Source organism: Pseudomonas sp. Irchel 3E13 (assembly GCF_900187455.1).
GTDB lineage: Bacteria > Pseudomonadota > Gammaproteobacteria > Pseudomonadales > Pseudomonadaceae > Aquipseudomonas.
In genome coordinates this window covers 57,672-173,014 of record NZ_FYDX01000008.1, presented here as the reverse complement: position 1 = coordinate 173,014, position 115,343 = coordinate 57,672, and the positions used below count along the sequence as shown (strand labels likewise).

Below are 115,343 nucleotides of genomic sequence, written 5' to 3'. Positions count from 1 at the left end.
AGAGGAACAGGGGCGAAGGCTTCGTTGACTTCATAGAGGTCGATATCGGCGATGCTCAGGCCGGCTTTCTTCAGGGACTTGCGCGTGGCGAAGATCGGCTCTTCGAGCATGATCACCGGGTCGCCCGCGGTGACGGTCATGTCGACGATCCGCGCAATGGGCGTCAGGCCATGGGCTTTCAAGGCGCGTTCGCTGACCACCAGCACCGCGGACGCGCCATCGCACACCTGGCTGGCGTTGGCGGCCGTGACCACGCCGCCTTCCTGCAACGGCTTCACCGAACCGATGCCCTCCAGCGACGCATCGAAGCGAATGCCTTCGTCAACCAGATGCAAGCCGTCGGCGGTCGCCAGGCCAATGATTTCGTCACGGAAGGCGCCGCTGTCGGTCGCCCGCGCCGCCCGCTGGTGGCTGGCCAGCGCGAAGCGGTCGAGGGTCAGGCGGTCGAGACCGTACTTCTCCGCCAGCATCTGTGCACCGGCAAACTGGCTGAAGCTGCTGACCTGGAAGCGCTCCTGAATCCGCGCGCTGAACGGGCCGATACCGATGCCTTCCTTCTCGTGGAAGGACAGGTTGGAGAACATCGGCACCCGGCTCATGCTTTCCACGCCGCCGGCGATGACCACGTCCTGGAACCCGGACATCACCGCCTGCGCCGCAAACTGCACCGCCTGCTGCGAGCTGCCGCATTGGCGGTCAATGGTGACCGCCGGCACGCTCTGTGGCAGCCGCGACGCCAGCACCACGTTGCGGGCAAAGGCGAACGCCTGCTCGCCCGCCTGGGTCACGCAGCCGAGGATCACGTCATCGATGGCCGCCGGGTCGATCCCCGAGCGCTCGACCAGCGCGTCGAGCACTTCGGCGCCCATGTCCGCCGGATGCCAGCCGGCCAGTTTGCCGTTACGACGCCCGCCCGCGGTGCGAACGGCTGCAACAATGTAGGCATCAGCCATGACTCAACTCCTTCTTGTTTTTAGGGAGCCGCTGCGCAACGAAGGCAGCGACTTTGTCACGGACACAAGGTTGTGTCGCAAGGGCCGCAATGCTGCGGGCCTCGTTTTCCAGTTGCGTTTCCAACGGGGTGCCATGGCTTTCCAGCAACAGCTTCCTGACACTGCCGAGCGCCGCTGGGTTCATCGCGACCAGGGTTGCCACGACGCGTGCCCCTTCGGCCTGCAACTGGCCGACCTCGACCACCCGCGAGACCAGGCCGAGCCCGTGCGCCTGCGCCGCGCTCAGGCGCTGGTTGAGCAGGATCAGTTCCTGCGCCCGGCGCAAGCCGGTCAAGCGCGGCAGTATCCAGCTCAGCCCGCCATCCGGGCTCAGGCCAATGGCACCGTAAGCCGGCGTGAAGGAGGCGGCGGGCTCAGCGAGAACGATGTCGCCGATCAGCGCCAGGCTCAGGCCAGCGCCTGCCGCCGCACCGTTCACCAGCGTCAGCAACGGTTTGTTCATACGCATCAGGCGCGAGATCGCCAGGTGCAGGGTGCCCGCCAACTCGCTGAGAAAACCGGAAATCCCGTCGCCCGCCTCGGTGAAGGCTTGCAGGTCACCGCCGGCGCAAAACAGTTTGCCGCTGCCGGTCAGCACGACGCACTTCAGGTCCGGCGTCTGGTCGCAGACGATGGCCGCGCGAAGCAGTGCCTGGGCCATCGGCAGGTCAATGGCGTTGCCCTGTTCAGGACGGTTCAGGGTGAGGGTGGCGACACCTTCGTGGATATCGAGCAGCACTGAATCGTTCATCGGCATTCCTCCAGCGCACGACGTGCCAGCCCGGCCAGCACGGGAAAGCTCCTGGCCCGCTCACGGGCGTGGGCCGAGGCGGCGGTGCCGCGAATCACCCGTCCCTTGATGCCATGGAAAATCGCCGCCATGCGGAACAGGTTGAAGGCGATATAGAACTCCCAGGCCGGAATGGACGCGCGACCGGTGCGTTCGCAATAGCGCTCGACGTACTCGGATTGCGCGGGAATGTTCAGCCGCCGCAGATCGGCACCGGCCAGGCCGGCAACGATGTCGGGGGGCATCTGGTACATCATGGCGTGGTTGGCGAAGTCGGCCAGCGGATGACCGAGGGTCGACAGTTCCCAGTCCAGCACCGCCAGGACTTTCGGCTCGCGCGGGTGAAAGATCATGTTGTCGCAGCGGAAGTCGCCATGCACGATCCGGGTCTCGTCGCCGGGCGGGATCATCCCCGGCAGCCATTCCACCAGCAGGTCCATGTCCGGATCGCGGCCCGCGGCTTCGTCCGCGAGGTATTGGGAAGTCCAGCGGCTGATCTGCCGCGAGAAATAATTGCCCGATTTGCCGAAATCCCCCAGCCCGACCGCGTCAGGCTCGATGCTGTGCAAGGCCGCCAGGGTCTGGTTCATCGCGTCGAAATACTGCGGGCGCTGCTCCGGGCTGACCTCGGGAAAGGTGGCGTCCCAGAAAATCCGCCCTTCGACGCGCTCCATCACATAGAAGGGCGTGCCCACCACCGTCTCGTCGGTGCACACCGCGAAAATCTTCGGCACGCAGAACCCCACGCCGCCCAGCGCCTGCTGGACCCGCGCCTCGCGCTCGACCGAGTGGGCGCCTTTGAGCAGGACCCCGGCGGGCTTGCGCCGCAGCACGTAGCTGCTGGTGGGCGTAGTGATCTGGTAGGTGGGAATCGACTGCCCGCCCCTGAACTGCAGCACGGTCATCGGACCGGCGAAACCGTCCACATTGGACCGTAGCCACTGGGCCAGAACACGCTCATCGAACGCCATGTCGGGGCGCACCTCACCCGCGCCGGCATTGGCCTTTTGCTCCACTGCACTCATTGCCGTGCCCTCGCCCATTCACGCTTGATGGTTTTCGCCAGCGACCACTTGTGCACTTCCGTGGGGCCGTCGTAGATGCGAAACGCGCGGATCTCGCGGAATACCTGTTCGACGATCGAGTCCTCGGTGAGGCCGCTGCCGCCCATGACCTGCACACAGCGATCGGCGACGCGCATCAGGGTTTCGCTGACGGCGACCTTGGCCATCGAGCTTTCGGTGCCGCCCGCCGCACCCGTGTCCAGCACGCTGGCGCACCAGTTGATGAGCAGTTCCACCTGTTTCAGGTCGATCAGGTTCTCGGCCAGGCTGAAACCGGTGCCTTCGTGATCGATCAGCAACTTGCCGAACGCCATGCGCTTGTTGGCGTAGTCGGTAGCGATTTCGTTGGCCCGCAGGCAGGCACCGTACCAGCGCATGCAATGCGATAGCCGCGCCGGCGCCAGGCGGATCTGCGCATAACGAAAGCCCTCGCCGGCTTCGCCGAGCATTTGCTCGGCGGGCACCCGCAGGTTGTCCAGCGCGACGATGGCGTGGCCACCGGGCATGGAACTGTCGATGGTGCGCGGAATGCGTTCGATGCGGATACCCGGGTCCGGCAGCGCGACGAGAAACATGCACGCGCCTTCTTCGGCCTTGGCCATGACGATGCCGATCTGCGCGCCCTCGGCGCCGGTGATGAACGCCTTGCGGCCGTTGATCAGCCAGTGGTCACCGTCGCGCCGGCAGGTGGTCTGCATCATCGACGGATCGGAGCCGGCACCGCCGTCCTCGGCCGGTTCGGTCATGAAAAAGGCGGAACGCGCGGTGCCCTGAACCAGGGGTTCGAGAAAACGCGCCTTGATAAACGGGCTGCCGACCTTGCCTAGCAGGTACATGTTGCCTTCGTCCGGCGCGCAGGTATTACAGGCCAGCGGCCCGAGGGGCGACAGGCCGGTCTTCGCCAGCACCAGCGCCGTGCCTTGCTGGCTCAGGTGGCTGCCATCGGCAAGGATGTGCGGGGTCAGCACTCCGGCCTCGCGGGCCCGTTCCCGCAGTTCCAGCACCAGTGCGTCCGTGGGGCAGTCGTGGTGATCGCGGCGGTTGTCGCGCTCGTAAGGGATCACCACGTCGCGGACGAAGCGCTCGACCCTGTCGGCGATCTCTACGGCCTGTTGCTGATCGTGGAAGCTCATCGGGCGGCCATCCTGATCGCGCCGTCCAGGCGAATGACTTCGCCGTTGAGCATGGGGTTTTCGACAATCGACTGGACCAGCAAGGCGAACTCGTCCGGCTGACCGAGACGGCTCGGGAACGGCACCTGCTGACCGAGGGAGTCCTGCACGTCCTGGGGCAGCGACGCCAGCAACGGGGTGAGGAAAATCCCCGGCGCGATGGTCATCACGCGGATGCCGTAGCGGGCGAACTCCCGCGCCAGCGGCAGGGTCATGCCGACAATCCCGGCCTTGGACGCGGCGTAGGCCGGCTGGCCGATTTGCCCATCGAAGGCGGCGACGCTCGCGGTGTTGATGATGACGCCACGCTCTTCACCCTCGGCCTCGGCGAGGTGCAGACGCTCGGCGAACTTCGACAGCACGTTGAAACTGCCGTTGAGGTTGATGTTCACGATCCGCGCGAAGTCGGCCAGCGGCAGCGCCGTGCCGTCGCGGGAAAGCGCCTTGCCGGGCGGGCCGATGCCTGCGCAGTTGACCAGGATGCGGGCCTTGCCGTGCACCCCTTCCGCGGTTTCGAGGGCATGCGCGATGCCGGCTTCATCCGTCACATCGGCCTTGATGAACAGGCCGCCGAGCGCCGCGGCGTGGGCTTCGCCCAGTGCCTGGTTGAGGTCGAGAATCGCCACCCTGGCGCCGGCCGCCGCCAGCCGCGAGGCCACCGCGCCACCCAGTCCGGACGCGCCGCCGGTTACTACTGCAGCCACACCTTGAATCTTCATCGAGCACATCCTCTTGCTTGTTCTTGTTGGGACAGCGAGCTCTGCTGCGAGCAGGAAAACCCGTCGATTTAACGCAGCGGTAGAATATCTACTCGCCAGTAGGCTAGAATTCCGATCACTGGCCTGTCAAGGTCGAAAATCCCTGAAAGTGGAAAGCGGGCCTCCACCAGACGCCCCACCCCACACCCGACAAATGGAATGAACGACGTGACCGAAACCTCCCCTTTCGCCAGCGCGACGCAGAAGCAACAAGAGCGCGAAGCCAAGCGCCAGGCCGTGCTCCGCGCGGCGGTGCGGATCTTCAATGAGCGCGGGTTCCACGCCACGCTGCTCGACGATGTGGCCGTTAGCCTGGGCATCTCCAAACCGACGATCTATCACTACCTGGGCAACAAGGAGCAGGTGCTGCTGCAGTGCGTCATCCACGGCCTGGAACAACTGATCGACGCCGCCGACACCGCACGCCAGGAGCCCGGCACAGGGATCGACCGGTTGCGCAGCTACCTGCGCCGCTACGCAGAAATCAACATGGACGACTTCGGCCGCTGCGTGATCCGCACCGGCGACGAAGCCTTGTCCGAGGAAGGCCGGACCCGCTTCCGCGCGCTGAAAAGTGACATCGACCGGGCCATGCGCGGGCTGATCGAGGAAGCCATCGCCGACGGCTCCGTCGCGCCCTGCGACGCGCGGCTGCTGGCCTTTACCCTGGCGGGCGCGCTCAACTGGCCCGCGCGCTGGTTTTCCCCGGATGGCAAGCAAACGAAAGAAGAGGTGGCCGCGCAAATGGTCGATCTGCTGACCAGCGGATTCGCGCCGCGCTGAGCCAATCTACGCATCGCAACTGTCGGTAGTGGCGAAGGAAGGAGGGTGTCGCATCATGCTCAACGTGCCTGGATCCCCTGACGCGAGGTTCATCGGACCTGTGCCACTGTCGCAGCAGATCGAACGGGTTCGACTGCTGCCGGTGATCGCCCGCGCGGGCGGCACGCTCACCCTGCTGAGCGCACCGGCCGGCTTCGGCAAATCGACGCTGATGGCCCAGGCCTGCGCGCACTTGAACCAGGCCGGCATCGCCACGGCCTGGCTCAACTCTCACGCGGCAGACAACGACCTGCCCCGCTTGCTCGCCAGCCTTGACCGGGTCACCCGCCATCTCGGCATCGCCCGGCCCGGCTGCGACGCCATCACCTGCATGACGATGCCCACGGCCTCGTACGCGCTGTTCATCGATGAACTGGAAACCATCCAGGAACCCTCGGTCCTCGCCCTGCTCCAGGAGCTGGCCCTGCACCTGCCCCATCGCGCCTACCTGATCGCCACCACCCGGCTGACCCCGGCGCTGGGGCTGGCGCGGCTGAGGGCCAGCGGCCGGCTGACGGAAATCGGCGCCAGCGAGCTGCGCTTCGACAGGGAAGAGAGCCAGGCCCTGCTCGCCGGCCAGCTCGGCTCCGCGTCCCTCTCCCGCGCCGATGTCGAGCACCTGCACGGCAAGACCGAGGGCTGGGCCGCGGCGTTGTGGCTGGCGTCCATTGCGCTCAAGCGCAGCGAGTCGCGGCTGGAATTCATCGCCCGCTTCTCCGGCTCCACCAGCACCGTGGCCCAATACCTGAGCGAAGTGGTGCTGGCGGAACAATCGCCAAGCGTGCGCCAGGTGCTGCTGCGCATGAGCGTGCTGAGGTACTTCAATCCCGCACTGTGCGAAGCCCTGAACCCGGGCGTCGACGGACAGCCAATGATCGAGCACCTGCAAGCCCAGGGCTTGGCCGTACCGGTTGAAACGAAACACGGGCTCTGGCGTTTTCATGGCCTGTTCGCTGAATTTCTCCGTGATCGACTCGACCGCGAAAGCCCCGGCGAGAACGCGTGCCTGCACCTTGCGGCCTCGCGCTGGTTCGACAGCCAAGGCCAGGCGGTGCAGGCCATTGATCACGCCGTGCTCGGCCAGCAATACGACCAGGCCCTGCTGCTGCTCGAACACCACATCGAGTCGTTGCTGGAACAAGGCCGGATGCGCTTGCTGCGCCGCTGGTTCACCGCCATTCCCGAAGACCTGGTGGCCGCCCGACCGCGGTTGCAGGTGATGTCGTTGTGGGCCCTGGCCCTGACAGAGGGCGCGCACCTGGCCTGGCAGGAACTGGAGCGGCTCGACTGGCGCAACAGCCCGGACCCGCACGTGCGCAATCACGGCGCCGCGCTCTACCCGACCCTGCTGGGCATGCGTGACCACTGCGAAGAAGCGGTGACGGTCGGCATGCGCGCACTGAACAACCTCGACGCCAGGCATACCTTCGCCAGCGCCACCCTGCTCAATGCCATCGCCCACCAGACCCTGATCATCGGCGACACCCGCGATGCCCAGCGCATGGTCGACGCCGCGCGCCGCCTGCACGGCGGCGAAAGCCACTTCAACCGGATGTACTCGGAAACCACCGAGGGCCTGATCGACCTCTTGCATGGTCGCCTGCGTCACGCCTCCGCGCGTTTCCGCCTGGCCATCGATGTCACTCAGGCCAGCAATCATCGACACGTCCACGGCAACGCCTGGGCCGGCGTGCTGCACACGGCGACGGTGTACGAAGCCAACGACCTCGTCCAGACGCGCCACCTGATCAACGTCTACCTGCCGCTGGCCCGTGAAGTCGGCATTCCCGATCACCTGATCCTGATCTACCTGCTCAAATGCCGCCTGGCGTTCACCGAAAACGACCTGGAAACCGCGCTGCACGCGCTGACCGAACTCGAATACCTAGGCCACCGCCGCAGCCTGCCCCGTGCAGTGGCCGCCGCCCAACTGGAGCGGGCGAAGATCCTGCTGATCCAGGGCGAGGGCGAGGCGGCACGGGATGAGTTGAGCCGCGCCGATGACCCGGTGATCTGGGCGCGGGAATGCCGGCAGCGGCTGCTCGCCCACGACAGCCATTACCTGCGTCTGGCGCGGCTGCGCTGGGACATTCATTTTGGCGATCCGGTCGCGGCGCTCCGGCAACTGGCTGTCGATCTGGAAGACGCCCATGCCTCGGGCCGCCGCCATCGTGCGCTGGTGCTGCAGTTGTTGCAGGTGCTGGCGCTGCAGCGCTGCGACAACCTGCTCGCCGCGCACAAAACGCTGGACGAGGCGCTGACATTCGCCGCGCGCGAAGGTTATGTGCGCACCGTGCTCGATGAAGGGGCGGCGCTCGGCCAGGTGGTGCTGGAGTTCAAGCAGTCATACGAAACGCGCACGTCGCGCACGCCGCTGCTGCTGGATTATCTGCGTTCGCTGTTGATCGGTTTCGGCCCGGCGCTGCCCGCCGAGCCGGCCAAACCCGCCGCCGCCGCGCCGTTGCCCGAGCCGCTGACACGCAAGGAAATCGAAGTCCTGGTGCTGCTCACCGACGGCTGCTCCAACCTCGACCTGGCCGGGCGCATGCACGTGTCGCTGAGCACCGTGCGCACCCACCTGCGCAACATCAACGCCAAGCTCTCGACCGGCAGCCGCAACCAGGCGCTGGCGGTGGCGAGGAAGATGGGACTGGTGTCGTAGCTTTGGGGAAAAATCGTCTTTTGTGACGATTTTTCCCCTCCCCCCGCCCCATAGACTGATCCCGAAACCCGCTATCCCGCGCCACGTGCAGCAGGCTTGCGATTGCAGTCCGGTCGTCAGGGCCGCCGTCGGTCATCTGACAGATCCAACAACAATAATTAACGGGATTGAGCAATGAACGAGCAAAGCACCACCCTCCCCTACACCGAAAGTAAGATCCACCCCGGACGCTGGACCGCCGTGGGCTGCCTGATCATCTTCTACGCGATTTCGATGGTCGACCGCTTCATCCTTTCCGCCGTCGCCCAGCCGGTCACCCAGAGCCTGGAACTGTCCAACACGCAGATGGGCCTGCTGCTGGGCGCGGGCTTCGCCGTGCTGTATTCCATCGCCGGGATTCCGGTGGCCTACCTGATCGACAAGGGCAACCGCACGCGGGTGATCCTCGCCGGCGTGCTGCTGTGGTCGTTGATGACCGCGGCGTCTGCCTTTACCGTCGACTTCACCACCCTGATCATCTGCCGCGCCGGCGTTGCGATCGGCGAAGCCGTGCTGACCCCGGCGGCGATGTCGCTGATCGGCGACATGTTCCAGCGCAAGGAGCGCGCGCTGCCCACCAGCTTCTACATGGCCACCGGCAACATCATGGCGACCGGCGCGTTTATCATTGGCGGCGCCGTGTACCAGTTCGCCGGCGGGCAACAGTTGATTCCCGGCATGGAACCCTGGCGCTTCACCCTGCTCGCCGTGAGCCTGCCCGGGCTGCTGATGATGGTGGTGTTCGCCCTGACCGTCCGCGAGCCGGCGCGGGTCGAAACACCCTCGACCACCGCCGGCGCAAGCATCGACGCACTGCTGCCGTTCCTGGTCGGCAACAAGGCCATGTTCATCCCCTTCTTCATCGCCACCGGGCTGATTTCATCGCTGACCCTGGGGGTGATTTCCTGGGCGCCAACCCTGCTGATCCGTCTGCACGACCTCAGCGCCGCCCAGGCCAGCTTCGTGTTCGGCTCGGTGGGCCTGCCGACCTCGGTGCTGGGCACGCTGTGCCTGCCCTGGCTGGCGAGCCGGCTGCAGAAGGCCGGGCGTGCGGACGGCATCGCGCTGATTCTGATGGTGGCCGTGGCCATTCCGGTGCCGGCGATCATTGGCGGGTTGCTGATGGGCGAATACTGGCTGCTGGTCAGCGCGCTCGCGGTGTGCATGATGTTTCTGCCGAGCATCTCAGTCATGACGTGCCTGGGCATGCAGATGATCAGTCCTTCCCGCCTGCGGGCACGCACCGTGGCGGTCAACCTGCTGGTCATCAACCTCTTCGGCTACACCGTCGGCCCGTTCCTCAGCGGCGTGCTGGCCGACCGGGTGTTCAGCGGCCCGACGGCCATCGCTTCGGCACTCGCCACCATGGCGGCGATCATCGGCCCCGGCGCCCTGGTCGGCTTCCTTTTCGCCCGCCGCCCCTTCGGCCAGATGATGAGCGCGCAGAAGGACTGAGCACCACCCGCGGCCGCGAGGCCGCCACCACTCCCTACAAGAACAAGAACCGGAGCCGCCATGAATCTGCGCACCGCAACCCTGCTCGCCTGCTCTTTGCCGATGTCTTTCGCGGCACAGGCGCAGACCAGCTTCATCACCGACAGCAGCGCCTCCGTGCTACTGCACAACTATTACTTCGACCGCGACTACAAAGACCCCGCGAACCCCGCGCTGAAACGTGAACTGCGGGAATGGGCGCAGGGCGTGACGCTGGACTTCAAGTCCGGCTACACCGAAGGGCCGGTCGGATTCGGCCTGGACCTGACCAGCATGACCGGCCTCAAACTGGACTCCTCCCGCAGCCGCGCCGGCACCCAGTTGCTGCCACTCGACTCCCAGGGCCGCGCCGAGGACAGCTTCAGCAGCTTCGGCGGTGTCGCCAAAGTGCGCTTCGCCCAGTCCAGATTGAACAGCGGAAGAATGGTGCTGACCCTGCCCATCGCCTTTTCCAGCCCCGGCCGCCTGCTGCCGCAGACCTTCCAGGGCACGACGTTCCAGTCGGACGATTTCGACCGCCTGACGCTCATGGGCGGTTACCTCGACCGCATCAAGTTCCGCGATTCGAGCAACTACGAAAACATCCGCGTGACCGCGCAGAACGGCCGCTTCCTGGATGTCGACTCCAGCGGGTTCAGCTATGTCGGGGCCAAATACAAGGTCGCGCCCAACCTCACCGCGAGCTACTACCACGCCACGCTGAACGACATTTATCGCCAGGACTACCTGTGGCTGGTGCACGACCTGCCGCTGGGGCCGGGCAGCCTGAAAACCGATTTCCGCTGGGTGAGGTCCGGCGAAGACGGCTCCGCCAACGCGGGCAACGTCGACAATGACAACCTGGGCGTAGTCTTCCGCTACGCCCTCGGTGGGCACACGTTCAGCACCGGCTACATGGCGCTGTTCGGCGACACCGCCCAGCCGTACATGGGCCGCAGCGAGCCGTCGCCGACCGTCGAAGGGGCGATCGCCACCGATTTCCTCAATGCCAAGGAGCGCACCTGGCAGGTGCGCTGGGACTACAACTTCGCGGTCCAGGGCATCCCGGGGCTGACGGCTATGCTCTGGCACATGCGTGGCGACAACATCGAACTGCCGGAGCGCATGGGCGGCCGCGGCCTTTACGAACGCGAAAGCCAGGCCCAGGTGGCGTACGTCATCCAGTCCGGGCCGTTGCAGGGCCTGGGCGTCAAGGTCCGCCACGCCTGGTACCGCAACGACTTCACCCAGGCGGCGACCTTCCGCGACAACAACGACCTGCGGGTCAACATCGTCTATTCCTGGAAACTCTGGTGAACAGCGCGGGGCGCCTCTCGCGCCCCGCTCAGGAGGTTTAATGCAACGTCCCGGCTTCAGCACAGAACATGAGATTTTCCGCGAAAGCTATCGGGCTTTCCTGCAAAAAGAAGTGCAGCCACACAAACAGGCCTGGCGCGAAGCGGGCATCGTCCCGCGGGAAAGGTTCAGGAAGATGGGCGACCTCGGCTACCTGCTGGTGTGGGCCGACGAAGAGCACGGCGGCCTTGGCCTGTGGGACTTCCGCTATCAGCAGATCATGATCGAGGAAGACAACCGCTTCGGCGAGGTGGGCTTCTATCACACCCTGCACAGCCGCCTGGTCGCGCCCTATCTCCAGCACTTCGGCAGCCCGGCGCAGCGGGCCCGCTACCTGCCCGCCTGCGCAACGGGCGACAGCATCCTGGCGATCGCCATGACCGAGCCCGATGCCGGCAGCGACCTCGCCGGCATCAAGACCCGCGCCCAGGAGCAGGGCGATCACTGGGTGCTCAATGGCGCCAAAACCTACATCTCCAACGGCATCAACGCCGACGTCGTGCTGGTCGCGGCCAGGACCGACCCGGACAATCCGCGCCGGATCGGCCTGTTCCTGGTGGAGCGCGGCATGCCGGGATTCGAGCGCGGCCGCAAGCTGGCCAAGATGGGCCTGCATGCCCAGGACACCGCCGAGCTGTTCTTCAACGACGTGCGCGTGCCCAAGGCCAATGTGCTGGGCGATGCCGGTCAGGGGCTGAGCTACCTGAAGACCTCGCTGGTGGAAGAACGCCTGATCTGCGCCGTCGGCTCGCTGGCCAATGCCCAGTGCGGTTTCGACCTGACCCGTGATTACGTGTTGGAGCGCAAGGCGTTCGGCAAGACCATCGCCGACTTCCAGAACACCCGCTTCGTACTGGCGGAACTGGCGGCGGAGCTGGAAATGGCCCAGGTGTATATCGACCATTGCGTTGCTCTGCACAATGACAACGCCCTCAGCGTGCCGTCGGCGGCCAAGGCCAAACTGATCAGCAGCGAACTGGAATCCCGGATCATGGATGCCGGCGTGCAACTGCACGGGGGCGCCGGCTACATGCAGGAATACGAGATCTGCCAACGCTTCCAGGACGCCCGGGTGTCGCGGATCTTCGCCGGCAGCTCGGAAATCATGAAAGAAATCATCGCTCGCGCCGTGCTTGGCTGAGCATCGCCCCTTTCAAGGAACTGACATGGGACCACTGCAAGGCGTCAAAGTCGTCGAATTGTCCGGTATCGGACCCGCTCCCTTCTGCGCCATGGTACTGGCCGATCTCGGCGCGGAGGTGGTGCGCATCGTGCGCCCCGGCACGGGCGTGGACCCGGCCGATGTGCTCAGCCGCAACCGGCCGACCGTGGAAATCGACATCCGCGGCGAGCCAGGGCAAGCCGCCGTCCTGGCCCTGGTGGCGAAGGCCGACATCCTGATCGAGGGCTTCCGGCCCGGGGTCATGGAGAAGAACGGCCTCGGCCCGACCGACTGCCACGCCATCAATCCACGGCTGATCTACGGGCGCATGACCGGCTGGGGCCAGTACGGCCCGCTGGCGCAGACGGCCGGCCACGACCTCAATTACATCGCCCTCACCGGCGCCTTGCACGGGATCGGTCGTCCGGGCGAAACGCCGCCGCCCCCGGTGAACTTCATCGGCGATTTTGGCGGCGGCGGGATGTTGTTGCTGGTGGGTGTGCTGGCGGCGCTGCATGAGGCCGCGCAGTCCGGCGCGGGCCAGGTCATCGATGCCGCCATGACCGACGGCACCGCACTTTTGTCGAGTTTCATCCACGGGCTCAGGGCGACCGGACACTGGCGCACCGAGCGCGGCGCCAACCTGCTCGATGGCGCCGCGCCTTTCTACGATACCTATCGCTGCGCCGATGGCCGCTTCGTCGCCCTCGGGGCCATCGAACCGCAGTTCTATCAGCTCTTGCGCGAGCGCTGCGGGCTGGACGGCAGTTTGTTCGACGAGCAGATGAACCAGGCGCTCTGGCCCTCGCAGAAGCAGGCGCTGGCGGGAATCATCGCGACCCGCACGCGGGATGAATGGTGCGTGCTGCTCGAAGGCAGCGATGCCTGCTTCGCGCCGGTGCTGGACTGGGATGAAGCGCCGGAGCACGCGCACAACCGTGCCAGGGAAACCTTCATCAACCTTGACGGCGTTACTCAACCCGCCCCGGCGCCGCGTTTTTCACGGACTGCGCCGGGCATCCCGCGACCGGCTTATGGTGCATCGCTGGAGGAGCTGCTGCGGCGCTGGGAGGGCTGAGTCGCGCTACGTAAAACAAGGGCGTTCGCGATGAACGCCTTTGCCTGTCGGAAAACCCGAGCGATCAGCCCTCGGACACTCGAATCACCGTCTTGCCCAGCCCTTGCCCCGACAGCGCGTACTCCAGCGCCTGGGCAAACGCGTCGAACGCGAACACCTTACCGATCGGCGGCGCCAGTCGTCCTTGTGCGACCCAGCCCAGCAACTCGAGCAAATGCGCCGCGCCCTTCCCGGCCTCATAAATCTGGAACTGGCGCACATCCACCCCCACCAGTGACGCGCCCTTGAGCAGCGGCAGATTCGCCCGCAGCGCCGGAATCGGCCCACCCGCGAAGCCCACCACCAGATGCCGGCCACCCCAGGTCATCGAGCGAAACGCCGGCTCGAACAGCGGCCCGCACACCGGATCGAAGACCACATCAGGCCCCTTCTGACCGCACAACTCCTTGACCACTTCACGGAAGCTCTCCGCACTGGCATCGATCACATGGTCTGCGCCCAGCGCCTGCACGAACGCGCGTTTTTCCGCCGTCGACGCTACGCCGATCACCGTGGCGCCCAGGCATTTGCCGATCTGCACCGCAGCGCTGCCGACACCGCCGGCGGCGCCAGTGACCAGCAGGGTTTCGCCAGGTTGCAGCGCTGCCCGGTCGTGCAGCCCGTGGTAGGCCGTCAGGTAGTTGATCTTGAAGCCAGCCGCCTGAATGAAGTCCATCCCGTCCGGGATCTTTACCAGCGTCTCCGCTGCGGCCACAGCCAACTCGGCGAAGCCGCCGTGGGTCTGGGTGATCACCCGGTCGCCCACGGCCAGCCCTTCTACGCCCGCCCCCACAGCTTCAATCCAGCCACTGATTTCCTGGCCGGGCACGTGGGGCAATGGTGGCCTGACCTGGTAACGGCCAAGGGATTCCAGCGCATCGACATAGCCCACGCCGCACGCCGCAACGCGAATCAGCACTTCCCCCACAGCCGCGACCGGATCAGCGGCGTGCAACAGCCGGTAGTGGTCGATCGAATCCAGATTGTTGGTTTCTACCCGTCTCATCAGCCTCTCCGATTAATAGAACGTACAAGGTTCAAGCGCCGAATCCGCGGAACTCGGCGATTGCGGCGAGCGGCTCGCGGTCGGTGCGCAAGCTGTTGACCGGATGCTCGGGGTCGGCGTAGCCCAATGACAGGCCGCAGAACAGCATCAGCTCATCGGGCAGTTCGAGCTGCCGCTCCACGGTCTGGTGAACCAGCGTCCAGCAGGCTTGCGCGCAGGTCGCCAGGCCTCGCTCATGGGCCAGCAACATCAGGCTCTGCAAGAACATCCCCAGGTCCGCCCACTGCCCTTGGCCCATGCTGCGATCGACGGCGAGAAACAGCCCCACCGGCGCATCGAAGAAACGGAAGTTGCGCGCGAACTGCTGCTGCCGGCCCTGCCGATCCTCGCGGGCGACATTCAAGGTGGCATAGAGGTCTTCGCCACATTTGGCCCGGCGCGCCTGGTAAGGAGGTTTGAGGTTCTGGGGATAGATCGGGTAACCCATGCCCTCGCCGCGCGGATGCTGCGACAGGGTCTGTGCCACTTCGTCCTTCAGGCGGCGCAGATGCGCGCCCGTCAGCACATACAACTTCCACGGCTGAAGGTTGCCGCTGGATGGCGAATGGCGGGCGCCTTCGACGATCTCCCGCAGCAGCGCCTCAGCCACCGGGCGATCGAGAAAGGCCCGGGTGGAGCGCCGATTCATTACCGCGTGCATCACAGATGACATGGAGAGCGCCTTTTTCGTTACAGGTCGGCTCATCCTATCCTTGCGTTTTTCGCATTAGAATAGAAAACATCCGATTTCACTTATGCGGAAAACCGATGAAAATAACCTCCCTTGCCGAAGTGGAAGCCTTCCTCGCCGTGGTCGACAGCAAGAGCTTCAGCGCCGCGGCGCGGGAGCTGGGTATCGCTCAGTCAACGGTAAGCCGGCGCCTCACCAACCTGGAGTCGCGTCTCGGCCACCAGCTCATGCTGCGAACCACCCGCAAGGTTGCCCTGACCGACATCGGCATCAGCTACGCCAGCGAACTGCGGCAAATACTGGCCGGCCTGGAAAACGCCGATGCGCGCCTGCAAAAAGGCCTGCGGGTGGCAGAAGGCGTGTTGCGGGTCACCCTGCCCACCTCGTTCGGCCGTGCCTTCGTCCTGCCACGCATCGCCCGATTGTCGGCCGAGTACCCGCGCTTGCGTTTCGAGGTCGATTTGTCGGACCGCTATGTCGATTTGCTCGACGGCGAATATGACGTGGCGATTCGCATGAGCACGCCCGAGCAGTCCGGCGTTCGCTACCAAAAGATTCACACCTTCACCCTGACGCTGTGCGCATCCCCCGCGTACCTGCGCGAACACGGTCAACCGCTGGACGTGAACGACCTTGCTGCTCATAGCTGCCTGGCGCAGCGGGTGTATGCGCCACGGATCAGCTTCCCGATAACGTGGCAGGGCCAGTCCTCCACCCTGCTAATCAACCCGCGAATCAGCGTCAGCGACTCCACATCGTTACGCGCGCTGGCGTTGGCCGGGGCGGGACTGGCGGTGCTGCCGAACTACCTGATCGAAGCCGACCTGAAGGCGGGAGAACTGGTCGAGGCCCTGCCCGGACTGGCGTTCGCCGACTATGAGATGTTCGCAGCGTCTTTGCGCCACCGGGACGAGTCGGAGAAGGTCAACGTTTTTTTGAATGCGCTGTGTAGCTGAGATGGTTGTTAGCCGGTGGAGCGTTGGGAGGGTTCAGCGGCTCACTGGCCTCATCGCCGGCAAGCCGGCTCCCACAGGGATATCATCGGCCGCCGGGCCGGCGCAAGGGCTTGGCGGCGATGGGCGCACGCCACATCAGTCAACTTGCTGGTTGCGATAGTGACGCGGTGACATGGCCATGCGCTCACGGAAGGCCTGGCGAAACACGCGGTCCGATTGGTAACCCACGGCGGCGGCTATCTGCGCCACTGACGCGTTGCCGTCGCGCAACATCTGCGCGGCCAGGGTGATGCGCCAGGCACTGAGGTAGTCGATGGGCGATTGACCGATCACCCGGCAGAATCGCGCGGCGAAGGTCGAGCGTGACAAGTTGGCGACACCCGCCAGCAGCGGCACGCTCCATTGGCGCTGTGGCGCCTCATGGATGGCCAGCATGGCTTTGCAGATATACGGGTCTTGCAGGCCCTTCAGCCAACCGGGGGAAAAGCCTTTGTCGGAGAGAATGTAGCTGCGCAGCAGTCCGACCACGATCAGCTCGGCCATGTGCTTGGCTACCGCGTAATAGCCATTCTTGTTGTCCGCCAGCAGCGCCTCGATGGCCGGACGCATCAGGCTCAGCATGCTGCTGTCGGCGTCGCGCAGCACGATGAAGTCCGGCAGAGCCGCCAGCACGAAGCCTCCCTGCCCGCTGTGAATGCTGAACGCCAGACCGAGCAGACGGCACAGCGCGCCGCCACCGCCATGAACCACTGAAATCGCCGAGCCCGGCTGCGTGCTGCGGTCCAGCCTGGGCGAACGCGGCTCGCTCCAGTTCAGTTCATGCAGGTCAGTGGTGGCGACACCCGGCCGCGAAAGCAGGCGGCACTCGCCGCCGCGCGGCACCAGCAGGGTGTCGCCCTGGGCGAGGTGCAGGGTCTGGCCGGCGGCGGTCTGCACCACAAATGACCCCTCGTTGACGATAAAGCAGAAGCCGGGCTGATAGTCCTGAACAGCCACGCCCCAAGGCTCCGACAAGTGCCAACTTGAAATGCTGGTCGACTCGACGGTCAACATCGACAGAAAGTGGCTGAGAAGGTCCATGGCGGTACGCAATTGAGAGTAATCATCCGAATACTCGGCGAGTTACGCATATATTGTCCAGGCAAAGCCTTCCAGAATGCCCGCACAACAATAAGCGAGGTATCAGCGAATGCGTTTTGACCCGAGTCTCCCATGGCGTGCTGGAAAACGAGTGGCGGTGATAGGCGCGGGCCCGGGTGGGGTCTCCGCCGCGCTGGCCCTGCACCGGCAAGGCTTCGATGTACGCGTCTTCGAAAAGCAGCCGGAACCGAGGCCTCTGGGAGGCGCCGTCTTGCTGAGCGTGCCGGTACTGGCCGTGCTGCGCCATTATGGAGTCGACCTGAGCAACTTCGGCTCCCTCACTGTCACCGAATTCCGTAATCACAAAAACAACCTCCGCTCGCGCCTGCCCTTCAATCAGACGGTGGAAGCGTCCTTCGGGATCAAGGGTTGGCACTACGGCATGCTTCGCGCCAATGCGTTCGCGAGGATGATGGAGCTGATGCCCGAAGGCATGCTGGTGCCCAATGCGGACTTCGACCACTACACGCAGACCGCGGACAGCGTCACCGTGGTCTTCAAGGACGGCGAGACCATCGAGGCCGACATTCTCGTTGGCGCCGATGGCATCCGCTCCGGCGTCTCGCGCCAGGCCTTCGGCGAGCCCGAACTTTTTCATGTCGGGCTGCGGGTCTGGCTGGCCTGGTGCGACCCCATCGCCGGCATTCCCGCGCAGACCGGACGCATCATCCATTCACACAAGTACCAGGCCAGCTTCTTTCCCATGCTGCACGACGGCAAGCCTGGCTACGAATGGTGGATCGTCGAACCCTGCGAGGAAAACGCCCCCGCGCCGGCCGACGTGGCCAGTCATATCGGCAAGATCCTGCGCAACTTCCCTGACCCACTACCGCGGTTTCTGCAAGCCACCAACCTGGAAACCCAGATATTCAGGTGGGACATCTACAACCGGCCTTCGCTTGAGCAATGGAGCAGTGGCCGCGTGGTCTGCCTGGGGGATGCCGTGCACCCGGTCTCGCCCTACGCCGCCTACGGCATGGGCATGGCCATCGAGGACGGTTACTTTCTGGCCAAGGCGCTGACCGGCGCCGACCTCAGCGACGCACGGCAGGTCGCGAAGGGCTTCAATGGTTTTGAGGCGCAGCGGGTGAACTACGTCAATCATCATGTTGAGTTCGCCAGGAAGCTCGGCAATGCCTTCCACAAGTTGCCCTACCCCCTGGCCAAGGTGCGCGACTTCCTCTTCGATCACACCGGCATTCTCGATCGGATGATCCGTCGCGACTATCTCGCCGACGCGGAGAAGATGTCACTGGCGATACAGGAGCTTCACCTCAACTGATGCAGTCTCCTGGCAAATGATGAGGTTGTGGCGCCCCGGTTTCTAACGGTCGCCACCGACCGCTTCGGGTCGCAAAAAAGTGCCGCAGACGGGACAGACCACAGCTAACAACGTGGTCATCCCCTTTTGACCCATGGGTTCATCATGCTGCTCGGTATGGCGTCCGGCGCATACATCGGCGCGAGGGCGAACATGATCAGATGTAACCCTTCGTCGTGATGCCGGCCCGCGGCTCGAGACCCCATCCCCCGTCGATCAGAGCACCGTCAACCCCAACCCGGCCAGCAACATCCCGGCCTGGCTTCGCGAAATGATCGCGCCCTTGAACAATTTGGCGTCGACCAAGCGCAGCCCTTGCAAACTTGCCTCGCGCAGATCGGCGTCATCGAAGCGTGCGTTATTGACCCGCGCCATCGACAGACTGCCGCCCTCGACAAACACCGCCTTGCGGAAGTCGCAGTAGGTCAGGTCGGCTTCGCTGAAATCGATGTTGTGCAACTCGGACTTGTAAAAGGAGATCCCCGAGAGCATCGCGCTGTTCAACCGGCAATCAGAGAAGCTCAGGCCCAGTGAAGAGGCCAGATCGCCAAAGTTGCCGCCGGTGAGCTTGCAGCCTTCAAAGCGCACGTGGGCCAGCTTGCTGCGTTGCCACTTGCTGTTGTTCAGGTCGCACCGTTCAAAGCTGGCATCGGTGAGCACCGCAGAGCGAAAATTGACTTCCGCCGCCCGGCAACTGACCCACTGGGTCCCCATCACGTTGGCGGCGGTGAAATCGGCGCCGGTTAAAATACACCGTTCAAACAGCGCGCCTTCCAGGTTGGCTCTGGCCAGATCCTCACCACTCAAGTCGAGCCCGACACACTGCAGCGGCAGGGGCTGGATGCCAGTCAAGTCAGTCAGCGTCTTGCCCTCGAGCACCTCGGGGTCAACACGAAAATAATCACTTTTGGCCTGCATGCGAGCTCCGGCTGCACCGTTGGAAGGGAGGCATCTTCTGGTTCGTGCGCGGTGAGGTCAAGACAAAAGCGCCGCGAATCAGGGTCGTTATTTCTCAGTGACCACACTAGACTCGGCACCTGCCCGGAACCGCTGGTACCGCCCCGAAATGCCCGATTTGATCCTCCTTGAAGACGAGCCCGTAATGGCCGGAGAACTCCACGAGTTCCTCGGTGACTGCGGCTACGACGTGACCCTTGTCCACGACCTGGCCGGTTTCGCCCTGGCTTTCGAGCCGGGTCGCCACCGCCTGGCGGTGCTCGATCTGAATTTGCCGGATGGCGACGGCCTGGAGCTGATCCAGGCCCTGCGCGAGCAAGGCAATCCGCTCGGCATCGTCGCCTTCACCGCCCGCAGTACCACCGTGCAGAAGGTCGAAGGGTTTCGCCTGGGGGCCGACCATTACCTCGCCAAGGGCTGCGACCTGGAAGAACTCGCCGCCGTGCTGCAGGCCCTGGCCCGCCGCCTGGACCTGCCACCCCTGCCTGCCGCCTGGCACCTGGACAGCCGCGCGCGGGAACTGCGGGCGCCCAACCGAGCGGTCACGCGCCTGTCGCATCAGGACAGCCTGGTGCTGCAGCGCTTGATGGCGAGCGCCGGCGCCGATGTCTGCCGGCGCCAGATTGTCGAGGCACTGGGCGAGGATTGGTTCAGCTATGATCAGCGGCGCCTGGACACCCAGATTCGTCGCCTGCGCCGCAATGTGCAGGAGGCGACTGGCCTGGAACTGCCGCTGAAAACCTTGCGCAACAACGGCTACTGCTTCTACGCGGCGGCCCGGATCAACGATTGAGCCCGGCGCTGCAAGCAAGCGCCCGCCCCCTTCCCTGCTGATGACTGTCCCATGTGTCGATCGCTGCTTTGGCTGTTCTGCCTGCTTCTTGTCGCCTTGCATGCCCCGGCAGCCACGCTGTTGCCCGCCGACGCACGCCTGGTGGTCGAACGCCTGGATGACCCTGCGGCGCAGATGGATGCCAACGCCGCACTGACCTCGAACGCCTGGCAACCACTGCCCGGCTCCCTGAGCGCGGGCTTCGTGCCCGGCGCGGTCTGGTTGCGCCTGCAGGTGCAGACCGGCCCGTCAGCGCCGCGCCAGTGGCTGCTGATGCTGAGCAATGCCCTGCTCGACCAGGCCACCCTGTTCGATGTTCGCAACACGTCCCAGCCGATTCGCAGCGGCGAAGCCATGGGCCGCCAGCACTGGGCCGTGGATTATCGCTCGCCGGTGTTCGCCCTGAACCTTGACCCTGGACAACCGCAGGTCCTGCTGCTGCGCCTGGAAAGCAAGAACGCCCTGTCGGTCAGCCTGCGCCTTGTCTCCGGCGAGCGGTTCGCCCGGGACCTATCCATGGAATACCTGGGCTACGGCCTGTACTTCGGCATCTGCCTGGTGCTGATCCTGTTCCATAGCGTGTTCTGGCGCATGACCCAGGCGCCGGAGAGCGGCTGGTACCTGGCCTATGTCAGCATTGCCGTGCTGATCGAGCTGCTGACCCTCGGCCTGCCCCAGCAGTTGCTCGCCCTGCCGATGGCGTTCAGCGACACCCTGCTGGGTTGCGCCCTCGGCCTGAGCCTGCCGATAGGGGTGATTTTCACCCTGCGCCAATTGCAGGCGCCCGGTTATCCGCGACTGCAACGCGGTCTGATCGCCGCCAGCCTGATTATCGGCACGGCCTCGGCGCTCGCGGTACTCGCCGGGCATTACCAAATCGGCGCGCCCCTGCATCAGGTCACCGTGCTGGCCAGCATCGTGCTGTTCATCGGCCTGGCGCTCTGGCTGATGTACAAGGGCCATCGTCCAGCCCGCTACTTCCTGCTGCTGTTCGGCATCTACTACCTGGGGATCGGCATCAGCTTCCTGCGCAACCTCGGCCTGCTGCCGGCGAGCTTTTTCACGGACAACGCCGTGGCCATCGGCGCGCTCCTGCACATGCTGCTGATGAGCCTGCGGATCATCCGCCATTACCGCTGGCTGAAGGCGCAGACCCGCCACGCCGAAGAGGCGGTGAATGCCCTGATCCGCAGCCAGAACGCCAGGCTGGAAAAGGAAATCGACAGCCGCACCCGCGAGCTGCGTCAGGCGCTGCAGCAGGAACAGCGGATGCGCGAAGAACAGCGCGACTTCGTGGCCATGGTGTCTCATGAATTCCGCACGCCGCTGGCGATCATCGGCACCTCGGCCCAGCAGATGCTGCGCAACCTGGCGACGGCACCCGAGCGCAACGAGCAGCGCTGCCGCAATATCCATCAGGCGTCCAGGCGCCTGCTGTCACTGGTGGATGACTATCTTCAGCATGACCGCGTTGCGGAACGGGCGAGCGAACCGCGCTGCGCCGGACATGACCTGAACGCGCTGCTCGAAGGCTGCCTCGATGACTTCCCGTCCGGCCGTGTCGCGCTTGACCTGCGCAGCGCGCGCACGCTGCTGGAGTGCGACTTCGGCCTGCTGCGCGTGGCCTTGCGCAACCTGCTGGCCAACGCCGACCGCCATGCCCCGAGCGACGCCAGCATCCTGCTCGAGGTCGAGGACAGCTCGAGCGGCGTGCGTATCCGGGTCACCAACGAAGGCGAGGAAATTCCCGCCGAGCAGGCCCCCCTGCTCTTCCACAAATACGTTCGCGGCACCCAGGCCCAGCATCTGTCGGGGACCGGGCTGGGCCTGTACCTGGTCAAGCGTATCGCCGAACTGCATGGCGGTAGCCTGGTGCTGGAAAGCAGGGGGCAACAGCATCCGATCTGTTTCTGCCTGGAACTGCCGCAACCGGCCCTCAGTGCGCGGTAAAAAACTCCTCGGCGTCGAGGCTGTCGGGGGTCAGTGCGCGCCGCGGATAGCCCGCCGGACCAAGGCTGTCCGGCGACATCGCGGCGGCCAGATTGGCGGTCGCCTTGAACGCCACGCCGGCGGGATAGGCGGGCCAGTCACGCATCAGCAAGGGCGCCATGCCGAACACCTGCACGCCCTGTTCGCGGCGGGCAAGGCGAAACGAGGCATAGCCGAACGCGCCGACAATGCCCGCGTCCGCCGCCGGGCGCAGTCGCGGGTCTTCGACCTGGTCGATGTTGGCGCTGGCGGAAAGCCCATAGCCGGCCATCTCGAACCCGGTGATCAACGAGGCATCGGGGTGCACGCCGTCCAGGCCGAAGGACGCCCACCCCGGCAAGGTGAAGAGATGCCCCAGCGCCCCCGACGCATCAAACACCTCCAGTTGCCCGCGAACCCGCCGCACCGAGTAAACCCGGGGATGGCTCAGGTCGGGGTCACGGTCATTGTCGAGCCGCCACTGGCGGTCCATGTCGAGGATGGGGGCGTCCCCCAGTGGGTAACCCGCTCGGGCGAACAAGGGCGCCAACCCGGCAATGCCTTCGGGCGTGAGGTATTCCCACGCCACTGACGGCAAGCGGAACAACGGCACCCCCTGCGCCAGCGCAACACCGGCGCCGAGCAACAGCGCACCGTCAAGGACGCTATCGCTGAAATCAACGCCCTGGATCTGCGCGCCCGCCAGGGAAAGCGCGCGCGCAGAGCCATCGGCGCGAACGCTACAACCGGCGATCCGTGCATCCACCAGCACGCTGTCGCTCAGATCGGCACCGCTCAGAAACGCCTGGGACAGATCCAGTGACACCAGCAGGCTGCCGGCCAGCACTGCCCCTTCCAGATCGGCGTGATCGAGGGTTGCCCCGGCGCCACACCATTGCACGCCACGCAGGTCGGCACCGGCGAGGTGCGCGCCAGACGCGCGGGTGTCGATGCAGGTGGCCCGGTGCAAGACTGCCGGACGCAAGGGCGGCTCAGTGCCACCGGGCGCAGGGCCCGCCTGATGAAACTTGGCATCCAGCCGCGCCTGGCTCAGGTCGGCAGCGGAAAAGTCCGCCTCGGTGAAGTTGGCATTGCTGCCCAGGATGTTCTTCAGCGAGCACTTGCGCAGGCTCGCCCGCAACGCGAAGACATTGCGCAGGTCGGCGCCGTCCAGCACCGCGCCCTCCAGCCAACAGCTCTCCAGGCGAGCATCGGTCAGCAGCGCCCCGGTGAGTTGCAGGCCGCTCAGGTCGGCGTGGCTGAAATCGCCGGCGCTGAAGTTGGCGTGGGTGCAGTCGAGGCGGGCCGACGGGCTGCCGAGGATCGCACCCCGGGCTTGGCAAAAACTCAGGTCGATCCCCCGGGCACTGCGTGGCGCACCCCAGCCAGGTGCGCCAAGGGTCGCGCCGGACAGGTTCGCGTGATCCAGCAATGCGCCGTCGAAAAACACCCCGTTGAGCCGGGTGTCGCGCAGATCGGCCTCGCTCAGCAGGCAATTGGACAGGTCCGCGCCCTGCAGGCTGGCACCGGTAAAGCGCGCGCCGGTGAAGTCCACGCCCACCACACTTGCGCCATCCAGCACCACGTCGGTGAGATCCACGCCACGGCCCTGTCCGCTGGCCACCAACGCGGCCAGCGATGGCGTGACGATAACCGGCTCGAAGCCCGACACGGCGCTCTTGCCACGGTTGGTGGTGAGGATCGCCTGTGCCGTTTGCGGGTAGAACACTACGGGTTTCCAGGCCTCCCCGACCTGCACTTCCCAGCCCTGCCCCAACGGCTCGCCGACCAGGCGCAGGGTTGCGGCGTCCGCCACCTCACTGTTCAAGGTCAGGCAACCCGCCACGGGCGCGAAACCTATCCAGCGATCGTCGAGACGCAAGCGAAAGCTGCCGTCGGCCGAGCGATAAACACTGGCAAGCCCGGGCTGCGCAATGTCGCCGCGCGCGACCATTGCCGGGAACCAGCGATACTCCTGCTCGCCATCCTGAAGCCCAAGGGTTGCCAGGCAGGTCGCCCCCGCGTGGAAGGTGAACTTGCCCATAAACTCGCCCAACGTCCCCGCCCTCACAAATGCACCTTGGCCTTGATCGAGACGAAGTCCTGCTGAATGCTGACCTCTGCCTCCTCGAAGACGAAATGGAACATCTGCATCATCGGCAACGGCACGCCTTCCGCTCCCATCCTGCGCAGGCAGTCATCGTATTGGCTCTCCACCACCGTCCAGAGGATGCTGCCGAACTGGCTGCCGACTTCGTCGGCAAAGTCCGGGACGGTGCTGCTGAGGAACGTCGTTGTCGAGCTGTTCTTCTGGTAATCGAACTTCAGGATCTGCGCCGTCGAAGCCGGGGCGAGGCCCAGGCGCAGGTTGGTGAGAAAATCGGTGCGGCTGACCGAGAACTCGATCTTGGGCAGTGTCGCCGCACCGGTATCGAGGAACACCGTGAAGTGCAGTTTCTGGCGCATGACCATGCCGCTTTGACGGGCACAGTTGACCACCTCGGCGATCAACGCCGGGCTCACTTGCCTTGCGGCCAGCGCTTTTTCCAGCTCCGCCTGTTCAAGGTAGGAGTGGCCGCGCAACTTCGACACGGCGGGCATGACCGCGGTGATGCCCGGGATGGTCGCGACGCGCACCAGCACCGCATCGGTCATTTCCCAGACGCTCTGGAACGCTGTCGTGGGTGCCTCTGCCGAGACGATTTCGGCGTACATGTCGGTGTCGTCGTACTCGCTCAGCGCCTCGACGGCCGAGGCATAGGTGGCGCAGCGCAAGGCATCGGGATTGGGGATATTGCCCGTGGTCGCAGTGGTGTGCAGAAGCCCAGCCTTGAAACAGGCCCATTGCAAGCCATTGATGCTGTAGCTCGACACGTAGGTCTGCAGATAATTCGGGTCACTCGCCTCCGGAATCGGCGGCAGGCCCAACGGCGCGGGTGCGGGCACCGGATAAGCCTCGCCCTTGTAGCGCACCCGTCCGGTGACGCCGATCTTGAAACCGTTGCGCCCCGCCGTCGTGTCGAAGCCCAGGCCGGATTCGCCGAGGCCGAATTCGAACAGAATGTCGTGGCCCAGATTGCCGCTGGACGGAATGCTGCGCAGCGACGCCGGCATGATCTGGTTGATCAGGGCCGAGAAATCGAGTTGGGACACCGCTTCGCGGGTGCTGGCGCTCACTTCGGTGGTGCTGCAGCCCTGAATCTCGTTGCGCACCACGCTGCTCGACGGAATATTCGCGCTGACCTCTCCCGGCGTCGCCACGGAGCGGCGCTCGACCACGTTATAGGTCTGGCTCGTGGCGTCGAACTGGAAGGCTGCGATCACCTGGACCTGCAATCCGGAAAAGCCCGGCGCGTAGTCATAGGTGCGGTCGATGTTGCGGGACTGGCACGACACCGTCCCCGACATGTTCTGAATGCACTCCTTGGACTTTCCGGTTTCGTGCCACTGGTACTGCGCGGTGAATGCGGAAGCGGCGAACTCGAGGTTGAATTCGCTGCCCGTCGGGTTGCCGGAAGCCAGCTGGGTGACCGAGCGATACACCGGGCTGAAGCCCTGCAGGTGGCCCGCGCTCAGCGCCACTTTGACATTGGAGTAGTCGGTACCCATTCCCGAACCGGAACCGTGAAAACTGCCGACGTCGATCAGCCGGTCCGGGACCGGCATCGAACGGATCAGGTCCTGCAATCGGGGGGACAGGAATTGCCGGCAAAAGAAATCGATACCGGCCTGGCCGATGGCGATGGTCAGTGTCTGCATGATGAATCCTCTGTGAACTCAGGCCTGGACCGCATAGACAAGAATGCTGTCGGCAACGCGATAGATGTGGTGTGTCGCCGTGACGTCCTTGACACTCCAGGCGCCGTTCGGGTCGATGACGTCGATAAAGGCATTGGGCGTCAGGCCGATCCCGTGTTTGTCGAACTGGACCTTCACTTCGCCGATGTTGTGCTCGTTGAGTCGCGGTTGCAGGCTGACCGGCATGGAGAACAGCGGCGGCGTTGGCATCCAGTGGCCGATGCCGGGCTGGGTGGTGCCGGACGGTGATTTCAAGGTCTCGAACATCAGCCCGTAGACATTGCGCCAGAGATCCACGGCCAGCTTCCCGGCAACCACGTTATGCGGCGTACGGGACAGCGACGGGTCGGGCGAGCGGGACAGGAAGCTGCCGTCCGGGGCATGGATATCCAGCAGGTAATCACTGGCCTTGCTGCCATCACCGGTGTACGACAACACGTAGATGTAGCCGCGCGCCTCGACCGCCATGTCCAGGTAAGTCACCTTCAGGCCGCGAGCGCCTCGCAGCGGGAAGCAGGAAAGCGACCAGTACACCAAAGACTGCCGGGGTTGCGCCGTCGACGGCCGGAGTCTCCAGGCCTGACCGGTGCTGCCATCGAGAATGTGCCATTCGCTGCCCGACGCGATGACCTCGACCCGCGCCCGGCACGGACGCTGGTACACCGCCAGCACCCCATGGCGCAGCCGCACTTGCCAGCTCGATCCGCGCGGGTCGTCGAGGGTCCATTCATGGCCCGGCTCGACCACGCGGATCTGCGCGCTGGACACCGGATCGCCCATCTCTTGCGGGTCGTAGGCAAGAACCACACCCTGCAGGCTCAAGGCCTTGAGCAACGGATCGTCCTCGGCCGCGAACGACGCCCCGTCCAGTTGCTTGACGAAACTGGTCGAAAGGGCAAACAGATAGCCTTGCTCCTGATCGATCAGGGCCTGGATGAAGGCCTCCGGCACGACACCGTCGTTGAGCGCTGCGGCAATGGCTTCGCTGTCGATCGACAGCAATGGCTGGAACGGGGTGAAACCCGGTACCGCATTGCCCTTGGTGTCGAACGCCTGGACCCGCTGGTTCTCGCTCTCCAGCACCAGAATCCTCCCGTCCGGCATCACCGAAATGGCTTTTGGTCCGCGCAGCAGCCCCTGACGGATTCCCTCCCCGGCCACCATCATTGCCATCGGTGCCTCACTGTCGGGCGAACCTTGCGCGGGCAACGGCAGGAACATCAGCTTGCTGTCCTTCCACGACGCGGCCAGGACGATACCGTCAGGGTGGATGGCCAGGGCGTCGAGGGTGTTCAGCGGAAACTGTCCCCAGCTTTGCAGGCCCGGCGCCCCCAAGCCGAAGGTCGGTGCGTCGCTGCCCAGGGTGACCTTGCGCAAGTGCATGGCGCTGCCGCGCGGGTCGAGGATGAAATTGTCCTGCTCGATCCACTCATGCTGGTTGTTCGCCTGCGACCAGGCGAGACCGGGCCGGTTGCTCAGGCCGATATCAGAAACGATCAGGCGTGACTGCGGGTCAGCCAGTACCGACAGGTTCTGCAACACGTACTGCTGCCCATCGGACTTGGGTGCAGTGGCCGAATCCGTCGGCAAATGCTGGCCCGAGGCTCGCCAGGCGTAGCCGATCTGGTAGGCGCTGGTGTTCAGGCTGATGTCCACCAGCTCGCACAGCGTGCCGCCATTACCACAGGCCAGTGATGCATGGGTGGCTTGTGGTGGCGCACCCGCTTGCCAGACATAGCGCCCCTGTTCGACAGCGATACGCTCCTTGAACACGTACTGGGTATCCGGACTCAGCGGGACCAGTTGCTCGACGATGGTGTGCGCGCCCAGTTCCAGGGTGGTGCCGTGGTTGGCCTGCGCGGTCATCCAGTCGCTCTGCCAGGAGCCGGCCAGCCAGCCATTGTCGCTGTACAGGCCGAACAGCACGCGGAACTGGCCGCCCGCCGGCACATCGTCGAAGCGCAGCGTCACGGGAGTGCCGCTGGTGATCTTCGGCATGCTGCCGGTCAGCCGGTGATTGGTGCCGCCCTGGTATTCGAGATAGGCGACGTAATTGCTGGCCACTGCCGGCCACACTGCGGTGCGCGGATTGCCGGCCTCGCCATGGGCCGGGTCCGGATTCAGGCTCAGCGTCACGTCGATCGCCCGCGACACCGTGACCTTGACGCAGGACGGCGATGACAGCACTTCGCCCGTGGTCACGGCCATTTGCTCGATGCTCATCAGCGTCGCGGCGGTACGGAACACCCAGCCCACCGGCCCCAGGAACGAGCCCAGGGTGCCGGTCGCGCAGCGTGTGGCCAGCCACTTGCCGAGGGCTTCCATACCTTTTTTCAGGATCAGGCCGACGATGATATTGGCGCACTTGTCCATGACCGTGCGGGTACTGAATACAGCGGAGGCCGTAGCAACGCCGCCGCCGAGCATGGGCAGGCCGATGGCAATGGCGGCCGCGGTGAGCTGTCGGTCGTTGACGATCCGGTTGAATTCCTTATGGCCGGTAATGTAACTGCCGCAGGCCAGCAGCACGGTCGGCACGCCGTATTGCCAGAGCCCGGTCAGCAAGGCACCACTGGTGCTGAAGTCGTCGTCCCAGTCACTGACCCCGAGGCTGGCGAAATACAGGCGCACGGCGGAGGCGCTGCCCATGGGAATGTCCAGCGTGCTCGGCTGCGTCGCGTAGGGAATGCCCAGGATCGAGTTGGTTGCCGATACCGAATGCAGGCGCACCTTGCCGCCCAAGGGCTGGCCGCTGGCGTCGAGCAACTGATAGCCGGCGATCAGGGTGCGCAGGTAGCTGTTGCTGACATCGATCGACAACAGGCTGTCGTGGTCGATATCGATCGACCCCGCGTCGACCAGGATGCCGTGATGCACCGTGCGCTCGTTGACCGTCCATTTGTAGCGGGCCTCTCCGGCCCCGCTCGCTTCAGCGTCATCGGCCGTGCGCTCTCTGTCGGCGAAGGTCGTGCCGCTGCTCGCTGTCCAGGTCTTGCTCATCAGCCGCAGGTCGTCAGCCGCCGAGCGGTTGGCCCCTGCCACGCTGGCCCCCAGATGGCCTTCGAGGTCGTCGTGCACGCCATAGGTATACAGCGCTTGACCGGCCTCGATCTGACCGGGGAGATCGTACTCGGCCACCAGCGCATTGCCGTCGGCATCCCGGCACGCCTCGATCGGCGACCAGTCCTGGCCGAGGCGGCCAATCTGCGCCGCCAGCAATTGCATGCGGTTGTACTGCTCCGGATCGACCTCCGGGCTGGGCAGAATATGGTCGTTGAGCACGATCACGCTGGTGCTGGGCTGAATACTGGCCAGGCCTGGGTGATACGACACCAGGGCGGCCGCAGTATCCAGCGGCGTGACCAGGGTCTGGGCCTGGACCAGGGCGTCCAGGCGCGCCGATTGCCCGTCTGGCAGCGAACGCAGCCCCAGGTGGGCCAGGCGCGCGCAATGAACCTTGGGCTTGCGCACAACGGTATGCCGATGAAACGCCCGCACCTGCTCCAGGGGGTGCTGATAGCGCTCCAGACGCTCTTGCCAGAACACCCGCAGATGATCCTCGGGGATGATCACGCACATCGCCACCACTTGGGGTAAATGCACGCCCTCGCGCTCGGGAATGACCACCTGCAGGTAACGCGAATCGGCGTCGCTGAAATGGGCCTTGTCGACTACCGCGAAGTGGCTGAAGCGCTGCTGGTGCTTGCTCGGCAACAGCGACAGCGCCCCGTGGGTCACCCCGGCGGATTCGAGACTCTGCTCGCTATGGAGACTGAGTGGATAGCGCGCGCTGCCAACACGAACCTCCAGCGTTTCCGTGCGCTCGACATGCCGCAGATCGAAATGCAGGTGCTTCATTGCCATCTCCTTGATAAAGGGGGGCAGTGCCCCGTGCGGCGCCAAAATAGGCAGCGCGATGGCTTTTTGTCAGCATTGGGTTTCTGAGCGAATCTGAGCGCCTTTCGGCAATGGCGATTGCGGGGCGATGCTGGGGAGGTTATGGGCGCGCCGACACTGGCCGTGTCGGCACATCTGACAGGTTGCCTCAACGAGCAGCGCACTGCATTGCCGAGTCGACCGCCTCGATGAGTATGTCCGCATGCTCCGTCGTAAACGTCAAAAGCGGTCGAACCTTGAGGACGTTTTCAAGCGGCCCGGCTGCGCTGATCAGCACGCCGTTTTCGCGCATGTGGTTCACAACCCGCCGAGCCTGCTCGGCTGCCGGTCTTTTGTTGCTGCGGTCGGTGACAAGCTCTATACCGATAAAGAGTCCGGCTCCTCTGACATCGCCGATAATCTCGTGCCGCGCCGAAAGCCTGGTCAGCCTCTCCAGCAAGTACTTGCCGATGTCATGCGAGCGCTGCTGCAACTGATCCTGCTGGATGACATCCAATACCGCCTTGCCGGCGGCACACGACACCGGGTTACCTCCGAATGTATTGAAATACCGCATGTTCTTGCCGAAGTGATCGACCACTTCGGATCGCCCGACGATACCGGCAATGGGCTGACCATTACCCATTGGTTTGCCAAGCGTGACGATATCAGGCCGCACATCATGTCGAGTGAAGCCCCACATATTCAGGCCGGTACGAGCAAATCCAGGCTGTACTTCGTCGGCGATGTACAGCATGCCTTCGGCTTGGGCCAATGCAATGCCCTCGGCAAGAAAGCCCTCGGGCCCTGTCAGAACGCCGTCGCTGGAGAAGATGCCATCAAGCATGATTGCGGCCGGTCGGATGCCGTGTTTTTTCATGTCATCGATCGCAGCTCGCACATCTGCGGCGAATATCGAGGCAACATTTTCTGCACCCAGACGGTATGCATCTGGCGCACGTACTGTGCGCACATGCTCGGGCAACACGATGCAAGGTCCAAGCGATGGCGAGAGTTCCGCGATATCCCCCGTCACACCGTGATAGGCAAACTGGGTGATGATGACGCCGGTACCACCGGTGAACTGTCTGGCGATGCGAAGTGCGAGGTCATTCGCTTCGCTGCCCGTGCAGGTGAACATGACCCGATCCAGATCATCGGAGAAGGTCCCCAGCAGTTGCTCGGCATAATCGAGAATGCCTTCCTGCAGGTAACGGGTATGGGTGTTGAGTTGCAGGGACTGGCGGTACATGGCCTCCACTACCTGCGGGTGGCAGTGACCGATGGAGGCAACGTTGTTGTAGGCATCGAGGTATCGACGCCCTTGTTCATCGAAGAGCCAGACACCTTCGCCGCGAACGGTGTGCAGCGGCCGCTCGTAGAACAGACGATAGGCCGGACCTAGCAAGCGCTCTCTGCGCTCAATGAGGCGCCGTTCGGTTTCTGACAGTCGGGTTGCATCTTCTGAAGTAAATCCATTGATCATGCTCATACTTTAATCGTCCGGACACATGCCAAAGAAATTCGATCTTCAATTTCTGATCGAGAGAGCGCCGACATCGCTTTTATATTCGCCCATGCACGCTGAGAGTTGCGGTGAATATACGCACGGTTATCAGGGTGCAATTGAGCACGCCACGAATTGATGCAGAGCGCCAACGCCAGACGCGTGCTCAGCAGCTCGGGAAGTAGCGTCAACTCTTCATCGGTCAGTGGATTAAGCTGATGATACGAGGCGATCACATCAAGGGCGGGATCAAGAACATCACCTCGTTGGCCCAGGTGATAAGAAGCAGCGACGGCGATTTCATTAACGAGCGGCGCGTAAACCATGTCGCCGAAATCCAGGATATTTCGCAGGATATCGGGGTTCTCGGCATCGACAATAATGTTGTGCGGGTTCATGTCATTGTGAATAACCTGCTTGCGAAGGCGAGATAGCCTTGGCAACACGAGCGTCTCAAATTGATCGAGACTTCGTTCAACGATGCTTCGCCCTTCCTGGTCCTCGATGTGAACCAGCAGCGGTCGAAGATGCTCGGCATGTTGCATATCCCACAGCAAAGCATGCCCGGCCGCGGGGTGATTGAAGCCCCCCAGCGCCAGATCGAGCCGGGCAAGGGACTGCCCAATCACCTTTCTGAACGCCGTGGTCGTGCTCTCTACCTTGTGAAGCGGGATGCCATCCACGAAGGACAGGAGACGGGCCAGCATGCGCTGGCCATCCACCTCAACGGCGTTGGCGTACTCGCCGGTTAACGACCGCTGCACCCGCTGAACCGGCAGCTCGGGATCGCGCAGCTCAATCCGTCTCATTGCCTGATTATGGAAGTCGACGACGTCGGGACTCTCAAGCGGGTGAGAAAGCTTGAACAGGCGGGAAGAGCCATCGTCGAGCATTACGCGGAAATTCAGGTCGCGCTCGCCGCCCAACTTTTCGAGTCTGCCGCTTAAACCATAATGTCGCTCGAGTAGTTCGCACGCCTGCGCATCGCTAACGTGAGCAGGAGCGATTTCCAGCAAGCTGTCATCAATAGATAAATTCTCAAGCGGCATAACTCACACCCTCATCCGACTCACAATTGGCGCCCCCAAACAAGCAGGCGCCATCAATCACTTATTAACCCAAGCGTTGAAACGCTCTTCCAGGTCTTCACCGTGATCAATCCAGAACTCCGCGTCGGTCGCACGGGCATTCTTCAGATTGTCGGGAGCCGTTGGAAGCTTTTCACCAATCTTCTTGTCCACCAGGTCCATCGCATTTTTGTTGCTGGGACCATAGGGAATCGCTTCGACGAAGTTTTTCTGCTGAACCGGCTGGCTGGCAAAGGCGATGAAGTGCTCTGCCAGTTCCTTTTTCTTGGTGCCTTTGACAATCGCCCAGTGGTCGAGGTCGTAGAGGCTTCCGTTCCATTGCATTGCGAACGACTGGCCTTCGTCCTGTGCAGAGGTAACGCGACCGTTATAGGCCGACGTCATGACCACATCGCCAGCCGCCAGCCACTGCAAGGGCTGGGCTCCGGAATCCCACCATTGAATGTTGGATTTGATCTCATCCAGCTTCTTGAACGCGCGCTTGATACCCTCTTCAGTGCCAAGCACTTTGTACAGATCCTGGTTGGCAACTCCATCGGCAAGCAGGGCGAACTCCATGGTGAATTTAGCGCCGCGCCGCAGGCCACGCTTCCCTGGAATTTTCTTCACATCCCAAAAATCAGCCCAACTCTGCGGGACAGAGGCAACTTTCTTGGGATCGTACGTCAGTACGGTCGACCAGATGAAAATGCCCACGCCACAGTCACTGACTGCCGCCGGTATGAAGTCTTCTTTCTTTCCAATTCGATCCCAGTCCAAAGGCTCGAACAGTCCCTCACTACAGCCGCGAATAAGCTCCGGTGATTCAACCTCAATGACATCCCAAGTGGTTGTGCCGGTGTCGGCCATCACTTTGATTTTTGCCATCTCACCGTTGTAGTCATCCGCCGTGATGCTCACGCCGTTTTTCGCGGTGAAGGGTTGATAGAAGGTTTTTTCCTGGGCTTGGCGGTTGTTGCCACCAAACGAAACCACGGTGAGTTTTTCAGCGGCGTTCAACGGTCCTGCGAGTGCTCCAAGCACCAGTACAGCTGCGATTTTTATGTTCATGCGTCTCTCCAGGTGAGCTACGGGGTCGTGGGCAGCATCAAGGGATGGCAGTTTTTTTGTAGTGGCAGCAACAGGTCGAGCAAGACGCTTCCTTATTGATGGAAATACGTCTCCCCCGGCTATAGGGGCGAGCCATTAAACCACAATAAAAATATGATGCATCATATTTTTAAGCTACGCTTGGCCCTACCAGCCAAAGGGATCGCACCATGACCGACCAACGTACCTTGCTTCTCACCGGCGCAAGCCGCGGTATTGGCCACGCCACCGTGAAGCATTTCAATGCTGCGGGATGGCGGGTGTTCACAGCCTCCAGACAGGACCTGGGCGAAGGTTGTCCCTGGGCGGAGGGTCTGGCAAATCACATTCATCTCGATTTGGGGAGTGTTGAAGACGTCCAGAGAATGCTTCCCGAGATTCGCGAGAAGCTCGGCGGCAGACTGGATGCGCTAGTCAACAATGCGGGGATCTCTCCAAAAGGCGCGAATGGCGAACGCCTTGGCGTTCTGGAGTCCGACTACGCCACCTGGCTGAATGTGTTCAACGTCAACCTGTTCTCGACGGCCCTGCTGGCTCAGGGCCTTTTCGCAGAGTTGAAAGCGGCGAAAGGCTCGGTGATCAATGTCACCTCCATCGCCGGTTCCCGCGTCCACCCTTTCGCAGGCGTCGCGTACGCCTGCTCAAAGGCTGCGCTGTCAGCGCTGACGCGGGAAATGGCCCATGACTTCGGCGCTCACGGCGTCCGGGTGAACGCTATCGCGCCAGGGGAGATTGACACCTCGATCCTGTCTGCCGGCACAGAGCTTATCGTCGAGCGATCCATCCCGATGAAACGGATGGGCAAACCGGAAGAAGTCGCGGCCCTGATTCACTTCCTGTGCACCCATGGCGCCTCTTATGTGAATGGCGCCGAGATACACGTGAATGGTGGGCAACATGTTTGAGTTATCCGATACTCTGTCCGGGAAGGTCTCCCACCCCATTCGGGCACGTGTCGCACACGAGTAAGCAATGAATTACCCCATCGAGAATCTGAAGCACTCCTATCTGGGCAGCGGTATCTATGGCCTGCTGCGAGAGGCTCTGATCACTGGTCGCTTCAAACCCAATGACAGATTGCGCATTCGCGATCTGGCCGAGCAACTGGGCACCAGTGTCACGCCTGTCCGCGACGCGATCCTGCAGCTCGCCAAAGAACAGGCTTTGATTCTCAAGACCCCGAGAGACATACGGGTCCCAATGCTGACCTCCAGGCAATATCTGGAGATTCGAAGCATCCGCCTGTCGCTGGAAGGACTGGCGGCAGAGACTGCGGCGGCACGTGTGACGCCGCAGCAGCTGGAGCAGTTGGAAACCTGTATTCAAAGTAATCTCGCGGCAATCCAGGACAACAATCTGGCCTCAGCGCTCACCCACAATCATGAGTTTCACTACGCCCTGACGCAGATCGCGGACATGCCAGTGCTGTCCGGCATCCTGGATGGCCTGTGGATGCGAACGGGACCCTTGATTGCCAGTGCCTACGGGAGCTTCAACGAGCGTATGGCAATCGATCATCACTGGGATGTGCTTTCGGCGCTGAAGAAAAAGGATGGCGCTGCCGCGCGGGAAGCAATCTGCAGCGACATTCTGGATGGAAGTCAGAAAATGCTGGAGTACGTCCAGCTTGAGCATGACTGACGGATCGGCCCTGCGGGGTCAGCGGGGGACCGGCAGGACTACGAAGCTAGCCTTGAATAGTTAACCTTAGAGTAATAATCAGCATTGCAGCTTGATTGATACACCCGGCCTTGCCACCTAATTTGACTCCACGTAAGCGGACCCGTGGAGCAACACAATGACAATAAGCCCCTCCCCCCCACCGCAATGGTCGCGTCGGCGTGCCGAAAAGCAGCGCAGGCTCGATCAGGTACGCCATCTGGCAGACGGCGCGGTGATACCCAGCGAACGAATCGTGGAAGCCCTCGAACTGCTGATTGCCTCTGGCGATCGTGTGGTGCTCGAAGGCAATAACCAGAAGCAGGCGGATTTCCTCTCCCGCTCACTTGCCAAGGCGGACCCCGGCAAGCTGCATGACCTGCACATGATCATGCCCAGCGTCAGCCGCGCCGAGCACCTGGATCTGTTCGAACAGGGCATTGCACGCAAGCTCGACTTCTCTTTCGCAGGGCCACAAAGCCTGCGCATCAGTCAGTTGCTCGAAGACGGACGCCTGGAAGTCGGCGCCATCCACACCTATATCGAGCTCTACTCGCGCCTGCTGGTCGACCTGATTCCCAACGTCGCGTTGGTGGCCGGGTTCATGGCCGACCGTGAGGGCAACATCTATACCGGCCCGAGCACCGAGGACACCCCGGCCCTGGTCGAGCCGACCGCGTTCAGCAATGGCATTGTCATCGTTCAGGTCAATCAACTGGTGGACGATGTCCGTGACTTGCCGCGCGTCGATATCCCGGCATCCTGGGTCGATTTTGTGGTGGTCGCCGACAAGCCCTTCTATATCGAGCCTCTGTTCACCCGCGATCCGCGCCACATCAAACCGGTGCATGTGCTGATGGCGATGATGGCAATTCGCGGGATCTACGAGAAGCACAACGTTCAGTCCCTCAATCACGGTATCGGCTTCAACACTGCCGCCATCGAACTGATCCTGCCGACCTACGGCGAATCCCTCGGCCTGAAGGGCAAGATCTGCCGCAACTGGACGCTCAATCCACACCCGACGCTGATCCCCGCGATCGAGTCCGGCTGGGTCGAAAGCGTGCACTGCTTCGGTACCGAACTGGGCATGGAGGACTACATAGCGCAGCGCCCTGATGTGTTCTTTACCGGTCACGACGGGTCGATGCGCTCCAACCGGATGATGTGCCAACTGGCCGGCCAGTACGCGGTGGATCTGTTCATCGGCGCCACCTTGCAGGTGGACGGCGACGGGCATTCGTCGACGGTTACCCGGGGTCGCCTGGCAGGCTTCGGCGGTGCGCCGAACATGGGCCACGACCCGCGTGGTCGCCGGCATGTCACTCCGGCCTGGCTGGATATGACCGAGCCGGTGACGCTTCTGGAGCGGGGCCGCAAGCTGGTGGTGCAGATGGTCGAGACCTTCCAGGAAGGCGGCAAACCCACCTTCGTCGAGACCCTGGATGCCGTGGACGTGGCCAGAAAAGCCGGCATGCCCCTGGCACCGGTGATGATCTACGGCGACGACGTCACCCACCTGCTCACCGAGGAAGGCATCGCCTACCTGTACAAGGCGCGCTCCCTCGAAGAACGCCAGGCAATGATCGCTGCGGTGGCAGGCATTACCGCTATCGGGCTGCGCCATGATCCAGAGCAGACCCTGCGCATGCGCCGTGAAGGCCTGATCGCCCTGCCGGAAGACCTGGGCATTCAGCGCAACCAGGCCAGCCGCTCGCTGCTGGCGGCGAAGAGCATCGCCGAACTGGTCGACTGGTCCGGGGATCTGTACAAGCCGCCCGCACGCTTCAGGAGCTGGTAAATGAACGCATCGACACTGATTCAAGTCCCGTTGCCACTGGCCCAGTTGCTCGCCGACCTGGCGGTGGACGCCCTGATCGACGAGGCCGACCTGTCGCCCAAACCAGCGCTGGTGGACCGCCGCGGCACGGGCGCGCACAACGACCTGCACCTGGGCCTGATGCACGCCTCGGCCCTGTCATTGTGGCCCTGCTTCAAGGAAATGGCCGAGGCTGCACTGGCCATCGGCGAGGTCGGCCAGCCGCTGCGCGAGGCGCTCGGCCATATTGGCCGCGAGGGTGAGCGCGCGATGCTGGCGACCACCGCTGGGGTCAACACCCACCGTGGCGCGATCTGGGCCCTGGGCCTGCTGGTGGCGTCCTGCGCCTTGAGCGCGTCGGGCGAAGAGGCCGCAGCGGTCGCCGCACGCGCCGGGCGTATCGCCCTGATCGACGACCGTTTTGCACCCAGGCAACAGGACAGCCACGGCCTTCAGGTAAAACACCGCTACGGCGCACGCGGCGCCCGGGAAGAAGCGCAATCGGGCTTCCCTGCCGTGCTCGGCCACGGCCTGCCGCAACTCAGGAACAGCCGCAGCCGCAACGCGGGAGAACAGAACGCGCGCCTCGACGCCTTGCTGGCAATCATGGCCACTCTGGACGATACCTGCGTGCTCTGGCGCGCCGGTCCGCAAGGGCTGCACATCATGCAACAAGGCGCTCGAGCGGTACTGGACGCCGGTGGCAGCGCCAGCCTGGCCGGACGCCGTCGCCTGCGCGAGCTGGATACCCGCCTGCTCGCCCTCAACGCCTCTCCGGGCGGCGCCGCCGACCTGCTGGCGGCCTGCCTGTTCCTTGATAACGTCGGGAGCCTCTGACCATGGAAACCCTGTCTTTTACCTTCCCCGCCGGGCAGCCTGGCGCGGGACGTGCCCTGGTGGGCTGCGTCGGCTCCGGCGATCTTGAAGTGCTGCTGGAACCGGGCGTGCACGGCGTGCTGACGATCAATGTGGTGACGTCGGTCAACGGCAGCGCGCCGCGCTGGGAGCAGTTGTTCCAGCGCCTGTTCACCGGGCAGGTGCTGCCGGCAATGAACATCGATATCCACGACTTCGGCGCGACACCGGGCGTCGTTCGGCTGCGCCTGGAACAAGGCTTCGAGGAGATTTCCCATGACTGACCTGGCCCGCCTGTTGAACCGTCGCAGCTTTGTCGAGCTTGATGCACGCCAGCGTGCACGGGCGTTGCTCGATGCCGGCAGCTTCCGCGAATTGCTCGGTCCGTTCGATCGCCTGATGTCGCCCTGGCTGCCAGGCCAGGGCATCGTGCCCCAGGCCGATGACGGTGTGGTCATTGCCAAGGGCACCCTGGACGGTCAGCCACTGCTGGTGGCGGCCATCGAGGGCGCGTTCCAGGGCGGCAGCATGGGCGAAGTCGGCGGAGCCAAGATCGCCGGCGCCCTGGAGCTGGCCGTCGAAGACAACCGCAACGGCATTCCCACCGCCGCCGTGCTCCTGCTGGAAACCGGCGGGGTGCGCCTGCAGGAAGCCAACCTCGGTCTGGCCGCCATTGCCGAGATCCAGGCAGCGATCGTCGAACTGCGTCAATTCCGGCCGGTCATCGGTCTGATTGCCGGGTCGGTCGGCTGCTTTGGCGGCATGTCCATCGCCGCCGGGTTGTGCAGTCATCTGATTGTCACCCGTGAGGCGCGCCTGGGCCTCAATGGCCCGCAGGTGATCGAGCAGGAAGCCGGCATCGACGAATACGACTCCCGCGACCGGCCCTTTATCTGGAGCCTGACCGGCGGTGAACAGCGGCATGCCTGCGGGCTGGCCGACAGCTATGTCGCAGACGATGTCGAGCAACTGCGCCAGGCCCTCCTCGCCGCCGTCGCGGCGGGCGAACCGGCCCTGCCCCGCAGCCGACGCTACGCCGATTTTTTCGCGCTTCTGAACAAGCTCGGCACCGACTGTGAACAACTGGATGCCGGCCGTGTGCGGACCATTTACCAGGGAGAACTGCAATGAGCCGAGGAACCGAGTGGCTGAACGCATTGGCCTGCGGCCATGAACTGCCGGGCTTTCCCGCCTCGGTGAAAGTCATCGACGGCGAACTGGGCAACCGGCCAGCGCGCTACCTGGCGGTGGTCCCGGCCCCGCACAACCCGTTTCCCCGGGCCCGCCAGGGTGAGGTCGGGCTGCTGGAAGGCTGGGGGCTGGCCAAGGCCATCGATGAGGCCATCGAGGCGGATGCGGGGGGAAGCCCTCGAATACTGGTCGCCATTGTCGATGTGCCGAGCCAGGCCTACGGTCGTCGCGAGGAAGCGCTGGGTATCCACCAGGCACTGGCCGGAGCGGTCGACGCCTATGCCCGTGCCCGGCTCGCGGGCCATCCGCTCATTGCCCTGCTGGTGGGCAAGGCAATGTCAGGGGCATTCCTGGCCCACGGTTATCAGGCCCAGCGACTGATCGCGCTGGACGACGACGGTGTGATGGTCCACGCCATGGGCAAGGCCGCCGCCGCGCGCATCACCCTGCGCAGCATCGAGGAGCTGGAAAGCCTGGCCGCCACGGTGCCGCCCATGGCCTATGACATCGCCAGCTATGCCTCGCTCGGGCTGCTGTGGGACCGGGTCAAGGTCCAGAGCGTCGAGCAGCCCGGTGCGGCGGACATCGCCAAGGTCAACGAATCGCTGGCCCGGGCGGTGCTGGATATCGGCACCAGCACAGATCTTCGCAGCCGCCTTGGCGCACCGAACCGGGCGATGTCGTCGCGGGTACGCGAGCAATTGCGGGCCCAATGGTAGTTCGGCGATAGCAGTTTTTTCCGGTGTAGGGAGCGACGGATGAACACGATCTTTGGCGCGCACGATCTGCTCTGGGGCATGCCCCCGGAGCAACTGCCCGACGATGCTCCGGAGTGGGCACGGCAAGTGCTGGCCGCTGGCTTTCCGGTGGTGGTACGGCGGGCCAGCGGTGATGAAGGGTGGATGCCTGTCGGTCTTCGCGGCGATGAGCGCGCCCGGCGTCTGGCGGCATGGATGCCGCGTGAGGCGGTGCGTTGCCGGCGACGCCCCGAGGACCTGCGCCTGAACGGTCCGGCGAATCTCCCAGCGCTGGCTGCCCTGAAGCAGGTGACACCGATCCTCGACGGCACCGGTCTGGACTGGGGCCCCACGGGTGGCGTTGCCTACCAGTTGGCAACCGGTCATACGGTGCTGCATGCCGACAGCGATCTCGACCTGCTGCTGCGCACGCCGACGCCCTTCGACCGCGCAACAGCCAGGTCGCTGAGCCACGCACTCAAGCACCTGGCCTGCCGGATCGACCTGCAACTGGAAACCCCCAACGGTGCCGTGGCGCTGGCCGAGTGGGTGACAGATAGCGCACGTGTCCTGCTCAAGCATCGCGACGGCGCACGCCTGGTCGCTGATCCCTGGCACCTCGCGGAGCAACCGGCATGAGCAGCCTGTTCGCCTTTCCCGGCCAGGGCGCGCAACGACCCGGCATGCTTCAGCACCTGGTCGACGATGCCGCGGGACGGGTCTGCCTGGAAGAAGCCAGCGATGTTCTCGGCGAGCCGCTGCTGCGCCTCGACAGCCGTGAAGCACTGGTCTCCACCCGCGCGGTCCAGTTGTGTCTGCTGGTGGCCGGGGTCGCTGCCGCTCGCCAACTGCTGCAACGCAACCCGCCACCCGGCTACGTGTGCGGACTGTCCATCGGCGCTTATCCGGCGGCAGTGATCGCCGGCGCCCTGGACTATGCCGACGCCGTGCGCCTGGTGGCCTTGCGCGGCGAACTGATGCAGCACGCCTACCCCAGCGGCTACGGCATGACCGCCCTGATCGGGCTGGATCAGGGCCGTGTCGAACAACTCATCGGCAACGCCAGCGAGCCGGTGTTCCTGGCCAATATCAATACCGAGCAGCAGTTCGTGATTGCTGGCAGCGATGCGGCCATGGCGCGGGTCGCCGACCAGGCACTTGCCCTCGGGGCGCGCTGCGCCAAACGCCTGGCCATGAGCGTGCCGTCGCACTGCCGGCTGCTGGATGCCCCGGCTGCGGAACTGGCGCAGGCCTTTGCCTCGGTGCCCCTGCGCCAGCCCGGCATCATCTTTCTCAGCAGCACCTGCGCCAGGCCGCTGCATACCCCGCAGGCCCTGCGCGACGACCTGGCGTTCAACATGTGCCGCCGCGTCGACTGGGCCGGTGCCGTTCGCACGGCCTGGGAGCGCGGTGTGCGCCTGCTGGTGGAAATGCCACCCGGCGGCGTGCTCGCCGGCCTGGCCAGGCCTGTCTTCAACTCCGGGACGGTGGTCACCTGCCAGGACACCCGCGCCCATACCCTGGATGCGCTGCTGCGCAGGGAGGTGAGCTCAACCCGATAACTGCCGTGCCGTTCGAAGAACAACAACAAGCAACTTCGACTCAACGCGAGGACAACAACAATGATCATTTACGGAGTGGCCCTGCTGGCCATATGCACACTTGCCGGTGTCATCATCGGTGACTTTCTCGGAACCCTGCTGGGCGTCAAATCGAATGTCGGTGGTGTCGGGATCGCCATGATCCTACTGATCTGTGCCCGTTTGTACATGCATCGCAACGGTGGCATGAGCAAGGAATGCGAACTGGGCGTCGGCTTCTGGGGCGCGATATACATTCCCATCGTGGTCGCCATGGCCGCCCAGCAGAACGTCGTCACCGCCCTGCATGGCGGCCCGGTGGCACTGCTGGCCGCCGTCGGCGCAGTGCTGCTGTGTGGCGCGACCATCGCCCTGATCAGTCGCACCCACCGCGGGGAACCGCTGGAAAAGGAGTGCGTCGAAACTGACGCCACCGTCGTCCCGGCAGGAGGCCGCTGACATGCCCGATCTCATCGTCAATGCACTGGAACACAACAGCCTGATCACCGCGTTCGCCATTGTCGGCGGGGTGATGTGGATCTCGGTTCTGCTGTCACGCTACCTGACCCTAGGCCGGGTCCACGGCTCGGCCATCGCCATCGTCATCGGCCTGGTGCTGGCCTGGGTCGGCGGCAACCTCACCGGCGGCCAGAAAGGCCTGGCCGACCTGGCCCTGTTTTCCGGGATCGGCTTGATGGGTGGCGCCATGCTGCGTGACTTCGCCATCGTTGCCACAGCCTTCGAGGTGCAGGCTACCGAAGCACGCAAGGCCGGGATGATCGGTGTGGTCGCCCTGCTCCTCGGCACCGTCCTGCCCTTTATCGTCGGCGCCGCAGTTGCCTGGAGCTTCGGCTACCGCGATGCGGTGAGCATGACCACCATCGGAGCCGGTGCAGTGACCTACATCGTCGGGCCGGTGACCGGTGCAGCGTTGGGTGCCAGTTCGGATGTGATGGCGCTGTCCATCGCCACCGGCCTGATCAAGGCGATCCTGGTGATGGTCTTCACCCCGGTCTCGGCGCGCCTGCTGGCCCTCGACAACCCACGCTCGGCGATGGTCTTCGGTGGCCTGGCCGGCACCGTCAGCGGGGTAACCGCGGGGCTGGCGGCGACGGACCGGCGCCTGGTGCCCTACGGCGCCCTGACCGCCACCTTCCATACCGGCCTGGGTTGCCTGATGGGTCCGTCAATCCTGTATTTCTGCGTGCGCGCCCTGGTCGGCTGACACACGCCTTCGCAGTTCCCGACGCCCCGGCCACGCACCGGGGCGTCGTCGCGTCAGCCTTCGCTGCGGCGGCTGTACATGCGGCATTCGGCGACCAGCGCCAGCAGGTTCGGGTCGCGCTCCCGGCTCTTCAGAAACACCGCGCCGATATGCTGCTGCAGGCGATAGCGCGGCTGCAGCGGAATCAGCTTGACGCGGTTCTCATAGACCGCCGAAATCCGCCCCGGCAGCAAGGCGTAGCCAACCCCTGAACTGACCATGCTGAGCAAGGTGAAGATATCGTTCACCTGCATGGCCACGTTGGGCTTGAACCCGGCCTGCTCGAACACCCGCACACCGTCGCGGTGGGTGGCAAAACCCTGGGTCAGCGTGATGAAGGTCGAGCCGGCGAGATCGGCCAGGTCCACTTCCTCTTTCAGGGCAAAGGGCGAATCGGTGGGCACGGCCAGGAAGATGTCATCGGAGAACAGCGGCAACTGCTCGCACGCCGGGTCGCTGGTGCTTTCATCCAGCGAAACCAGAATGGCGTCCAGTTCAAAGTTCTTCAGGCGGTACAACAGATCGACGTTGGAGCCCAGGGTCAGATCAATGTTCAGCTCGCTGCGCCTGAGCTTCAGGCCCATGACCAGTTGCGGCACGGTCTTCACCGTCAGCGAATACAACGCGCCGAGCTTGAAGCGCTCGGACGAGAACCCCGCGGCCTCGCGGGTCAGGCGCACCATCTCGCTGGCGTCCTGGATCAGCTTGCGGGCCTTTTCCTCCAGCACATAGGCACTTTCCAGCGGCGTCAGCTTGCGCCCTTCATGCTTGAACAGCGGGCAACGCAGGGCGTTCTCCAGCGAATGGATAGCCCGATGCACGCTGACACTGCTGGTCTCCAGCTCGCTGGCGGCGCGGGCGAGATTGCCGCTGTGCATGAACGCGAGGAAGATTTCCAGCTTCTTCAGGGTCAGTTCTTCATCGATTTGCATGCTCGGGTCCAGGCGCGAAGGGGCTCGCAGGGAGAATATAGGAATGCCCGGGAAGGGCACCATCGACCACTGCCAGAATCGGGACAGATGCAGTCGCCACACACCCTTCCTCAAGTTATGGCTACAGCTCATAACCTGCTGAAAAACAGTAATAGCGGAAATGCCAGATCTTGCTGCCGCCTGAAGAGACGTAGAGGGACAGCCCATCGGCGTCAGTGAGGGAGTAAGTGGTGCCGGTGACCCGGGCATGCCGGACGGCCATATCAGAAAGTGGCATAACAAGCTCCTGAGCGGGGTCAGGAACCAGATGCTTGTCACATTGCCCAAGCAGCTCCAGCGTCAATCCGCTTCAGCATCCCACCGGATCAGGCACTGAATTCGTGTACTTAATCGTGTACTTAAAATGCGCGGATACTGGTGGTTTTCAGCGGTTTCGGCAGAAACGAAAAAAGGCCCCGAAGGTCCTTTTTTCTTGGCTACAGCACTCTATTGAATCCTGTAGCGCCATGTTTGGAGCGGGAAACGAGACTCACATCCGGCTTCCTACCCGTTGAAAATATGGGTTTTTTCCAACCCTCTCAGCGAGGGATGGCCTTAATTGTGTACTTGTTCATGTGCGGCATCAACGTTCAGTGGTGGTTTGGCGTTTTACAAACTGTTGCCAGCCCGAGCTCGTTGACACTGTGCAAGCTGTCCACTCCGCCCTGACTCATTCGTCTCCCTATTGAAAGAAGAGTTACCGTCAACCCGGGTTCACCACTCTTCCCTTGGCGAGTCGGAGCGAGTGCTGATAGTGATGCTGCTTCCGAACCTCATCATATTTTTTCCGCCCCCCCTATCGACCGCGATTTTTCCTCCGCGTGGCTACGCATAGGACTTCAACCCTCTAATCCAAGCGATCCCATTCGGCATCATGCGTATTTATGTACCCGCGAACGGTGGGCAGACGACTCGGCTCACGAGGTGGGGGAAGCGTCTGGCGCAAGTATCAGTGGGCTACACGACGTCGCTCACATTGCCTCCTGCCCCACTTAAATAGTGAACACAATCCGTTCCGCGGCACTACGCTGCCAAGTCGATTCAACTTCGCTCAACGGCACGGCCTCGGCGTCTACTTGCAAGTGCGCTGGCTTTATCGCCCGGAGTAATTGCCCAACGATCTTTAAAAGGTCTTCATTCGAGACACTTCCCAAACCACTGCCCAGCATTTCCAACCCGGAGCTGCGCAACACGCCCGGGCTCATTGGCAAGGTTGCCCCAGCCAGCGCACCGATGTTGACGAAGCGCAGGCGCGGCGCGGCCCCACCGCCACCGTGGCCGAGCAGCGCATCGAGGATGCAGGCTGCCGGTTGCCCCCAGAGGTAGTCGAGTACCACCTCAATTCCCCTGCCCTGGATTTCCTCGCGAAACGCGGCGGTCAACTGGTCAACTGGTTGATCCAGGCGAATGAAGTCGTCGGCGCCGAGTTCGCGCAGTTCCGCTTCCACCGCCGGGTTACGCGCGGTCGCCACGATCCGCGATGCGCCGAGGTGCCGCGCCACTTGAATCGCCAGCCGCCCGGACGTACCAGCAGCGCCGTTGATCAATACCCGCTCGCCCGGCTTGAAGTGCGCCCGCGCCTGCAGGGCCGCCCAGGACGACATGCCAGGGTTGGCGATCGCAGCGGCGGTGATGTCGTCGATGTCATCCGGCACGGCCACACAATAACGGGCATCTACGGCCACGGTCTCGGCCATCGCACCGATAGGCGCACGGGGAAAGGCGAAGTACACGCGGCTGCCGTCGTCAAGCAGGCCAACACCGTCGGCGCCGGGCACGACTGGCAGCGTCTTGCCGCTGCTGTAGTGCTTGCCGCTGGCCTGGGCACGCACCAGTTGACTGAGCGCGGCGGCACGAACATGTACCAGGACTTCACCTGGTGCGGCTTGCGGGGCTTCGATCTCGCCGTAGCGCGGCGGTTGGTCGAAGGCGTGAACGATGGCGGCTTTCATAAGTTGGCTCCAGTTGATAACGCGGCAGCGTCAAGCATGCCAGATGGCTCAAAATCGTTCTCTCATCAGCCACGAAGACAGCATCTTTTCCAGAAGCCTTTCGAGCTGAGCGAGCTCTTCTTGGGTAATCCCGGCCGTGAATTCGTTCATGGCCGCACACGCCAGCATCGGAAGCTGAGTGCTCACTGACTGCCCTTTTTCTGTCAGCGATAAACGAACCTGACGCTGGTCATGGTTGTCCCGAGAGCGGACGATGAGCGCCTTGCGTTCGAGACGATCGAGCATGCGGCTCATGGCGGCGCTATGGATGGACAGATGTCGGCACAGCGCTCCCGCCGTGTTATCGCCGCCAGAAATGATCCTCAGCACTTTGAACTGAGCGGCGGTGATGCTGAGCGGCATCAGATGCCGGTCCAACAGCCGGTCCTTCAATGCGGCGGACTGGCCAAGCAAGATGCCGACGCACACAGATTCCAAACTGACGGCAGAAAAATTGCCCATCTTGAAGCTCCCGTTGTCGGCTACCCAGGCTGTTGTCTAGGGCGCCAGGATCTGTTGAATGGCTGGCGCAATCACGCTGACCAACGCTTCCGGTTCTGCTGTCGTCAGCAAGGGCACTCCGATCACCCGCCGGCCGACAACCATGCCAATGAGCAAGGACGCTACCAGGCCAGCCCGCAGCCTCGCCTCGGGGTCGAGGCGTTCGCGAGTGCCTGTCAGCAATCGGGACTGGATAAAACCACGGAGCTGGTCACGTGCGTGGTCATTCACGAAGGCGCCTCGCAGCGTCGCCATCAAGGGCCTGGACTCTTCGGGTATGCCTTCCCACGCCGCGAGGAAGGCGCGCACTACCCGTTCACCCAAGCGATCGTCTGGCCCTTCGTACAAGGCGCCGAAACGCTCCAGGGCCGACGGGGGGATCGCCATGACGGCCGCGAAGAGTTCGTCCTTCGTGCGAAAAAACTGCATCACCTGAGCAACGTTGACTCCCGCGTCTGCGGCGACCAGGCGGATGGTCGTCCGTGCATATCCGGCACTGGCGAAGCGTACTCGCGCAGCGTCCAGCACCGCTTGCCGACTGCTGGTGGGGCCAGGCCGTCGTCCACGTCGTGCTGCGCTAGTGGTTTCTTCTTCCATGGTGGTGCTCAGTTTTTTTGCCATATTCACATATATCAACGCATGTTGATTAATTTATTTTGCCGCCGTACCTTAGGCCAGTCGGTCCTAACCAAAAACAAGAAAGGAGCAAGCATGAGTGACTGCCAGAAGCTGTTCGTGCCGTCCCACCCGCTACCGGCGGCCAGAACCGGTTTGTTCACCGCATTCGAACCTGGTACCCGAACGCTGAAGGCGGGTTTCCAGGTCGCGCCGCCATTTCGGCCCTTGCCTGTCGATATCGTTTTCGAGAAAGACGTGGCCGTCACCTTGCGCGACGGCGTGACTATCTATGTTGATGTGTTCCGCCCTGCCGGCACCGAGCAGGTGCCGGTGATCGTGGCGTGGAGTCCCTATGGCAAAGGCCAGGGCACGTCCGCCAGCGTCATGGGGGTATTTGGTCTGGTCGGGCTGAGCAATTCGGTTGTCTCGGGGCTGGCCAAGTTCGAAGCGCCGGACCCGGCCTACTGGTGCGCCCAGGGATATGCCATCTGCAACCCTGACGTGCGTGGTGGCGTGGATTCCGAAGGTGACAGCGTGCTGTGGGACCGCCAGGAAGGCCGTGACTGCCACGACCTGATCGAGTGGCTCGCCGAACAATCCTGGTGCACCGGCAAAGTCGGCATGAGCGGCACCTCGTATCTGGCGGTGTCGCAGTGGTTTACCGCCGCCGAGCAGCCCAAACACCTGGCAGCGATAAACCCTTGGGAAGGTGTCAGCGATGTTTACCGCGATCTGGTGATGCGCGGCGGCATGCCTGACGTCGGCTTCGCTGGCCTCCTTCAGAACGGCAGCTTCTTCGGCAAGAACCAGAAAGAAGACATTCTGTCCGAGGCGCAGCGCTACCCGCTGATAAACCCGTTGTGGGCCGACAAGATTCCCGAATTCGACCGCATCACCGTGCCCGCCTTCGTCGTGGCCAGTTACTCCAACACGCTGCACACCGCCGGCACGTTCCGCGGCTGGCGGCGCATCGCATCAGCAGACAAATGGCTGCGCATTCACAACAGCCAGGAATGGCCTGACTACTACGACGAAGCGAACGTCGAAGACCTGCGGCGCTTCTTCGACCGCTACCTCAAGGACGTGGATAACGGCTGGGAACAGACGCCACGGGTGCGCTACGCGGTTCATGACTTCCAGGGCGGTGACCGGCTCAATGTGCCGGCAGAGGCATTCCCGCCCAAGGAAGTGGTTTCGACCAAGCTGTACCTCGATGGCGGCGCACGCACCCTGAGCCCGACTGCACCCGGTGCCGAGGTGCCGGCAACGTATGACGTCGGCGCCAATCCGGATGTGGTGTCCTTCATCGCCCGCTTCGACCAGGAAACCGTGATGGTGGGCTATCCCAAGGCGCACCTGTGGGTCGAAGCCCGCGGTGCCGACGACATGGATCTTTTTGTGCTGATCCAGAAACTCGACAAATTCGGCACCCCGCTCCAGCAATTCACCGCGCCCAACCAGAGCGCCAGGATTCACGATCTCACCGACCACGGCGCCACGGTGCTGCGCTACAAGGGCTCTGATGGCCGCCTGCGCGTATCGACTCGCCACCTCGATGAAGTGCTGACAACCGATGACGTGCCCGCGCATACCTTCGACCGCGTCGAGACGCTTTCGCCGGGTGAAATCGTGGCCATCGAGATCGACCTGCTTCCGCTCGGCTGGGCGTTCCACCCAGGTGAACAACTGCGCTTCATCATCAGCTCGCGGAACCTCTCCGGTACGCTGATGCCGGGCATTGCTGAATACACCGGCGCCAACAACGGGCAGCACGTTATCCACACCGGCGGGCGCTATACCTCGTATCTGCAACTGCCGATCCTGGCGGGTTGACGACTCCGGCACTGCAACCCTCTCCTCTCACGCGCATGTTTCACGGACTACCCATGACCAAGTCTTCTGCACCCATTTCGGGTCCTGTTTTGACCGGTGTGTTCGCCGGCCCGATCGTCGGTCTCAAATACCGCACGCCCACCTTGTCTGGCGTGACCTCGGACAAGGGCGAATTTCAATACCGCGCCGACGAGGCCATCAGCTTCATGGTTGGCGGCATCGTTCTGGGCGCCGTAGAGGCGGCGCCACGCTTGAACCTGGCCCAACTGGCCAACCGCGTAGACGGCAAGATCGACAAGCTGCTGGATCCTTCGGTGACCAATATGGCCCGCTTCGTCCATACCCTGGACCAGCAAGGCAATATCGAGTCGGGAGTCACCATCGCACCCCAGGTGCATGAGCTGATCGGCGCCACCCCGATCAACTTCAGCCCGCCCGTCATGCCCATGGGCCAAGGCGGCCCCGCCGGATTTGCCAACGACCCGACCCTGCAGCACATCCTCGAAACGCTGAACGCCACCCCGGGCGTATTCACCGCCAGAACGCCGCGCACCCTGTGCGACGCCGCCACCAGCCGCAACGAGCTGCGCCGCAACATTCGCGGCATCGTGAAGATGACCGATGTGCGCATTCCGCTGCGCGATGGGTCCTATGTCTGTGCCGACGTTTTCCGCCCGGCAGCCGAGGGCCAGTACCCGATCGTCATGAGCAAAGGCTTCTACGGCAAAAGCTTCTATCACGACTGTATTTGCAACGAAGCCGACGTCATCCGCAAAGAAGAGATGGAGGACCGCTATTTCTCCGGCAACCCGGATGGCGCCCAGTATGAAAACCACGAGACCGTCGACACCTCGGTCTGGGTCCCGGAAGGCTACGTGTGTATCCGCGTCGATGCCCGCGGCGTGTGCAAGAGCCCGGGCCTGCAAGCGCCGTTCAGCGTGCAGGAGGCCGAAGACTATTACGACGCCATCGAATGGGCCGGCACCCAGCCGTGGTCCAACGGCAATGTCGGTTTGTGGGGCATGTCGTACCTGGCCATGGCCCAGCACAACGTTGCCAGCCTGCAGCCGTCCCACCTGAAAGCGATGATCGCCCAAGGCACCGACGCCGATATCTACAACGAGGCGCTGTACGGCGGTGGCATCTTCGGTTCCGGGTTCTGGAACTGGTGGTGGAAGATCTGGTCCGGCAACAACCACTGCGGCGAGCGCCCCGAGACCGACTGGATGGCCCGTGTGCTGGCCACGCCATTCAACGACATCAACGCCTACGGCCCGCACGGCAGCATCTTCATGCGCCCGGACATGAGCAAGGCCACTGCGCCGGTCTGGATCGTCGGGCCTCAGGTAGGCGCCATCATTCACCAGTTGGGCAGCAGCGAAACCTTCATTCGTTCCACCGCAGCCAAGGCGCGCAAGTTCGACTTCACCGACGCGTGGTTCCCCGGCTCGTACAGCAACAAGTCGCTCGCCGAACACATGCGTTACTTCGATTACTGGCTCAAGGGTATCGACAACGGCGTAATGGACGAAGCACCGGTGCGGGTGCAAGTCCGTACCGGCAACGGTGCCCATTTCGTCCTGCACGAGCAGGAATGGCCGATTACGCGAACCCAATACCGCCGCTGGTATCTCGACGCCCGACCTTCGGCCTGGCAGAAAGACCCGCGCCGCCCGGATGTGCTGCGCATCATCGAGACCGTGCCCAGCGCGAACGCCAGCGCCGAATACGACGCGCACCTGGACCTTGGCACCCCGACCCTCGCGCCCGGCGGTTCCACTGACGGCACGCCGCGCTGGTCAACCGGCGTCTCGTTTGTCAGCGAACCGATGAGCGAAGACATGGTGCTCGCGGGTTATATGAAAGTGGGTCTGTGGGTTGCATCGAGCAGCGCGGACATGGACGCGTTCGTGTCACTGCGGGTGCTGGATGAGCAGGGTCAGGAGATTCGCTACGAGTCCGTAGTGCTTCCAGTGGACCCGGTACACATTCACCCGGTCGGCCACGGCCTGTTGAAGGTCTCGCGGCGCAAGCTCGACAGCGAACGCTCTACCGCTTACTGGCCTGTTCATACCCACCTGGAGAAAGACTGCGCGCCGCTGCACAGCGACGAAATCGTGCCGATCGAAGTCGGCCTCAACCCTAGTACAGCGTTGATCCGCAAAGGTCATCGGTTGCTGGTGGATATCCAGCCTTATGCGCCCGCAGGCGTTCCCGTCCGCGCCTATGACAAGAGCTATCACGTCGATGCAGTGAACCGGATCTACACCGGCCCGCAACACCCGAGCTATCTGCAGATACCTGTGGTGCCTTGAACGCTGACCGACTGGCTGATCTGCGCACCGCAACGGGCGCAGATCAGCCAGTCGGCAGCAGCGTCTGCTGGATCGCCGGGGCAAGCGTCGTGACCAAGGTCTCCCGCTGCGCCTCGGCGAGCACCGGCACACCGATGATTTGCCTGCCCGTCAGCACCCCCACCAGCATGGATAACGCCAGACCAGCCCGCAGCCGGGCATTCGGCCCGAGCGTTTCGGTGCCGCCCGTTGCCAGCCTGGATTCGATGTAGTCGCGCAGATGATCGCGCGCCTGCTCATTCACCATCGCGTTTCTTAGCATCGCCATCAGCGGCTCCGATTCCTCGGGTTCCCCCTCCCAGGCCTTGAAGAAAGCCCGAACAACGCGCTCGCCCAACTGCTCGTCCGCGCCCTCGAACACCTCGCCGAGCTTCTCCAGCGCCGATTGCGGAATGTTCATCACGGCGGCGAAAAGCCCGTCTTTCGAACGAAAAAACTGCATCACCATCGACACGTCGACCCCCGCATCTGCGGCCACCCGACGCATCGTCGTCGCGGTGAAGCCATCGTTGGCGAAACGCGCGCGCGCGGCGTCGAGCACCGCCTGCCGGCTGCTGACCGAACCTGATCGCCGTCCTGGCCCGCGCGTCACGACCTTCCTTGGTGCTGTTTCCTTGTCGCCTGTCATCGCTCTTGCAACCTGCGGTTGTTGGTTGGTCAGCAGCTTATATAATTTTCTCAACGAATGTTGAGTTAATTTCTTCAAGCTCCTACACTCGCGTCGCTGCTCCCACGGAACACCAAGATCTGCACAACAAGAGGACCTCGTCATGAGCGATACCCCGCAGACGTTTCAGCGCACGCTACGCACCGGTATTTTTTCCGGCCCGGTTGCCGGCTTGAAATACCAGACCCCCAGCCTTGCCGGAATCACTACTGAAAAGGGCGAGTTCCAATACCGTGAGGGCGAGCGCATCGCCTTTCTGGTTGGCAACACATCAATCGGCTCGGCTATCGGCGCCCCGCACATCAACCTGGCAGATATCGTCAGCCGCGTAGACGGCAATATCAGCAAGCTGCTCGATGCCGGGTTGACCAACATTGCACGATTCGTCTGCTCGCTTGACCGCGACGGTGATCTGAACGGTGGCATCAACATCGACCCGGCCGTACACGACATCATCGGCAAACACCGGATCAACTTCCGCCACGATATTTCCTTTGCCGGCCTGGCCCTGAACCCAGCCCTCGAGTTCGAACAAGACCCCTTGATCGCCACCCTGCTCGCCGAACTTTCGGCAGCGGGCTTGTTTACCGAGCGCACACCGCGCGAGCTGTGCACCGCGGCGACGGCGCGAAATGAAGTACGGCGCAATATCCTCGGAATCCTGCGTTTCAAGGACGTGAAGATTCCGCTGAAGAACGGCCTGCACGTGTACGCGGATGTCTTCCGCCCGGCCAAGGACGGGCAGTTCCCGGTGATCATGAACTGCGGTCCTTACGGCCGTGCGTTCTATCACCACTCGATCGCCGACGATGCCGATTTTGCCGCCCACGAAGAGATGGAAGAGCGCTATTTCCATGGCAACCCCGAGGGGCAAGTGTTCGAAAACCACGAAACGGCAAACACCGTGGACTGGGTGCCCCACGACTACGTGCTGGTGCGTGTCGATGGCCCGGGCTCAGGCAAGAACCCTGGCACACTCGCACCTTTTGGCATCGAGACCGCCGAGGCGTTTCGCGATGCGATCGATTGGGCCGGGGTGCAGAGCTGGTGCAACGGCAACGTCGGCCTGTGGGGTATGTCGTACTACGCGATGAGCCAACACGCCGCCGCGAGCCTGCAACCGCGGCATCTGAAAGCAATGATCGCCATCGGCACCGATGTCGATCTGTACGACGAAGTGGCGTACACCGGCGGGATTCTCAACGAAGAGTTCTTCACTCACTGGTACAAGGCGGGCGTCCTCGCGGCCGTATGCGGCGAGCCCAATGCCGTCGACTTTATCGGCCTGCTCAAAGCAACCCCCTTCAGGGACGCCGACACCACGACCGCATTCGGCCCCCGCTCCACGATTCTGATGAGTCCGGACATGAGCAAGGTCAAGGTGCCGCTCTGGACCGTGGCCTGCACCACCCATATGGCGCATTTCCACCAGCTTGGCAGCAGCGAGGCGTACCTGGCGACGAACACCACGGCCAAGAAAATAGACTTCTGGGAAGACTGGTTTACCAAGCCCTACTCACGAAGCGCCATCGCCGACCATCGCGCGTTCTTCGATCATTGGTTAAAGGGTATCGACAACGGCATCATGGACACGCCGCCGGTGCGCCTGGAGATTCGCAGTGGCAACGGCGCCTCTTACCTGCAAGAGGAACAGGAATGGCCGATCGCCAGGACGACCTACCCGCGCTGGTACTTCGACGCCTCGCCCTCGGACTGGCAAGGCGATGCCTACCGCACTGACTTCCTGCGCCTGTTGCCGACGCCGCCCGCGACCGATGCCCAAGCGCGCTACTCCGCCGAGATTCCCCTGGACCTGCGCATGGGCATTGCGCCCTGCTTCCTGCCAGTCAAGCCGCCGTCGGTCCTGGAAATCTGGAAAACCGGCATCGCGTTCATCAGCGAGCCATTGACCGAGGACATGGTGTTCGCCGGCTACGGCAAAGCCCGCGTGTGGGTCTCATCCAGCAGCGCGGACATGGACATCTACCTGAGCCTGCGGGTCCTCGACGAAAACGGCCAGGAAGTCGACTACGCCGGGCCGACCACCATGGGCATGAACGTCCCCAACTATCCCCTCGCCAAGGGCTGGCTGAAGGCGTCGCACCGCACGATCGATACGGCGCGCTCGACCCACTACACCGTCAAGCACACCCACCGCCGGGCAGACCATGCACCGCTGAAAAGCGATGAAGTGGTGCCGGTCGAGATCGAGATCATTCCGAACACCGCGTTGCTCCGCAAAGGCTACCGCCTGCGCGTGGATATCCAGCCGTTCGACGGCGTCGATCACGGCCCTCGTCATGGCTATGACGCCGGCTACCACGACGGCGCGTGGAACACGGTCTACACCGGGCCGGACCGCCCGGGCTTTATCCAGCTTCCGATCGTTCCGGCCAAGGACGTGTGAAACCGGCTACTTGCTGCCCCATGCCCCTCAGTCAAACCCTGCAAAACCAATAACAACGAGTCCAGGAGATTGCCATGACCCTAGAAGAACTTGCCGCGCGCACCGAAATTCACGATGTGCTGCTGCGCTACTGCCGCGGCCTCGACCGCATCGACATGTCGCTGGTGCGCGGCGCCTTCCATAAAGATGCCTATATCCACTTCCCTGAGAGCCTGCATGTCGGCGGCGCCGAAGGATTCTTCCAGTTTCTGACCGACGAAATGCCCCGCTTCAATCGAACCCAGCATTTTCTCGGAAACAGCCTGATCGAATTCGACGGGCCGGAAATCGCCTTTGTCGAAACCTACCTGCAGGCCGATCACGCCGCCTCCGAGCGGCATCACTGGAAAGGCGAGACGGTCAAGTTGTGGGCGCGCTATTTCGATCGCTTCGAACGCCGCGACGGGGTCTGGCTGATTGCCGAACGCCGGCTGATGGTCGACTTGATGTACCGCTATCCCGACAAGGAAAACTGGTTCGACGATCACCCCGATGCGTCCGGCAGCCCGCGTGACGGCACCGACCGCGTGCTGCGCAAGGTCGCTGGTTTTTCGGGTAGCCCGATGGCGGAGAAATCACTGAAAGACGCCTGATCCCAGTGGGAGCGAGCAAGCTCGCTCCCACTGGTTGTGGCTAATCAATAGGTCCCCGACTGAAACGCACTCAACCGCTGTATGTGCTCCTCGGTAATGCCCCGAATCGTCTCGATGACTTCCAGCATCAGCGGCGACGGGGTCGAGCGTGGCGGTTGAACCAACAACAATTCCAGCGTCAGGCCCGCGCCGGAAAACGGGTTGAGTTTGAAATCCCGCTCTGCCGGGCTGGCATTGAAGCTGTGAACGAATAGCAACCCCGGAAGAATCGCCATCCATTCGCTTTGCCTAATCAGGTCAAGCGTCGCCAACACCGCATCGAGCTGGTAGCAAGGCCCCGGTCCCGAGCCGGGATCCACCGGCGTACCGATCCACTGCGCATGCTCGCGGCTGTCGGGGGCCAGAAGCTTGAGGCCGACCAACTTGTCGAAGTCGATGACCTGACCATGTTCGAAGCCGCCGCTGTGGTTATTGGCCGAGACCAGGAACGCTGGCGTGGCGGCAAACACCGTCGTGGCCAAATCCGTAGGGGGCTCGGAAATCGAAGGGATGATGGCAAAGTCCAGTTCATTCGCCCGCACCATGTCGATCAGCATATTGCTCGGAGCGTCGATCACGGCGATGGAGGCGTTCGGGTTATGTTCCATCAGGCGCAAGTAGGCTGGCGCAAGCTGGTGGCTCGCCAGCGTAGGCGTTACGCCAAAACGGACTTCCCCTCCAAGGCCACGCTCGAAGGTATCCAGCGACTGAAGTGCCTTGGCGTTGGCTGCCAGCACCTGCAGGCAGTGCCCATAGAACACCGTGCCTGCCGCCGTGGGTTCGACGATTTTCTGCCGGTCGAACAACTGCACGCCGAGCAGCTCTTCAATCTGCTTTATATGCTGGGAAATACCTGACTGTGTGGCGAATTCGCGGGCCGCCGCTGCGGTGAACGAGCGCGTCTCATACACCGCCACGAACATCTGTATCTCGCGCAAGCCGGGCAACGAATCATTCATGGTCTTTGCGCTCTTCAAGGACAAAGGGCTGGCCCATACTCGGCATCTGCACGCCGTAAGCGATCTGGATGGGGATGGCGTTGATTTCCTCGGTGGCCTTGCGCAACACCGCGATGAAGTTCTGCGCCACCCGGGACAGCGGTTTACGTGCGGGCTCCACCAGCAGCATGTCGTCCCAGAGGATGGGGTCGGCCAGCGGGTTGAGGGTGAACCTGCGGCGGCGCAGGTCATCGGCGATAAACAACCCGGAAATGATCGCGGACCAGTGACTGGAACGCACCAGGTCCATGGCGCCGAGCATGGACTCGAACCCGCCGAGCCGCTGCACGATCGGCACCTTGTGATCGACCAGATACTGTTCCAGCAGCGGCCGCCGGCCAACGGGCAGGACCAGGTGCAGGTCGTTCATTTCGCGCAAACGCACCGGTTTGCAGTGCGGCAAGCCCGAGTTCGGGGAAGACACCAGGAACGCCGGAGTCCGGGTGAACAACGAAGTCCCGAGGCCCCCCGCTCCACCGGTTCCGCCGGCATCGTTGGACATCCGCTGGGTGATGGCGAAATCCAGCATGCCGCGCCGCACGGCCGTCGCCAGCACGCTGCCAGCGCCTTCCGTCAACTGCACAGAGACATTCGGATAAGCCGCTTCGAAGGCTCGTAGCGCGCGGCTGAAGACCGAGCGGGTCATGGTCGGAATCATGCCGACGCGGACAACGCCGTCGGACGGCTCCGCACGGCGGCCGACCGCGTTGCATGCGTGCTCGTGCAGACGCAGCAACTGCACGCATTCCTGGTAGTAGGCATGGCCCGCCGGCGTCGGGATGATCGCCCGGTCCCGGGCGAACAGGCGCACACCCAGTTGGGTTTCCAACTGCCGCACATGCGCCGAAACGCCGGACTGGCCCAAACCCTCGCGGCTGGCTGCCACGGTGAAGGAGCCTTCCTCGTAAACCGCTACGAACATGCGGATGTGCATCAACTTCGGGAGCATCATGCGCTGGGTCGTCTCTTATTATTTCTTGCCAATGAAATCAGCAAAACGCAGAAATTTTCGATTCTATCCAGATCGCAAATGGCTTGCCAGATACGCCTAACCGGCAAAGCGCGGCTCGGGCAAGCCTCTGACACCCAGGCCACGAACGGCAAACAGGCTTCCGCGCATCTGGTTGTCGCCGGGGTAGCGAGGCAAAGGCGGCCTGGCCATGGAGGTGACGTACAGAATGTCCAGCTCCGGCCCGCCGAAGGCAACGCTGGTGACCTTCTTTACCGGCATTTCGATGACGCGGTCGAGGCTGCCATCCGGCGCGAAGCGGCACAGCTTGCCGGCATAAACCTGGGCGTTCCAAAGGAACCCCTCGGCATCGACCGTTGATCCATCGGTTGCCGTCGTCGGCGTGAAGCCTGCGTTGGTAAAGGTGCGGCGGTTGGCGATGGCGCCGGTGTCGAGATCGTAGTCATACGCCCAGATTTCCCCGGAGAAGGTGTCCGAGAAATAGAACGTCGAGCCATCGGGGCTCCAGCACGGGCCGTTGGAGATCGCAAAGCCCGCGTCCAGCCGGTGCACCGACAAGTCGGGGTCGAGGCGGAACAGCGTGCCGTCGGCAAAGCCTTCGCGGGTGTCCATGCTGCCGAAGACGAAGCGGCCGCGGGCGTCCACCTTGCCGTCATTCAAGCGGTTATACGGCTTGTCGGCTTCGGGGTGGGCGATCAGTTGGGTGTCGCCGGTCTCGAAGTCGAGCAGGTGCAAGCCCGAGCCCAGCGCAACCACCGCGCCGCCGCCCTGACGCAGCGCCATCGACCCTATGCTGTCGGGCATCTCCCAGGTGCGAAGCTCGCGGCCGTCGGCGGTACAGCGAAACACGCGACCGCCGACCACGTCGATCCAGTACAAGCGTTGCTCCTGCACGTCCCACAAAGGACCTTCACCGATGGTTGTCTTTACATCAACCAGCACATCGATCTGCATAGTGTCTCCCGGACTCTTTTGAACTGGATTGGGCGATCCGAGCAACGCTGAACCGCGCTATCGAACTGAACGGCTTCAGGCTTTGGGTGGTTCGGCAATGGTGATGAACACGCCGAACGGATCGCGGAAGCTGAACCAGGTCATGCTCAGGTTGCCGCCAGGCTTGCGAATGATGATGTCCTTCGGCGGGCACACCACTTCAACGCCGGGGTATTCGGAAATCTTCCCGAAGGCTTCGTGTGCACTGTCGACCAGCAGCGCCAGGCGGGTGATGCCGACCTGATTCATCAGTTCATAAGGCCCGGTATCCACCAGGGTGGCCGGTTTGGTGTACTCGATCAGGTTGATTTCGGTGGCTGTGCGCGGGTCTGCACCTGCGGTCAGGATGTGGTGCGCGTAGATGCTGATTTCATCTTCGGCGAACCCCAGCAGCGGGCCGTCCGCTTCATCGGTGCGGGTTTCGAAGGTCGAGACGAAGCCCAATACATCGCGGTAGAACTTCAGGGCCTCGTCAACATCGGGGACGGTAATGCAGACATGCAATAGTTTCTTGATCAATGCGCTCATTTCAATGGCGTCCTTTTATACATTCCAGGCGTTGGTGAGGTTGTAGCGGGTTGCCCACTGGACGTCGTACACCTTGTCGCCCCAAGTGCTCTCTTTGTCTTCGCCAGCTTCTGTGCGCGCCGGACTATTCATCCAGCCGTCGAACTTCGCCTGGTTTTCGAATTCATAGATCGTCAGGTACGTCGGGCACGGCTGAGTCACCGTACCGACGTGATAGGTTTCTTGTGCCAACTTGAAGCGGGTAACTTTCTTGACGAAATCACCTTTCAACAACATGGGCACATGAATATCGTCGTACCACCGATTAAACTTCTCTTCCTGTTCCGCCGGGCAATTGATGCCCACCGTCCAAATCACTGTCTGGCCGCTCATCATTGAAACTCCCGCTGGACATTGCTGATTCAACAAACCGCCAGCAATACGCGATTTTTGGAAAAAGGACACCGCAGACCACTTCTCGATAAACAACGGAAGTGGCCCGGAGTTGTCATTGGCTTACTGGTTCCGGGCGAGCGCCTCGAAGAAACGGATGTTGCCTTGCTCGCGGTGGCTACGCAGCGTGTGGGTGGTCATCACCGGGTGCTGTTCGTAGGCCGGCTCTGGCACCAGCGGGTTGCCGGTCCAGGAAATCAGTCGGCATACGCGGCTGCTGATGCGCCAGCCCTTGTCGGTGCGCACCAGCACATCGTCGTACCAGCCACGGCCGACCCAGTCCGGGCCGCCCTGGGCGGAGTCGCGGGAGAGCAGCCAGTCGCCGTAGGTCAGGGCGTAGGCGGTGTCGCCTTCAACGTGAACGCAAGAGCCGGTCATGGTGTGCATGTGGTTGGTCAGTGTTTCGTGAAAGTCCTTGAAGGCGAACTTCAGCGCGCCCACCGACTTCCATACCGCGCCCGCCGGACCGAAGTCGGCATGGGCGTCTTCGGTGAAGACGTCGTCCAGCAGGTCCCAGGCGTGGCTATCAAGCGCGACGCCATAGAGGTTAATGACTTCAATGATTTCGGATTTATCTTGTGTGACGCTCATTTGAAAAGCTCCGGTCTGCCAGAGTAAGAAAAACGCACCCAGTCGACACTAGTACAGGGCCGTCGTTACTTGCAATATTCAATAACTTCGAGAATGTTGTCGAAGGGGTCCTTGAAGGTCAGGATCTTGAACTTGCCACCGGTTGGCGCAATAACCACTTGGGGTTCGCAGAGGAACACGATATCGCCACGCGCCTTGAGTTTCTGGTGAATTGCGTCGGTATCGTCCACGCCGAAGGCCATGCGGTTGATACCGGCGTGGTTCAGCGGCGCAGCCGGGTTCTTGTTGACCACGGTCTTTGGCTCGACAAATTCGATCAGGTCGATAACGGTGGCGTTTTCCTTGTCCTTGCCGACCAGGTGATCGGCATGGATTTCAATGATCTGGCCTGGGAAACCGAGAATTTCGCCCGGCGCTCTTTCACCGCGCAACTTGCCAATGGATTCCAGGCCAAGCACACCGCAATAGAACTCCAGTGCGGCATCGATATTGGCAACGGTGATACAGACGTGGAACAGACGATTGATATAGCGATCCATGGTAAAGCCTCTTTTTTCAGGTTGTACTGCAAGTTGATGTAACGTTCCGGTTATTCCGCCAGCGTTTCTTTAACCAGCAGAAATGCCACCAGCGCGAGCAAGGCCGGCGCGGCCATGCACACCAGAATGAGGGGGACGCTGACGCCCGCGGCGAGCATGAACCCGGCAATGGCGGGGCCAACGATCGGGCCGACCCGGCCTATGGCGTAGATCACGCCCATGGCCGTCGAACGAAAACTCAAGGGATACAGCGAGCCGACATAGGGCAGGAGAATGCAGGTCGCGCCCATGGCCGCGAAGCCGGCGAAAAACATGCAGACCAAGGCGCCCAGCGGGTTCTGGATGACACCGATCAGTGAAATCGACACAAACAGAACCGGCATGTAGAGACAGAACACCGTGCGGTAGCCCATCCGGTCGGCCATCCATCCGGCCAGCGGGGTGGAGATGAAATTGCTGCAGGTGAACACCAGGATGAAGCTGATGCCGGTGGTCATCGAATAGCCGCGCTGGACCATCAGTTGCGCGATCCAGGTGGTCAGGGTGACGGCGATCATCATGATGCAGAGCATCCCGACGCCCAGGAACAGCGTGTTCCGTGCGTAGCCGCCCTGAAACAGGCTTTTCAGCGGCACCTTGGCGGCTGGAGCCTCGTTCAACACGTACTCGTCGCTATCGGCGAGGGCAAACCGAGGGTTGGCGTCTTGCAGAATCTGGCGGATGCGTGGGCGGTTGCCCTTCTTCACCAGGATCGACATCGATTCCGGCAGCCACGCCGCCGCAAACGGCACCAGCAGAATCCCGACGAAGGTGCCGAGCAATATCGCGCGCCAGCCGAAGTTGCCGAGCAGCGCCATCGCCAACACGGCAGACACCAGCACGCCAACCGAGATGCCCGTATAGGACACACTCGACGCCATCGCCTTCCACTTGCCCGGTGTGTATTCGAACACCAGCGCCACGGCGATGGGCACAATGCCGGCCAGGCCGAAACCGGCGATGACACGGTAGAGGGCAAAGTCGACGATGCCCTGAGCCAGGCCGCAGGCGGCGGTGAAGGTGATGAACACCGCCAAGCCGATAAGCATCATCCGCTTGCGCCCGACGGCATCAGCCGCCACGCCGAACACGATAGCGCCAACCACGGCGCCCATATGCCCGACGCTGGCGAGGATCCCCGCCTCGGCCGGGCCCATCTTCATGTCCGCCATGATGGCCGGCAGCAAGGTGCCGAACAGCGCGCTGTCGATGCCGTCGAAGACGATCGCCAGGAAGCAGATCACTGCCACCCGCACGCTGAACGCGTTGAAGGTGCCACCTTCAATCACCTGGGTGACGTTCACTTGAGGTCTGCCGGCAATTGCCGCGGTGGTGAGATCAGTCATGGCATGCACTTCCCGAATACCAATTGTTCAGTCTGGACAGGAGTGTTCAAGGCCGGCTCGTCGGGCTGTACCTCGCTCACTTCGACGCACTCGGCCTGCGTGGCTGCGGGCAACAGAAAACGCGCCAGGGCCGGTATCAACACCAGAGCACCGAGCATGTTCCAGAGGAACATGAAGGCCAGCAGCAGCCCCATGTCGGCCTGGAACTTGATGCTGGAGAAGTGCCAGGTCGCTACCGCTGCCGCCAGCGTCACGCCGGTCAACAGCACTACCCGACCGGTGAATTGCAGCGCCGTGGCGTAGGCCTGTTTCAAGCTGGCGCCGGCGCGCATCCGGGCCAGGGTCACGCTCAGGACATACAGCGCGTAGTCAACGCCGATGCCCACGCCAAGGGCGATCACCGGCAGGGTCGCGACTTTCACGCCCATGCCCAGCACCACCATCAACGCCTCGGCCAGAACGGAGGTGAGCATCAGCGGCAGCATGGCCACCAGCACCGCGCGCCAGGAGCGGAAAGTGATGAAGCACAGCAGCGCCACCGCCCCGTAGACCAGGAACAGCATCTGGTACCAGGCCTTGTGCACGACGATGTTGGTGGTGGCGTCAATCCCCGCCGAGCCGGCCGCGAGCAGGAAGGTCGCGTCCTTGTCGTTGTTTTCCGCCGCAAAGCGCTCGACCCGGTCGACCACTTGCTGCAGCGTCTCGGCGCGGTGGTCGCGCAGGTAGGCGTACACCGTCAGCAGGTTGCACTCTTCGTTGTACAACTCGCGCGGCGCCCGGGCGGTGATGGTGTTGAGCATGCTCTGGTTGCCCGGCAGGTCGTACCACAGCGGGCTGCCTTCGTTCATGCCGACCATCAGGCGCCGTTGCAGGCGAGCGATCGACTGGGTCGACTCCACGCCCGGCAGGTCCATCAAGGCCCATTCGAGCTGGTCGACTCGGCGCAGCACGCCGTACTGGCTGCACGCGCCGTCGGGGGTCTTGACCATGACCGCGAACAGGTCGTTGCTGGCGCCGTAGTGGGTGGTCAGGTAGCTCACATCGCGGTTGTAGCGCGAGTCGGCCTGCAGTTCCGGCGCGCCGGGGTCGAGGTCGCCGACTTTCAGTTGGGTGCCGACCGCGATCCCCGCCACCGCCAGAACGGCCGCCACCGCGATGGCCAGCGTGGCCCGGCGGGTTTCGGTGAAGCGCACCAGCCAGACGAAGAACCCGTTGCTCTCCCCCGCCGCCGTGGCCGCTTCACTGCGCACAGCACGCTCGGCGGCTTTGCGGCTGACGCCGACGTAGCTCAACAGCACCGGCAGCAGGATCAGGTTGGAGATCACCAGGACCAGCACGCCCAGGCTGGCAGCGGTGGCCAGTTCGCGGATCACCGGGATATCGATCATCAGCAACACGGCGAAGCCCACGGCGTCAGCCAGCAGCGCAGTCAGGCCGGCCAGGAACAGGCGCCGGAAGGTGTAGCGTGCGGCAACGTAGCGGTGGGTACCGCGGCCGATGTCCTGGAGGATACCGTTCATTTTCTGCGCGCCATGGCTGATGCCGATCGCGAAAATCAGGAAAGGCACCAGCATCGAATACGGGTTCAGCGAATACCCCAGCAGCGGCAGCAGCCCCAGTTGCCAGAGCACGCCCGTCAGCGAAGTGATCACCACCAGCGCGGTGCTGATCGCGTCGCGGTTGTACAGGAACACCATCCCGGCACAAATGATCAGGGCGATGAAGAAGAACCCGATCACCTCCTGCATGCCATCCATGAGGTCGCCCGACAGCTTGGCAAAGCCGGTGATATGCAGGGCCACCTGGTCGCTGCCGAACCTGGCGCGCAGTTCTTCGAGTTGCGCGGACAGCGCCGCATAGTCCAGTGGCTGGCCGGACGCATCACGCTCCAGCAGCGGCACCTGCAACACCGTGGAGCCGCCATCGGCCGCGACCAACTGGCCAATCTCGCCGGAGCGCTGCACGTTCATGCGCAGCGCCTCGAGCTTGGCGGGCGAGCCGTCGTAATGGTCGGGAATCACCTGGCCACCGTCGAGGCCATCCTCGGTCACCGCAGTCCAGCGGACGTTGGGGGTCCACAGCGACTTCATGAACGGCCGGTCCACGCCCGGCAGCATGAACACCGCGTCGTTGATCTGGCGAAGGGTGTCGATATAGGCGGCGTTGTAGATGTTGCCCTGGCGCGCCTCGACAGCGATGCGGATCGAGTTGCCGAGGCCGGTGAGTTCTTTCTTGTTATCCAGGTAGTTGGTGATGTACGGGTGGTTGGTGGGAATCGTCTTCTCGAAACTGGCATTGAGCTTGAGGCTCAAGGCACTGATGCCGAGCATCACCGTAACCAGCACGCACAGCAGCAGCACCAGCTTGCGATGGTTGAAAACAGCGCGTTCGAGTGCGGAACCCGAGCGCGGGTCGAAGTCTTCGAGCCGGCAAGCTGCGGGCTCGGGTGAGGTCACTGTAGTCATGGCGTAAGACTCGTTAGGGCGCGTCGCGTGATCATGGAAGTCGGTGTCGTCAGCCAAGCCGGGCAACCCCGGCAAGGCTGGTGGCAACCAGACCACCGTCGCTTGCTTCGACGAGGGAGGTCAGCGGGTCGCGCCGCGCAAGTGGCTGCTCGGCGAAACTGCCGCCACCGTCAGCGCTGACCAGCAATCGCCCGCCCTGCCCCAGTAACGCCACGCGGCCATCGTGCAGTTGCAGGGCCGAGAGGAGCGTCAACTGCGCGGGCAACTCGACCGGGGCAACCGCCAGGCTGTCCGGATCGATTCGGCACGCGGCGCCGAGCAACCCGGCGCAGACAAAACCACCCTTGCGCGTCGAGGTGACGGCGAACAAGGTGCGCCCGGCAGGTGAAGTCAGCGCCTGGAAGCTGGCACCGTCGTCGAGGCTGCGCATCAGCACGCCCTGCTCTCCGGTAATCACCCAGGTCTTGTCATGGCGGGCGACGGCGTAGAGGTGCATCCCCATGGGATTGACCAGCCGTTCCCGACAAGGCGTCCAGGTTTTGCCGCCATCGGTGGTGCTGGCGGCCAAACCGAAGGCACCGACGACCATGCCGTGCAGCGCGTCGGCAAAGCAGATCGACAGCAAGGGTTTGTCGGCACCGTCGGCCACCAGCCGCTCTGCCTCCGCAATATGGCGATCACGCCCAGAATCACTGGCAGGCAAGCCCCTGGCCTGAACCAGGGTTGCCTCGGCAAGCCCCACACCGTCGGTCTGCACAGCCCAGCTTTCGCCACCGTCGGTGGTGTGCAGCACCACACCGCTGTGGCCGGCGATCCAACCCTGATGAGCATCGACGAAGCTCGCTGCGGTCAGCGTGACGCTGACCGGCACCTGTGCCTGACGCCACTGACGACCACCGTCGTCAGACAGCACGACCAGCCCGCGCTCCCCCATGGCCACCAGCCGGTTACCGGCCGTAACCACCCGGGTCAACATGCCTTGTGCTGCTCGCGGGGTCATGCTGGCGGCTTGCTGCAAGGGGCCGCCCAGGATTGCCGAGCCCACTGTTACGGTGGTGGACGCCAGGACAGGCGCCAACAACGCCTGCAGCCCCACGCCCATCCCCAACAGCACTAGCGCCCGGCGCGAGCCGTCGATGCCTTCGTTATTGTTATTCATACTGCTTATCTCATCAGGGTTTGGTGTTCACGCTTGCTACCGCTTCAGCGCACGCCTTCTCCAGCCAGCGACTCAGGCGTGAAGAGGCGGTCCGGCATGGAGGCCTTGAGGTCCACCTGCTGGTTACGCGGGAAGTACGCGGATGCGAAGTAGCCACCACCGATGAGGTCGTAGGACATATAGCCCGCGACGATGGTGCCTGGCGCGGCCGGGAACACGGTCGGCAGGTTGTAGGTCACCTTCCACAGTTGCCCCTGGGCATCCCAGCGCTCGCCGGCGACAGCGATCCAGGTGTCTTCGTCGAGGTACACCCGCAGGCGCGGAATCACATGGCGCTGGCCGGCCTTGAGCGTGCCTTCCACAACCCAGACGCGGTGCTGTTCGAAGCGCACGAAATCAGGGTTGACGGTTTGCGGCGACATCAACTTGTCGATCGATTCGGCCTGGTGGTAGCTGTTGGTGTTGTAGGGCACGTACATCTCTTTCTTGCCCACCAGCTTCCAGTCGTAGCGGCCGATAGACGAGGAATACACCTCGACCTCGTCGAAGTTGAGGATGCCGCCGGCTACCGGGCTCGGCACGTCGCAGCAGGTCAGCGGCAGGCGACGGACGCGGCGCTGGCCGGTCAGATAGACCCAGGTCTTGGAGTCCATGTCATTGATGTTCACGCGCTGCAGAAGAATCTCGCCGGCACGGATGGGCGGGCCCGAGGTGTCTACGCGGCGCACGACGATGTTGGAACCGGCGGCCTGCCATTTCTCCAGGTTGCTGTTCGGGTCGTAGTACGGGAACGAGCTTTTGGCCACGTTCTGCGACACCGGAATCACCTTGCCTTCGGGGGTGACCCGCGCCAGGCTCGGCGTGGTCTGGTAGCCGGGGCTGGTCCAGCGCAGCAGATGGTTCCAGATCGCCTCTTCGCCATTCTTCGGAATGGGGAACGGGACGCCGCCAAATGTGCCTTTCGGGTACGGCCCCAACTCGCCGCTGGGGTCCATGGTGGCCCTGGTGGCGTTGGCGAAGGTGTTGTCATACACCCACTGCGGCGCCGCGGCGGTGCGCCGGGTCGGGAACACCTGAACGTTGAAGCTCGGGAAGCGTTTCAACAGGCCCAAGGTGCCTTCGGTGAGCTTGTCCTTGTACTGCTCGGCGTTCTGTCCGGTGATGGTGATCAGCGGTTTGTCCTTGGCGAACAGGTCCGGAATCGCCGCCGAAGTCGCCGACGCGTCCACCGGGTAGCCGCCATCCCAGGCCGGGATCGAGCCGTCCTGGTTGCCGGCGCGCTCGGCGCCCAGCGGCGTCAGCGAAGATTTCAGCCGGGCCGCTTCTTCAGCCGATACAGCGGCGTGCACGGTGGGGGCTGCCATTGCGGCGCAGGCGAGCGCCAGCACGGTCATGCGGGTGAAAATGGTCATGGAATGTTCCCTTAGAAAGTGCGACGCAGCGACACGGAGACGAAATCCCGATCTTTCAGGGTTTGCTCGAAGGTGTAGGTGCTGTTGACGGCGGGATCAGTTGACGAATACGTGGCGGTGTTCTCGGCCCCGTAGTAGTGGGTGTAGGCCAGCGAGAAGTCCCATACCGTCAGGTAGTTGGCGGCCAGCGTGAAGGTCATGTCGCCACCGTCGTCGGGGCCCATGATCGCCACCGGCGACTTGCCGTGGTTGTAACCGACGGTGAAGGAAGGCGTCAGGTCCAGGCCGTCCAGCACGTTGCGCTGCGGGATTGAATACAGGGCGCGAACAGCCATCGCACGCCGATCCAGTTCCGGGTCCATGGCATTGCAGTTGCTGGTGCAACTGGTCAGCTGGTTGTACGCCACTTCCATCGAAAGGCTGGGCTCGCTGGACATGAAGTTGCGCGGCATGGTCCAGATCATCGACACGTTGGCATGGGCCGTGTTGCCGATGGCGTAAAACGCATGGTTGTTGTTGTCCGCCTGTTTGGTTCCCACCTCTTGCGGCAAGCTGGTCAACGGCGTATCGCGACGCACCGAGACTTCACCGGCGAAGTTGACCGAGTCCACGGTGGTGGTGGCACTGATGCCGTAGGCCTTGATGTCTTCCGGATAAACCCACTGGAAGGTCCCGAACCCGGCACCCGGAATCCCGGTGAAGCCTGCCCGGGAATACAGTACCGGCGTCTTGGCGTGGTAGCGGGTCGCATAAACGCCAAACTCCCACTCGCCCAACTGCGAGCGCAAGCCGAGGCCGTACTGGCCGCTGTCGCTGGCTTTGAGGTCCTGGCGGCGCGACAAGCCAACACCGGGCAGGCCCGGACCAAAGCGGATGCGCTCACCACCGTCACCGAAGAAGTCGTTGACCGAGAAGTAGCTGCCGGAGCCCGGAAGACGGGTCGCTTCCCAGTCGTACTGGTAGTAACCCATCACGGTCAGTTGCGGCGAGAACTGGATCTGGCCAGAGAACTGGCCGACCGGGCGGATGATTTCCTTGGTGGTCGAACCCGGGACCGACGCCGCCTTCACCGCATCGACCGGCGACTGGGTGCCGGCAATGGCGTTGGCGCCGAAGAACAGGCTTTCCCCCCACAGCACCGAGTGCTGCCCCAGGCGGCCGCTGACGCGTGCCGAGCCGATGTCGGCGCCACCGAACAGGAAGGCGTCGAGAATCTCGGCCTTCTTGCCGTGCAGCTCGGCCGTGTCATCGGTGAACTCGTTGTGGCGCGCCGACAGTGCGTTGGCGGTGGCAGGCGAGTCGTTGTCATTCTTGTGGTTGTAGACGTCGTCGTACCAGGCCGCACCGCTCACCCGGAAACCGAAATTGTCGCGGAACACCAGGTCCATCTCGGACAGCACGTCGAGGCGGTTGGAGATCAGGCGGCCAGCCTTGAAGTTGCGATCGCCGTCGTCGCCGTTGAGCGCCGCCGGGCCACCGCTACCGTCAGCCGGTGCCGGGGCGAATTGGGTCAGTCGGTCAGACGGGCTGTGAACCCGCAGGGCGGAGGAATATTTGATCGTGTTGTCCCAGCGCAGCTTGATGTCCGGGTTGCCGACATCGATGGCCGCAGCCAGTGAGTTGCCAGCCGCCAGCAGGCTGGTGGCGACCACCATGCAACGAAGGCTTTGGCGGTACACATCGTCTTGCGGCACTGCAAATCTTATTTTTATTATTTGCATGGTATTCACCTGGAGAGATTGTTTGACGCATTAACTTCTAACTACCGATATTCATTAACTCGCAGCAGCAGGCAGCCACAGCAACTTTCAGAAAGTTCCTCTTGGGTGGGGTGTGATATCCGGCGTTGGTTAATTACATGGGCAGTTGCAAGTTCAAACAACACAGACCCGTGGTCTCTGTGTGGGACCGAGTATAAGCAGGCACTTTCCGACACGAACAATGATTAATCCCGCTGGAACGCAGCCGAATTTCTGATGGCAAGGATGGCGTTGGTCGAGTCGAGGATGGCGCGCACGAGCGCGCCCGCCCCCCCTGCAGGAGGCCCGGGAAGCGGCAGGAAATGATCAGCGGGATCAGCGTGAAACGAACAGGCTCAAGGCTGTTCGGCAGTACCCGCGCTCGCCAGGTGCATCGCCATTCTGTCGAACAGCAGCTTGACCCGGGTCAGCTCCAGGCGCGCGGCGGGCACCATGATTTTCACCCAGCGTTCGACCAGCGAAAACGGCTCCAGCACCGGCACCAGATGCCCGGCCTGCAACGCCTCAGCCACCACCGGCAGGGCCAGTTGCACAATGCCGTGGCCATCCCTTGCGGCGGTGCACAAATAGCCTTCGTCATTGGTGATCAGGACGGGGCGCACGTCCACCTCCACCCTGCCCTCAGGCGAGTTGAAGCACCAGATCGAACCGGCGATGGAGAACGTCAGGCAAGGGTGATCGACAAGATCGCGCGGGTGCCGCGGCGCCTCACAGCGCTCAAGGTACGCCGGGGCCGCGCACAGCAACCGGGGAAACGGCCGGATGACCTGTTCCACCACGTCGGCGTAGGCCATCTGGTCCATGCCCACCGAGATATCGAAGCCTTCTTCCGCCGGATTGCCGCCCCGATCCGAGGCGATGATCTCCAACTGCACCAGCGGGTTTTCGCTGCGAAAGGAGGTGAACAGTTCACCCAGGCCCTGGCGGATCAGAACGGCCGGAGCCTTGACCCTGATCGGTCCCTCGATGGCGCCAGGGCTGAGGATCGCCCCGCTGGCCATGTCCTGGTAGGCGCGCAGCAGGTGCCGCGCGTGGGTCAGGTAGCTTTGCCCGGTATCGGTCAGCGTCAGGCGCCGGGTCGAGCGGTCGAAGAAGGTCGTCTTGAAATCCCACTCCAGCTCATCGACGCGTTTCATGATGACCGAGGGCGAGGTGTGAAGCGTGCGCGCGGCAGCCGAGAAATTGCCGGTATCGGCGGTAACGACCAAAGCCTTCAACTTCAACAGCATGTCCATGGCGCAGCGCTCGGATTCAAAGGTTGAGTTCAGACTCAACGGCGCGACGGATTTCGGCTTTCGACCACAGGCGATCATGGTGCGCCTGGCATCCTGGCCCCAATGAACCGATGCCGTTGAGCACACACCAGTGCTCAAGGTAGAAAAGCGCAAAATCCGCGATGCTCAGGTGGTCGAAGAGCCAGTCCTTGCCGTTGATCTGTCGTTCTGCCCGGTCGAGCCCGGCCTGGAAAATCTTCAGGCCCTGGGCTTTGACCGCCGGGTGGTCTGCTTCGCTCGGCGCGAACTTCTCCGGCCGGCGAGCGCGAGTGTAGCCTTGCATGTGCACGGTAGATACCAGGTATTCGGCCATTTCCAGTACGCGAATCTCGCCTTCGATATCCGTCGGAATCAAATTCAGCTCCGGGTTCGTGCGCGCCAGATACAGCGCGATCACCGGGAACTCGGTGAGCAGCGAGCCGTCATCGCGGATCAGCGCGGGGACTTTGCCCTTTGGATTGATCCGGGTGTACGCCTCGAATTCCGGGGTGCCTGGCCGAGCGGCCTTTTCGATTTCGAACGGCTTGCCGATTTCCGCGAGCAAGGCATGGATGCCGATCTGGCAGGCGCCGGGAAGAAAATACAGTTTCATGGTTCACTCCATAAACAAGAGAGACGAGCCGTAATGGTCACTAGACGATGAAGGTTTCCAGCACGCCGATGCCCTGCACGCCGGCTTCCACGTAGTCGCCAGGCTTGAGGTACCAGGCCTGCGGATCGGGCTTGTGGTGCAAGGCCACGCCCTCGGGCGTACCGGTGCTGATCAGGTCGCCGGGCACCAGGCCGAAGCGTGACCAGAAGGCGACCAGGTGCGGAAAATCGAAGATCAGGTCGCGGCAATCGGACTGCTGGCGAAGCTCGCCGTTGACCTTCAGCCACAGCACCAGCGCGGTGGGGTCCGGCACTTCGTCGGCGGTGAGGATGTACGGGCCGATCGGGCCGAAACCGGGGTAGTTCTTGCCGAGCATGATCATGCCGTTCTGCATCTCGCGCAGTTGGCACTCCCGCGCGGACAGGTCGTTGAAAATCGTGTAGCCGAAGATGGCGCTGGCAGCGTCGATATCGCTCTGGGCATCGATGGCCTTGCCCAGCACCAGGGCGATCTCGACCTCGTAGTCCAGGCTCTGCACATCGGCAGGCCGCTTGACCTGGCTCTTGTGCGGAACCAGCGTGCGCCCGAGCTTGATAAAGCCGGTGGGAAAGTCACTGTGCAGTTTGCTGGCACTGTTGCCTTGCTTCGACTCCAGCAGGTGCCGCCCGAAGTTGCGCCCCGCGCAGAACATCGACTTCTCGGGAACGGGCGTCAGCCAGTCGACGGTGTCCGGGTCGTCGATCCAGAGCGGGTCCTGGCGCGTCTCGGCCCAAGCGAGCAGTTCGCGGGTGGCGTCCATTGCCGCTGCGCCGCCCTCGATCAAGCCCATGACCGAACCCGGCGTCGCCGCGCCGCCTCGTACCGCGGCGGCCTTGGCAACATCCACCAGCAACTCGAGGCCCGAGGCTCTGGAAACGATACCGAGCCGCTCGGCCCCGTCCATGGAGCGGTAGCGTGCGATTTTCATGAGACAAGCCGAGCCAGCAGGTGCTTCAGCAGTTGCACCTCGCTGGGGTCCAGATCGCCTTGAACATCGGCTTCGCTCGACTTGCGAATGGCGATCAGCTCCAGCACCGCAGCACGCCCTGCCGGGGTCAGCCGAACAGCGACCTGGCCGTCGTCGCTATCGACTTCGTGCAGCAGGCCACGGCCGATCAGCTTCTGCACGATGGCGGCGGAAACACCCTGGCCACGGACCTTCTCGCTGCGCGCGACGATCTCCGGCACACACAGCCCGTCTTCCCGGCCAATGATGCTCAGCACGGCATATTCCTCTGCCGTCCAGCGATTGTCTTCGAGCTTTTCGATGACTTTCTGCCGGGTCTGGAAGTAGGCATTGGAGACCTGGTAGAGCAGGTCGTCGGAGGACAGGTTGCTGAACTCATCCAGGGCATCAGAGCGGGCGGCCTGCTTGGGCAACAACATGCCATAGCGCCCGCCATGGAACACCAGCGGCTTGCGCGCGGAGTGACTGAATTCGACGATCTCGCCAACGAAGATGACGTGATCACCGCCCTCATACTGGTACGCCAGTTTGCAGGTAAAGCGCGCCATGCAGTCCTGCAACAGCGGAATACCGTCCGGCCCGCGCTCAGGCGCAAGCCCTTCGAAGCGGTCGATGCCTTTGCTGGCGAAGCGCCCGGAAAGCGCCTCCTGATCGGCCGAGAGGATATGAACGGCGAAATGCCCGCTGCTGCGGAAGGCATCCATGTTCAAGGAGGTCCGCGCCAGGCTCCAGAGCACCATCGGCGGGTCCAGCGATACCGAAGAGAAGCTGTTGGCGGTCAAGCCGATATCGACGTTGTCCGGCCCGGCGGTGGTGACGATGGTCACTCCGGTGGCGAATGAGCCGAACGCGTCGCGCAAGGCGCGGCCGTCGAAGCTGGCGCCGGCCTTGGCCGGGGCTGTCTGCACTGCTGTCTGTGTCGTCACGGTGATACTCCACTCTTGTTGTTATCGACGCTGCACGCCGCACGGGACCACCGCATAAGTGGCCCCTTGCTACGCTACTTCTTGGCGGCAGCCCTGACGCGGGCCTTTTCTGCCAGGTAGGTTTCAAGCGTCGACAGCGGTCCTCGCTCGTGGGCGAGCTGCTGGGTGGCGACGCCGCCGAACGCGGTGGTCTCGTTGAACCAGGCCTCTTGCGGTGGCAAGCCCCAGCGCAGCGACAGACCCGGCTTGCGCACGTCCCACGCAACGGGCTCAACCTCGATATCGATCAGCAGGTAGTGATCACAGAACAGCTCCACGCGATGACCATCGGGATCACGCAGGTACACGAACAACACCCCGGCCGGGCCATGACGGCCCGGACCACGCTCGACCACATCCCCCATGCCCAGGTTGCCGGCGACATCGCAAGCCCGCAGGATGCTGTGGGAATCGGTCACGGTGTAGGCGAAATGGTGCAGACGCGGGCCCGGGTTTTCCAGGAACACGATGTCCTGGGTGCCCGGTTTGCGGAACATGAAAGTCGCGATCAGCTTTTCATCGAGGGCCATGTACTCGGAAATGCGGAAACCCATTTCTGCGTAGAAATCGGTTTGCTCCTGCACATTCGGCACCTGGATCTGGTAGTGGTCGAAGCGCATCGCCGCGCCGCCCTTGAAGTCCTGGAACTGGGTGTACAGGCGCGGCGTGGTCGGCATGGTGGCGCAGAGTTGCACCGGGGTGCCGGCCGGGTCGTTGACCAGCAGCGTGCGCCCCTGGTGCGGAACTTCGATCCAGCGCGCCGGCAGGCCCTTGTTGCGGTAGAAGTGCTCGGCCTTGTCCAGCTCTTCTTCGGTGTAGACGCGAAAGCCGATCGCTTCGGCCTCTGGCGTACCGTCGTGACGCTTGATCACCAGGCTGTGGTGGCACACCTCTTCCAGGCCGCGGAAATACAGGGTATCGGCATCGCGCTCGGTGAGGACCAGGCCAATGACCTGCTCGTAGAAATCGCGGCTGGCTTCCAGGTCACGGGAGGTGATGATGGCGTGGCTGGAGCGGGTGACGTTGAATGGTGGGTAATAGACCGGTGTTGGCAATGGCATGGTAAGTCTCCTGGTGTCTGTTCAGAGCCGGGTGAAATCGGCTTCGTTGCTTAACTCAAGGGGGCCAGTCAACCGGCCGGTCATGTTGTACCAACCGATATTGAACAGCAGCGCCACGCTCTGCTTGGGGCCAAGGCGGTGGAAAACCCCTTCCCAGACCGAAGTGGCGACCTGCGCCGGCGCACGGGTCGCATCCCGCGCCAGGCGCAGTACGGCTTTCTCCAGTTCGGAAAACAGCGGGCTCTTTTCGAAGTCCCACAGGGCGAGCATCTGTTCCTTGCTCACGCCTTCCTTGATGGCGCGGTTCCAGTGGGGATCGTGTTCGTAGTGGGTGCCCATGGTCTGGCACGCCATCACGATGGCCATTTCACGCAGTCGAGGGTCGAGGCCATAGCCTTGGCGGACGGCGTCGGCCATGGGGATGAAGACGTCGAGGATCTCCGGGCAGATGGCCAGGGTCCGGAAGATCTGGGCGTTGGGTGCATGGCCGCGCTTGGCCTGAAGCAGGGCAAATGCTTCGGGCTCTTCGGCCGGGGTCGGCAGGTGAATACGGGGCATGTGGAACTCCGCACGTTGTTCTTGTTGTTTTTCCAATGCCGCAGCCTGGCTGCGGCATCCCGGGCATTACGTCGACTTATCTGCCGTTGATGCGCTGGTCCCATTCGCCATTGCGATCGAGGAACGCCCAGACGCGGTCTTGCGCCTCGCGTGCGCCCGGATAGCGCTCGCCGCGCATCTGGGCATTGCGCCATGGGTCGCCAGAGAAGAATTTTTCGTAGAGGTTCTGCCGCCCGGCGAAGGACGAGCAGGACGCATCCCAGGCCAGCCGCAACAGCTCCATCTTGCGCTCGGCGGGAATGTCGGCACCGGCGCAGTAACGGTCGATGATCGGGCCGTTTTCGCTGCGAAGGTCTTCGACGGTCGGCGCGACGACCACGTTGCCCGCACCGAGAAGCTGAAGGATTTCCAGCGCACGGGCATGCATCGCCGGGTACTGCGCACGGATTACGTTGAGCGGCTGCTCGTAGGGCACGACGGTGTCGCCCGGGCCTTTGATGCAGTCGATTTCCGCCACGCGGATCAACGCACGCAGGGTCTCGACGTAGGCCACCAGTTCGGACAGTTGCACCATCACGTTCGGGAAGCGGCTGTGGTTCACCTCCGTCAGGTTGTAGGCGATGCCCAGCAGGAACTCCATCTTGGCCAGGGAGCGGGTGGCGGACTGGTGCGAACCGTGGGGACCGGAGGGCGACTTCATCGCCGACTCGACGGCCTTGATGCTGCGGTACATGAACACCCGCTCCCACGGGATGAACGCTTCGTCGAACCACAGCACGGCGTCCATCTCGTCCATCCGCGCGGTCAGCGGGTCATTGGCGAAGTGGCCGTTGGTGGGGAAACCGGGACGGCAGATCATCTTCATCCCGGGGGTGTCGATGGCGCAGGCGAACCCGACTGCGTAGGCCTCGGCATCGTCCACCAGGGGGAATTTGGCGGCCGCCGGCATGATCAGCACTTCGTTGGCCAGAGGGCCCAAAGTAGCCACCGAGCGAGCCCCGGAGACGTAGATACCGGCATCGGATTCGCGCACCACGCGCATCACCATGTCACCGGGCTGTTCGAACATCTGCAGGCGTTTGTCGATATCCGGCGACACCAGCGAATGGGTCAGCGCCAGGTCGTTCTCGCGGATGAATTCGTGGTAGTCGAGAATGTTGCGGCCAAATCGTTCGCCACCCGCCGCGAACAGTTCGTGGGCCGAGGCGTGAGCACTGACCATCACGTTGAGGAAGTCCGGGGTACGGCCCATCATCCCGCCTACGGCGTCCATCCAGGTCTTCATCATTTCGCGGCGCAGACGCAGATCGTCGGCGGAACGCGGCAGCATGAACGACCGGCCGACCCGCGCCCCGGAGGTTGGCGAGACGAAGGTCATCTTGTCCTGCTGGGCCGGGTCGCACTGGATGTCATACAGATCGGAGATGGACTGAACGGCGCCACGGAAACGACGATCGACCGTCACGTCCTTGATGCGCTCGCCGTCGATCCATACGGAACGACCATCGCGGAGCGAGTCGATATAGTCGGCACCGTTACGGACGCCTTTTCGTGCCCCACGCATGGCAATCGGATTTTTGTTGGTGTTGTAATCCATGGGTTTTGCTCCTGCATCAGCTACCGGGTTTCGAGCCTCAATGGTATTGAGCCGGGCCGGATTTAAGAATTTGTGATTTGGACCAGGAGCTGTTCCAAAACGGAAAAGACACAGCCCCAAGCGTCCGCAATCGCCGCTGGATTCAGAGACCGAATTCAACAGCCAGTGCGAGGATGCGTTGCGCACGGGCCATCACCGGCGCATCGATCATCCGCCCGTCGAGCACCACCACCCCACCGCCCGCCGCTTGCGCCAGACGGCTGACGGATTGCGCCCAGGCGATGTCCACCGCCGAGGGGGTGAAGGCCGCAGCGGCCGTGGTCACCTGGCTCGGGTGGATCAGCAACTGACCGCTGAAACCGTGTTGGCGCGCACGCCTGGCGTAGCGAGCCAGGCCTGCGGCGTCGCCGATCGCCGTGAACACCCCGTCGACCGGGGCAGGCAAACCCGCCCGCTGGCTGGCGAGCACCAGCAGTGCGCGCCAGGGCAGGAACACCAGTTCGTCGGGATCTGATTCGTCCGGAATCAGATCAAGCTCCACGGCCAGGTCCAGCTTGCCGAACGTCAGACGGGCGCAGCCCGGGGCTTCGGCCACCTGCGCCAGGGCATCGATGCCGAGTGCGGTCTCGACGATGCACAACACCGGTTTGCCACTGGTGTCATGGACGTGCTCCACCTGCTCGGCGCTTTCCGCCTTGGGCAGCATCACCCCGGCGACGCCAGGGTGGCGGCAGGTCTGCAAATCCTCCTCGTGCCATTGGGTGCCGGCAGCATTGACCCTGACGGTGACGCGCTCATCGCGGTTGGCATCGAGCCACGCCAGCAAGGCCAGGCGTGCGGCCGGTTTTTCAGCGGGTGCAACGGCGTCTTCGAAGTCGACGATGATCACGTCCGCCCCGCTAGCCAGGGCCTTGCCGATGCGCTCAGGGCGGTTGGCCGGGACGAACAGGAAGGTCCGCGCCCGCCCGAGGTTCAATTGCCGGGTCGCCATCACACCACCTTCCTTTCGCGCAGGTCGGCGGCGCTGTCCGCATAGCCCAGTTCATGCAGGATCGCCGTCGTGTGTTCACCCAGCGCCGGCACCGGTCCCATGCGCGCGGGATGGTCGCCACCCATGCCCGGTGGTTGCAGCGCGGGCACAGGCCCGGCCGGCGTGTCCACCTGGGTCCAGCGCTGGCGGACCTCAAGCTGCGGGTGCTTCCACAGGTCAGCCATGGTGCTGACATTGGCATTGGCGATATCGGCGCCATCCAGGCGCGCCATGACCTCGTCGGCGGTCAGGTCGGCGAAGGTGTCCTCGATCAGGGCACGCACCAGCTCGCGGTTGGCGGTGCGCCGAGCATTGCTGGAAAACCGTTCGTCACTGGCAATCGCGGCGTCGCCCAGCACCTTGTCGCAGAACAGCGCCCACTCGCGTTCGTTCTGCAGGCCCAGCATCACCGTGCGGCCGTCGCCGGCGCGGAATGGCCCGTAGGGATAGATCGTCGCGTGCGAGGCACCGGTGCGCCGCGGCGGCTCCTGGCCCTGGTAGGCGTAGTACATCGGAAAGTTCATCCACTCGACCATCGCGTCGATCATCGCGATCTCGATGCGCCGGCCCCGCCCGGTTTTGCCGCGCTCGATCAGCGCGCCGAGAATATTGGTGTAGGCGTACATGCCGGCGGCGATGTCGGCAATCGAGATGCCGGCCTTGACCGGTTCATCCGGCGTGCCGGTGATCGACAGAAAACCCGCCTCGCTCTGGATCAACAGGTCGTAGGCCTTTTTGTGGGTGTACGGCCCGCCCTCGCCGTAACCGGAGATATCGCAGACGATCAGTTGCGGATGAGTCGGTGCCAACGCCTCGAACGACAGCCCCATGCGCGCCGCAGCGCCGGGGGCGAGGTTCTGCACCAGCACATCGGCGTCGGCCAGCAACGTCATCAGGATATCCGTGGCCTCGGGCTGCTTGAGGTCCAGGGTCAGGCTTTCCTTGGAGCGGTTGACCCAGACGAAATGCGAGGCCAGGCCCTCGACGCGGTCGTCATAGGCGCGGGCGAAGTCGCCGCTGCCGGGGCGTTCGACCTTGATCACGCGGGCGCCCAGATCGGCCAGGTGGCGCGTGGCCAACGGTGCGGCGATGGCGTGTTCGAGCGACACCACGGTGATGCCTTCAAGCGCCAGAAGCGGTTTTTCGGTAGCCATGGCAGCTTCCTCAGAAAGAACGCGGCAGCCCGAGCAGGTGCTCGGCGACGTAGGCGTAGATCAGGTTGGTGGAGATCGGCGCGACCTGATAAAGGCGGGTCTCGCGGAACTTGCGCTCGATGTCGTATTCGTTGGCGAAGCCGAAGCCGCCGTGGGTCTGCAGGCAAACGTTGGCAGCTTCCCAGGAGGCTTTCGCCGCCAGGTACTTGGCCATGTTGGCCTGGGCACCGCAGGGCTGATTGGCATCGAACAACTGGCAGGCCTTGAAGCGCATCAGGTTGGCGGCTTCGATCTCGATGAAGGCATCGGCAATCGGGAACTGCACCCCCTGGTTCTGTCCGATCGGACGGTCGAACACCACGCGCTCGTTGGCGTACTTCACCGCGCGCTCCATGAACCAGTAACCGTCGCCGATGCATTCAGCGGCAATCAGCGTGCGCTCGGCATTGAGCCCGTCGAGGATGTACTTGAAGCCCTTGCCCTCCTCGCCGATCAGGTTCTCTTCGGGAATCTCCAGGCTGTCGAAGAACAGCTCGTTGGTCTCGTGGTTGACCATGTTGGGGATCGGCTGCACGGTGAGGCCCTTGCCGATCGCGTCCTTGAGGTCGACGATGAAAATCGACATGCCCTCGGATTTCTTCTTCACCTCAGTGAGCGGCGTGGTCCGCGCCAGCAGGATCATCAGGTCGGAGTGCTGCACCCGCGAGATCCAGACTTTCTGGCCACTGACGACGTAGCGCCCGTCCTTCTTCACCGCGTTGGTCTTGATCTTGGTGGTGTCGGTACCGGTCGTGGGCTCGGTCACCGCCATCGACTGGATACGCAACTCCCCCGCCGCGATCTTCGGCAGGTACTTCTCCTTCTGCGCCCGGCTGCCGTTACGCAGCAGCGTGCTCATGTTGTACATCTGCCCGTGTACCGCGCCGGAGTTGCCGCCCGAGCGGTTGATCTCTTCCATGATCACCGACGCTTCGGTCAGGCCCAGGCCGGAACCGCCGTACTCTTCGGGGATCATCGCGGCGAGCCAGCCGGCGCCGATCAGCGCATCGACAAAGGCTTCCGGGTAGGCGCGCTGTTCGTCGATCTTGCGAAAGTACTCGTCCGGAAACTCGCGGCACAGGGCGCGTACGGCGTCACGGATTTCCTGATGTTCGTCGGGGGCATAGAGCATGGTCATGGTGGTTTCCTGTCGTGTTTTGAGGGATCGCGGCAAGGCGACGCCCTTGGCGCTCCTGTACAGGGCGCCGGCTTGAAATTCGGGGTGGGTTTGGCGGATCAGTCGAAGCTGAGGTCAGCCTTCATCGAAAGGCGGCCATCGCAGTCGGTCCACAATGCTGCGCTGTCCGGGCCGGTGAGTTCACCGCACAGATCGAACGCCGTGGTCGCGAACAGCGGGCCGACCGCCCTGAACGCAAACTGGCGCACGCGCTTGGCGGGATGGGCGGCGCGGAACGCTTCGAGCAGCAGGGTGGCGGCCAGCGGACCATGCACGACCAGGCCGGGATAGCCTTCTTCCGCGGTCGTATAGGGCTGGTCGTAGTGGATGCGATGGCCGTTGAACGTCAGCGCCGAATAGCGAAACAGCAACACCGGATCGGGCTGGATACGCCCGCCAAACTCCGCGCAACCTTCGACCGGTGCCCCGGCAAGTGCCGTGGTGCCCACGGTCGGCTGGCGATAGACGATGTCTTGTTCTTCAACCAGGCACAGGCCGCGCTCGCCGGTGATCGAGTGCTCCACGGTGACAAACACCAGCTCGCCATTGCGCCCGCTCTTGCGCTCGCAGCGGGCGATACGCGAAGTCCGCTCGACCGCCTCGCCAACCCGCAGAGGCTGAATGAACGTCAGCCGGCCGCCCGCCCACATGCGGTTGGGCAGTGCTATCGGCGGCAGGAAGCCGCCCCGCTGCGGGTGGCCATCGACACCGATTTCGCTGCGTCGGGCCTTGGGCGTGAAATACACCCAGTGCCACAGCGGCGGTAACTCGGCACCGGTTGCAAAGCCGTCGGGATCGAGGTCCAGTGTGGCGGCCAACGCCTGGGCAATGCGCTCATCGATACGATCGGTGCGCCGCTCCTCGCGGCCCAGCCATTGGGTCAGATTCAGCGCAGGTTGCTCGTCGCGAGTCGCTTCAGTGCAGCCATTCATGGTTGTCTCCTCCGTCGCGTGTCTTGTTATGCGTGATCCAGACTTCAGCGCCGCGCAGCGGGCAGGTCGGTACACGTGCCATGGGCGACTTCCGCCGCCATGCCGACGGTCTCGCCGAGGGTCGGATGGGGGTGGATGGTCTTGCCGATATCCACGGCATCGGCGCCCATCTCGATGGCCAGGCACACCTCGCTGATCAGGTCGCCCGCCCCGGTGCCGACGATGCCGCCGCCCACCACACGGCGCGTCTCGGTGTCGAACAGCAACTTGGTGAAGCCTTCATCGCGGCCGTTGGCAATCGCCCGTCCTGACGCGGCCCACGGGAACACCGCCGTTTCAACGCTGAGGCCTTTGGCCTTGGCTTCCTGCTGGGTGATGCCGGCCCAGGCTACTTCCGGATTGGTGTAGGCAACGCCCGGAATCTGCAAGGCATCGAAGACGCTGCGTGCAAGGTCAGGGTTGTTTTGCGCCTCGCCTGCCGCCACTTCAGCAGCGACATGGCCCTCGTGAACCGCTTTGTGCGCCAGCATCGGTTGGCCAACGATGTCGCCAATCGCGAAGATATGCGGCACGTTGGTGCGCAGTTGCTTGTCCACGGCGATGAAGCCGCGCTCGCCGACGACGACACCCGCCTTGTCGGCATCGATCTGGTCGCCATTGGGCCTGCGTCCCACGGCCACCAGGACCAGGTCGTAGCACTGGGCTTGCGCGGGGGCCTTTTCACCTTCGAAGATGACCCGGATGCCCTGCTCGGTCGCCTCGGCGCTGGCCGTGCGGGTGTTCAACATGACGTTGTCGAAACGGTGGCTGTTGTACTTTTCCCAGACCTTCACCAGATCGCGATCAGGCCCTTGCATCAGGCCGTCGAGCATTTCGACCACGTCGATACGCGCGCCCAGTGCCGAGTAGACCGTCGCCATCTCCAGCCCGATAATCCCGCCGCCCACCACCAGCATGCGCTTGGGCACGGCCCGCAGTTGCAGCGCCCCGGTGGAGTCGACGATGCGCGGATCGTCAGGCATGAACGGCAGCTTCACCGGCTGGCTGCCGGCGGCGATCACGCACTGCTTGAAGCGGATGACCCGCTTTTCGCCGGTCTGCTCACGGCCGGCGCCGGAAACAACTGCAACCTCAAGATGGTGTGGATCGAGGAAGCGCCCCACGCCACGCACCACCTCGACCTTGCGCGCCTTGGCCATGCCCGCGAGCCCGGAGGTGAGCTTGTTGACCACCGATTCCTTGTGCGCCCGCAGCTTGTCGAGATCGACGGCCGGATCGGCAAAGCCGACACCCAGGGCTTTTAGGTGGGGGACCTCCTCCATCACCGACGCGATATGCAGCAAGGCCTTGGAGGGAATGCAGCCGACATTCAGGCATACCCCGCCCAGCGAGGCATAGCGCTCGACCACGATGGTTTTCTGCCCAAGATCCGCCGAACGGAACGCGGCGGAGTAACCGCCGGGCCCGCCGCCGAGGACCAGCACATCGCATTCCAGGTCTGCCCTACCCGCACAGGCTGGCGACGGAGCCGCGACCGGCGCAAGCGGCGCGGCGCCTTGTTCGGTTTCCAGTATCAACAACAGCGTGCCCTCGGCCACCTTGTCGCCGACCGCTATTCGCACGTCCTTGACCACACCGGCCGCCGACGCCGGCACATCCATCGTTGCCTTGTCGGACTCCAGCACACAGACCGGATCGTTGACGTTCAGCACATCGCCAACCTTGACCAACACCTCGATCACCGGCATGGCGGCCGCATCACCGATAGCCGGCATCAGTACTTCTATCACCTGACTCATGAGCAGCCCCTCAAAGCGTAATCCGACGGAAATCAGCCAGCAGAGCCGCCAGGTGCTGAAGGAAACGTGCCGCGGCAGCGCCATCCACCACGCGGTGATCCCAGGACAACGCCATCGGCAAGATCAGCCGCGGCGCAAAACCGCTGCCATCCCAGACCGGCTTCATTTGCGAGCGGGTGACTCCGAGAATGGCCACTTCCGGCGCGTTGATGATCGGGCTGAAGCCGGTGCCGCCAATGCCGCCGAGGCTGGAAACGGTAAAGGTGCCGCCGGTCATGTCGGCGGGGCCCAACTTGCCGTCGCGGGCTTTTCTAGCCAGCTCGCCGCATTCGACGGCGATCTGGCCAATGCCTTTCTGGTCGGCATCGCGAATCACCGGCACCACCAGCCCGTTCGGCGTGTCGGCCGCAAAACCGATGTGGTAGTAGTGCTTGAGCACCAGGACCGGCTCACCGTCTTCATTACCCAGTGAACTGTTGAACTGCGGGAAGGCTTTCAGCGTTGCGACCGCGGCCTTGATGAGGAACGCCAGCAAGGTGTACTTGATCGCCTCCTTGCCGCCTTCCGCGTTGAGCTGCACACGAAACGCTTCGAGCCCGGTGATGTCGGCCTCTTCGTTGTTGGTGACGTGGGGGATCATTACCCAGTTGCGCGCCAGGTTGGCGCCGGAGATCTTCTTGATCCGCGACAGCGCGACCTTCTCGATGGCGCCGAACCTGGAGAAGTCGACGTTCGGCCATGGCAACAGGTCGAGCCCGCTCCCGCCGCCGCTCGAACCCGAGGCAACAGCGCTTTCCAGGCGAACCAGAGCGTCCTTGATGAAGCGCTCGACATCCTCGCGCAGGATTCGCCCGCCCTTGCCGGTAGCCGCTACCCGCGTGACATCCACACCCAATTTGCGCGCATAACCGCGAACCGATGGACTGGCATGAGGCTTCACGCCGAGGGTGGTCACTGCCGGCGCAGGCACGGCGGCAACGGGCGCTACGGGCGCAGCGGGTATTGCGGCTACAGGTGCCGGCGCAGGCACAGCCGGGGCACTGCTTGCCGGCGCAACTGGCGCTTCATTTGCGGCCATCTGCAAGGTGAGCATGGCACTGCCCCTGGATACCCGATCACCCACCTTGAGGCTGATCGACACCACGGTGCCGGCAGCCGGGCTCGGTACGTCCATGGATGCCTTGTCCGACTCCAGGGTCAGCAAGGGGTCATCGAACGCCACGGTATCGCCCGGTTTCACCAATACATCGATCACCGGGAGGTCTTTGAAGTCCCCGATGTCAGGGACCTGAATTTCTCTGATTTCACTCATGACTAAACGCCGTCAGGAAAGGGGTCCGTTCCACCTGCATGGAACGGAGGGAGCGCTCATCGAGCGCATGCGAAGAGCGAAGCCGTCAGCAAGTCCACGGCGCCGGACGATCGCTCAAGCCGTAGCGCTCAACGGCCTCGGCCAACACCTGGCGCGGCAGCGTGCCGTCACGCACCAGCCCGTCCAGCGCGGCGAGCACCACCTGATGCCGATCCACTTCGAAGAAGCGGCGCAGGGCGGCGCGGGTATCGCTACGGCCAAAACCGTCGGTGCCCAACACGACGAAGCGCGCATCGACGTAACCGGCGATCAGTTGCGGCCAGGCGCGCACATAGTCGGTGGCCGCAACCACCGGGGCGTTGCCAGCGAGGGAGGCACACAGGTGGCTGACCTGCTCGGGTTCAGCGGGGTTGAGCCGGTTGTGCCGCTCGACGCTCCGCGCTTCACGGGCCAGCTCGCTGAAACTGGTCACGCTCCACACCTCGCTGGACACCTGCCAGTCCGTCGCCAGCAACTCGGCGGCGGCGATCACTTCACGCAGGATCGTGCCGCTGCCCAGTAGCCGCACAATGCCGCGCGACGACGCTGCGTCGGTCGTTGCACAGCGGTACATGCCGCGAATGACCTGATCCTCGACGCCCGCCGGTAGCGAAGGCTGGGCGTAGTTTTCGTTCATCACGGTGATGTAGTAGAACTCGTCGACACCGCGCTCCATCATCTGGCGCATGCCGTGGTCGACGATCACCGCCAGCTCGCCGGCGAACGCCGGGTCATAGGCGCGGCAGTTGGGTACCGTGGCCGCCACCACATGACTGCTGCCGTCCTGGTGTTGCAGCCCTTCGCCGCCGAGGGTGGTCCGCCCGGCCGTTGCGCCCAGCAGGAAGCCGCGGGCACGCTGGTCGGCCGCGGCCCAGATCAGGTCGCCGACCCGCTGGAAACCGAACATCGAGTAGTAGATGTAGAACGGCAGCATCGGTTTGCCGTGGGCGCTGTAAGACGTCGCCGCCGCGACCCAGGAAGACAGGGCACCGGCCTCGGTAATGCCCTCCTCCAGCAACTGACCGTCCTTGGCTTCGCGGTAATACAGCATGGAACCCGCATCTTCCGGTTCGTACAGTTGCCCCTGCGGCGAGTAGATACCGATCTGGCGGAACAGGTTGGCCATGCCGAAGGTGCGTGCTTCGTCAGCAACGATCGGCACGATGCGTGGGCCCAGGGCCTTGTCCTTGAGCAGGCCGCCGAGCATGCGGACCACCGCCATGGTGGTGGACATTTCCTTGCCGTCGGCTTCGAAGGCAAACCGCGCGTAATCGGCCAGGGCCGGCACGGCGATCGGCTCATCGCCTTTCTGCCGCGCCGGCATGTAGCCGCCCAATGCGGTCCGGCGCGATTGCAGGTAGCGCATTTCCTGGCTGTCCTCGGCCGGGCGATAGAAGCGCAACTGCGCCACGTCGTCGTCCGACAACGGCAAGGCAAAGCGATCGCGGAACGCCTTGAGCGCATCGATATCCAGTTTCTTGGCCTGGTGCGAGGTCATCCGCGACTCGCCGGCGCCGCCCATGCCGTAGCCCTTCTTGGTTTTCGCCAGGATCACGGTCGGCCGGCCCTTGTGCGCCTTGGCCGCCGCGAACGCGGCATACAGCTTGCGGAAGTCGTGCCCGCCACGCTTGAGGGCATCGATGTCGGCATCGGACATGTGCGAGACCAGCGCCTGGATCTCCGGGTCCTGCTGGAAGAAGTGCAGCAGGTTGTAGGCGCCGTCCTTGGAACCGAGGGTCTGGTATTGGCCATCGACGGTTTGCGCGAAGCGTTGCAGCAGGGCGTTGTTACTGTCGCGGGCGAACAGCGGGTCCCAATCGGAGCCCCAGATCACCTTGATCACATTCCAGCCGGCGCCGGTAAACAGCGCCTCCAGTTCCTGGATGACCTGGCCGTTGCCGCGAACCGGCCCGTCCAGGCGCTGCAAGTTGCAGTTGACGATAAACGTGAGGTTATCGAGCTTTTCCCGGGCGGCCAGGGTGAGGCCGGCAATCGACTCTGGCTCATCCATTTCACCGTCACCGAATACGCCCCAGACATGGCGCTCGGCGGTATCGACCAGGTTGCGGTTCTCGAGGTAGCGCATATAACGCGCCTGGTAAACCGCACTGATCGGGCCAATACCCATGGAGCCGGTCGGGAACTGCCAGAAGTCCGGCATCAACCATGGGTGCGGGTAGGAACTCAGTCCATTGCCGCTGACCTCTTGCCGATAGTTGGCCAATTGCTCTTGCGACAAGCGCCCTTCAAGAAACGCGCGGGCATAAACGCCGGGCGCCGAATGCGGTTGGTAAAACACCAGATCGCCGCCATGTTTCTCATCACGTGCGCGGAAAAAGTGGTTAAAGCCGACTTCGAATATTTCGGCGGCAGATGCATAACTTGCAATATGCCCGCCCAGGTCCCCGTAGGCCTGGTTTGCGCGCACTACCATGGCCAATGCATTCCAACGGATTATCGAAGTAATCCGTTCCTCGACAGCAAGGTCACCGGGATAGGCGCCCTGTCTTTCAATCGGAATTGTGTTCCGGTAGGCCGAGTACGGGTGCACGTGCGAGGTAATGCCAAGTGCTCTTGCGTGTTGCTCTAATTGTTTAAGCAGGAACTGACCGCGCTCGGAACCGCCCTCGCGCACGACAGCCTCCAACGACTCCAGCCATTCCTGTGTTTCATTCCGGTCACTGTCCACAGACACTATTGATCCGGCCACGGCGTTATCGTTTAGCGAACTCATATCTGCCTCCACTCTTAGTGCGCTTAGCTTAGAGATAAACCGACAGAACTTGCCGCCGTACTAAGCTTCATCATTGCTGTTTCGGCATAGAATGCCGTCATGAATTCTTATGCGTCAGACTTGAACTTGAATGGCGTCATCCAGACAACTTTGAAGTTCCGTAACTTAGAGACTGGCCAACTTCAACTGGCAGTGCGAAAACCTCCAACGGCTGCGTTAAGTGCGCCACCCACCTGTTCCAGTCCGCGTACCGATGATTCCAGCAAGCCACTTGCAGCCGTACTTTGCTCAGCCACCAAACGCACTCGCTGCATGCTTTGACCGACCTGCTCAGCCACCGTGCTTTGCTGCTCGGCTGCCGCGGCGATCTGCTGACTCATCTGTTCCACGGTCGATACCGCTGCGGCAATTTCCTGCAGCGCACTGGACGCCTGGGCGGCCAGGACCACGCTTTCGCCCGTCAGCGCCTGGCTGCCGCGCAAGCGGCTGGCTGCCTGCTCGGCGACCGTGCGCAACTGCTGGATGATCGTGGCAATGTCATCGGTTGACGCCTGGGTGCGCCGCGCCAGGTTACGGACCTCGTCCGCGACCACCGCGAAGCCGCGACCATTTTCGCCGGCACGTGCTGCTTCTATCGCCGCGTTGAGCGCCAACAGGTTGGTCTGGCCGGCCAGGGCACTGATCACATCGAGAACCTTGCCGATCGCCGCGCTCTCATCCAGCAGCAAGCCCATGGCTTCGGTGCAGCCACTCATCTCACGTTCCAGGTGGTCGATCTTGGACGTCGCCTGGCGCACCAATTCCTCGCCTTTGCGCGCCTGGGTGTTGGCCTGTTCGACGGCATCGCGGGTCTGGCTGGTACTGCGCGCAACGTCTTGTGCGGTGGCGGCCATCTGCTGCATCGCGGTGGCGGCCAATTCCGTTTCTTCACACTGTGAGCCGACACCCTGACGCGTGCGATCGGTCACCTGCACCAGGCCATCAGCCGCCTGGTTCAGTTGCCCGACACCGTGACCGATACGGCCGATCAGCCCACGCAGGCTGTCGAGCATCACCCCGACGCTGCCGAGCAACTGGCCGAGTTCGTCCCGTCGCCCGTCGGCATCGATCTGGGCGCTGAGATCACCCGAGGCCACCCGTCGGGTCAGGTCAACGGCCTGGCGCAGCGGCTGCAGAATCAGGTGGCGAATCAGCAATCCGGCACCGGTACCCAAGCCCAATGCCAAGAGCATGATGGCCGCCAGCAGGAACGTTACCCGTTGGCTCATCGACTGCGAGGCTTGCACCTGAGCGGAGCGAACGTCTGCGAGCAATGCACTGACCTTTTGCGCCGCGCTCGTCATCGCCGCCTGACTGTCGCTGGCTTGCTCGCGACTCGCCGCGTAGCCATTGAACGCGGCACTGTATTCCGCCAGCGCCGCCCTTGCCTGGGCGAGCGAGTCGCGCTCCGCGCCTTCCAGGCGAAGCTCGAGGTTTTCCATATACGAGCGCAATTCGACGACCCGGGCCTCCCAGGCGTTATGCACCTCGGTACTGCCCTCCAGGGTGAAATAGAGCTCGCTGTCGCGCAGGTTCGCCAGCTTGTCGCGCAGGGTGGAAGCCTGCTCGAGTTGCAGCATGCGCACCGAATCCGCCGGCTGCGCCTGCGCGGAGAGCAGGTTGACGGCATCGAGTTGATCGAGCATCACCACGGTGAAGCGCTCGCCCACCACCTGGGCCAGTTGCTGCATGCGCAGGCGCGCTTCCCGCGCTTCCCGCTGGGCCTGGGCGTAACGCTGGAACTGGGTGAGGAAAATATTCGCCGCCTCGATGGCGTCGCCCTGGCCAGTTTGCGCCTGGGACTGCCCCAATTTCGCCACAAGCTCCCCGGTGAGGCTGGCAACCTTGCTCGCTTCGTCCTCCGCCAACTCCAGGCCGAACGCCTTGACCGCAACCTGTGCGCGCAACATCAAGGATTCCACCGCCGCGACGTCGTTCATCTTCTCGGCACGCGCTTCGAGCAAGCCGAAGGCATAGAACGCCGTGGCGGCAACACCCAAGGTCGATAACAGCACCACGCCAAAACCCAGCGACAGCTTGGCGCCGACCGACAGGTTGCCCAGCACCCGGGCAATCACTGAGGCCACCCGTTGCGCGGCACTGTTTGCGCGCAGGCAAGAGGGGTCAAGAACGGATAAGGCATGGAATACGGAGGCAAGCTGCGCATAGGGGATCTTCTTATTGTTCTTCGATTTTCGACGTTGGCGTCGATTGCAATCAAAGCCTATCCCGACTACGCGCGGCCCGGCCAATGGCCAATACTGATGGGGGCTAGCTGAACTGTTGATGGGTAAAACCCGAGCGTTATTTCAGTGCTTGATAGGCCTCGTATTCCTTGCGCACAAAGGCTTCGAAGCTGGTCGCCTCGCGGCCCAGCAGCCAACCAAGCACGTTCGGGTTACCGAGGAAATCGTGGTTGCTGTAGCGCTTCTCGATGGAGGCGCTCACCTGTGACTGGTGCGCGAAGGTGACGGGATCGCCTTCGCCAAAGCGGGCGCGGATAAATGCGGCCATATCAATCCTTTCAACGCGAATCTCGCTACCGAGGACCTTCGTCAGCACCTGGCCTATGTCGTACGCCGTGAAGCGCCCAGGCCCCACCAACTCGTAGGTGGCCGCCAAATGGCGGGCTGGATCGGTGAGAACGCTGAACGCCACCTCGGTGACATCGTCCAGGTCCACCATCGACTGATAACGCTCCAATGCCCACGACAAGCGGAATACGTGCTCCTCGAAAACCGGTTTCAAGCGCGGCGGCAGCATGTAGTTGGCCGGTTGCAGAATGGTGAATTCGAGGCCGGAGGACAGTAGGTGTTCTTCGATATCGCGCTTGATTTCGTGCTGCACCAGATCGGTGGTGATGGCATGCAGGACCGAGCTGAAAACGAAGTGCCCGACCCCCGCCTCACGCGCCGCATCGATGATGTTGAAGCCCATCGCGCGCTCGGCCGGATGCAGCGTCGGACCGATGTGGTAGAGGCTTGAAACGCCCCGAACAGCCTCATGAATAAAGGCCGGGTCGGCAAGGTCACCCACCAGTACTTCCTGTACGCCCTGGTTGCGCAGCGCCTCGGCGGAGGCACTGCTGCGCACGCAGGCACGAACGCGATGACCGCCCGCCAACAAGCGGGGAACAAGCCGTTTGCCCTGGTTGCCATTGGCTGAGGTCACCAGGATGATCGGTCGGGTGTTCATGGTTGGGTTCCCTATCAGAAGAACAGCGTGAGACTGGCTTGAAGGTTCAGCGCATCTTTGACATCCGGGCTGAAGGCCGGCTTTTCCACGTAGCTCAGCCCTGTCCGGAAGTAAGTCCCGGCGGCCACGCGCATGTTGTAAGCGAGGGTTGTCGAGCGGGAGTCGTCGGCGTTCGAGACATGCAACTGATCGAGTTTCTTGTTGGCGTCATCGCTGTAGCTGGTGTAGCCGTACTCCAGCATCAGCATGTCGAATGGGCGCGAGTCCAGCAGCCCTTTGGCGAACACCCGCACGCCGTAATACAGGTCGAAGAGGTTGCGATCTTCCGGCGCTGACATCCAGGTCAAGCCGGCATATAGCCCGCGCGAAGCGATGGCGCTGTCGAACTGATAGAACTGGTAATCGCCCAGTACATACGCGGCATAGTTGTCGTCGCTGCGCTCGTTACTCAGGAACTGCGTGTAGTCCGAGGTGTTGTAGATGTAACCCGCTCGCAACCAGGCATACGGGCGGCCCGGTTTGGCATCGCGCTTGTAGCCCAATTCATCGATATACAGCGGGCCGGTGTGCTCACCGTGCAGGTCGAGTTCGCCTAAATGGCGATCGATTTCTGGCCCCATCCCATCCGGGCTGATGCTGCGCTGGACACCGAACTTGTTATAGAAATTGCCCAGGTTCACCGTCACGTTGGCAGCCGGGCTGGAAACCGGCGCATGGCTCAAGCCCACTTGAAACGGAATAACGGCCTGCAGGCCCTGGGTGCCACCGACCAATGTGCCGCCGGTAAAGGGACCGATGAACTCCAGATCGTTGGGAAGCACGCCGATCTTGAGTTCGACCGCCTTGTTCCACAGGCTCTGGTAATAAGCGATGCGGGTGAAACTGAAGCGGGACGACGGATTCACCTCATCCCAACTGGAGTAATAACTGCCGACGCCGAAAATGAACTGCCCGTTATCCAGCCCTACCTGGCCGAGGTCATAGGTAAAACCCGCCATCAAGTTGGACGAATATGTTGGCCTTTCGCCGGCATAGGCCTGCGGCTTGTGGCGGTCATGAGAGAGGTAGTTGTTGGTAAACGTGCTCATGTTCAGAAGGCTGAACCCGATGCCATGCTCGGCCAGGTCAGAGCGCAGCCCGCCTGCGTCACCGACGATGCTCTCCGAGGGCGGAGGCAACTCGGTCAGTTGACCGCGCTCAACCAGGGCGTCGATTTTGGCGAACTGCTGTTTACGTTCGATGATATGGCCGAGCAAGGCGCTGTCGGGAGGCGGCGTATCGGCACGCGCATTCAAGGCCTGGGCTGCCCAGATGGCCACGGCCGCCGCGAGGGTTACACGAAGAAATTCAGGCGCACGCTTACGGTTCGGGGTCGAACCGGCAGGGTTGGATTGCATGGTCTTTCCTTTTATTTTTGTTTTTCAGCAGTAGCTCAGAGCAACGTCACGCAAGGTTCACAACTGCAACCGTTGGGGCCGGCTGCGGCGACTTGGCGGTCAGACAAAACATCCCGAACGCAATCACCGGCAGGATCGGGAAAATCATCAAGCCGACGTTGTATGCGCCACTTTTATCGAACGCCAGGCCGAGCACGATCGGGCCGAGGATGGCCCCCAGCAAGGTGACGGAAAACGCACAGCCAAAGATCCGCGCATAGGCCAGACGCCCAAAGCGGCGGGATATCAGATAACCCAGAATGTCGATCTCTGCGCCCTGCATCGCGCCAATCAGAAAACTGGCGGGCAGCGCCCACTTCAAGCCTTCCAGCAACAGCAGGAAACCCAGCAGTTGGCAGAGGAGGAAGACGCCGGTGACGGTGCGTGTGTGCAGATGGTCCAGCAACGCCCCACCCGCAAGACGACCAAACAGCGATCCGGCGGAAGCCGCCGCGACGATTCCGGCGATCTGAGGGCCACTGGCGCCCCAGTCCGAAAGCATCGCCGGCAGATGCACGTTGCACCCCACCGCGCCGAAAAGCACCACGGCAAATGCCAATGCATACAGCCAGAAGTCACGCGTGGCCATGGCGCTTCGCAGGGTCAAGCCTTGCTGGCTCGCCTCTACGTGCTCGCTGCGGCGCTCGGCCTCAGGGATCGGTCCCTTGTTGTCGCGAACAAACACCGCGAGGTTGACCAGGCCGATGGCCATCGCCACACCACCCGCCACCAGGAACGCCTCCCGCCAGCCGTGCAATTCGATACTTTGCGAAATGAGATAGGAGAAACCACCGGTGCCCACCGCCAGACCCGAAGAGGTGATGGCGAATGCCAGACCGAGGTGCTTGTCGAACCAACGCTGAGTCAGGAACAGGAATGCGGGGTAGCTGGCCAAATTACCCAAGGCTACACTCAGCGCCGTCATTGTGACGAAGGCGGAAAATGAGTGGGTCAGCGACAGACACATGTAGCTGCCACACCCCAGCAGCGTGCCAACCAGAGCAACCCGGCGGGCGCCAAAGCGGTCAACCAGACAACCTGCCAGCGGCAGGACCAGCGCGTTACACACCGACGCGGTAGCAATGACGATGGAAAACTCGGTCCGCGACCAACCGAACTCACCGGTCACCGACTTCATGAACAGCCCAAGCGGGATCAGTAGAATCGCTGGCGACGCGATGCTCATCCCAAGAAAACAGCCAACCAATACGGACCAACGCTTCATGTCTTGTGACCTTTTTATTGTTGTGGCACGCGAACTTGACGGTTGAAGCGTAGGGTTTCGCAATCATAAACTCAATAGACGTTGATATATTTACGACCAATGCAAAAGGACACGCTGTGAAAGAGCCCACCACTCCCCCGCCACGCCGCGGTCGCCGCCCTGGCCCTGGCAGCACGCGCCAGGCTGTACTCGACGCGGCGCGCGAGCGTTTTTCCACCGATGGATTTGCCGCCACGACGATTCGCCTGGTGGCCGCCGATGCCAACGTCGACGTCTCGCAGGTGATGCAGTTTTTTGGCTCCAAGAACGACCTGTTCGCCGCAGTGATGCACATTCCCCAGGAGGCACTGGATCAGCTCGGCACGGTGTTCGAGGTCCGTGACGCTCAGCTTGGCGAGCGCGTTGTACGCACGTTTCTCAATGCCTGGGAGGGTGACGAGGCGCAATCGGCCCCGCTGATGGCCACACTCCGCGGTGCGGTGGTGAACGAACAGGCTCGCGAGCAACTGCGCGACTTCATTCAGTCCAGACTGCTGGCGGGTTTCCGTGAAGAACTCGGCCCGGATGCCTCGTTGCGGGCGGGTATCGCTTCGGCGTTGCTGGTGGGCGTGATCGTCAGCCGCCGGATCATCGGTGTACCGCTGTTGGTTGCAGCGCAGACCGAGGAACTAGTGTCGATCATCGGGCCGGCCATTCAGGAGATTCTGGTGCCGGGTGCGACCAGCGCCTAGGACACTCTTGAAAGGCGAACTCGGCGGTTTGATCGCCACGACCAAAGACAAACAGGCGAAGGCCATGGTTGAAAACATGCTCTTCATATCGACCCAAGGGCGTGTAAGCAGGCATACGCGTGGAAGGCCTGGCAAGCCAGTAATAGGTGCACACGATGTGCGAAAGCAGCAGTTCGAGCAGCAGCCATAACCGGACGTTGCTTGTGAAAATCTCACGCCCGTGATTCTCATGGATTTTGCTCAGGATCATACTGGACTATGGGTTGGGGTTTCCCGCCAAGCCCTTCAACTCCGTCAACATCAGCGGTCGCGGCGTGGCCACTCGCCGCGAAGATCCACCACCAGGTTGTCGATCAGTCGCGTATTGCCAAGGCGCGCAGCAACCAAAACCACCCATTGCTCATCGTCGTGCGATATGGGCGCCAGACTCCGGGCGTTTCTGACCTCTAGATAGTCCAGCTCAAAACCCGCCGTTTCTATTCGCTGTCGGTAGGCTTCCAATAGTTGGCCGGTCTGTTGTCCCTGCCTTATCAATGTCGCTAGCTCAATCAGGCATTCGTGCAGCAAAGGCGCAATCGAACGCTGCCTTTCACTCAGATAGCTATTTCGCGACGACAAGGCTAAGCCGTCCGGAGCACGAACGGTAGGAGCCCCCACAATCACGGTCGGATTGTTGAGGTCTCTCGCCATTGCCCGAATGACTGCAAGCTGCTGATAGTCCTTTTCGCCGAAAATCGCGACATCTGGCTGGACGATGTTCAGCAGTTTGATCACTACGGTTGCCATACCATCGAAGTGGCCAGGGCGCGACACGCCACACAACCCTTGTGACACCCGCGGCACCCTGACAAAAGTCAGATCCTGCATGCCATCCGGATACATCTGTTCGACAGGAGGCGCAAACAACACATCGCACCCTGCGCCCGCCAACCGGTGCTGGTCGGCGTGCAACGTCCTCGGGTAACTGGCCAGGTCTTCACCAGCACCGAACTGAAGGGGGTTGACGAAGATGCTGGCCACCACGATGTCGGCCTTTTGTCTGGCAAGTTCCACCAGCGCGATATGTCCGTCGTGCAAGTTACCCATAGTGGCCACCAGCGCGATCCGGCGGTGCTCCGCACGCTCGTCAGCGAGGTGGACGCGAAGCGCGGTGACCGTATCGAATGTCAGCATCAATCACGCCTCATGGGCCAGTTGAGCGTCGATTGCCTCCAACAACCGCGGGTCGTCAGCCGCTACATCGGGCGCAAAACGAGCGACGACCGCCCCTCTCCGATCGACCAGGAATTTCTCGAAATTCCACAGCACATCCGTGCGCTTGTCAGAAACAACGCCATAACTCTTGAGCCGCTCCCTGAAGGGGCCTTCACCAATCGTCTCGGGCTGTGCGGCCGTGAGCTCGGCATAGAGCGGGTGGCGATCATCGCCATTGACGGACAGTTTGGAGAACAACGGAAACTGGATGCCGTAGTTCAGCGAGCAGAACTCGGCAATTTCGGCGTCGTTGCCCGGCTCCTGCTCCTTGAAGTTGTTGGCGGGGAAGCCCAGAACCTGCAGCCCTTGGTCTTTCTTGCGCTGGTAGAGCTTTTCCAGACCTTCATACTGCGGGGTGAGCCCACACTTCGACGCCACGTTGACCAGCAGTAGTACTTTGCCGCGATAACGGCCAAGGTTGCTCGGGGTGCCATCGATCTGCTGCAAGGGAATATCGTAAAGGGAACTGCTCATGGACCTGTCTCTCCTGCAAGGTTGATTTCAATAATGGGAAAACCTGGATTTCCAACACAGATAAAGCACGAGTCCACCGGCGCTCAATGACATCAGCGCAGACAAGAGGAATACCCAGGCGTAGCCATGGCCTGCCGCAACCAGCCCCAACACCGGCCCCGCCAACCCGACCGCGACGTCGAAAAACAATGAAAGCGCGCTCAGCGCCGAATTTCGATTGGCGACGGGAATCACCGCGAGGGTTTCCATGCCGAGCCCCGGGTAGACCCATGAAACGCCGATACCCGTCAGGGCCCCACCCGCGATCACCAGCACCGGCGACGGCGCCAGCCCGATCAGCAGCAGGCCCGCCGTCTGCACCAGCAGGCACACAGTAACCACCTTGTAGCCCCGCAGCCGCTGCAGGATGCCCGGCGATGCCAGCCGGGCGACGATAAAACCTGCACCAAAGCCGCTCAGGCAAAACGCCGCCCCCTGCCAGCCCAAGCTGTCGAAATACAACGCCACAAATGCCATCAACCCGCCATACCCCACCGAGCTGCACACCAACACAACACCGTTGGGCAACACCGCAAGCAGCACGCGATGAAAAGCCAACCGCACACCGGCCGCCACCGGCGCCGGACGCTTGCCGAGCGCCACAAGCACGAACGCCAAGCCCAGCACTGCTGTACACAGCCCGACACTGGCGAGGCCGAATGTATTTCCCAGCATCCGGCCAAGTGGTGCGCCAATCGCCACACCACCATAGGCCGCTATACCGTTCCAAGACATAACCTTTGCAGTGCTCGCCGCACCGCTCAGGCCAATCGCCCAGGTGCAGCAGGGCGTGGAGATCATTGCGGTGCACAGGCCCAGGGCGAGTCTGCCCAGCACCAGCAGCGTCAGGCTGAGCCACAACGGCGTCTGGAGCGTAAGTGCAAGCCAGGTCAGCAGACCGCTGGCAATCAGGCCGCCGAGTCCGCAGACCACCGCGCACCTGGCCCCCAGGTGATCAGCCACGCTCCCGGCCAGCGGCCGTGCCAGCAATGTCGCCAGGTACTGCACGCCGATCACTGCGCCCGCAAACACCGAGGTCAGGCCAAGGTCATGCAACACAAAGCCCGGCAACACGGCCAGCGGCAGGCCGCTGCACACATAGCCAATGAAGTTGAAACAGATGATGGAAAGGATCTGCACATCGGAATGCACCCGCGTGCGGCTGTCGGCGCTCACAATACGGCTATCGCTCATTGATTACATCGCCCCCGCCAACCCTGCACCGGCCTACTGTCCGCTGTAGCAACCCACCGCGACCACATAGCCGTTCACCCGTTGCAAAAAGGTTTTCTTGAACTCGTTTTGCCCGGTCATGGGGTTGCGCCACAGGTAGCCGAGCTCTCCGGTTTGATGATTTTCCATCTGCCGTAGTATCTCTTGGCCGATCGGTTTGCCGTCGGTGGAGCGCAGGGACTTGAAGTCAATACCGATCAGGCGCGGCAAGAACCCATGGGCGATGAAGCGCTGGGTCTTGAGGTCAACCACGAAGGCATAGAGGTCATCCTGGGTGAGCTGTTTGTCGTGCTGATTGATGAGCGCGAAGGTTGCATTCGGGTCTTTGCGCACCAGGTCGGCGACCCGCTGCATCAGCGCGCGGGCCTGTTCAGGGCTGGAGCGCGGCATGTAGTAGCCCACGGAGATTACCCGATCCCCCAGCCGCCGATAGAACACGCGCTTGCGCTCCACCTTGGCGTGCTGCCAATTCCACCAACGGTATTCAGCGCTGCGGACAGTCCCATCGTCAGGTTCCTCGATGGCCTGCCGGAACGCGACCTTGAGATCGTCGTCCAGCACACTCACCACGGATTTGCCGACCAGAGCCACCGATGAGCCGCCGCTGGCCAACATAACGCCCGAGGTATCAACCACGTAGATGTACAGCTCGCCATCGACGAAGTCGCCCTGGCGACTGAATTCAGCCAAGGCACTGTCGCCCCTGGCCTGGTAGCGGGCGACAGCCTTGGCCAGCAATGCCTGGGCACGCTGGCTTTCAGCGTCGTAGGCATCGGTCGACGGCGGCTGGGCCATCGCAAGCACGGAGGCAAGGCATAGGCAAAAAACTGCAAAAGCACGATAGATGCTCATTGTTGCTATTCCTCTGGTGAGCGTTCGGTGTCATCGCCTCGCCCTGCCCGCCAGCCTCTAGAGCGTGCGGCCAATGATCTCTTTCATGATTTCCGAGGTACCGCCATAAATCCTCGCAACACGCGCATCGACCCAGGCCCGGCTGATCTTGTACTCGCTCATGAACCCGTAGCCGCCATGCAACTGCAGGAACTCGTCAAGCAGCTTGCCCTGCATTTCCGAGCCCAGCAGCTTGGCCATGGCGGCCACGTCCGCAGGCAGTTCGCCACGCATGACCTTGGCCAGGCAATCATCCACAAACACCCTGAGCATGGTGAACTGCGCCTTGGCTTCGGCAAGTTTGAAACGGGTGTTCTGGAAGTCCAGCACCGGCTTGCCGAACACTTTTCGTTCGCGGGTGTAGTCGATGGTCTCTTGCAGCAGCGTCTCGATCGATTGGGCGGCGCGGATCGCGATAATCAGGCGCTCCCACGCCAACTGATGGGTCAGGTACTTGAAGCCCTGGCCTTCTTCGCCCAGCCGGTTGGCGACAGGCACCCGCACATCATCGAAAAACAATTCGGCGGTGTCCTGGCCTTTCAGGCCGATCTTTTCCAGCAAGCGGCCCTTGGAGAAACCATCGCGCTCTTCTTCGACGCAAATCAGCGTGAGCTCCCTGGCGCTCAGATCGAGCTTGGTGGCGGTGACCATCAGGCCAGCGTTGCCGCCGTTGGTGATGAAGGTCTTCTGTCCGGAAACGATGTAGCCATCGTCCTCCCGGCGCGCCAAGGTGCGCATCGAGCGCAGGTCGCTGCCGATGCCCGGCTCGCTCATGGCAATCACACCAATCAGTTCGCCACTGACCATGCGCGGCAACCAGCGCTGTTTCTGCTCTTCGCTGCCATAGGCGACGATGTAAGGGGCGACGATCTCAGAGTGGGTGGTAAACCCCACCGCCGTGGCATTGGCCCGCGCCAGTTCCTCGATCATCACGGCCGAGTGGCCGAAATCTCCACCCGGGCCGCCGTATTCCTCAGGCACGGTGGAGCACAGCAAGCCGGTCTCCCCCGCCTTGAGCCAGACTTCCTTGGGCACGATGCCGTTCTTTTCCCACTCATGCAGGTAGGGCACGATCTCGCGATCGACGAACCGGCGTGCCTGCTCGCGGAACATGTTGTGGTCTTCACGGAAAACGCCGCGCATCTTCAATACTCCAAAAGTCCGTCGGTTGTGCCTTTATGCGGTCAACGATCGAGGTAGTCAGGGGTTCGCTTTTCGACAAAGGCCGAAACGGCTTCCTGATGGTCTTCGGTATGGTGGGCCAGCGACTGATAGGCTGCCGACAGCTCCAGCAGCGAATCCAGGCGCATATGCTGCCCTTCGCGCAGCAGGCGCTTGCACAGACGCAGTGCGTGACCCGGGTTGCTGGCGATACGCTCGGCCAGCGAGCGCGCCTCGGCCATCAGTGTCTGGTGCGTGCACACCTGCTCGACCAGCCCCCACTCCAGCGCCTTGACCGCATTGATCGTATCGCCGGTAAAGGACATCAGGCTGGCCTTGGGCACGCCGATAATCCGCGGCAGCAACCAGGCGCCGCCATCGCCCGGCACGATGCCAAGGCGCACGAAACTCTCGGCGAACACCGCCGAGGTCGACGCCAGGCGGATGTCGCACATGCAGGCCAGGTCAAGGCCGGCACCGATTGCAGGGCCGTTGACGGCGGCGATCACCGGGATATCCAGTTCGTACAGCGCCAGGGGGATGCGCTGGATGCCGTCGCGGTAGGTGTTGCGCAGTTCATATGGCGAGCCCGCGAAGATGCCGCCACGCTCGTGCATGTCCTTGACGTTGCCGCCGGCACAGAAAGCGCTGCCATTACCGGTCAGCACCATGACTCGAGCGGACGTGTCGCGACGCAACGCGGCGCACAAGTCAACGAATTCCTGGATCTGCTCCGGCGTGGTCAGGGCGTTGCGGGTGTCAGGGTGATTCATGCGCACGGTGACGATACCGCCCTCGCGCTCGATCTGAAGAAACGGGTTCATAGCCGATTGCTCGCAAGGCCAGTCAAAGGTTGCTTACCGTGACAGGTCAACAACGGCCAGTAGCCGTCGCTGCCGCACTGGCAAATCTGCGCGCCCAGGCGCTGGCTCCAGAGGCTGGCCGAGCCGAACTCGCTGCGCCATGCCCACAGCCGTCGGCTGAGCAGGTGAAGGGGATACTCCTCGGTAAAGCCGATGGCGCCATGTACCGAATGGCCGATACCGGCACCAACGCTCGCGGCGTCGGCAGTGCTGATTTTCGCAACGGCGATGGTCAATGCCGCGAGCCCGTCGTCGGACTCACAAAAGGCCGCTTCAGCGGCAATGCCCGCAGCGGCCGTCTGCTCGGCCATTACCGCCAACTGTTGCTGAATGGCCTGGAAGGAGCCGATGGCCTTGCCGAACTGCTTGCGCTCCCGCGCGTAGCTGGCGGTCATCTCCAGCAACGCATGCAGAGCGCCGGCGGTCTGCGCCGAGCGCAACATGGCGCCCCCAAGTTCCAGCACATCGGCGCCGAGTCGGTCCGGAAGCTGTGCGTGGGCAAGCACTCGCGCACCACGGAAGACCAGGTCGTCACGCGGCTCCCCGGCCACGTTGAGGCTGAGGGTGAGTTCGCTGGCCGTACTGCGCTGCAGCAGCACCACCTGTGGAGTGCCAGTATCAGTCGTAGCGATGGCGACCAGCGCCTCCACGTTGCGCCCCCAGGGTACGGCGCGAGCGATACCGCTGACGCAGCCATCGGCCAGGCTCAATTCGGCACGAGCGGCGATGCTCAAGGCACCCTCGCGCCCTTCGAGGCCGGCCTTGCCCAGCAGCCAGTTGGCCAACAACGCCTCGCCCAGCGGGGCCGGCACGGCATGCCGCCCGGCGGCACGGACCATTACATACATATCCGCCCAAGTGGCCCCCGCGCCGCCCAGTACTTCGGGGGCGCCGGCCAGGGTAAAGCCTGAATCGTCCAGCGCAGACCACAATTGGGCCGGCCACCCGCCGCCCTCGCAGCCGAGCACGTAGGCCGGCGTTGCCAGGTCGGCGAACAGGCGTTCGATCATCGTTTCGAATAGTTCGCGCATTATCGCAACTCCAGCCCGCGGGCAATGATGCCGCGCAGAATCTCGCGCGTGCCGCCACGCAGTGAAAAGGACGGCGCCATCTGTGTCAGGTAGGCCAGCACCCGGGCGTATTCGCTGCCACCCGACTGGCGCGGCTCGGCGTCCAGCAGCAACTGCGCGACTTCCGGCAGTTCCTGTTCAAACACATTGCCCAGATCCTTCACGCAAGAGGCAGCCCAGGCTGGATGCTCACCCGCGGCCAACTGCGCGGTGACGGACAAGGACATGTTGCGCAGCGTGAGCAGCCTGGCCGTCAGACGCCCGACCTCCCGTGCCTGCAAGGCATCAGGTGTCTTGCCCAATGCATCGATCAGGGTGGTGAGCAGCGCCATGCAACTGAGAAAGCGCTCAGGACCGCTGCGCTCGAACGCAAGCTCCGCGGTCACCTGCTCCCAGCCCTTGCCTTCACTGCCAATCAGCGCGTCGCCCGGCAGGCGCACGTTGTCAAAAAACACTTCGTTGAAATGCTCTCCACCGGCAAGGTCGCGGATTGGCCGGATGGTGATACCGGGCAGGCTCAGGTCTACGATGAATTGCGACATGCCCTCGTGACGCGCGGCCTGTTTTTCACCCGTGCGCACCAGGGCAATCATGTACTGCGAGTGGTGCGCGTTGGTGGTCCAGACCTTCTGCCCGTTGAGTAGCCAACTGTCCCCGTCGCGCACTGCGTTGCTCTTGATCGACGCCAGGTCGGAACCGGAATTGGGCTCGCTCATCCCGATGCAAAAGTAGCTTTCACCGCGGCAGATGGCAGGCAGGTAGCGCTGCTTCTGCTCCTCCGTGCCAAAGCGGTTGATCAACGGCCCGCTTTGCCGGTCGGCAATCCAGTGAGCCGACACGGGGGCACCGGCCGCCAGCAGTTCCTCGATGATCACATAGCGGGCAAACGGCCCGGCCGCGGCGCCGCCGTAGGCTTTGGGCAGCGCCATGCCGACCCAGCCGCGGGCGCCCAGTTGCTTGCTGAACCCGGCGTCGAAACCCATCCAGGAATGGGCACGCAAGGTCGGCGGGTAATTGGCCAGATGAGTCTTGATAAATTCCCGGACGTCCGCGCGAAGTGCCTCGGCCTCGGGAGGAATGGAGCTGTAGCTGAATTGACTGATGGCCATATGCGCTCTCTAACGCTGAACACAGGCGCAATCGCCCCGCGTGGGGCGACCACAGAACCGCCCCTTGCTCCTGCCGCCGATGCGCGACGCCTGAAGCAAGGGCGGCGACTTACAACGCGGTTTGCGCGTCAGCCTGGGCAAACATCGCGTTGATGTCTCCAGAGGTCACCGGCTTGTTGTCATGGCGACCGTGGTCGGCGCCGCCCAGGCCCAGGGCAGGCTCGATGCTGACATGCGTAGCCTGGGCCCGCAGCGCGCCGACCGTGCAGTTTTCGCGACCGTGAATGGAGAACGGGTCGAAGGAAAACTCGCGCATCGCATTCAGGTGGGTGACCTTGTCGATGACGTCCTTGGACAGGTGCTGCAGACCCTCCCACGCGGTTTCCGGCGAGTTGGGCCAGGTGCAGTCGGAGTGCGGGTAGTCGCTCTCCCAGGTGACCATGTCGGCGTTGAGGAAATCCAGGTTCTTGAGGCCGAATTTGTCTTCGATGAAGCAGGTGATGAAGTGCTTGTTGAAGATGTCGCTGGGCATCTTCCCGCCGAAGTTGGAATTGGTCCACGCGTTGTGATGGCGGTGGGTGAAGTCGGCACGCTCCAGCAGATAAGGCACCCAGCCAATGCCACCTTCGGACAGAGCCATGCGCAGGTCGGGAAACTTTTTCCACATCGGCGCCCAGATCCAGTCAGCCGCCGAGTTGGCGATGGAGATTGGCATGGACGTGATCCACGCATCGATAGGCGACAGGTCAGACGCGTGGTCCGCTTTCACGCCGGTGCCGATGTGGCAGCAGATGACCACCTTGTTGTCGCTGCACGCCTTCCACAGTGGGTCCCAGTAGTCACTGTGAATCGACGGGTAGCCGTGGATGGCCGGGTTGTCCGACAGCGAGACGGCATGCACGCCTTGCCGGGCGAGGCGCACGACCTCGGCGACCGCCGCTTGCATGTCCCACCACGGCACGATCATCAGCGGGATAAAACGACCTGGCGCGGCGTTGCACCAGTCGTGCAGGTGCCAGTCGTTGTAAGCCTGGATCGCGGCCAGTGACACATCGCGGTCGCCGTGCACCTGGAAGCGCTGTCCGGCAAAGCCTGGGAACGTCGGGAAGCACAAGGAGCCGAGCACGCCGTTGGCGTTCATGTCGTCGACGCGGTCCTTGATGCTCCAGGTACCACGACGCATCTGGTCGTAGCCCAGCGGCTCCATGCCGTATTCCTCTTTCGGCCGGCCGACCACGGAGTTCAGGCCCATGTAACCGGTGGCCTGCTCTTCGAACACCCAGACGTCACGCTCGCCTTTCTTGACCACATGCGGCTCACGCCCCTTGAAGCGGGCCGGCATGTGGCGGGCAAAGGCATTGGGCGGCTCGATCGCGTGGTCATCGACGCTGACGAGAATCAGATCTTCAACTTTCATGGCTATCCCCTTCGCATTCGGGCTTGTTGTTGTGAATGAAGCATAGAGCAGATTCAAAACTAATTAAACACTTTTTTTGATTGTGTTCAATTATCGTTGTCATGCAAAGCCGCCAACGGCGCTCGGGGGCAGCTTCAATCCCACAGCACATGCAGATAATGCGGGCCGCGCAGCTGCGCACCGACAATCTCCGGCCCGGGTTTGTCCGGGTCCAGGCGAATGTTGGGCATCAGGTCGAGAATCGCGTTGAGCGCGCAGTTGATCTCGGTCTTGGCGACGAACTGGCCGATACACATGTGCGGGCCGAAACCGAAGCCGAAGGAGGGTTTGGGCTTACGGTCGATATCGAAAGTGTCGGCATTTTCGAAGGCGTCTTCGTCGCGGTTGGCGGAGGTGACAATGCACTGCACCATCGCCCCTCGTGGAATCGATACACCGCGGATCTGCAGGTCTTGGGCGGCCTGGCGAACCTTGAAAGTGGCTACGGGCTCGAAGCGTACGGCTTCATCGATGGCCTTGTTCACCAGGCTGCGGTCGTTGCGAACCCGTTCCAGTACCTCAGGATGCTGGAGCAGCAGCGACATCAGGGTGCCGAAGGTACGGGTGGTGGTTTCACTGGCCGCCGGCAGCAGCGAACGCACGAAGGTCGCGATTTCATGATCGTCCAGGGATCGGCCCTGGTACTCGGCCTGGATCAGGCGACTGATGAGGTCGTCGCCCGTACCGCCCTGCGCGCGACGATCGGCTACTACGTCCTTGACCACGTCATACAACGCCTGTGCGGCGTGCATCGCCGCGCCACGCGCCGCCGCGGCCTTCTCCGGGTCAACCTGAGGACCCGCCAGGATCGCCAACGCCCAGGCCGCGTACTGCTCGATCTGCTCCGGCCGGTCTTCCGGGAAACCGATCAGCGAATAGATCACACGGATGGGGAAATACAGCGCGAAGTCCATCAGGTCGGCCGACTTGGCCGGCACCATGGGCTTGAGGTACTCCTCGCGAATCACCCGGTCGATCCGGGTTTCTTTCCAGCGATTGACGGTATCGGGCATGAACACCGGTTGCAGCAGGCTGCGGATGTTCTTGTGCGCCTCGCCATCCATCGCGGTCAGGATCAAGCCATCGAAAAAGGCGCCCAGACCCTCGGCGATAAAGCCGCTGGTGAAGTTGCCGGCATCGCGCATCACGGCCATCACGTCGTCGTACTTGAACAAGGTGAAGGTAGGCCGTGTGGCGTCCAGCCCGGCGATGGATGGCACCCCGAGGCGCGCCATGAAGTTGTCTTGCAGTACTGGGGAATTGGCGCGCATGTCGCGGTAGGTCGCATGCAGGTCGATATCATTGGTGCCACGGTAATTGCTGGCTACATCGGAAAATGCCTTGGTCAGGTCGCTTTGTGCCGGTGTGGACATGATCATCTCCGGTTTTATTGTCATTATTTTTAATCGCTTCTTGGTATGGGCCCTCTATGCGGTTCAATGCCAGGCCCAACTCACATGCAAATGAACAAATACTGGTTTTTTGAACACTTAAATTGATACATGACCGCCTTCAATACGCTTGCTGCACCAGCGTCATACGCCCGCCCGCCAGCATCAGAGCGCAGTACATGCCCAGTTCAGCTATCTGCGCGGCAGAAAAATACACAGCGAGCTGGCTGAAATGCCGGTCGTCGATCGCCAGGTAATCGCTGGCAAACAACTCCGCGTAACACAGCGCCGCCCTTTCCTCGGGGCTGAACCACGCGCTGTCGCTGGCCATGCAGGCGATGTCCTGTTCGGTGACGGTGTCCGACTTGCGCGCCAGTTGGCAGGCCTGGCAGGTGGTGATGCTGGCGATCTTCAGGCGTACCAACTCGCGCAAGCGCTCGGACAGCAGGCTATCGCCATGCAAGCACTCCATCAGCCCCAGCCAGGCCAGGGCAGCCGCCGGGCGGTGCGCCCAGACCTGAACCGGGGTGATGGAACTGAGCATGCGGCTGCGCTGCCCGCGCTCGACCGCGTCCTGCAACGCGGGCGGCATGTCGCCCAGGGCAACCAGAGGCAGGCGGGCCACTTCAATCGAGCCGTTCAATGATTGTGGCGGTGCCCATGCCCCCAGCGCAGCAGATGGCCTGCAGGCCAAAGCGGGCACCGCGGCGCTCGAGCTCATTGAGCAAAGTGGTCATCAGACGCGCACCACTGGCCCCCAGAGGGTGCCCCAGCGCAATGGCACCGCCGTTGACGTTCAACTTGTCGTGAGGCACGCCGGTTTCCAACATCCAGGCCAGCGGCACTGAGGCGAAGGCTTCGTTGACCTCGAACAAGTCGATGTCATCGAGGTTCAACCCCGCCTTTGCCAGCACCTTGTGGGTGGCGGCGATCGGCCCGGTCAGCATCAAGGTGGGATCGGAGCCGACCGTGGTGAAAGCACGGATGCGTGCCCTTGCCCTGAGCCCAAGCTTTTTCGCCGTGTCCGCATTCATCAGCAGAAGCGCGGCGGCGCCGTCGGAAATCTGCGATGAATTGCCGGCGGTGATGCGCCCCGTCTCTGGACGAAAACTGGTCTTGAGGGTCGACAGCTTTTCCCGCGAAGTATCCCGGCGAATGGTTTCATCCCGGCGCAACACACCAGCAGGCTCGATCAGGGATCGTTCCTTCAGGTCATCGACCACGACCGGAATGATTTCATTGTCGAAATACCCGGCGTCGCACGCAGCGGCGGCGCGCTGGTGGCTGGCAAAGGCAAAGTCATCCAGGGCCTCGCGGCTGAGCGACCATTTGTCGACAATCCGCTCGGCCGCTTCACCCTGGCTGGTCAACTCATAGTGCTGCGCCGCCATCCAGCCGAAGGCCTCACCATGAAGGTCACGGTTGCTGCCCATAGGTACGCGGCTCATGTTTTCCGCGCCACCTGCCACGACAACCTGCGCCGCACCGCTGGCAATTGCGCCAGCGGCCAGATGCACCGCCACTTCACCCGAGCCGCACTTGCGATCGATGGTCAGCCCGGGAATGCCGACCGGCCAGCCTGCCCCCAGCAGCGCGGTGCGAGCAATATTGGCCGACTGCTCGCCGATCTGGGTCACGCAGCCGAAGATCACATCTTCGACTTTTTCGGGAGCAACATCGACGCGCTCGAGCAAGCGACTGATCACCAGCGAGCCCAGGTGGTCGGCGCGTACGCCCGCCAGGCTGCCGCGAAACCTGCCAATGGGAGTACGCACCGCATCAACGATGACGACATCGCTCATAGTGCACTCGCCTTGAGCCCGGACCCCGGGACCTGCTTGCCGTCGACATAGTGATACACGCCCTGCCCTGTTTTGCGTCCGAGGCGGCCGGCCGCAACCATCTTGATGATCAGCGGGCAGGGACGGAACTTCTCGCCCAGCGTCTGGTGCAAATAGCGCAATACCGAAAGCCGCGTGTCCCAGCCAGTCAGGTCACCCAGCTCCAACGGCCCCATCGGGTGGTTGAAGCCCAACCGTAATGCGGTATCGATGTCCTCGGCGGTAGCGGTGCCTTCCTGCAGCATCCACATCGCCTCGTTGCCCAACAGTGCCGACATCCGGCTGGTGGTCAGCCCCGGCGACTCATTGACGATGATGGAGGTTTTGCCGATCTGATCGCACAACGCGCGGGTGCGCACCACCACCTCGTCGCTGGTGGCCAGGCCACGCACCAGCTCCACCAGTTTCATCTTGTGCACCGGGTTGAAGAAATGCATGCCGATGACCCGTTCGGCGGCATCTACCGACGTGGCGATCTCGGTCACACTCAGGGCTGAGGTGTTGGTGGCAATGATGGCGTCGGCGGCCAGCAGCGGAGCAGCCTGGCGGATGACCGCCTGCTTCACCGCCAATTGCTCGGAGACAGTTTCCACCAGCCAGTTCGCACCGCTGGCGGCTTCGTTCAGGTCACTGGTGGTCAGCAGGTTGACCAGCGAGCGCTGCGCCTGTTCCTCGCTGACCTTGCCCAGGCGCACTCCATCGCCAAGGATTTTTTCGATGCTTGCCCGCGCCTGGGTCAACGAAGCCGCGTTGGTATCGACCAGAACGGTGACGAAACCGGAACTGGCGAACGCATGTGCGATGCCGGTGCCCATCAGACCTGCACCCACGACCACTACTTTTTCTGTGTTGTTGGCGTTCATGTGTGGTTCTCGATTAGCTGCGGTTTTTTGCCGACTACATTTCGCAATGTGCCGATGCCTTCGACGCTGGCCTCAACCACGTCGCCCTCCTTGAGATACAGGCCAGTGCCCATGCCGACACCCGCCGGCGAGCCGGTGAACAGGACATCGCCCGTGGCAAAGCTGGAGCGTTGCTGCACGAAGCGGATCAACTGCCCCACGTCCCAGGTCATCTCCGCGGTGGACCCGTCCTGGCGAATCTCGCCATTGACTTTCAAGGTCAGGCGCAACCGCGGGGAGCCTTGCGCAAACTCGTCCTTGGTGACGATCCACGGGCCGAGGCCCGTGGTCTGGTCCTGGCTCTTGGCGGCGAACAGATCCATGCCAATTCCGGGCGGCCCGCTGCGCTGCAGGTCGCGGGCACTCACGTCGTTGCCAACGGTGTAACCCAGCACGCAGGCCAGCGGATTTTCGACATCGATCTCGCCCGTGCCGATCACTGCCACCAGTTCAACCTCGTGGTCGAGTTCTTCGGTCAAGGGCGGGAAGCGTATGGGGTCACTCGCGCCGATCAGCGCGCCGTAGGCCTTGAGGAAGGCCACCGGCTGCGCCGGCGCGCTCAACCCGAACTCCACCAGGTGCTTGGCGTAGTTGGCGCCCGCCACCACCACCCGGTTGATCGGTTCGATCGGTGGTAGCAAGCGGATTTCCGACAGCGCCAGCGGTGGGCCGGCAAGCCGCACGGAGCTAATGCCCCGGCCCGCCGCAACGGCCGGCGCCCAGTCTCTGAAGTCGCCGGAAACAGGGGTTACCTGGTCCTGGGCGACATCGACCACGGCCCAGAAAATGCCGACCGCAGGATGCTCACAGCGTGCCAGCTTCATCAGGCACCTACCTTGCCCAACTTGGCGGGGTCGAGGTGCAGCAAGCGGCATGCGTTTTCATAACGGATCTTGCGCAGGTCGGCATCCGACAGCTTCAAGCCGTGGGTCAGGTCATGGCGTACCGCGTCGCTGCCGCCGAAGTTGCTGCCGTACAGCACATGATCGGCGCCGATGATATCGACCAGCGCCTGGCGCATCGGTACCTCATGCAGCTCGACGTCGAAGTAGAAGTTCTTCATGTAATCAAGCAGCGGCTTCTTGTTGTATTTGACGTCCAGGTTCTCGTTGGTCTTGGCCAGGCGCCCGAGCTGATACGGCACGTAGCCGCCGCCGTGGGTGATGTACACCTTGAGGTCGGGGAAGCGGTCCAGCACACCACCGCAAATCAGGTTCCAGAAGCAGCGGCTCTCGTCGTACTGCATGCCGACAATGGCGGTGGTCTCGTAACGGTCGTCGTTGGCGTTCTTGCCCCAGGTGACTGACTGGTTGTAGCCGTGGATGAACATCGGCAGGTCCAGGTCGCAGAGAGTCCTCCACACCACATCCAGCTCCGGCGAATCGAACTCCAGCCCGCCGAAGTTGGCGCCGCCGGCCACCATGCCCTTGGCTCCCAGCTCGGTGCAGGCATAACGCAGTTCAGCGGCCGCCGCCTCTGGTGCGTTCAACGGCACATGAGCCCAGAACATCAGACGGTCCGGAGCCGCCGAGCAGTACTCGGCCAGCGTGGTGTTGACGGTACGTGCAAACGGCACGGCGAACTCGGCTTCGGTCCAGTACATGTAGCAGTGCGACGGCACCGAGATCACCTGCAGGTTCTGCCCTGCCGCGTCCATGCCGGCCAGGCGGACTTTCGGGTCCGCCCAGCGCGCGAAGTATTCCTCAAGCTTGGGACCGTTGCCCGAGCGCACGGCAGCCTTACGCTCAGGCGACCCGAGCCCAAGAATCCATTCCCCCACGCGCAGTTTGATATCGCCATCGGCGTGCTGTTCGAAGAACGGCCCCCAGTGCGGGTGCTGGTTGTAGTAGCCCGGATGGGGTGCGTGAGCGTGCAGATCGATAAGCATGTGCAGGTACCTCGAAGTTGGCACTTTTTTGTTGGTTTGCAGCGCGGTGCCTTTGCGCGGTCACGGTCAACCGACGCGAGAAGGGGAACAGCAAGGCTCGCTACCAGGCCAGAGCTTAAAATTAATTTGAGCAGAAATCAAAATTCTGTTCATATTATTTTTTGTCCGTGCCGAAACCCCTGGTGCAGAGCCCGCCAGCCGTCACGACGGAGGAGCTCGCAGCAGGGCAACAAGAGCAAGAGCACGAGGGAGGATTTTCCACAGGCAATAAAAAAGCCCCCGATTGGCGGGGGCTTTGGCTGTACAGAAGAGCGAAAGCACGTATCAGCGGCGAGTCCGCGAGGTGGACCCCATGATCAACGCGCCCAGGAGCTTTTTCACACGTACCGGGAACAGTCGGCGCCCTGCGGCTTCCGGCACCAGAATTTCGCTCAACACATAGCGAATGATCATCTCGCAGATCAGCTCCCGGTCCAGACGCACGCCCAGACGGTCGTCCCAGTCATCGAAAACGATGCCCAGACCATCCTGAAAGCGCACGATCGAGTCGTGGAAAATCCGCCGGAAAAAGCCCAGCGCATAATCTGGCGCGACCACCAGCAGGCGCCGCGCGCGGCTTTGCTCGAGGTAGTTGTCAAGGTAGGCGAACAGTGCGTTCAAGCGAGCTTCCGGGTCACTGATGTGACCCAGCTCCTGCGACAGCGAAGTGTGGAAGCTTTCGCGCTTGTGCCGCGAGAACGTGTCCAGCAGGTCTTCCTGGGAAGAGAAATAGCGATAGAAGGTACCGCGCGAGACACCCGCGACCTGGCACACGTCAAGAATGGAGATGCGGTCGGCGCCCGACATCAGCACCACTTCTTCGGTCGCTTTGAGAATGTTGGCGATGGTTTCTTCCGAGCGACGATTCGGCTTGACCTTGTTGACTGCAGCCGCCGGGCCGTTGCGCCGCTCAACGGTCTTGGCTGCCTTGGCACCGCCCGCGGGGGCGTCAGGCGCGGTCTTTTTTCTGGATTTGGCAGCAGCCTTAGGCGCTTCTGCCTGCTGGGTAGCGTTTTTTGGCATGGACTTGCAGGCTCGTCGAGAGTAGAGATGAGGTCACGTTAGCATAGAATCTGTGCATAAATAACCGTATATGTTCAACTTAACGCTAAAGACAATTCTAGATTTTACATTTAGAATCCAATTCTTTATTTAAAATAAAAATCAGGCAGGCCAGCACTTGCGGGCGCCTAAACGGAGAAAATTCATGGGCAGCAGTGGAAATCCAGAAACCTGGGCAGTAGGAGAACGAGACACGGTCATCGACGCGCTAGAACGCGCGGTGGCAAGGCATCCAGAGCGTACACTGCTGGATTTCAGCGGTGAGTTGTACACATACGACGAGGTTGACTCACTTTCCACCAAAATGGCCAATGCCCTGGCCACGCTCGGGATCAAGCCGGGTGAAACCGTGCTGACCATGCTCGATAACAACATCGATGCGGTCATCACCTGGCTGGCCATCAACAAATTGCGTGCGGTGAGCGTGCCGATCAACACCGCGCTCAAAGGCGAGTTTTTGCGACACCAGATCGTCGACACCGGCACCTCGCTGGTGATCTGCGAGGCAGCCTACCTAAAGCGCATCACACCGCTGGCAGAACAACTGCATGACGTGCACCACATTCTGCACCGCGGTGCGCTCGATAGCGTGGTCGAGTGCCCGATTCGCATCACGACACTGGACCGCTTCCGCGGCCAGGACACCACCCCACTCGCCAACAAGCCGCAACCGTCCGACCTCGCCTGCCTGATCTATACCTCGGGCACTACCGGCCCGTCCAAAGGCTGCATGATCAGCTACAACTTCATGTGCAACCTGGCTCGCCTTCAATTGCGCGCCGGCCCTGCCAGCGCCGACGACGTCACCATCACGCCGCTGCCGTTGTTCCACATGAACGCCCTGTGCGTGTCGATCATCGCCAGCATCCTGGTAGGTGCACGCGCTGCCATCCTGCCGCGTTTCTCGGTGTCAGGTTTCTGGCAGGAGGTGGAGCGCTCGGGTGCCACCATCGCCTCGATTCTCGGCGGGATGGGCGGCTTGCTCGCCCAGGCGCCCGACAACGAAGCCATGTTGCGCTGCGTGGGGCAGATACACACCGCTCGCGGCAACCCCTATACCGAAGAAACCAAAAAGATCTGGCGAGAACGCTTCGGCACGCCCCTGGTAGGCGGCAATGGCTATGGACTTACCGAAGCCTGCGTGATCACCTCGCTGGCCGCCGGCGAATACGCCGCGCCGGGATCCTCGGGCAAACGCATTGCCGACTTCGATGTACGCATCGTCGACGACCTGGACCAGGAGGTACCACCCGAAACCGCCGGTGAAATCGTGGTACGCCCGCAGCGCCCGGACATCATGTTCCAAGGCTACTGGCGCCGGCCCGAGGACACCCAGAAACTGATGCGCAACATGTGGTTCCACACCGGCGACATCGGCAAATTCGATAATGACGGCTTCTTCTACTTTGTGGACCGCAAAAAGGACTACCTGCGCCGCCGCGGCGAGAACATCTCCAGCTTCGAAATGGAAGCCGCCTTCAGCGTACACCCGGCGCTGGCCGAGGTAGCGGTCCATGCGGTGCCATCCGACAAGGGTGAGGATGATGTGAAAGTCACGGCGGTATTGCATGAAGGCGCCACGCTGCAGCCCGAAGATCTGTTCCATTGGGCAGTGGATTCAGTGCCCTACTACGCCCTGCCTCGCTATATCGAGTTTCGCGGAAGCTTGCCGAAGAACCCGCAGGGCCGAGTGTTGAAATACCTGCTGCGCGACGAAGGCAAAACCCTTGCAACATGGGACCTGGAAACCACTTCGATCAGCGTTGCAAAGAAGTAGCGGTTGTACCCGGCACAAAAAAAGCGCGGCACTCGCCGCGCTTTTCATTTGCTCCTTCAGTATTCGCGCACGGAAATGCCTTTGGGGCGAGAATTGTAGCCAGGCAGGTGCAATCCGCCGTCGACGTGAATGGTTTCACCGGTAATGAAGCGCGACATCTCACTGGCCAGGAAGACTACCACCGGGCCGATATCAGCTTCGGGCTCGCCACAACGCCCTAGCGGGCGCATGGAAGCGGACATTTCAGCGAAACCGGGGTTTTCTGCCGCCAGCTTGTGGAAAGTGGCGCCCATCGCGGTGGGTGCGATGGCATTGGTGCGAATGTTGAAGCGCCCCCACTCGGAGGCAGCGCTGCGGGTCAGCCCGACGATGGCCGACTTTGCCGTGTTGTAGTCGCCATGCAGCCAGGCACCGATCTCGATATCGATCGAGTAGAAATTGATGATCTTGCCGCCGCCACGCGCCTTCATGTGCGGGAGCGCCGCCTTCATCGCCCACCAGGCTGCCCACACGGTCGAACCCAGGGTCTGCTCGAGCATGGCGTCGGTCTTGTCTTCCAGAAGCACGTTGGGTGTGGGCGCGAACGCGTTGTTGACCAGTATGTCCAGGCCACCGAACTCATCGACGGCCAATTTCACAGCAGCTTCGATATCAGCTTTGCTGCACACGTCCGTTCGGATGAACACCGCCCTGGCGCCAAGCGCCTTGAGCTCCGCCACCACAGCTTCCCCGCTGAGCTCATCCAGTTCGGCGACCACTACCGCAGCCCCCTCCTTGGCGAAATTAAGCGCGATACCTCGACCAATCCCGCCACCGGCGCCGGTAATCAGCGCGACCTGTTCGTTCAGCAGGGCCATAACCGCTCCTTTTCTTGTTTTTAGTGAACATAATAGTATTTAGTGTTCAAATATAGCTGATTTCAGCGCCCCCTCACACCCCTTGCACAAGGACGCCAAGATGACTGCTTTTCGACGCCGCGTAGACATTACTGCCAGCGCAGACCACGTTCGTGCGGCGCTGGAGGACGACTTTCATCACTTTCGCGTATGGGCCAACCACTGCGCGGGCCAGGTCACGGCCATCGGTGGCGAAGCGCTGCGCTACCCCTATTCCCTGTGCCCGCAGGCATGCGATCAACTGCAGGCACTGGTGGACATGCCGCTGGCGCGGATTGCGCATACGGTAACCCGGCAAACCGACGCCAGCCATCAGTGCACCCACCTGCTCGACCTTGCCGGCCTGGCTATCGCGTCTGCTGCCCGCGGCATCTGTCGGCGACGCTACGAGATTCAGGTCGGGGCGCGTATCGACGGCCGTACCCGCGCACGCCTGACACGCGACGATGGGCTGGTCCTGAACTGGGAAATCAACGGCACGATGATCGAAAGCCCATCGCCTTATGCCGGCGTCAACCTTCGCGAAGGTATGGCACGCTGGGCACTCGGCACCCTAAGCGAAGACGTCGCCGAAGCGGCGCTGCTTCTGCGTCGCTGCACCCTCATCTCGATGGGACGCGCCTATAACCTTGACGAGCAGGTCCACGCCACTAGCAGCGGTCGCTGCTACAGCCAGCAAGCGGAACGCGCGGAACGGGCTCTGCGCATGAAGGGCTCGACGCTGGATTTCAGCGACGAGCCGCAGGCCTTGTGCGCCCAGGACCAGACATGGCTACATGCCTGGCCCGACGGCCCTACGGCGTGATACACCGCCTGGCCGCAGGCTCATTACCTAGAGGAAGATAGCGAGGTTGGGTGTACCCAGTACCGCCTGGTCCAGAATGACCTCACGCCGTGCCAGCTTGAACCCGGTAGCACCCAGCCGTAGTACATCGCGCCGCTCGCCGCTGATGATGTCCACGTGGTGGTCCTTGAAACGGCTTCGGGTCAGCAACAGGTAACTGGTCACCACGAACTCGTCGGATTTCTCCGTCTCTTCCACGAACACGTTGGTCACCAGCCGACGCGTACGCGAGGGCGGATCTTCTGCCCAGGCGCTCTTGCCGGACAAGCGCAGGATGCGTCCCATCATTGAGCGGTAGTCGTCATGGTAGTGCTGCACGCTGCGCACGATTGTGGTTTTCAATTCCGAAGCCAGGCGCGTCTGGCGCAGCGGCACGGTGTACACCAGATCCGTGTCCAGGCGCTCGGCCCATTCCTGAAGGCGAATCTGGTCGAGCAAGGTGGCCTCCTCGTAAAGGAAGGTCACCACATCGTTGTAGACCGGCGACCCCACCGGCACTCGCCGCGTACCGACCGGGGAGCCTGGCTGGATATCCTCCACGCCGCGTTGCTGAACCTGCGTCATGAGCAATTCCTCATTATTGTTCTTGTACCTGGATAGTGACGACTTGAAGGGTGAGCGTGCAGAAAGGGTCGCCGACGAAGGCGCCCCTCTCCCCCCACTTACTTCTCGTCAGAGGCGGTCATCAGTTCGTGCCAATACAGCCACCAGTGCCACTGGGTATCGTCCTTGGTAAACCCTTCGTTGACGATGCCAGGGCCCGGCCAACCTTCAGGTGCGCCGGTCTCGTAACAGGCCTGGTACTTGAGCGTGCTCTTGCGTCCCATCGCCCCTTTGGCGGCTAGCGTCATGTGCGGCCAGGTGTCGGAGTCATCCTGCTCGACCATGCCAGAGGTGCCGAACAGCTGGATGGTCTGCTTGAGCATCTTGTCGCGCAACTCCGCTGGCGCATCCTTCTCGGCGAATATCCAGTTAACGAACTCCAGCTTGTCCGGGCCTTGTGGTACATAGGCATGCATGGTCATGGAGCCCACTACACTGCCGTCAGGCTGGGGAATGTAGACAAAGCCAAAGAGAATGTTCGGGAACATGCCACCGACTTGCGGCGGCATGCTGGTAAGGACCTGGAGTTGCTCATCAGTGAGGTTACGCGCCAGTTGCTCGACCATACCGGCGGTCATGCCGGCAGGAGGCAGCGCTTCAAGCTTCTGCTGCACGCTGAGCTCGGCCGGATCCAGGCCGGTCAGGCGCTTGATCTTGCGGGCAAGGTCGATGCAACGCAACGCGTGACCATGAGGTGAGCTGACCTCCACACCGATCATTTCCGGGCTAAGGTCTGCGGTTTCACCTTCGCCCTTTTTAGCGTAATTGCCCACCTCACCCAGCCAGCGGTGCAGCGTCAGGGTGTGGAAGCCATCGGCGGCCGATTGCTCACCCGCGGTTTTCCAGTTGGCGTTGACGATGAAACGCTGGGGCGGGCCGAGTACTTCCATGCCCTTGTCGGAGCGACAGAACAGCATGTCGTAATACCACTTCGCGTCACCCAGGAACTCTTCGAAGGACGGCCCCTCAATGTTCCAGGTCGCGAAGACCAGCCCGCCATAGAGCGTTACACGCGCCTTTTTAAGGCCCAGTTGCTCCTTGGGCATCATCTTGCCGTGCATGCACTCGCGCTCGACCGGCGAGCCGACAAAGTCGCCATTGGGGCGGAAGGCCCAGCCGTGGTAGATGCATTTGTGAATCTGCGTGTTGCCGCAATCGGCGGTGGTGATGCGCATGCCACGGTGCGGGCAGACGTTCAGGGTGACGAACACCTCGCCTTGCTTGCCGCGCGCCACAATCACCGAGTCAGACCCCAGGTCGCGGACCATGAAGTCCCCGGCGTTGGGGATTTCCGTTTCATGGCCCAACATTACCCAGATCTTGCCGAAGATCTTTTCCATCTCCAGCTCGTAAATCTCGTGATCAGACAACACGCGCATTTGCACTTCACGTGTAGCGGGGTAGATGAGGTCCGAGACCTCCGTTCCATCAGACAATACGGGGCTTTTTCTTGTTAGCATGATTGCCTCCTGCTCAGGGTGTCACGGCGAACCCGCAACGAAATATAAGACACTTTATTTATTTTTGTATACTTCATTCACACGCAAAAAGTAGGTGGGTGGTCGGTGGGCGTCAAACATCCGAGGCCCGCTCCTGACCCACCTGGGTGCGCAACACACCAATACCGTCGATTTCCAGCTCAACCACGTCGCCGCGCTTGAGATAGCGCAGTTGCTCGAGACCGCAGCCGTTGCCCACCGTGCCGGAACCCAGAAACTCCCCTGGATAGAGGGTTTCCGAGCGGGACACGTGGGCAATGACATCTTCAAACCGCCAGCGCATGTCGCGGGTATTGCCGCGCCCCCACTCCTCGCCGTTGACCCGGGCAACCATGTTCAGGTCATAGGGGTCGCCCAGTTCATCCACGGTTACCAGGCAGGGTCCCATGATGTTGGCGGTATCGAAGTCCTTGCTCTTGGCAGGGCCGAGCATGCCGGGCATCTCCAGAGCCTGGGCATCGCGGGCGCTCATGTCGTTGAAGATGGTGTAGCCAACGATATGCGCGCCAGCAGCGTCACGAGTGATGTCCTTGCCGCGCTTGCCGATGTAGCACCCGAACTCCAGCTCGAAATCCATCGCGCGGCTGAAGCTCGGCCACTGGAACTCATCGTCGATACCCACCACCGCAAAGCGATTGCCTTTGTAGTAAATGGGTTGCTTGTTGAAGGTCTCGATCACCCGATCATCGGCACGGGTATTCATGGCCTTGAGGGTGGCCTCGGGGTCTTCGGTACGCAGCGCGCGGGCGCGGCGTGCCGCAGCAAAACTCTGGCGCAGGTGCAACTCGAAACAGGAGCAATCGCGCATTTGCGGCGGTGGCTGGATCGGTGCGCGCAGCTTGACACTGGCGCGCTCCAGCACCGCTGCCGAAGGCGCCTTGGTAACAAGGGAGCGCGCCAGTTCCAGTGCCGCCTCACCGCCTTCGACCAGGGCGAGAATACTGCCCAGGGCGGCGCTGTCGCGTCCTTCCAGAACGCGATAGGCGGTCAGCAGATCAAGTACCTTCTGGTCCTGATCGAGCAGCGCGCCAGCACGGTCCACGCCATTGGCGTCGGTATAGGTGACCAGCCTCATACCCGACCGCTCACGGGCAACAAAGCGCCGGTCATGGCGGCCGCTTCATCGGACAA

100 protein-coding genes and 1 pseudogene (2 of these 101 cut by a window edge) are annotated in these 115,343 nt (G+C 62.8%); 28 read left to right on the top strand and 73 right to left on the bottom strand.

Annotated features, from left to right (window positions below):
* The 5 genes in view from CKW37_RS15770 to CKW37_RS15750 are tightly spaced (each overlapping or abutting the next) and all read right to left on the bottom strand, a layout consistent with a single transcriptional unit that may run on beyond the window.
* On the bottom strand, positions 1-953 hold the 5' portion of the coding sequence (locus tag CKW37_RS15770; RefSeq protein WP_095156633.1) for an acetyl-CoA C-acetyltransferase. Its footprint begins 208 nt before the window's first position; the window shows 953 of its 1,161 coding nt (coding positions 1-953); it begins with the start codon at positions 951-953; the stop codon falls past the left edge of the window.
* A complete protein-coding gene (locus CKW37_RS15765) occupies positions 946-1,743 on the bottom strand; it encodes an enoyl-CoA hydratase/isomerase family protein (protein ID WP_095156632.1) in 798 nt (265 codons plus the stop codon). The genes CKW37_RS15770 and CKW37_RS15765 overlap by 8 nt, the downstream gene beginning before the upstream one ends.
* Positions 1,740-2,807 (bottom strand): phosphotransferase, encoded by a 1,068-nt coding sequence (locus CKW37_RS15760; RefSeq protein ID WP_095156631.1) that lies wholly within the window; start codon positions 2,805-2,807, stop codon positions 1,740-1,742. The genes CKW37_RS15765 and CKW37_RS15760 overlap by 4 nt, the downstream gene beginning before the upstream one ends.
* On the bottom strand, positions 2,804-3,979 hold the full coding sequence (locus tag CKW37_RS15755) for an acyl-CoA dehydrogenase family protein (RefSeq protein WP_095156630.1): 1,176 nt from the start codon (positions 3,977-3,979) through the stop codon (positions 2,804-2,806). Before CKW37_RS15755 ends, CKW37_RS15760 begins: the two co-directional genes overlap by 4 nt.
* Complete coding sequence (locus CKW37_RS15750; RefSeq protein WP_095156629.1) at positions 3,976-4,737, bottom strand: SDR family NAD(P)-dependent oxidoreductase; 762 nt, start codon at positions 4,735-4,737, stop codon at positions 3,976-3,978. The genes CKW37_RS15755 and CKW37_RS15750 overlap by 4 nt, the downstream gene beginning before the upstream one ends.
* Positions 4,738-4,935: 198 nt before the next feature.
* Here CKW37_RS15750 and CKW37_RS15745 point away from each other — a divergent pair, with 198 nt between their 5' ends.
* The 6 genes from CKW37_RS15745 to CKW37_RS15720 all read left to right on the top strand — a co-directional run bounded on the left by CKW37_RS15745 (position 4,936) and on the right by CKW37_RS15720 (position 13,368).
* Positions 4,936-5,559 carry a TetR/AcrR family transcriptional regulator gene (locus CKW37_RS15745; RefSeq protein WP_095156628.1) on the top strand — a complete coding sequence of 208 codons (624 nt, stop codon included), beginning with the start codon at positions 4,936-4,938 and terminating at the stop codon, positions 5,557-5,559.
* 55 nt (positions 5,560-5,614) lie between these two features.
* Positions 5,615-8,260: a LuxR C-terminal-related transcriptional regulator gene (locus tag CKW37_RS15740; RefSeq protein WP_095156627.1), complete on the top strand. Its 2,646-nt coding sequence runs from the start codon at positions 5,615-5,617 to the stop codon at positions 8,258-8,260.
* A 174-nt stretch (positions 8,261-8,434) separates the two neighbouring features.
* Positions 8,435-9,754: an MFS transporter gene (locus CKW37_RS15735; protein ID WP_095156626.1), complete on the top strand. Its 1,320-nt coding sequence runs from the start codon at positions 8,435-8,437 to the stop codon at positions 9,752-9,754.
* A 60-nt stretch (positions 9,755-9,814) separates the two neighbouring features.
* Positions 9,815-11,089 carry an OprD family porin gene (locus CKW37_RS15730; protein ID WP_256587772.1) on the top strand — a complete coding sequence of 425 codons (1,275 nt, stop codon included), beginning with the start codon at positions 9,815-9,817 and terminating at the stop codon, positions 11,087-11,089.
* Between the two features lie 40 nt (positions 11,090-11,129).
* A complete protein-coding gene (locus tag CKW37_RS15725) occupies positions 11,130-12,269 on the top strand; it encodes an acyl-CoA dehydrogenase family protein (RefSeq protein WP_095156625.1) in 1,140 nt (379 codons plus the stop codon).
* A gap of 25 nt (positions 12,270-12,294) precedes the next feature.
* Positions 12,295-13,368 (top strand): CaiB/BaiF CoA-transferase family protein, encoded by a 1,074-nt coding sequence (locus CKW37_RS15720; protein WP_095156624.1) that lies wholly within the window; start codon positions 12,295-12,297, stop codon positions 13,366-13,368.
* 64 nt (positions 13,369-13,432) lie between these two features.
* Here the strand turns inward: CKW37_RS15720 and CKW37_RS15715 are convergent, their stop codons facing one another.
* On the bottom strand, positions 13,433-14,413 hold the full coding sequence (locus CKW37_RS15715) for an NADPH:quinone oxidoreductase family protein (protein ID WP_095156623.1): 981 nt from the start codon (positions 14,411-14,413) through the stop codon (positions 13,433-13,435).
* Between the two features lie 31 nt (positions 14,414-14,444).
* The gene (locus CKW37_RS15710; RefSeq protein ID WP_095156622.1) at positions 14,445-15,125 is read right to left on the bottom strand and encodes a nitroreductase; all 681 of its coding nucleotides are present in this window, start codon (positions 15,123-15,125) and stop codon (positions 14,445-14,447) included.
* A gap of 95 nt (positions 15,126-15,220) precedes the next feature.
* Between CKW37_RS15710 and CKW37_RS15705 the strand changes: the two genes are divergently transcribed.
* Positions 15,221-16,099 carry a LysR family transcriptional regulator gene (locus tag CKW37_RS15705; protein WP_095156621.1) on the top strand — a complete coding sequence of 293 codons (879 nt, stop codon included), beginning with the start codon at positions 15,221-15,223 and terminating at the stop codon, positions 16,097-16,099.
* 135 nt (positions 16,100-16,234) lie between these two features.
* Here CKW37_RS15705 and CKW37_RS15700 read toward each other — a convergent pair whose 3' ends face one another.
* Positions 16,235-17,179 carry an AraC family transcriptional regulator gene (locus CKW37_RS15700; protein ID WP_095156620.1) on the bottom strand — a complete coding sequence of 315 codons (945 nt, stop codon included), beginning with the start codon at positions 17,177-17,179 and terminating at the stop codon, positions 16,235-16,237.
* 151 nt (positions 17,180-17,330) lie between these two features.
* On the opposite strand from CKW37_RS15700, the gene CKW37_RS15695 reads away from it, so the two are divergent.
* Positions 17,331-18,521 (top strand): NAD(P)/FAD-dependent oxidoreductase, encoded by a 1,191-nt coding sequence (locus CKW37_RS15695; RefSeq protein WP_256587769.1) that lies wholly within the window; start codon positions 17,331-17,333, stop codon positions 18,519-18,521.
* Positions 18,522-18,776: 255 nt separating this feature from the next.
* Here the strand turns inward: CKW37_RS15695 and CKW37_RS15690 are convergent, their stop codons facing one another.
* Positions 18,777-19,478 carry a pentapeptide repeat-containing protein gene (locus CKW37_RS15690; protein ID WP_095156618.1) on the bottom strand — a complete coding sequence of 234 codons (702 nt, stop codon included), beginning with the start codon at positions 19,476-19,478 and terminating at the stop codon, positions 18,777-18,779.
* A 148-nt stretch (positions 19,479-19,626) separates the two neighbouring features.
* Between CKW37_RS15690 and CKW37_RS15685 the strand changes: the two genes are divergently transcribed.
* Both CKW37_RS15685 and CKW37_RS15680 read left to right on the top strand, forming a co-directional pair.
* Entirely contained in the window at positions 19,627-20,310 is a 684-nt protein-coding gene (locus tag CKW37_RS15685) for a response regulator transcription factor (RefSeq protein WP_095156617.1), read from the top strand.
* 51 nt (positions 20,311-20,361) lie between these two features.
* A complete protein-coding gene (locus CKW37_RS15680; RefSeq protein ID WP_095156616.1) occupies positions 20,362-22,299 on the top strand; it encodes a sensor histidine kinase in 1,938 nt (645 codons plus the stop codon).
* Here CKW37_RS15680 and CKW37_RS15675 read toward each other — a convergent pair.
* From CKW37_RS15675 to CKW37_RS15650, 6 genes are all read right to left on the bottom strand, one after another.
* Complete coding sequence (locus CKW37_RS15675; protein WP_095156615.1) at positions 22,286-24,361, bottom strand: pentapeptide repeat-containing protein; 2,076 nt, start codon at positions 24,359-24,361, stop codon at positions 22,286-22,288. The two genes, CKW37_RS15680 and CKW37_RS15675, sit on opposite strands and share 14 nt — an antisense overlap.
* 23 nt (positions 24,362-24,384) lie before the next feature.
* A complete protein-coding gene (locus CKW37_RS15670; RefSeq protein WP_095156614.1) occupies positions 24,385-26,076 on the bottom strand; it encodes a hypothetical protein in 1,692 nt (563 codons plus the stop codon).
* Between the two features lie 18 nt (positions 26,077-26,094).
* Entirely contained in the window at positions 26,095-29,973 is a 3,879-nt protein-coding gene (locus CKW37_RS15665) for a hypothetical protein (RefSeq protein WP_095156613.1), read from the bottom strand.
* Positions 29,974-30,160: 187 nt separating this feature from the next.
* Positions 30,161-31,483 carry an aspartate aminotransferase family protein gene (locus CKW37_RS15660; protein WP_095156612.1) on the bottom strand — a complete coding sequence of 441 codons (1,323 nt, stop codon included), beginning with the start codon at positions 31,481-31,483 and terminating at the stop codon, positions 30,161-30,163.
* Complete coding sequence (locus tag CKW37_RS15655) at positions 31,480-32,547, bottom strand: phosphotransferase (protein ID WP_095156611.1); 1,068 nt, start codon at positions 32,545-32,547, stop codon at positions 31,480-31,482. The genes CKW37_RS15660 and CKW37_RS15655 overlap by 4 nt, the downstream gene beginning before the upstream one ends.
* Before the next feature lie 57 nt (positions 32,548-32,604).
* Positions 32,605-33,636 (bottom strand): polyamine ABC transporter substrate-binding protein, encoded by a 1,032-nt coding sequence (locus CKW37_RS15650; protein WP_095156610.1) that lies wholly within the window; start codon positions 33,634-33,636, stop codon positions 32,605-32,607.
* Between the two features lie 209 nt (positions 33,637-33,845).
* On the opposite strand from CKW37_RS15650, the gene CKW37_RS15645 reads away from it, so the two are divergent.
* From CKW37_RS15645 to madM, 11 genes are all read left to right on the top strand, one after another.
* Positions 33,846-34,580 (top strand): SDR family NAD(P)-dependent oxidoreductase, encoded by a 735-nt coding sequence (locus CKW37_RS15645; RefSeq protein ID WP_095156609.1) that lies wholly within the window; start codon positions 33,846-33,848, stop codon positions 34,578-34,580.
* A gap of 67 nt (positions 34,581-34,647) precedes the next feature.
* A complete protein-coding gene (locus CKW37_RS15640; protein ID WP_095156608.1) occupies positions 34,648-35,316 on the top strand; it encodes a GntR family transcriptional regulator in 669 nt (222 codons plus the stop codon).
* Between the two features lie 157 nt (positions 35,317-35,473).
* Entirely contained in the window at positions 35,474-37,135 is a 1,662-nt protein-coding gene (gene mdcA / locus CKW37_RS15635; protein ID WP_095156607.1) for a malonate decarboxylase subunit alpha, read from the top strand.
* The gene (locus CKW37_RS15630; protein WP_095156606.1) at positions 37,136-37,990 is read left to right on the top strand and encodes a triphosphoribosyl-dephospho-CoA synthase; all 855 of its coding nucleotides are present in this window, start codon (positions 37,136-37,138) and stop codon (positions 37,988-37,990) included.
* A 2-nt stretch (positions 37,991-37,992) separates the two neighbouring features.
* A complete protein-coding gene (locus CKW37_RS15625; protein WP_095156605.1) occupies positions 37,993-38,292 on the top strand; it encodes a malonate decarboxylase subunit delta in 300 nt (99 codons plus the stop codon).
* Entirely contained in the window at positions 38,285-39,139 is an 855-nt protein-coding gene (locus tag CKW37_RS15620; protein ID WP_095156604.1) for a biotin-independent malonate decarboxylase subunit beta, read from the top strand. Before CKW37_RS15625 ends, CKW37_RS15620 begins: the two co-directional genes overlap by 8 nt.
* Entirely contained in the window at positions 39,136-39,918 is a 783-nt protein-coding gene (gene mdcE, locus CKW37_RS15615) for a biotin-independent malonate decarboxylase subunit gamma (RefSeq protein WP_095156603.1), read from the top strand. The genes CKW37_RS15620 and mdcE overlap by 4 nt, the downstream gene beginning before the upstream one ends.
* A 39-nt stretch (positions 39,919-39,957) precedes the next feature.
* The gene (locus CKW37_RS15610) at positions 39,958-40,575 is read left to right on the top strand and encodes a malonate decarboxylase holo-ACP synthase (protein WP_095156602.1); all 618 of its coding nucleotides are present in this window, start codon (positions 39,958-39,960) and stop codon (positions 40,573-40,575) included.
* On the top strand, positions 40,572-41,498 hold the full coding sequence (mdcH, locus tag CKW37_RS15605) for a malonate decarboxylase subunit epsilon (protein ID WP_095156601.1): 927 nt from the start codon (positions 40,572-40,574) through the stop codon (positions 41,496-41,498). Before CKW37_RS15610 ends, mdcH begins: the two co-directional genes overlap by 4 nt.
* A gap of 60 nt (positions 41,499-41,558) precedes the next feature.
* Positions 41,559-41,975 (top strand): malonate transporter subunit MadL, encoded by a 417-nt coding sequence (gene madL / locus CKW37_RS15600; protein WP_095156600.1) that lies wholly within the window; start codon positions 41,559-41,561, stop codon positions 41,973-41,975.
* A gap of 1 nt (position 41,976) precedes the next feature.
* Positions 41,977-42,741, top strand: a complete 765-nt coding sequence (gene madM, locus CKW37_RS15595; protein ID WP_095156599.1) for a malonate transporter subunit MadM — start codon at positions 41,977-41,979, stop codon at positions 42,739-42,741.
* Between the two features lie 53 nt (positions 42,742-42,794).
* Here madM and CKW37_RS15590 read toward each other — a convergent pair whose 3' ends face one another.
* The 5 genes from CKW37_RS15590 to CKW37_RS15570 all read right to left on the bottom strand — a co-directional run bounded on the left by CKW37_RS15590 (position 42,795) and on the right by CKW37_RS15570 (position 46,840).
* The gene (locus tag CKW37_RS15590; protein ID WP_095156598.1) at positions 42,795-43,712 is read right to left on the bottom strand and encodes a LysR substrate-binding domain-containing protein; all 918 of its coding nucleotides are present in this window, start codon (positions 43,710-43,712) and stop codon (positions 42,795-42,797) included.
* A gap of 121 nt (positions 43,713-43,833) precedes the next feature.
* Positions 43,834-43,989 (bottom strand): Arm DNA-binding domain-containing protein, encoded by a 156-nt coding sequence (locus tag CKW37_RS15585; protein ID WP_177454429.1) that lies wholly within the window; start codon positions 43,987-43,989, stop codon positions 43,834-43,836.
* Positions 43,990-44,743: 754 nt separating this feature from the next.
* A complete protein-coding gene (locus tag CKW37_RS15580) occupies positions 44,744-45,703 on the bottom strand; it encodes a zinc-binding alcohol dehydrogenase family protein (protein WP_095156597.1) in 960 nt (319 codons plus the stop codon).
* 48 nt (positions 45,704-45,751) lie between these two features.
* Entirely contained in the window at positions 45,752-46,204 is a 453-nt protein-coding gene (locus tag CKW37_RS15575; protein ID WP_095156596.1) for a MarR family winged helix-turn-helix transcriptional regulator, read from the bottom strand.
* A 36-nt stretch (positions 46,205-46,240) separates the two neighbouring features.
* Positions 46,241-46,840 (bottom strand): TetR family transcriptional regulator, encoded by a 600-nt coding sequence (locus CKW37_RS15570; protein WP_095156595.1) that lies wholly within the window; start codon positions 46,838-46,840, stop codon positions 46,241-46,243.
* 114 nt (positions 46,841-46,954) lie between these two features.
* Between CKW37_RS15570 and CKW37_RS15565 the strand changes: the two genes are divergently transcribed.
* Both CKW37_RS15565 and CKW37_RS15560 read left to right on the top strand, forming a co-directional pair.
* Complete coding sequence (locus CKW37_RS15565) at positions 46,955-48,694, top strand: CocE/NonD family hydrolase (RefSeq protein ID WP_095156594.1); 1,740 nt, start codon at positions 46,955-46,957, stop codon at positions 48,692-48,694.
* A 53-nt stretch (positions 48,695-48,747) separates the two neighbouring features.
* Complete coding sequence (locus tag CKW37_RS15560; protein ID WP_095156593.1) at positions 48,748-51,009, top strand: CocE/NonD family hydrolase; 2,262 nt, start codon at positions 48,748-48,750, stop codon at positions 51,007-51,009.
* A gap of 43 nt (positions 51,010-51,052) precedes the next feature.
* Here the strand turns inward: CKW37_RS15560 and CKW37_RS15555 are convergent, their stop codons facing one another.
* Positions 51,053-51,754: a TetR family transcriptional regulator gene (locus CKW37_RS15555; RefSeq protein WP_256587765.1), complete on the bottom strand. Its 702-nt coding sequence runs from the start codon at positions 51,752-51,754 to the stop codon at positions 51,053-51,055.
* A gap of 64 nt (positions 51,755-51,818) precedes the next feature.
* Between CKW37_RS15555 and CKW37_RS15550 the strand changes: the two genes are divergently transcribed.
* A complete protein-coding gene (locus CKW37_RS15550; protein ID WP_095156591.1) occupies positions 51,819-54,122 on the top strand; it encodes a CocE/NonD family hydrolase in 2,304 nt (767 codons plus the stop codon).
* Between the two features lie 74 nt (positions 54,123-54,196).
* Positions 54,197-54,754, top strand: a complete 558-nt coding sequence (locus CKW37_RS15545) for a nuclear transport factor 2 family protein (protein ID WP_095156590.1) — start codon at positions 54,197-54,199, stop codon at positions 54,752-54,754.
* Between the two features lie 44 nt (positions 54,755-54,798).
* Here CKW37_RS15545 and CKW37_RS15540 read toward each other — a convergent pair whose 3' ends face one another.
* The 31 genes and pseudogenes from CKW37_RS15540 to CKW37_RS15395 form a co-directional block, all read right to left on the bottom strand.
* Positions 54,799-55,752 (bottom strand): LysR family transcriptional regulator, encoded by a 954-nt coding sequence (locus tag CKW37_RS15540; protein ID WP_095156589.1) that lies wholly within the window; start codon positions 55,750-55,752, stop codon positions 54,799-54,801.
* Positions 55,745-56,743, bottom strand: a complete 999-nt coding sequence (locus CKW37_RS15535) for a LysR family transcriptional regulator (RefSeq protein WP_095156588.1) — start codon at positions 56,741-56,743, stop codon at positions 55,745-55,747. The genes CKW37_RS15540 and CKW37_RS15535 overlap by 8 nt, the downstream gene beginning before the upstream one ends.
* Before the next feature lie 96 nt (positions 56,744-56,839).
* On the bottom strand, positions 56,840-57,715 hold the full coding sequence (locus tag CKW37_RS15530; RefSeq protein ID WP_095156587.1) for an SMP-30/gluconolactonase/LRE family protein: 876 nt from the start codon (positions 57,713-57,715) through the stop codon (positions 56,840-56,842).
* A 75-nt stretch (positions 57,716-57,790) separates the two neighbouring features.
* A complete protein-coding gene (locus CKW37_RS15525; protein WP_095156586.1) occupies positions 57,791-58,282 on the bottom strand; it encodes a VOC family protein in 492 nt (163 codons plus the stop codon).
* Between the two features lie 15 nt (positions 58,283-58,297).
* Positions 58,298-58,657 (bottom strand): DUF4286 family protein, encoded by a 360-nt coding sequence (locus CKW37_RS15520; protein WP_177454428.1) that lies wholly within the window; start codon positions 58,655-58,657, stop codon positions 58,298-58,300.
* Between the two features lie 120 nt (positions 58,658-58,777).
* Entirely contained in the window at positions 58,778-59,305 is a 528-nt protein-coding gene (locus CKW37_RS15515; RefSeq protein ID WP_095156584.1) for a nuclear transport factor 2 family protein, read from the bottom strand.
* Between the two features lie 65 nt (positions 59,306-59,370).
* The gene (locus CKW37_RS15510) at positions 59,371-59,844 is read right to left on the bottom strand and encodes a VOC family protein (RefSeq protein WP_095156583.1); all 474 of its coding nucleotides are present in this window, start codon (positions 59,842-59,844) and stop codon (positions 59,371-59,373) included.
* Positions 59,845-59,894: 50 nt separating this feature from the next.
* Complete coding sequence (locus tag CKW37_RS15505; RefSeq protein ID WP_095156582.1) at positions 59,895-61,229, bottom strand: MFS transporter; 1,335 nt, start codon at positions 61,227-61,229, stop codon at positions 59,895-59,897.
* On the bottom strand, positions 61,226-63,694 hold the full coding sequence (locus CKW37_RS15500) for an RND family transporter (RefSeq protein WP_095156581.1): 2,469 nt from the start codon (positions 63,692-63,694) through the stop codon (positions 61,226-61,228). Before CKW37_RS15500 ends, CKW37_RS15505 begins: the two co-directional genes overlap by 4 nt.
* Before the next feature lie 49 nt (positions 63,695-63,743).
* Complete coding sequence (locus tag CKW37_RS15495; protein WP_095156580.1) at positions 63,744-64,853, bottom strand: YCF48-related protein; 1,110 nt, start codon at positions 64,851-64,853, stop codon at positions 63,744-63,746.
* A gap of 44 nt (positions 64,854-64,897) precedes the next feature.
* On the bottom strand, positions 64,898-66,265 hold the full coding sequence (locus tag CKW37_RS15490) for a DUF1329 domain-containing protein (RefSeq protein WP_095156579.1): 1,368 nt from the start codon (positions 66,263-66,265) through the stop codon (positions 64,898-64,900).
* 11 nt (positions 66,266-66,276) lie between these two features.
* Positions 66,277-67,959 (bottom strand): DUF1302 domain-containing protein, encoded by a 1,683-nt coding sequence (locus tag CKW37_RS15485; protein WP_256587764.1) that lies wholly within the window; start codon positions 67,957-67,959, stop codon positions 66,277-66,279.
* Positions 67,960-68,360: 401 nt separating this feature from the next.
* Positions 68,361-69,260, bottom strand: a complete 900-nt coding sequence (locus tag CKW37_RS15480) for a LysR family transcriptional regulator (protein WP_095156577.1) — start codon at positions 69,258-69,260, stop codon at positions 68,361-68,363.
* 16 nt (positions 69,261-69,276) lie between these two features.
* The gene (locus CKW37_RS15475) at positions 69,277-69,891 is read right to left on the bottom strand and encodes a glutathione S-transferase family protein (RefSeq protein WP_095156576.1); all 615 of its coding nucleotides are present in this window, start codon (positions 69,889-69,891) and stop codon (positions 69,277-69,279) included.
* 40 nt (positions 69,892-69,931) lie between these two features.
* Positions 69,932-70,858 (bottom strand): fumarylacetoacetate hydrolase family protein, encoded by a 927-nt coding sequence (locus tag CKW37_RS15470; RefSeq protein ID WP_095156575.1) that lies wholly within the window; start codon positions 70,856-70,858, stop codon positions 69,932-69,934.
* Positions 70,855-71,823, bottom strand: coding sequence for a flavin reductase (locus CKW37_RS15465; RefSeq protein WP_095156574.1), 969 nt, complete (start codon positions 71,821-71,823; stop codon positions 70,855-70,857). The genes CKW37_RS15470 and CKW37_RS15465 overlap by 4 nt, the downstream gene beginning before the upstream one ends.
* Positions 71,824-71,897: 74 nt before the next feature.
* The gene (locus CKW37_RS15460; protein WP_095156573.1) at positions 71,898-72,923 is read right to left on the bottom strand and encodes a VOC family protein; all 1,026 of its coding nucleotides are present in this window, start codon (positions 72,921-72,923) and stop codon (positions 71,898-71,900) included.
* A gap of 21 nt (positions 72,924-72,944) precedes the next feature.
* On the bottom strand, positions 72,945-73,481 hold the full coding sequence (locus tag CKW37_RS15455) for a carboxymuconolactone decarboxylase family protein (protein WP_095156572.1): 537 nt from the start codon (positions 73,479-73,481) through the stop codon (positions 72,945-72,947).
* Positions 73,482-73,557: 76 nt separating this feature from the next.
* Positions 73,558-75,078: a 4-hydroxyphenylacetate 3-hydroxylase family protein gene (locus CKW37_RS15450; protein WP_095156571.1), complete on the bottom strand. Its 1,521-nt coding sequence runs from the start codon at positions 75,076-75,078 to the stop codon at positions 73,558-73,560.
* Positions 75,079-75,220: 142 nt separating this feature from the next.
* Complete coding sequence (locus CKW37_RS15445; protein WP_095156570.1) at positions 75,221-76,069, bottom strand: CoA ester lyase; 849 nt, start codon at positions 76,067-76,069, stop codon at positions 75,221-75,223.
* The gene (locus CKW37_RS15440; protein ID WP_095156569.1) at positions 76,069-77,262 is read right to left on the bottom strand and encodes a CaiB/BaiF CoA-transferase family protein; all 1,194 of its coding nucleotides are present in this window, start codon (positions 77,260-77,262) and stop codon (positions 76,069-76,071) included. Before CKW37_RS15440 ends, CKW37_RS15445 begins: the two co-directional genes overlap by 1 nt.
* 10 nt (positions 77,263-77,272) lie before the next feature.
* Complete coding sequence (locus CKW37_RS15435; RefSeq protein ID WP_095156784.1) at positions 77,273-78,433, bottom strand: acyl-CoA dehydrogenase family protein; 1,161 nt, start codon at positions 78,431-78,433, stop codon at positions 77,273-77,275.
* A 104-nt stretch (positions 78,434-78,537) separates the two neighbouring features.
* Positions 78,538-79,410, bottom strand: a complete 873-nt coding sequence (locus CKW37_RS15430; RefSeq protein ID WP_095156568.1) for a MaoC family dehydratase N-terminal domain-containing protein — start codon at positions 79,408-79,410, stop codon at positions 78,538-78,540.
* A gap of 44 nt (positions 79,411-79,454) precedes the next feature.
* Positions 79,455-81,209, bottom strand: coding sequence for a dihydrolipoyl dehydrogenase (gene lpdA / locus CKW37_RS15425; protein WP_095156567.1), 1,755 nt, complete (start codon positions 81,207-81,209; stop codon positions 79,455-79,457).
* Positions 81,210-81,219: 10 nt separating this feature from the next.
* The gene (gene aceF, locus CKW37_RS15420; protein ID WP_095156566.1) at positions 81,220-82,521 is read right to left on the bottom strand and encodes a dihydrolipoyllysine-residue acetyltransferase; all 1,302 of its coding nucleotides are present in this window, start codon (positions 82,519-82,521) and stop codon (positions 81,220-81,222) included.
* 85 nt (positions 82,522-82,606) lie between these two features.
* Positions 82,607-85,294 (bottom strand): alpha-ketoglutarate dehydrogenase, encoded by a 2,688-nt coding sequence (mdeB, locus tag CKW37_RS15415; RefSeq protein ID WP_095156565.1) that lies wholly within the window; start codon positions 85,292-85,294, stop codon positions 82,607-82,609.
* Positions 85,295-85,476: 182 nt separating this feature from the next.
* Positions 85,477-86,346 (bottom strand): methyl-accepting chemotaxis protein, encoded by an 870-nt coding sequence (locus CKW37_RS33665; protein ID WP_371864294.1) that lies wholly within the window; start codon positions 86,344-86,346, stop codon positions 85,477-85,479.
* A pseudogene (locus tag CKW37_RS33660) lies at positions 86,341-86,526 on the bottom strand (HAMP domain-containing protein); the annotation flags it as partial. The gene CKW37_RS33665 and the pseudogene CKW37_RS33660, both read right to left, overlap by 6 nt.
* A 1,111-nt stretch (positions 86,527-87,637) precedes the next feature.
* Positions 87,638-88,528: an SDR family oxidoreductase gene (locus CKW37_RS15405; RefSeq protein ID WP_256587763.1), complete on the bottom strand. Its 891-nt coding sequence runs from the start codon at positions 88,526-88,528 to the stop codon at positions 87,638-87,640.
* A gap of 14 nt (positions 88,529-88,542) precedes the next feature.
* Positions 88,543-89,925 carry a carbohydrate porin gene (locus tag CKW37_RS15400; protein WP_095156563.1) on the bottom strand — a complete coding sequence of 461 codons (1,383 nt, stop codon included), beginning with the start codon at positions 89,923-89,925 and terminating at the stop codon, positions 88,543-88,545.
* A 46-nt stretch (positions 89,926-89,971) separates the two neighbouring features.
* Entirely contained in the window at positions 89,972-91,189 is a 1,218-nt protein-coding gene (locus CKW37_RS15395; protein WP_095156562.1) for an MFS transporter, read from the bottom strand.
* A gap of 116 nt (positions 91,190-91,305) precedes the next feature.
* Between CKW37_RS15395 and CKW37_RS15390 the strand changes: the two genes are divergently transcribed.
* Positions 91,306-91,920 (top strand): TetR family transcriptional regulator, encoded by a 615-nt coding sequence (locus tag CKW37_RS15390; protein ID WP_095156561.1) that lies wholly within the window; start codon positions 91,306-91,308, stop codon positions 91,918-91,920.
* A 300-nt stretch (positions 91,921-92,220) separates the two neighbouring features.
* On the opposite strand, the gene panC is transcribed toward CKW37_RS15390, so the two are convergent.
* The 16 genes from panC to CKW37_RS15310 form a co-directional block, all read right to left on the bottom strand.
* Entirely contained in the window at positions 92,221-93,093 is an 873-nt protein-coding gene (gene panC, locus CKW37_RS15385; RefSeq protein WP_095156782.1) for a pantoate--beta-alanine ligase, read from the bottom strand.
* A gap of 3 nt (positions 93,094-93,096) precedes the next feature.
* Positions 93,097-93,648, bottom strand: coding sequence for a glutathione peroxidase (locus CKW37_RS15380; protein ID WP_095156560.1), 552 nt, complete (start codon positions 93,646-93,648; stop codon positions 93,097-93,099).
* Positions 93,649-93,675: 27 nt separating this feature from the next.
* Positions 93,676-94,881 (bottom strand): MFS transporter, encoded by a 1,206-nt coding sequence (locus CKW37_RS15375; RefSeq protein WP_095156559.1) that lies wholly within the window; start codon positions 94,879-94,881, stop codon positions 93,676-93,678.
* A gap of 33 nt (positions 94,882-94,914) precedes the next feature.
* Positions 94,915-95,772 (bottom strand): cache domain-containing protein, encoded by an 858-nt coding sequence (locus CKW37_RS15370; RefSeq protein WP_095156558.1) that lies wholly within the window; start codon positions 95,770-95,772, stop codon positions 94,915-94,917.
* A 57-nt stretch (positions 95,773-95,829) separates the two neighbouring features.
* On the bottom strand, positions 95,830-96,954 hold the full coding sequence (locus CKW37_RS15365) for an acyl-CoA dehydrogenase family protein (RefSeq protein WP_095156557.1): 1,125 nt from the start codon (positions 96,952-96,954) through the stop codon (positions 95,830-95,832).
* Positions 96,955-96,995: 41 nt separating this feature from the next.
* A complete protein-coding gene (locus CKW37_RS15360) occupies positions 96,996-97,796 on the bottom strand; it encodes a crotonase/enoyl-CoA hydratase family protein (protein ID WP_095156556.1) in 801 nt (266 codons plus the stop codon).
* Positions 97,793-98,866 (bottom strand): acyl-CoA dehydrogenase family protein, encoded by a 1,074-nt coding sequence (locus tag CKW37_RS15355; protein ID WP_095156555.1) that lies wholly within the window; start codon positions 98,864-98,866, stop codon positions 97,793-97,795. Before CKW37_RS15355 ends, CKW37_RS15360 begins: the two co-directional genes overlap by 4 nt.
* Positions 98,866-100,014 (bottom strand): acyl-CoA dehydrogenase family protein, encoded by a 1,149-nt coding sequence (locus tag CKW37_RS15350; RefSeq protein WP_095156554.1) that lies wholly within the window; start codon positions 100,012-100,014, stop codon positions 98,866-98,868. Before CKW37_RS15350 ends, CKW37_RS15355 begins: the two co-directional genes overlap by 1 nt.
* 109 nt (positions 100,015-100,123) lie before the next feature.
* Positions 100,124-101,431: an amidohydrolase family protein gene (locus tag CKW37_RS15345; RefSeq protein ID WP_095156553.1), complete on the bottom strand. Its 1,308-nt coding sequence runs from the start codon at positions 101,429-101,431 to the stop codon at positions 100,124-100,126.
* A gap of 134 nt (positions 101,432-101,565) precedes the next feature.
* Positions 101,566-102,843, bottom strand: a complete 1,278-nt coding sequence (locus tag CKW37_RS15340; RefSeq protein WP_095156781.1) for a cytochrome P450 — start codon at positions 102,841-102,843, stop codon at positions 101,566-101,568.
* A 139-nt stretch (positions 102,844-102,982) separates the two neighbouring features.
* Entirely contained in the window at positions 102,983-103,486 is a 504-nt protein-coding gene (locus CKW37_RS15335) for a carboxymuconolactone decarboxylase family protein (RefSeq protein WP_177454427.1), read from the bottom strand.
* 1 nt (position 103,487) lies between these two features.
* Positions 103,488-104,663, bottom strand: coding sequence for a thiolase family protein (locus tag CKW37_RS15330; protein WP_095156552.1), 1,176 nt, complete (start codon positions 104,661-104,663; stop codon positions 103,488-103,490).
* Entirely contained in the window at positions 104,660-105,565 is a 906-nt protein-coding gene (locus tag CKW37_RS15325) for a 3-hydroxyacyl-CoA dehydrogenase (RefSeq protein WP_095156551.1), read from the bottom strand. The genes CKW37_RS15330 and CKW37_RS15325 overlap by 4 nt, the downstream gene beginning before the upstream one ends.
* Entirely contained in the window at positions 105,562-106,428 is an 867-nt protein-coding gene (locus CKW37_RS15320) for a fumarylacetoacetate hydrolase family protein (protein ID WP_095156550.1), read from the bottom strand. Before CKW37_RS15320 ends, CKW37_RS15325 begins: the two co-directional genes overlap by 4 nt.
* Positions 106,428-107,492 carry an amidohydrolase family protein gene (locus tag CKW37_RS15315; protein WP_095156549.1) on the bottom strand — a complete coding sequence of 355 codons (1,065 nt, stop codon included), beginning with the start codon at positions 107,490-107,492 and terminating at the stop codon, positions 106,428-106,430. The genes CKW37_RS15320 and CKW37_RS15315 overlap by 1 nt, the downstream gene beginning before the upstream one ends.
* 324 nt (positions 107,493-107,816) lie before the next feature.
* Positions 107,817-108,554, bottom strand: a complete 738-nt coding sequence (locus CKW37_RS15310; protein WP_095156548.1) for a TetR/AcrR family transcriptional regulator — start codon at positions 108,552-108,554, stop codon at positions 107,817-107,819.
* Positions 108,555-108,738: 184 nt separating this feature from the next.
* Between CKW37_RS15310 and CKW37_RS15305 the strand changes: the two genes are divergently transcribed.
* Complete coding sequence (locus CKW37_RS15305; protein WP_095156547.1) at positions 108,739-110,370, top strand: ATP-dependent acyl-CoA ligase; 1,632 nt, start codon at positions 108,739-108,741, stop codon at positions 110,368-110,370.
* A gap of 56 nt (positions 110,371-110,426) precedes the next feature.
* On the opposite strand, the gene CKW37_RS15300 is transcribed toward CKW37_RS15305, so the two are convergent.
* Positions 110,427-111,227, bottom strand: coding sequence for an SDR family NAD(P)-dependent oxidoreductase (locus CKW37_RS15300; protein WP_095156546.1), 801 nt, complete (start codon positions 111,225-111,227; stop codon positions 110,427-110,429).
* Positions 111,228-111,327: 100 nt separating this feature from the next.
* On the opposite strand from CKW37_RS15300, the gene CKW37_RS15295 reads away from it, so the two are divergent.
* Positions 111,328-112,071 carry a DUF2889 domain-containing protein gene (locus CKW37_RS15295; RefSeq protein WP_095156545.1) on the top strand — a complete coding sequence of 248 codons (744 nt, stop codon included), beginning with the start codon at positions 111,328-111,330 and terminating at the stop codon, positions 112,069-112,071.
* A gap of 27 nt (positions 112,072-112,098) precedes the next feature.
* On the opposite strand, the gene CKW37_RS15290 is transcribed toward CKW37_RS15295, so the two are convergent.
* The 4 genes from CKW37_RS15290 to CKW37_RS15275 form a co-directional block, all read right to left on the bottom strand.
* Complete coding sequence (locus tag CKW37_RS15290) at positions 112,099-112,674, bottom strand: aromatic-ring-hydroxylating dioxygenase subunit beta (RefSeq protein WP_095156544.1); 576 nt, start codon at positions 112,672-112,674, stop codon at positions 112,099-112,101.
* Between the two features lie 98 nt (positions 112,675-112,772).
* Positions 112,773-114,173 carry an aromatic ring-hydroxylating dioxygenase subunit alpha gene (locus CKW37_RS15285; RefSeq protein WP_095156543.1) on the bottom strand — a complete coding sequence of 467 codons (1,401 nt, stop codon included), beginning with the start codon at positions 114,171-114,173 and terminating at the stop codon, positions 112,773-112,775.
* Between the two features lie 112 nt (positions 114,174-114,285).
* A complete protein-coding gene (locus CKW37_RS15280) occupies positions 114,286-115,287 on the bottom strand; it encodes a fumarylacetoacetate hydrolase family protein (RefSeq protein ID WP_095156542.1) in 1,002 nt (333 codons plus the stop codon).
* A protein-coding gene (locus CKW37_RS15275; RefSeq protein WP_095156541.1) for an SDR family NAD(P)-dependent oxidoreductase crosses the window boundary here: on the bottom strand, positions 115,284-115,343 show its 3' portion. 642 nt of this gene lie beyond the right edge of the window; 60 of the gene's 702 nt are visible here — the last part of the coding sequence; the start codon falls outside the window, past its right edge; the stop codon is at positions 115,284-115,286. Before CKW37_RS15275 ends, CKW37_RS15280 begins: the two co-directional genes overlap by 4 nt.

What these genes read in the sequence shown, in the direction of transcription:
- CKW37_RS33665 (WP_371864294.1), bottom strand. Translation starts at nt 86,346, where the DNA reads ATGCTCGACAGCCTGCGTGGGCTGATCGGCCGTATCGGTCACGGTGTC.
- CKW37_RS15435 (WP_095156784.1), bottom strand. Translation starts at nt 78,433, where the DNA reads ATGCTCTATGCCCCCGACGAACATCAGGAAATCCGTGACGCCGTACGC.
- CKW37_RS15345 (WP_095156553.1), bottom strand. Translation starts at nt 101,431, where the DNA reads ATGAAAGTTGAAGATCTGATTCTCGTCAGCGTCGATGACCACGCGATC.
- CKW37_RS15400 (WP_095156563.1), bottom strand. Translation starts at nt 89,925, where the DNA reads ATGCAATCCAACCCTGCCGGTTCGACCCCGAACCGTAAGCGTGCGCCT.
- CKW37_RS15650 (WP_095156610.1), bottom strand. Translation starts at nt 33,636, where the DNA reads ATGAACATAAAAATCGCAGCTGTACTGGTGCTTGGAGCACTCGCAGGA.
- mdcH (WP_095156601.1), top strand. Translation starts at nt 40,572, where the DNA reads ATGAGCAGCCTGTTCGCCTTTCCCGGCCAGGGCGCGCAACGACCCGGC.
- CKW37_RS15295 (WP_095156545.1), top strand. Translation starts at nt 111,328, where the DNA reads ATGACTGCTTTTCGACGCCGCGTAGACATTACTGCCAGCGCAGACCAC.
- CKW37_RS15355 (WP_095156555.1), bottom strand. Translation starts at nt 98,866, where the DNA reads ATGCGCGAACTATTCGAAACGATGATCGAACGCCTGTTCGCCGACCTG.
- CKW37_RS15290 (WP_095156544.1), bottom strand. Translation starts at nt 112,674, where the DNA reads ATGACGCAGGTTCAGCAACGCGGCGTGGAGGATATCCAGCCAGGCTCC.
- madL (WP_095156600.1), top strand. Translation starts at nt 41,559, where the DNA reads ATGATCATTTACGGAGTGGCCCTGCTGGCCATATGCACACTTGCCGGT.
- CKW37_RS15310 (WP_095156548.1), bottom strand. Translation starts at nt 108,554, where the DNA reads ATGCCAAAAAACGCTACCCAGCAGGCAGAAGCGCCTAAGGCTGCTGCC.
- CKW37_RS15395 (WP_095156562.1), bottom strand. Translation starts at nt 91,189, where the DNA reads ATGAAGCGTTGGTCCGTATTGGTTGGCTGTTTTCTTGGGATGAGCATC.
- CKW37_RS15630 (WP_095156606.1), top strand. Translation starts at nt 37,136, where the DNA reads ATGAACGCATCGACACTGATTCAAGTCCCGTTGCCACTGGCCCAGTTG.
- CKW37_RS15740 (WP_095156627.1), top strand. Translation starts at nt 5,615, where the DNA reads ATGCTCAACGTGCCTGGATCCCCTGACGCGAGGTTCATCGGACCTGTG.
- CKW37_RS15300 (WP_095156546.1), bottom strand. Translation starts at nt 111,227, where the DNA reads ATGGCCCTGCTGAACGAACAGGTCGCGCTGATTACCGGCGCCGGTGGC.
- CKW37_RS15715 (WP_095156623.1), bottom strand. Translation starts at nt 14,413, where the DNA reads ATGAGACGGGTAGAAACCAACAATCTGGATTCGATCGACCACTACCGG.
- CKW37_RS15545 (WP_095156590.1), top strand. Translation starts at nt 54,197, where the DNA reads ATGACCCTAGAAGAACTTGCCGCGCGCACCGAAATTCACGATGTGCTG.
- CKW37_RS15670 (WP_095156614.1), bottom strand. Translation starts at nt 26,076, where the DNA reads ATGCAGACACTGACCATCGCCATCGGCCAGGCCGGTATCGATTTCTTT.
- CKW37_RS15640 (WP_095156608.1), top strand. Translation starts at nt 34,648, where the DNA reads ATGAATTACCCCATCGAGAATCTGAAGCACTCCTATCTGGGCAGCGGT.
- CKW37_RS15305 (WP_095156547.1), top strand. Translation starts at nt 108,739, where the DNA reads ATGGGCAGCAGTGGAAATCCAGAAACCTGGGCAGTAGGAGAACGAGAC.
- CKW37_RS15455 (WP_095156572.1), bottom strand. Translation starts at nt 73,481, where the DNA reads ATGCCCCGTATTCACCTGCCGACCCCGGCCGAAGAGCCCGAAGCATTT.
- CKW37_RS15480 (WP_095156577.1), bottom strand. Translation starts at nt 69,260, where the DNA reads ATGGACATGCTGTTGAAGTTGAAGGCTTTGGTCGTTACCGCCGATACC.
- CKW37_RS15685 (WP_095156617.1), top strand. Translation starts at nt 19,627, where the DNA reads ATGCCCGATTTGATCCTCCTTGAAGACGAGCCCGTAATGGCCGGAGAA.
- CKW37_RS15660 (WP_095156612.1), bottom strand. Translation starts at nt 31,483, where the DNA reads ATGAGCATGATCAATGGATTTACTTCAGAAGATGCAACCCGACTGTCA.
- CKW37_RS15535 (WP_095156588.1), bottom strand. Translation starts at nt 56,743, where the DNA reads ATGATGCTCCCGAAGTTGATGCACATCCGCATGTTCGTAGCGGTTTAC.
- CKW37_RS15350 (WP_095156554.1), bottom strand. Translation starts at nt 100,014, where the DNA reads ATGGCCATCAGTCAATTCAGCTACAGCTCCATTCCTCCCGAGGCCGAG.
- CKW37_RS15735 (WP_095156626.1), top strand. Translation starts at nt 8,435, where the DNA reads ATGAACGAGCAAAGCACCACCCTCCCCTACACCGAAAGTAAGATCCAC.
- CKW37_RS15525 (WP_095156586.1), bottom strand. Translation starts at nt 58,282, where the DNA reads ATGAGCGCATTGATCAAGAAACTATTGCATGTCTGCATTACCGTCCCC.
- CKW37_RS15405 (WP_256587763.1), bottom strand. Translation starts at nt 88,528, where the DNA reads ATGAACACCCGACCGATCATCCTGGTGACCTCAGCCAATGGCAACCAG.
- CKW37_RS15285 (WP_095156543.1), bottom strand. Translation starts at nt 114,173, where the DNA reads ATGCTAACAAGAAAAAGCCCCGTATTGTCTGATGGAACGGAGGTCTCG.
- CKW37_RS15730 (WP_256587772.1), top strand. Translation starts at nt 9,815, where the DNA reads ATGAATCTGCGCACCGCAACCCTGCTCGCCTGCTCTTTGCCGATGTCT.
- CKW37_RS15725 (WP_095156625.1), top strand. Translation starts at nt 11,130, where the DNA reads ATGCAACGTCCCGGCTTCAGCACAGAACATGAGATTTTCCGCGAAAGC.
- CKW37_RS15430 (WP_095156568.1), bottom strand. Translation starts at nt 79,410, where the DNA reads ATGAATGGCTGCACTGAAGCGACTCGCGACGAGCAACCTGCGCTGAAT.
- CKW37_RS15510 (WP_095156583.1), bottom strand. Translation starts at nt 59,844, where the DNA reads ATGGATCGCTATATCAATCGTCTGTTCCACGTCTGTATCACCGTTGCC.
- CKW37_RS15745 (WP_095156628.1), top strand. Translation starts at nt 4,936, where the DNA reads ATGAACGACGTGACCGAAACCTCCCCTTTCGCCAGCGCGACGCAGAAG.
- CKW37_RS15370 (WP_095156558.1), bottom strand. Translation starts at nt 95,772, where the DNA reads ATGAGCATCTATCGTGCTTTTGCAGTTTTTTGCCTATGCCTTGCCTCC.
- CKW37_RS15665 (WP_095156613.1), bottom strand. Translation starts at nt 29,973, where the DNA reads ATGAAGCACCTGCATTTCGATCTGCGGCATGTCGAGCGCACGGAAACG.
- CKW37_RS15360 (WP_095156556.1), bottom strand. Translation starts at nt 97,796, where the DNA reads ATGAACCCGTTTCTTCAGATCGAGCGCGAGGGCGGTATCGTCACCGTG.
- CKW37_RS15610 (WP_095156602.1), top strand. Translation starts at nt 39,958, where the DNA reads ATGAACACGATCTTTGGCGCGCACGATCTGCTCTGGGGCATGCCCCCG.
- madM (WP_095156599.1), top strand. Translation starts at nt 41,977, where the DNA reads ATGCCCGATCTCATCGTCAATGCACTGGAACACAACAGCCTGATCACC.
- CKW37_RS15645 (WP_095156609.1), top strand. Translation starts at nt 33,846, where the DNA reads ATGACCGACCAACGTACCTTGCTTCTCACCGGCGCAAGCCGCGGTATT.
- CKW37_RS15620 (WP_095156604.1), top strand. Translation starts at nt 38,285, where the DNA reads ATGACTGACCTGGCCCGCCTGTTGAACCGTCGCAGCTTTGTCGAGCTT.
- CKW37_RS15585 (WP_177454429.1), bottom strand. Translation starts at nt 43,989, where the DNA reads ATGCCACTTTCTGATATGGCCGTCCGGCATGCCCGGGTCACCGGCACC.
- lpdA (WP_095156567.1), bottom strand. Translation starts at nt 81,209, where the DNA reads ATGAGTCAGGTGATAGAAGTACTGATGCCGGCTATCGGTGATGCGGCC.
- panC (WP_095156782.1), bottom strand. Translation starts at nt 93,093, where the DNA reads ATGCTGACATTCGATACGGTCACCGCGCTTCGCGTCCACCTCGCTGAC.
- CKW37_RS15375 (WP_095156559.1), bottom strand. Translation starts at nt 94,881, where the DNA reads ATGAGCGATAGCCGTATTGTGAGCGCCGACAGCCGCACGCGGGTGCAT.
- CKW37_RS15765 (WP_095156632.1), bottom strand. Translation starts at nt 1,743, where the DNA reads ATGAACGATTCAGTGCTGCTCGATATCCACGAAGGTGTCGCCACCCTC.
- CKW37_RS15560 (WP_095156593.1), top strand. Translation starts at nt 48,748, where the DNA reads ATGACCAAGTCTTCTGCACCCATTTCGGGTCCTGTTTTGACCGGTGTG.
- CKW37_RS15460 (WP_095156573.1), bottom strand. Translation starts at nt 72,923, where the DNA reads ATGCCATTGCCAACACCGGTCTATTACCCACCATTCAACGTCACCCGC.
- CKW37_RS15575 (WP_095156596.1), bottom strand. Translation starts at nt 46,204, where the DNA reads ATGGGCAATTTTTCTGCCGTCAGTTTGGAATCTGTGTGCGTCGGCATC.
- CKW37_RS15565 (WP_095156594.1), top strand. Translation starts at nt 46,955, where the DNA reads ATGAGTGACTGCCAGAAGCTGTTCGTGCCGTCCCACCCGCTACCGGCG.
- CKW37_RS15445 (WP_095156570.1), bottom strand. Translation starts at nt 76,069, where the DNA reads ATGGCGACCCGGCAATTGAACCTCGGGCGGGCGCGGACCTTCCTGTTC.
- CKW37_RS15315 (WP_095156549.1), bottom strand. Translation starts at nt 107,492, where the DNA reads ATGCTTATCGATCTGCACGCTCACGCACCCCATCCGGGCTACTACAAC.
- CKW37_RS15710 (WP_095156622.1), bottom strand. Translation starts at nt 15,125, where the DNA reads ATGTCATCTGTGATGCACGCGGTAATGAATCGGCGCTCCACCCGGGCC.
- mdcA (WP_095156607.1), top strand. Translation starts at nt 35,474, where the DNA reads ATGACAATAAGCCCCTCCCCCCCACCGCAATGGTCGCGTCGGCGTGCC.
- CKW37_RS15325 (WP_095156551.1), bottom strand. Translation starts at nt 105,565, where the DNA reads ATGAACGCCAACAACACAGAAAAAGTAGTGGTCGTGGGTGCAGGTCTG.
- CKW37_RS15365 (WP_095156557.1), bottom strand. Translation starts at nt 96,954, where the DNA reads ATGCGCGGCGTTTTCCGTGAAGACCACAACATGTTCCGCGAGCAGGCA.
- CKW37_RS15750 (WP_095156629.1), bottom strand. Translation starts at nt 4,737, where the DNA reads ATGAAGATTCAAGGTGTGGCTGCAGTAGTAACCGGCGGCGCGTCCGGA.
- CKW37_RS15380 (WP_095156560.1), bottom strand. Translation starts at nt 93,648, where the DNA reads ATGAGCAGTTCCCTTTACGATATTCCCTTGCAGCAGATCGATGGCACC.
- CKW37_RS15475 (WP_095156576.1), bottom strand. Translation starts at nt 69,891, where the DNA reads ATGAAACTGTATTTTCTTCCCGGCGCCTGCCAGATCGGCATCCATGCC.
- CKW37_RS15700 (WP_095156620.1), bottom strand. Translation starts at nt 17,179, where the DNA reads ATGGACCTTCTCAGCCACTTTCTGTCGATGTTGACCGTCGAGTCGACC.
- CKW37_RS15675 (WP_095156615.1), bottom strand. Translation starts at nt 24,361, where the DNA reads ATGGGCAAGTTCACCTTCCACGCGGGGGCGACCTGCCTGGCAACCCTT.
- CKW37_RS15450 (WP_095156571.1), bottom strand. Translation starts at nt 75,078, where the DNA reads ATGGATTACAACACCAACAAAAATCCGATTGCCATGCGTGGGGCACGA.
- CKW37_RS15760 (WP_095156631.1), bottom strand. Translation starts at nt 2,807, where the DNA reads ATGAGTGCAGTGGAGCAAAAGGCCAATGCCGGCGCGGGTGAGGTGCGC.
- CKW37_RS15720 (WP_095156624.1), top strand. Translation starts at nt 12,295, where the DNA reads ATGGGACCACTGCAAGGCGTCAAAGTCGTCGAATTGTCCGGTATCGGA.
- CKW37_RS15550 (WP_095156591.1), top strand. Translation starts at nt 51,819, where the DNA reads ATGAGCGATACCCCGCAGACGTTTCAGCGCACGCTACGCACCGGTATT.
- CKW37_RS15530 (WP_095156587.1), bottom strand. Translation starts at nt 57,715, where the DNA reads ATGCAGATCGATGTGCTGGTTGATGTAAAGACAACCATCGGTGAAGGT.
- CKW37_RS15280 (WP_095156542.1), bottom strand. Translation starts at nt 115,287, where the DNA reads ATGAGGCTGGTCACCTATACCGACGCCAATGGCGTGGACCGTGCTGGC.
- aceF (WP_095156566.1), bottom strand. Translation starts at nt 82,521, where the DNA reads ATGAGTGAAATCAGAGAAATTCAGGTCCCTGACATCGGGGACTTCAAA.
- mdeB (WP_095156565.1), bottom strand. Translation starts at nt 85,294, where the DNA reads ATGAGTTCGCTAAACGATAACGCCGTGGCCGGATCAATAGTGTCTGTG.
- CKW37_RS15625 (WP_095156605.1), top strand. Translation starts at nt 37,993, where the DNA reads ATGGAAACCCTGTCTTTTACCTTCCCCGCCGGGCAGCCTGGCGCGGGA.
- CKW37_RS15680 (WP_095156616.1), top strand. Translation starts at nt 20,362, where the DNA reads ATGTGTCGATCGCTGCTTTGGCTGTTCTGCCTGCTTCTTGTCGCCTTG.
- mdcE (WP_095156603.1), top strand. Translation starts at nt 39,136, where the DNA reads ATGAGCCGAGGAACCGAGTGGCTGAACGCATTGGCCTGCGGCCATGAA.
- CKW37_RS15520 (WP_177454428.1), bottom strand. Translation starts at nt 58,657, where the DNA reads ATGATGAGCGGCCAGACAGTGATTTGGACGGTGGGCATCAATTGCCCG.
- CKW37_RS15440 (WP_095156569.1), bottom strand. Translation starts at nt 77,262, where the DNA reads ATGGCTACCGAAAAACCGCTTCTGGCGCTTGAAGGCATCACCGTGGTG.
- CKW37_RS15590 (WP_095156598.1), bottom strand. Translation starts at nt 43,712, where the DNA reads ATGCAAATCGATGAAGAACTGACCCTGAAGAAGCTGGAAATCTTCCTC.
- CKW37_RS15330 (WP_095156552.1), bottom strand. Translation starts at nt 104,663, where the DNA reads ATGAGCGATGTCGTCATCGTTGATGCGGTGCGTACTCCCATTGGCAGG.
- CKW37_RS15690 (WP_095156618.1), bottom strand. Translation starts at nt 19,478, where the DNA reads ATGCAGGCCAAAAGTGATTATTTTCGTGTTGACCCCGAGGTGCTCGAG.
- CKW37_RS15340 (WP_095156781.1), bottom strand. Translation starts at nt 102,843, where the DNA reads ATGTCCACACCGGCACAAAGCGACCTGACCAAGGCATTTTCCGATGTA.
- CKW37_RS15580 (WP_095156597.1), bottom strand. Translation starts at nt 45,703, where the DNA reads ATGAAAGCCGCCATCGTTCACGCCTTCGACCAACCGCCGCGCTACGGC.
- CKW37_RS15570 (WP_095156595.1), bottom strand. Translation starts at nt 46,840, where the DNA reads ATGGAAGAAGAAACCACTAGCGCAGCACGACGTGGACGACGGCCTGGC.
- CKW37_RS15495 (WP_095156580.1), bottom strand. Translation starts at nt 64,853, where the DNA reads ATGAATAACAATAACGAAGGCATCGACGGCTCGCGCCGGGCGCTAGTG.
- CKW37_RS15540 (WP_095156589.1), bottom strand. Translation starts at nt 55,752, where the DNA reads ATGAATGATTCGTTGCCCGGCTTGCGCGAGATACAGATGTTCGTGGCG.
- CKW37_RS15755 (WP_095156630.1), bottom strand. Translation starts at nt 3,979, where the DNA reads ATGAGCTTCCACGATCAGCAACAGGCCGTAGAGATCGCCGACAGGGTC.
- CKW37_RS15490 (WP_095156579.1), bottom strand. Translation starts at nt 66,265, where the DNA reads ATGACCATTTTCACCCGCATGACCGTGCTGGCGCTCGCCTGCGCCGCA.
- CKW37_RS15655 (WP_095156611.1), bottom strand. Translation starts at nt 32,547, where the DNA reads ATGCCGCTTGAGAATTTATCTATTGATGACAGCTTGCTGGAAATCGCT.
- CKW37_RS15515 (WP_095156584.1), bottom strand. Translation starts at nt 59,305, where the DNA reads ATGAGCGTCACACAAGATAAATCCGAAATCATTGAAGTCATTAACCTC.
- CKW37_RS15705 (WP_095156621.1), top strand. Translation starts at nt 15,221, where the DNA reads ATGAAAATAACCTCCCTTGCCGAAGTGGAAGCCTTCCTCGCCGTGGTC.
- CKW37_RS15320 (WP_095156550.1), bottom strand. Translation starts at nt 106,428, where the DNA reads ATGAAGCTGGCACGCTGTGAGCATCCTGCGGTCGGCATTTTCTGGGCC.
- CKW37_RS15500 (WP_095156581.1), bottom strand. Translation starts at nt 63,694, where the DNA reads ATGACTACAGTGACCTCACCCGAGCCCGCAGCTTGCCGGCTCGAAGAC.
- CKW37_RS15505 (WP_095156582.1), bottom strand. Translation starts at nt 61,229, where the DNA reads ATGACTGATCTCACCACCGCGGCAATTGCCGGCAGACCTCAAGTGAAC.
- CKW37_RS15470 (WP_095156575.1), bottom strand. Translation starts at nt 70,858, where the DNA reads ATGAAAATCGCACGCTACCGCTCCATGGACGGGGCCGAGCGGCTCGGT.